Annotated in this window: 105 protein-coding genes (1 of these 105 running past the window's edge); 60 read left to right on the forward strand and 45 right to left on the reverse strand. The window is 69.4% G+C overall.

Annotated features, from left to right (window positions below):
* From LBN7_RS11395 to LBN7_RS11440, 10 genes are all read right to left on the reverse strand, one after another.
* On the reverse strand, positions 1 to 330 hold the beginning of the coding sequence (locus LBN7_RS11395) for an FAD-dependent oxidoreductase (protein WP_407359683.1). It extends 1,110 nt beyond the left edge of the window; 330 of the gene's 1,440 nt are visible here — the first part of the coding sequence; its start codon is at positions 328 to 330; its stop codon lies off the left edge, out of view.
* Positions 331 to 353: 23 nt separating this feature from the next.
* Positions 354 to 1,265 (reverse strand): uroporphyrinogen-III C-methyltransferase, encoded by a 912-nt coding sequence (gene cobA, locus LBN7_RS11400; RefSeq protein ID WP_407359684.1) that lies wholly within the window; start codon positions 1,263 to 1,265, stop codon positions 354 to 356.
* Positions 1,262 to 2,179, reverse strand: a complete 918-nt coding sequence (locus LBN7_RS11405; RefSeq protein WP_407359685.1) for an ABC transporter permease — start codon at positions 2,177 to 2,179, stop codon at positions 1,262 to 1,264. Before LBN7_RS11405 ends, cobA begins: the two co-directional genes overlap by 4 nt.
* Positions 2,169 to 3,059 (reverse strand): ABC transporter ATP-binding protein, encoded by an 891-nt coding sequence (locus LBN7_RS11410; protein WP_116633673.1) that lies wholly within the window; start codon positions 3,057 to 3,059, stop codon positions 2,169 to 2,171. The genes LBN7_RS11405 and LBN7_RS11410 overlap by 11 nt, the downstream gene beginning before the upstream one ends.
* On the reverse strand, positions 3,056 to 4,129 hold the full coding sequence (locus LBN7_RS11415; protein WP_407359686.1) for an ABC transporter substrate-binding protein: 1,074 nt from the start codon (positions 4,127 to 4,129) through the stop codon (positions 3,056 to 3,058). Before LBN7_RS11415 ends, LBN7_RS11410 begins: the two co-directional genes overlap by 4 nt.
* 76 nt (positions 4,130 to 4,205) lie before the next feature.
* Positions 4,206 to 5,579 carry a sulfate adenylyltransferase subunit 1 gene (locus LBN7_RS11420; protein ID WP_407359687.1) on the reverse strand — a complete coding sequence of 458 codons (1,374 nt, stop codon included), beginning with the start codon at positions 5,577 to 5,579 and terminating at the stop codon, positions 4,206 to 4,208.
* The gene (gene cysD / locus LBN7_RS11425; RefSeq protein WP_341947252.1) at positions 5,579 to 6,544 is read right to left on the reverse strand and encodes a sulfate adenylyltransferase subunit CysD; all 966 of its coding nucleotides are present in this window, start codon (positions 6,542 to 6,544) and stop codon (positions 5,579 to 5,581) included. The genes LBN7_RS11420 and cysD overlap by 1 nt, the downstream gene beginning before the upstream one ends.
* Entirely contained in the window at positions 6,541 to 7,317 is a 777-nt protein-coding gene (locus tag LBN7_RS11430; protein ID WP_341947253.1) for a phosphoadenylyl-sulfate reductase, read from the reverse strand. Before LBN7_RS11430 ends, cysD begins: the two co-directional genes overlap by 4 nt.
* Positions 7,314 to 9,032, reverse strand: coding sequence for a nitrite/sulfite reductase (locus LBN7_RS11435; RefSeq protein WP_341947254.1), 1,719 nt, complete (start codon positions 9,030 to 9,032; stop codon positions 7,314 to 7,316). Before LBN7_RS11435 ends, LBN7_RS11430 begins: the two co-directional genes overlap by 4 nt.
* Positions 9,033 to 9,171: 139 nt before the next feature.
* On the reverse strand, positions 9,172 to 9,846 hold the full coding sequence (locus LBN7_RS11440; protein WP_407359688.1) for a sirohydrochlorin chelatase: 675 nt from the start codon (positions 9,844 to 9,846) through the stop codon (positions 9,172 to 9,174).
* Between the two features lie 100 nt (positions 9,847 to 9,946).
* Between LBN7_RS11440 and LBN7_RS11445 the strand changes: the two genes are divergently transcribed.
* From LBN7_RS11445 to LBN7_RS11465, 5 genes are all read left to right on the forward strand, one after another.
* Positions 9,947 to 10,840, forward strand: a complete 894-nt coding sequence (locus tag LBN7_RS11445; protein ID WP_341947256.1) for a heparin lyase I family protein — start codon at positions 9,947 to 9,949, stop codon at positions 10,838 to 10,840.
* 75 nt (positions 10,841 to 10,915) lie between these two features.
* A complete protein-coding gene (locus LBN7_RS11450) occupies positions 10,916 to 12,283 on the forward strand; it encodes an NtaA/DmoA family FMN-dependent monooxygenase (RefSeq protein WP_116633680.1) in 1,368 nt (455 codons plus the stop codon).
* 9 nt (positions 12,284 to 12,292) lie between these two features.
* Positions 12,293 to 12,706: a hypothetical protein gene (locus LBN7_RS11455; protein WP_116633681.1), complete on the forward strand. Its 414-nt coding sequence runs from the start codon at positions 12,293 to 12,295 to the stop codon at positions 12,704 to 12,706.
* A 9-nt stretch (positions 12,707 to 12,715) separates the two neighbouring features.
* Positions 12,716 to 13,465: a phosphotransferase gene (locus tag LBN7_RS11460; protein ID WP_407359689.1), complete on the forward strand. Its 750-nt coding sequence runs from the start codon at positions 12,716 to 12,718 to the stop codon at positions 13,463 to 13,465.
* 133 nt (positions 13,466 to 13,598) lie between these two features.
* On the forward strand, positions 13,599 to 14,927 hold the full coding sequence (locus LBN7_RS11465; protein ID WP_407359690.1) for a DUF222 domain-containing protein: 1,329 nt from the start codon (positions 13,599 to 13,601) through the stop codon (positions 14,925 to 14,927).
* A gap of 14 nt (positions 14,928 to 14,941) precedes the next feature.
* Here the strand turns inward: LBN7_RS11465 and LBN7_RS11470 are convergent, their stop codons facing one another.
* Entirely contained in the window at positions 14,942 to 15,415 is a 474-nt protein-coding gene (locus LBN7_RS11470; RefSeq protein WP_407359691.1) for a hypothetical protein, read from the reverse strand.
* A gap of 385 nt (positions 15,416 to 15,800) precedes the next feature.
* Between LBN7_RS11470 and dnaK the strand changes: the two genes are divergently transcribed.
* The 10 genes from dnaK to LBN7_RS11520 all read left to right on the forward strand — a co-directional run bounded on the left by dnaK (position 15,801) and on the right by LBN7_RS11520 (position 25,411).
* Positions 15,801 to 17,663, forward strand: a complete 1,863-nt coding sequence (gene dnaK / locus LBN7_RS11475) for a molecular chaperone DnaK (RefSeq protein WP_116633685.1) — start codon at positions 15,801 to 15,803, stop codon at positions 17,661 to 17,663.
* Positions 17,664 to 17,665: 2 nt separating this feature from the next.
* The gene (locus tag LBN7_RS11480) at positions 17,666 to 18,283 is read left to right on the forward strand and encodes a nucleotide exchange factor GrpE (RefSeq protein ID WP_116633686.1); all 618 of its coding nucleotides are present in this window, start codon (positions 17,666 to 17,668) and stop codon (positions 18,281 to 18,283) included.
* 7 nt (positions 18,284 to 18,290) lie between these two features.
* Positions 18,291 to 19,274: a DnaJ C-terminal domain-containing protein gene (locus LBN7_RS11485; RefSeq protein ID WP_116633687.1), complete on the forward strand. Its 984-nt coding sequence runs from the start codon at positions 18,291 to 18,293 to the stop codon at positions 19,272 to 19,274.
* Positions 19,275 to 19,304: 30 nt separating this feature from the next.
* Entirely contained in the window at positions 19,305 to 19,730 is a 426-nt protein-coding gene (locus LBN7_RS11490) for a heat shock protein transcriptional repressor HspR (protein ID WP_116633688.1), read from the forward strand.
* Positions 19,709 to 20,485, forward strand: a complete 777-nt coding sequence (locus tag LBN7_RS11495) for a helix-turn-helix domain-containing protein (protein ID WP_407359692.1) — start codon at positions 19,709 to 19,711, stop codon at positions 20,483 to 20,485. Before LBN7_RS11490 ends, LBN7_RS11495 begins: the two co-directional genes overlap by 22 nt.
* A 113-nt stretch (positions 20,486 to 20,598) precedes the next feature.
* Entirely contained in the window at positions 20,599 to 21,564 is a 966-nt protein-coding gene (locus LBN7_RS11500; protein WP_407359693.1) for an ABC transporter substrate-binding protein, read from the forward strand.
* Complete coding sequence (locus LBN7_RS11505; RefSeq protein WP_407359694.1) at positions 21,561 to 22,460, forward strand: siderophore-interacting protein; 900 nt, start codon at positions 21,561 to 21,563, stop codon at positions 22,458 to 22,460. The genes LBN7_RS11500 and LBN7_RS11505 overlap by 4 nt, the downstream gene beginning before the upstream one ends.
* On the forward strand, positions 22,441 to 23,535 hold the full coding sequence (locus LBN7_RS11510; protein ID WP_407359695.1) for a FecCD family ABC transporter permease: 1,095 nt from the start codon (positions 22,441 to 22,443) through the stop codon (positions 23,533 to 23,535). Before LBN7_RS11505 ends, LBN7_RS11510 begins: the two co-directional genes overlap by 20 nt.
* Complete coding sequence (locus LBN7_RS11515; RefSeq protein WP_341947269.1) at positions 23,532 to 24,587, forward strand: iron chelate uptake ABC transporter family permease subunit; 1,056 nt, start codon at positions 23,532 to 23,534, stop codon at positions 24,585 to 24,587. The genes LBN7_RS11510 and LBN7_RS11515 overlap by 4 nt, the downstream gene beginning before the upstream one ends.
* Positions 24,584 to 25,411, forward strand: a complete 828-nt coding sequence (locus LBN7_RS11520; protein ID WP_341947270.1) for an ABC transporter ATP-binding protein — start codon at positions 24,584 to 24,586, stop codon at positions 25,409 to 25,411. Before LBN7_RS11515 ends, LBN7_RS11520 begins: the two co-directional genes overlap by 4 nt.
* Positions 25,412 to 25,443: 32 nt before the next feature.
* Here LBN7_RS11520 and LBN7_RS11525 read toward each other — a convergent pair whose 3' ends face one another.
* The 5 genes from LBN7_RS11525 to LBN7_RS11545 are packed head-to-tail and all read right to left on the reverse strand — an operon-like array spanning position 25,444 to position 30,268.
* Positions 25,444 to 25,866: an ATP-binding protein gene (locus tag LBN7_RS11525; protein WP_407359696.1), complete on the reverse strand. Its 423-nt coding sequence runs from the start codon at positions 25,864 to 25,866 to the stop codon at positions 25,444 to 25,446.
* The gene (locus tag LBN7_RS11530) at positions 25,856 to 26,188 is read right to left on the reverse strand and encodes an STAS domain-containing protein (protein ID WP_116633694.1); all 333 of its coding nucleotides are present in this window, start codon (positions 26,186 to 26,188) and stop codon (positions 25,856 to 25,858) included. Before LBN7_RS11530 ends, LBN7_RS11525 begins: the two co-directional genes overlap by 11 nt.
* Positions 26,172 to 28,136, reverse strand: coding sequence for a glycosyltransferase family 2 protein (locus LBN7_RS11535; protein ID WP_116633695.1), 1,965 nt, complete (start codon positions 28,134 to 28,136; stop codon positions 26,172 to 26,174). The genes LBN7_RS11530 and LBN7_RS11535 overlap by 17 nt, the downstream gene beginning before the upstream one ends.
* Positions 28,133 to 29,293: a PP2C family protein-serine/threonine phosphatase gene (locus tag LBN7_RS11540; RefSeq protein WP_116633696.1), complete on the reverse strand. Its 1,161-nt coding sequence runs from the start codon at positions 29,291 to 29,293 to the stop codon at positions 28,133 to 28,135. The genes LBN7_RS11535 and LBN7_RS11540 overlap by 4 nt, the downstream gene beginning before the upstream one ends.
* 42 nt (positions 29,294 to 29,335) lie before the next feature.
* Entirely contained in the window at positions 29,336 to 30,268 is a 933-nt protein-coding gene (locus LBN7_RS11545; RefSeq protein ID WP_407359697.1) for a hypothetical protein, read from the reverse strand.
* Between the two features lie 46 nt (positions 30,269 to 30,314).
* On the opposite strand from LBN7_RS11545, the gene LBN7_RS11550 reads away from it, so the two are divergent.
* The 4 genes from LBN7_RS11550 to LBN7_RS11565 all read left to right on the forward strand — a co-directional run bounded on the left by LBN7_RS11550 (position 30,315) and on the right by LBN7_RS11565 (position 34,873).
* Entirely contained in the window at positions 30,315 to 31,475 is a 1,161-nt protein-coding gene (locus LBN7_RS11550; RefSeq protein ID WP_407359698.1) for a DUF4185 domain-containing protein, read from the forward strand.
* A 131-nt stretch (positions 31,476 to 31,606) separates the two neighbouring features.
* Positions 31,607 to 32,974 carry an extracellular solute-binding protein gene (locus tag LBN7_RS11555; protein ID WP_116633698.1) on the forward strand — a complete coding sequence of 456 codons (1,368 nt, stop codon included), beginning with the start codon at positions 31,607 to 31,609 and terminating at the stop codon, positions 32,972 to 32,974.
* Between the two features lie 74 nt (positions 32,975 to 33,048).
* Positions 33,049 to 33,975, forward strand: a complete 927-nt coding sequence (locus tag LBN7_RS11560; RefSeq protein ID WP_116633699.1) for a carbohydrate ABC transporter permease — start codon at positions 33,049 to 33,051, stop codon at positions 33,973 to 33,975.
* A gap of 10 nt (positions 33,976 to 33,985) precedes the next feature.
* Positions 33,986 to 34,873, forward strand: a complete 888-nt coding sequence (locus tag LBN7_RS11565; RefSeq protein ID WP_407359699.1) for a carbohydrate ABC transporter permease — start codon at positions 33,986 to 33,988, stop codon at positions 34,871 to 34,873.
* A 15-nt stretch (positions 34,874 to 34,888) separates the two neighbouring features.
* Here LBN7_RS11565 and LBN7_RS11570 read toward each other — a convergent pair whose 3' ends face one another.
* The gene (locus LBN7_RS11570) at positions 34,889 to 35,731 is read right to left on the reverse strand and encodes a PhzF family phenazine biosynthesis protein (protein WP_407359700.1); all 843 of its coding nucleotides are present in this window, start codon (positions 35,729 to 35,731) and stop codon (positions 34,889 to 34,891) included.
* Between the two features lie 140 nt (positions 35,732 to 35,871).
* On the opposite strand from LBN7_RS11570, the gene LBN7_RS11575 reads away from it, so the two are divergent.
* A complete protein-coding gene (locus tag LBN7_RS11575; protein WP_407359701.1) occupies positions 35,872 to 36,312 on the forward strand; it encodes a DoxX family protein in 441 nt (146 codons plus the stop codon).
* 28 nt (positions 36,313 to 36,340) lie between these two features.
* On the opposite strand, the gene LBN7_RS11580 is transcribed toward LBN7_RS11575, so the two are convergent.
* On the reverse strand, positions 36,341 to 37,474 hold the full coding sequence (locus LBN7_RS11580; RefSeq protein ID WP_407359702.1) for a glycoside hydrolase family 172 protein: 1,134 nt from the start codon (positions 37,472 to 37,474) through the stop codon (positions 36,341 to 36,343).
* A gap of 102 nt (positions 37,475 to 37,576) precedes the next feature.
* On the opposite strand from LBN7_RS11580, the gene LBN7_RS11585 reads away from it, so the two are divergent.
* Positions 37,577 to 38,560, forward strand: a complete 984-nt coding sequence (locus LBN7_RS11585; protein WP_116633705.1) for a LacI family DNA-binding transcriptional regulator — start codon at positions 37,577 to 37,579, stop codon at positions 38,558 to 38,560.
* Between the two features lie 11 nt (positions 38,561 to 38,571).
* Here LBN7_RS11585 and LBN7_RS11590 read toward each other — a convergent pair whose 3' ends face one another.
* Entirely contained in the window at positions 38,572 to 39,036 is a 465-nt protein-coding gene (locus tag LBN7_RS11590; protein ID WP_407359703.1) for a hypothetical protein, read from the reverse strand.
* A 199-nt stretch (positions 39,037 to 39,235) separates the two neighbouring features.
* On the opposite strand from LBN7_RS11590, the gene LBN7_RS11595 reads away from it, so the two are divergent.
* Genes LBN7_RS11595 through LBN7_RS11610 form a run of 4 tightly spaced genes read left to right on the forward strand, consistent with a single transcriptional unit; the run spans position 39,236 to position 45,365 of the window.
* Entirely contained in the window at positions 39,236 to 40,729 is a 1,494-nt protein-coding gene (locus tag LBN7_RS11595; protein ID WP_407359704.1) for an FGGY-family carbohydrate kinase, read from the forward strand.
* A complete protein-coding gene (locus LBN7_RS11600; RefSeq protein ID WP_407359705.1) occupies positions 40,726 to 43,311 on the forward strand; it encodes a GH116 family glycosyl-hydrolase in 2,586 nt (861 codons plus the stop codon). Before LBN7_RS11595 ends, LBN7_RS11600 begins: the two co-directional genes overlap by 4 nt.
* Positions 43,308 to 44,942, forward strand: a complete 1,635-nt coding sequence (locus tag LBN7_RS11605; protein ID WP_407359706.1) for a fucose isomerase — start codon at positions 43,308 to 43,310, stop codon at positions 44,940 to 44,942. The genes LBN7_RS11600 and LBN7_RS11605 overlap by 4 nt, the downstream gene beginning before the upstream one ends.
* 12 nt (positions 44,943 to 44,954) lie before the next feature.
* Positions 44,955 to 45,365 carry an MmcQ/YjbR family DNA-binding protein gene (locus LBN7_RS11610; RefSeq protein WP_116633710.1) on the forward strand — a complete coding sequence of 137 codons (411 nt, stop codon included), beginning with the start codon at positions 44,955 to 44,957 and terminating at the stop codon, positions 45,363 to 45,365.
* Positions 45,366 to 45,372: 7 nt separating this feature from the next.
* Here LBN7_RS11610 and LBN7_RS11615 read toward each other — a convergent pair whose 3' ends face one another.
* On the reverse strand, positions 45,373 to 45,822 hold the full coding sequence (locus LBN7_RS11615; protein WP_116633711.1) for a MarR family winged helix-turn-helix transcriptional regulator: 450 nt from the start codon (positions 45,820 to 45,822) through the stop codon (positions 45,373 to 45,375).
* Between the two features lie 95 nt (positions 45,823 to 45,917).
* On the opposite strand from LBN7_RS11615, the gene LBN7_RS11620 reads away from it, so the two are divergent.
* The 3 genes from LBN7_RS11620 to LBN7_RS11630 are packed head-to-tail and all read left to right on the forward strand — an operon-like array spanning position 45,918 to position 48,723.
* A complete protein-coding gene (locus LBN7_RS11620; protein ID WP_407359707.1) occupies positions 45,918 to 46,964 on the forward strand; it encodes an LLM class flavin-dependent oxidoreductase in 1,047 nt (348 codons plus the stop codon).
* A gap of 29 nt (positions 46,965 to 46,993) precedes the next feature.
* Complete coding sequence (locus tag LBN7_RS11625) at positions 46,994 to 48,049, forward strand: LLM class flavin-dependent oxidoreductase (protein WP_407359708.1); 1,056 nt, start codon at positions 46,994 to 46,996, stop codon at positions 48,047 to 48,049.
* The gene (locus LBN7_RS11630) at positions 48,046 to 48,723 is read left to right on the forward strand and encodes an NADPH-dependent F420 reductase (RefSeq protein WP_407359709.1); all 678 of its coding nucleotides are present in this window, start codon (positions 48,046 to 48,048) and stop codon (positions 48,721 to 48,723) included. The genes LBN7_RS11625 and LBN7_RS11630 overlap by 4 nt, the downstream gene beginning before the upstream one ends.
* 11 nt (positions 48,724 to 48,734) lie before the next feature.
* Here the strand turns inward: LBN7_RS11630 and LBN7_RS11635 are convergent, their stop codons facing one another.
* From LBN7_RS11635 to LBN7_RS11645, 3 genes are all read right to left on the reverse strand, one after another.
* A complete protein-coding gene (locus tag LBN7_RS11635; protein ID WP_407359710.1) occupies positions 48,735 to 49,409 on the reverse strand; it encodes a hypothetical protein in 675 nt (224 codons plus the stop codon).
* Entirely contained in the window at positions 49,406 to 49,867 is a 462-nt protein-coding gene (locus LBN7_RS11640; RefSeq protein WP_407359711.1) for a MarR family winged helix-turn-helix transcriptional regulator, read from the reverse strand. Before LBN7_RS11640 ends, LBN7_RS11635 begins: the two co-directional genes overlap by 4 nt.
* Before the next feature lie 115 nt (positions 49,868 to 49,982).
* Positions 49,983 to 50,378, reverse strand: a complete 396-nt coding sequence (locus LBN7_RS11645; RefSeq protein WP_341947811.1) for a RidA family protein — start codon at positions 50,376 to 50,378, stop codon at positions 49,983 to 49,985.
* A gap of 111 nt (positions 50,379 to 50,489) precedes the next feature.
* On the opposite strand from LBN7_RS11645, the gene LBN7_RS11650 reads away from it, so the two are divergent.
* Positions 50,490 to 51,464: a helix-turn-helix transcriptional regulator gene (locus tag LBN7_RS11650; RefSeq protein WP_407359712.1), complete on the forward strand. Its 975-nt coding sequence runs from the start codon at positions 50,490 to 50,492 to the stop codon at positions 51,462 to 51,464.
* Between the two features lie 95 nt (positions 51,465 to 51,559).
* On the opposite strand, the gene LBN7_RS11655 is transcribed toward LBN7_RS11650, so the two are convergent.
* A complete protein-coding gene (locus LBN7_RS11655) occupies positions 51,560 to 52,147 on the reverse strand; it encodes a hypothetical protein (RefSeq protein WP_116633719.1) in 588 nt (195 codons plus the stop codon).
* Positions 52,148 to 52,268: 121 nt separating this feature from the next.
* Here LBN7_RS11655 and LBN7_RS11660 point away from each other — a divergent pair, with 121 nt between their 5' ends.
* Both LBN7_RS11660 and LBN7_RS11665 read left to right on the forward strand, forming a co-directional pair.
* A complete protein-coding gene (locus LBN7_RS11660) occupies positions 52,269 to 53,483 on the forward strand; it encodes a glycosyltransferase (protein WP_407359713.1) in 1,215 nt (404 codons plus the stop codon).
* A gap of 12 nt (positions 53,484 to 53,495) precedes the next feature.
* Positions 53,496 to 54,776, forward strand: a complete 1,281-nt coding sequence (locus tag LBN7_RS11665; RefSeq protein ID WP_407359714.1) for a glycosyltransferase — start codon at positions 53,496 to 53,498, stop codon at positions 54,774 to 54,776.
* Positions 54,777 to 54,792: 16 nt separating this feature from the next.
* On the opposite strand, the gene LBN7_RS11670 is transcribed toward LBN7_RS11665, so the two are convergent.
* From LBN7_RS11670 to LBN7_RS11680, 3 genes are read right to left on the reverse strand one after another with little or no spacing between them, the layout of a single operon-like run.
* Entirely contained in the window at positions 54,793 to 55,323 is a 531-nt protein-coding gene (locus LBN7_RS11670; protein WP_407359715.1) for a hypothetical protein, read from the reverse strand.
* Between the two features lie 60 nt (positions 55,324 to 55,383).
* Positions 55,384 to 56,016, reverse strand: coding sequence for a LysE family translocator (locus LBN7_RS11675; protein ID WP_407359716.1), 633 nt, complete (start codon positions 56,014 to 56,016; stop codon positions 55,384 to 55,386).
* 33 nt (positions 56,017 to 56,049) lie between these two features.
* Entirely contained in the window at positions 56,050 to 56,211 is a 162-nt protein-coding gene (locus LBN7_RS11680; protein ID WP_341947299.1) for a hypothetical protein, read from the reverse strand.
* Between the two features lie 86 nt (positions 56,212 to 56,297).
* On the opposite strand from LBN7_RS11680, the gene LBN7_RS11685 reads away from it, so the two are divergent.
* From LBN7_RS11685 to LBN7_RS11715, 7 genes are all read left to right on the forward strand, one after another.
* Positions 56,298 to 57,272 carry a GlxA family transcriptional regulator gene (locus tag LBN7_RS11685; protein WP_407359717.1) on the forward strand — a complete coding sequence of 325 codons (975 nt, stop codon included), beginning with the start codon at positions 56,298 to 56,300 and terminating at the stop codon, positions 57,270 to 57,272.
* 220 nt (positions 57,273 to 57,492) lie between these two features.
* Entirely contained in the window at positions 57,493 to 58,005 is a 513-nt protein-coding gene (locus LBN7_RS11690) for a nucleoside deaminase (RefSeq protein WP_243408775.1), read from the forward strand.
* A 24-nt stretch (positions 58,006 to 58,029) separates the two neighbouring features.
* Positions 58,030 to 59,544: an NCS2 family permease gene (locus tag LBN7_RS11695; protein WP_116633726.1), complete on the forward strand. Its 1,515-nt coding sequence runs from the start codon at positions 58,030 to 58,032 to the stop codon at positions 59,542 to 59,544.
* Positions 59,545 to 59,579: 35 nt separating this feature from the next.
* The gene (locus tag LBN7_RS11700; protein WP_407359718.1) at positions 59,580 to 61,097 is read left to right on the forward strand and encodes a xanthine dehydrogenase small subunit; all 1,518 of its coding nucleotides are present in this window, start codon (positions 59,580 to 59,582) and stop codon (positions 61,095 to 61,097) included.
* Positions 61,094 to 63,466, forward strand: a complete 2,373-nt coding sequence (gene xdhB, locus LBN7_RS11705) for a xanthine dehydrogenase molybdopterin binding subunit (protein WP_407359719.1) — start codon at positions 61,094 to 61,096, stop codon at positions 63,464 to 63,466. The genes LBN7_RS11700 and xdhB overlap by 4 nt, the downstream gene beginning before the upstream one ends.
* Positions 63,467 to 63,478: 12 nt before the next feature.
* Positions 63,479 to 64,318 carry a xanthine dehydrogenase accessory protein XdhC gene (xdhC, locus tag LBN7_RS11710; protein ID WP_407359720.1) on the forward strand — a complete coding sequence of 280 codons (840 nt, stop codon included), beginning with the start codon at positions 63,479 to 63,481 and terminating at the stop codon, positions 64,316 to 64,318.
* Between the two features lie 68 nt (positions 64,319 to 64,386).
* Positions 64,387 to 64,821, forward strand: coding sequence for a protein-tyrosine phosphatase family protein (locus tag LBN7_RS11715; protein WP_407359721.1), 435 nt, complete (start codon positions 64,387 to 64,389; stop codon positions 64,819 to 64,821).
* A gap of 7 nt (positions 64,822 to 64,828) precedes the next feature.
* Here the strand turns inward: LBN7_RS11715 and LBN7_RS11720 are convergent, their stop codons facing one another.
* Both LBN7_RS11720 and LBN7_RS11725 read right to left on the reverse strand, forming a co-directional pair.
* Complete coding sequence (locus tag LBN7_RS11720) at positions 64,829 to 64,990, reverse strand: hypothetical protein (protein WP_341947305.1); 162 nt, start codon at positions 64,988 to 64,990, stop codon at positions 64,829 to 64,831.
* Positions 64,991 to 65,107: 117 nt separating this feature from the next.
* A complete protein-coding gene (locus tag LBN7_RS11725) occupies positions 65,108 to 65,806 on the reverse strand; it encodes an NRDE family protein (protein ID WP_407359722.1) in 699 nt (232 codons plus the stop codon).
* 56 nt (positions 65,807 to 65,862) lie between these two features.
* On the opposite strand from LBN7_RS11725, the gene coaBC reads away from it, so the two are divergent.
* From coaBC to LBN7_RS11755, 6 genes are all read left to right on the forward strand, one after another.
* Positions 65,863 to 67,077 (forward strand): bifunctional phosphopantothenoylcysteine decarboxylase/phosphopantothenate--cysteine ligase CoaBC, encoded by a 1,215-nt coding sequence (gene coaBC, locus LBN7_RS11730; protein WP_407359723.1) that lies wholly within the window; start codon positions 65,863 to 65,865, stop codon positions 67,075 to 67,077.
* Between the two features lie 47 nt (positions 67,078 to 67,124).
* Positions 67,125 to 67,592, forward strand: a complete 468-nt coding sequence (gene bcp / locus LBN7_RS11735) for a thioredoxin-dependent thiol peroxidase (protein WP_407359724.1) — start codon at positions 67,125 to 67,127, stop codon at positions 67,590 to 67,592.
* A 148-nt stretch (positions 67,593 to 67,740) separates the two neighbouring features.
* Positions 67,741 to 68,244 (forward strand): 2-oxo-4-hydroxy-4-carboxy-5-ureidoimidazoline decarboxylase, encoded by a 504-nt coding sequence (uraD, locus tag LBN7_RS11740; protein ID WP_407359725.1) that lies wholly within the window; start codon positions 67,741 to 67,743, stop codon positions 68,242 to 68,244.
* Positions 68,241 to 68,582 carry a hydroxyisourate hydrolase gene (uraH, locus tag LBN7_RS11745; protein ID WP_407359726.1) on the forward strand — a complete coding sequence of 114 codons (342 nt, stop codon included), beginning with the start codon at positions 68,241 to 68,243 and terminating at the stop codon, positions 68,580 to 68,582. Before uraD ends, uraH begins: the two co-directional genes overlap by 4 nt.
* A 7-nt stretch (positions 68,583 to 68,589) precedes the next feature.
* Positions 68,590 to 69,483, forward strand: a complete 894-nt coding sequence (gene pucL / locus LBN7_RS11750) for a factor-independent urate hydroxylase (RefSeq protein WP_116633740.1) — start codon at positions 68,590 to 68,592, stop codon at positions 69,481 to 69,483.
* A gap of 128 nt (positions 69,484 to 69,611) precedes the next feature.
* Entirely contained in the window at positions 69,612 to 71,039 is a 1,428-nt protein-coding gene (locus LBN7_RS11755; protein WP_116633741.1) for a nucleobase:cation symporter-2 family protein, read from the forward strand.
* Positions 71,040 to 71,047: 8 nt separating this feature from the next.
* On the opposite strand, the gene LBN7_RS11760 is transcribed toward LBN7_RS11755, so the two are convergent.
* A complete protein-coding gene (locus LBN7_RS11760; RefSeq protein ID WP_407359727.1) occupies positions 71,048 to 71,794 on the reverse strand; it encodes an SDR family oxidoreductase in 747 nt (248 codons plus the stop codon).
* Positions 71,795 to 71,877: 83 nt separating this feature from the next.
* Between LBN7_RS11760 and aceE the strand changes: the two genes are divergently transcribed.
* Positions 71,878 to 74,610 (forward strand): pyruvate dehydrogenase (acetyl-transferring), homodimeric type, encoded by a 2,733-nt coding sequence (gene aceE, locus LBN7_RS11765; protein ID WP_407359728.1) that lies wholly within the window; start codon positions 71,878 to 71,880, stop codon positions 74,608 to 74,610.
* Positions 74,611 to 74,616: 6 nt separating this feature from the next.
* On the opposite strand, the gene LBN7_RS11770 is transcribed toward aceE, so the two are convergent.
* Positions 74,617 to 75,384, reverse strand: coding sequence for an IclR family transcriptional regulator (locus LBN7_RS11770; RefSeq protein ID WP_116634014.1), 768 nt, complete (start codon positions 75,382 to 75,384; stop codon positions 74,617 to 74,619).
* 144 nt (positions 75,385 to 75,528) lie between these two features.
* Here LBN7_RS11770 and LBN7_RS11775 point away from each other — a divergent pair, with 144 nt between their 5' ends.
* The 11 genes from LBN7_RS11775 to LBN7_RS11825 all read left to right on the forward strand — a co-directional run bounded on the left by LBN7_RS11775 (position 75,529) and on the right by LBN7_RS11825 (position 90,581).
* Entirely contained in the window at positions 75,529 to 76,926 is a 1,398-nt protein-coding gene (locus LBN7_RS11775) for an NAD-dependent malic enzyme (RefSeq protein WP_407359729.1), read from the forward strand.
* 5 nt (positions 76,927 to 76,931) lie between these two features.
* On the forward strand, positions 76,932 to 78,227 hold the full coding sequence (locus tag LBN7_RS11780) for a DUF6986 family protein (protein WP_407359730.1): 1,296 nt from the start codon (positions 76,932 to 76,934) through the stop codon (positions 78,225 to 78,227).
* Entirely contained in the window at positions 78,224 to 79,051 is an 828-nt protein-coding gene (locus tag LBN7_RS11785) for a bifunctional allantoicase/(S)-ureidoglycine aminohydrolase (protein ID WP_407359731.1), read from the forward strand. Before LBN7_RS11780 ends, LBN7_RS11785 begins: the two co-directional genes overlap by 4 nt.
* Before the next feature lie 106 nt (positions 79,052 to 79,157).
* Positions 79,158 to 79,958 carry a hydroxypyruvate isomerase family protein gene (locus LBN7_RS11790; RefSeq protein WP_407359732.1) on the forward strand — a complete coding sequence of 267 codons (801 nt, stop codon included), beginning with the start codon at positions 79,158 to 79,160 and terminating at the stop codon, positions 79,956 to 79,958.
* Complete coding sequence (locus tag LBN7_RS11795; protein WP_407359733.1) at positions 79,955 to 80,833, forward strand: 2-hydroxy-3-oxopropionate reductase; 879 nt, start codon at positions 79,955 to 79,957, stop codon at positions 80,831 to 80,833. The genes LBN7_RS11790 and LBN7_RS11795 overlap by 4 nt, the downstream gene beginning before the upstream one ends.
* Positions 80,834 to 80,883: 50 nt before the next feature.
* Entirely contained in the window at positions 80,884 to 82,671 is a 1,788-nt protein-coding gene (gene gcl / locus LBN7_RS11800) for a glyoxylate carboligase (RefSeq protein ID WP_407359734.1), read from the forward strand.
* 8 nt (positions 82,672 to 82,679) lie between these two features.
* Entirely contained in the window at positions 82,680 to 83,831 is a 1,152-nt protein-coding gene (locus tag LBN7_RS11805) for a glycerate kinase (RefSeq protein ID WP_407359735.1), read from the forward strand.
* A gap of 47 nt (positions 83,832 to 83,878) precedes the next feature.
* Entirely contained in the window at positions 83,879 to 85,270 is a 1,392-nt protein-coding gene (gene allB / locus LBN7_RS11810; protein ID WP_407359736.1) for an allantoinase AllB, read from the forward strand.
* Positions 85,271 to 85,333: 63 nt separating this feature from the next.
* Positions 85,334 to 87,517: an ATP-dependent Clp protease ATP-binding subunit gene (locus LBN7_RS11815; RefSeq protein WP_407359737.1), complete on the forward strand. Its 2,184-nt coding sequence runs from the start codon at positions 85,334 to 85,336 to the stop codon at positions 87,515 to 87,517.
* A 180-nt stretch (positions 87,518 to 87,697) separates the two neighbouring features.
* A complete protein-coding gene (locus tag LBN7_RS11820; protein WP_407359738.1) occupies positions 87,698 to 89,065 on the forward strand; it encodes an 8-oxoguanine deaminase in 1,368 nt (455 codons plus the stop codon).
* Positions 89,066 to 89,117: 52 nt separating this feature from the next.
* Entirely contained in the window at positions 89,118 to 90,581 is a 1,464-nt protein-coding gene (locus LBN7_RS11825; RefSeq protein WP_116633753.1) for a nucleobase:cation symporter-2 family protein, read from the forward strand.
* A 5-nt stretch (positions 90,582 to 90,586) separates the two neighbouring features.
* Here the strand turns inward: LBN7_RS11825 and LBN7_RS11830 are convergent, their stop codons facing one another.
* Genes LBN7_RS11830 through LBN7_RS11845 form a run of 4 tightly spaced genes read right to left on the reverse strand, consistent with a single transcriptional unit; the run spans position 90,587 to position 95,377 of the window.
* Positions 90,587 to 92,098, reverse strand: a complete 1,512-nt coding sequence (locus LBN7_RS11830) for an APC family permease (RefSeq protein WP_407359739.1) — start codon at positions 92,096 to 92,098, stop codon at positions 90,587 to 90,589.
* Between the two features lie 30 nt (positions 92,099 to 92,128).
* A complete protein-coding gene (locus LBN7_RS11835) occupies positions 92,129 to 93,058 on the reverse strand; it encodes an acetamidase/formamidase family protein (protein ID WP_407359740.1) in 930 nt (309 codons plus the stop codon).
* Positions 93,055 to 94,464, reverse strand: a complete 1,410-nt coding sequence (locus LBN7_RS11840; protein ID WP_116633756.1) for an APC family permease — start codon at positions 94,462 to 94,464, stop codon at positions 93,055 to 93,057. Before LBN7_RS11840 ends, LBN7_RS11835 begins: the two co-directional genes overlap by 4 nt.
* 19 nt (positions 94,465 to 94,483) lie before the next feature.
* The gene (locus LBN7_RS11845; protein ID WP_407359741.1) at positions 94,484 to 95,377 is read right to left on the reverse strand and encodes a proline iminopeptidase-family hydrolase; all 894 of its coding nucleotides are present in this window, start codon (positions 95,375 to 95,377) and stop codon (positions 94,484 to 94,486) included.
* A gap of 78 nt (positions 95,378 to 95,455) precedes the next feature.
* Between LBN7_RS11845 and LBN7_RS11850 the strand changes: the two genes are divergently transcribed.
* On the forward strand, positions 95,456 to 96,175 hold the full coding sequence (locus LBN7_RS11850; RefSeq protein ID WP_116633757.1) for a FadR/GntR family transcriptional regulator: 720 nt from the start codon (positions 95,456 to 95,458) through the stop codon (positions 96,173 to 96,175).
* Here LBN7_RS11850 and LBN7_RS11855 read toward each other — a convergent pair.
* From LBN7_RS11855 to LBN7_RS11870, 4 genes are all read right to left on the reverse strand, one after another.
* Complete coding sequence (locus LBN7_RS11855) at positions 96,165 to 98,462, reverse strand: ATP-binding cassette domain-containing protein (RefSeq protein ID WP_407359742.1); 2,298 nt, start codon at positions 98,460 to 98,462, stop codon at positions 96,165 to 96,167. The two genes, LBN7_RS11850 and LBN7_RS11855, sit on opposite strands and share 11 nt — an antisense overlap.
* A gap of 57 nt (positions 98,463 to 98,519) precedes the next feature.
* The gene (locus LBN7_RS11860; RefSeq protein ID WP_341947328.1) at positions 98,520 to 99,107 is read right to left on the reverse strand and encodes a nitroreductase family protein; all 588 of its coding nucleotides are present in this window, start codon (positions 99,105 to 99,107) and stop codon (positions 98,520 to 98,522) included.
* An 84-nt stretch (positions 99,108 to 99,191) separates the two neighbouring features.
* Entirely contained in the window at positions 99,192 to 100,682 is a 1,491-nt protein-coding gene (locus LBN7_RS11865) for a glycosyltransferase (RefSeq protein WP_407359743.1), read from the reverse strand.
* An 82-nt stretch (positions 100,683 to 100,764) separates the two neighbouring features.
* Positions 100,765 to 101,673 (reverse strand): LysR family transcriptional regulator, encoded by a 909-nt coding sequence (locus LBN7_RS11870; protein WP_116633760.1) that lies wholly within the window; start codon positions 101,671 to 101,673, stop codon positions 100,765 to 100,767.
* 133 nt (positions 101,674 to 101,806) lie between these two features.
* Between LBN7_RS11870 and LBN7_RS11875 the strand changes: the two genes are divergently transcribed.
* Positions 101,807 to 105,274, forward strand: a complete 3,468-nt coding sequence (locus LBN7_RS11875; protein WP_407359744.1) for a proline dehydrogenase family protein — start codon at positions 101,807 to 101,809, stop codon at positions 105,272 to 105,274.
* Between the two features lie 65 nt (positions 105,275 to 105,339).
* On the opposite strand, the gene LBN7_RS11880 is transcribed toward LBN7_RS11875, so the two are convergent.
* The 6 genes from LBN7_RS11880 to LBN7_RS11905 form a co-directional block, all read right to left on the reverse strand.
* Positions 105,340 to 106,431, reverse strand: coding sequence for an ABC transporter permease (locus tag LBN7_RS11880; protein ID WP_407359745.1), 1,092 nt, complete (start codon positions 106,429 to 106,431; stop codon positions 105,340 to 105,342).
* Positions 106,428 to 107,324: an ABC transporter ATP-binding protein gene (locus LBN7_RS11885; RefSeq protein ID WP_116633763.1), complete on the reverse strand. Its 897-nt coding sequence runs from the start codon at positions 107,322 to 107,324 to the stop codon at positions 106,428 to 106,430. Before LBN7_RS11885 ends, LBN7_RS11880 begins: the two co-directional genes overlap by 4 nt.
* A 114-nt stretch (positions 107,325 to 107,438) precedes the next feature.
* Positions 107,439 to 108,632, reverse strand: coding sequence for a benzoate/H(+) symporter BenE family transporter (locus LBN7_RS11890; protein WP_407359746.1), 1,194 nt, complete (start codon positions 108,630 to 108,632; stop codon positions 107,439 to 107,441).
* Positions 108,633 to 108,642: 10 nt separating this feature from the next.
* Complete coding sequence (locus LBN7_RS11895) at positions 108,643 to 109,278, reverse strand: class I SAM-dependent methyltransferase (protein WP_407359747.1); 636 nt, start codon at positions 109,276 to 109,278, stop codon at positions 108,643 to 108,645.
* 7 nt (positions 109,279 to 109,285) lie between these two features.
* On the reverse strand, positions 109,286 to 109,963 hold the full coding sequence (locus LBN7_RS11900) for a response regulator (protein ID WP_407359748.1): 678 nt from the start codon (positions 109,961 to 109,963) through the stop codon (positions 109,286 to 109,288).
* A complete protein-coding gene (locus tag LBN7_RS11905; protein ID WP_116633767.1) occupies positions 109,960 to 111,225 on the reverse strand; it encodes a sensor histidine kinase in 1,266 nt (421 codons plus the stop codon). Before LBN7_RS11905 ends, LBN7_RS11900 begins: the two co-directional genes overlap by 4 nt.
* A gap of 138 nt (positions 111,226 to 111,363) precedes the next feature.
* Here LBN7_RS11905 and LBN7_RS11910 point away from each other — a divergent pair, with 138 nt between their 5' ends.
* The gene (locus LBN7_RS11910) at positions 111,364 to 112,014 is read left to right on the forward strand and encodes a dihydrofolate reductase family protein (RefSeq protein ID WP_407359749.1); all 651 of its coding nucleotides are present in this window, start codon (positions 111,364 to 111,366) and stop codon (positions 112,012 to 112,014) included.
* 89 nt (positions 112,015 to 112,103) lie between these two features.
* Positions 112,104 to 112,523 carry a hypothetical protein gene (locus LBN7_RS11915; RefSeq protein WP_407359750.1) on the forward strand — a complete coding sequence of 140 codons (420 nt, stop codon included), beginning with the start codon at positions 112,104 to 112,106 and terminating at the stop codon, positions 112,521 to 112,523.
* The last annotated feature ends 1,124 nt before the right edge of the window (positions 112,524 to 113,647 follow it).

The following is a 113,647-nucleotide window of genomic DNA, read 5'->3' on the forward strand; positions in this document are numbered from 1 at the left end:
CAGCTCGTCGAGGGCGATGTCGCGACCGACCTCGACGTTGCCGATGAAGCGGATCGTGCGGCGGGACGACGAGGTCGACGCGTCGAGCATCTCGTGCAGCGAGTTCACGATCCCCTTGATGCGGGGGTGATCGGGGGCGACGCCGTACCGGATCAGCCCGTAGGGGGCGGGGAGCGACTCGAACAGGTCGATCTCGACATCGGCGTCCGGCAGCCCGCCCGGTTCCTGAGCCCGTCGAAGGACGGCGGTGGCGAGGAGGTTGCCGGCGTAGATCCCGGCGGGACCGGCGCCGACGATCGCGACGCGCAGGGCAGGGGGGAAGGAGGTCATGACAGAGCCTTTCGGGGGCGCGTTCAGCGCGAGCGAGAGAACAGGGAGGCGAGGGGAGAGCGACGAGCGGATGCCGGATCCAGGGCGTCGACCGCCTGGATGAGACCGGTGTCGACCGCGAGGCCGGCGTCGAGGGCATCCGCCCAGTGCGGCTTGGGTCGAGGTGCGCGCGGCTCGGAGACGGACGAGGTGACGATCAGAGCCGCGTGCGGGCTCAGAGCCACCACGTCGCCGACCACGACGACGGCAGGCGACCGCACCTGACGGCTCGCGGCGAGCTGCGCGATCGTGCCGAGCGTGCCCACGGTGACGCGCTCGCGCTCGCCGTAACCGTCCTCGATGATCGCGACCGGGCAGTCGACCCCGCGAGGGCCGGAGCTGAGCACGTGCGCGGAATGTCCGAGGGTGTTCACACCCATCAGCAGCACGACCGTGTGATCGCCCTTCGACAGGCTCAGGGGCCCGCCCGGCTCGATCTGGTCGTGGCCGCTCAGCACGGTGAAGGATGCCGCCACCCCGCGGTGGGTCAGCGGGATGCCCGCGACGGCGGGGACGGACACGGCGCTCGTGACACCGGGGACGACGTCGACGGGGATGCCGGCGGCTTCGCAGTGCTGCTGTTCCTCGCGCCCGCGGCCGAACACGAACGGGTCGCCGCCCTTCAGCCGCACGACGCGGCGCCCCTCCGAGGCGAGCCGCACGAGCAGGTCGTTGATGCCGTCCTGCGGCACCGGATGGCGTCCGGGGAGCTTGCCGACGTCGATGACCTCAGCGGTGATCTCCACTCCTTCGGCGGCCAGCTGCTCGAGGACCGCGCGGGCGCCGAGGCGGTCGGCGACGATCACGTCGGCCTCCTGCAGCGCACGGAGGCCGCGGACGGTGAGCAGGCCGGCGTCGCCGGGCCCTGCCCCCACGAGGGTGACGATCCCGGTCATCGGTCGCCTCCCAGCGCGAGGCCGCGGCTCTGCAGCATCCGTCGCTCCAGCGGTCCGAAGATCGCGAGCTCGATGAGGATGCCGATCGCGAGGATCAGCAGGATCGTGCCGAGCACGCCGGCGAGATCGGCGAGTTCGCGCGACTGCTGCAGCATCGAGCCGAGCCCGAAGCCGATCGAGCCGCCCACGGCGATGATCTCCGCGGCCATGAGCGAACGCCACGAGAACGCCCAGCCCTGCTTGAGCCCGGCGACGTACCCGGGGAGCGCGGCCGGAAGGATCACCGCGGTGGCGAGCTGCCAGCGGCTCGCTCCGAGCACCGTCCCGACCCGGCGCAGCTGCGGCGGCACCTGGTCGATGCCGGAGAGCAGGCCGTTCACGATCGAGGGGATAGCGCCCATCAGGATCACGAAGTACACCGTCGCGTCGGAGAGGCCGAACCAGATGATGGCGGCCGGCACCCAGGCGACGGAGGGCAGCACGGTGAGGCCGGAGATCAGGGGGCCGGCGGCGCGGCGCAGCGGCTTCCATTCGGCCAGGAGCAGACCGAGCGGGGTGCCGACGGCGATCGCGATGAGGAAGCCGACGACCCCGCGCTCGAGGCTGGTGAGCACGGCCTCCTGCAGGCGTCCCGTCTGCCAGGCCTCGCCGAGCGCACCCGCCACCTGGAGCGGACCGGGGGCGATGTCGGGGCGCGGGTCGGCGATGACGACGTACAGCTGCCAGGCGGCGAGGAGCGCGAGCAGCAGGACGATGGGCGGCAGCACCTTCGACAGTGCCGTGCGCCATCGGGGGCGGAGGTCTCCCTGCGCGCTCTGCAGGCGGTCGAGGCCCGCGGAGAGCGTGCGCAGCTCGTCGTCCTTCGTCTCGCTGCGGTCGCTCGAAAGCCGAGGGGATGCGGTGTCAAGCGGCATTGCGGCGGATCTCCTTCCGCAGCTCGGCGGTGATCTCGGTGGCGAGGGCGGCGACCTCCGGCGACTCGATGCGCCGGCCGGTGGTCGTGGCGACCTTCCACTCCCCGGCGACCCGACCCGGGCGGCTGGAGAGCAGGATCACGCGCTGTCCGAGCCGCGCCGCCTCGCGCACGTTGTGCGTGACGAAGACGATCGTGCGGCCGGTGGCGCGCCACACCCGCTCGAGCTCCTCGTGCAGCAGGTCGCGGGTGATGGCATCGAGCGCGGCGAACGGCTCGTCCATCAGCAGGACGGGGCGGTCCTGGGCGAGCGCGCGGGCGAGCGCGACGCGCTGCCGCATGCCGCCGGACAGCTCATGGGGCCGCTTGTCACCTGCCTCGGCGAGATTCACGGTCGCCAGCAGCCGCTGCGCCTCCGCGCGGCGCTCGCCGCGGGGGACGCCGCGCAGCCGGAGCGCGAGCTCGACGTTCTTGCGCGCTGTCAGCCACGGCATCAGCGCCGATTCCTGGAACATCACCGCCGCGCCGCCCCTCGACGGGCTCAGCGACCCCGTGGTGGTCAGGATCTCACCCGACGTGAGCGGCTCCAGCCCGGCGATGAGGTTGAGCAGGGTGGACTTGCCGCATCCGGAGGCGCCCAGCAGGCACACGAACTCACCGGGCGCGATGTCGAGCGTCACGTCGTCGAGCACGAGCGGTCCCGCACCGAAGCGCTTCGTGACGTGGGAGAGGCGCACCGCGGGGTCGACCGGCGCGGCCGGCGCCGCGGGCGGCGTGACACCGTCGAAGCTCGGCGTCAGCGCGGCCACGGACACAGCCGGGGTGCCCTCAGACAGGCTCAGGGCCCCGGCTCCTGACGACCCCGCGGGCGCACTCATCATTCCTCCCCGAGGCCGGCGGCGGAGACGGGCTCCTCGCCGTCCTTCTTCAGCAGCGCGTTCAGCGCGCGCAGGTCGAACAGCCCGTCGATCGAGCCCTTCTTCTGCGTGCCGGCGGCCAGTCCGTTCTCGACCAGCGTCTCGAAGGTCTCCGCGTGCGGATCGACCGTGAACGTGACGTTCTCGAGGGCGCGCGCGAGCACGTCGTCCGAGAGACGCTTGCCGGTGGCCTCCTCCAGGGCGTCGTTGATGACGCCGGGAGCCTCGTCGGCGTGCTCGTCGAGCCAGGCGACCGAGGCCACGTGCCCTTCGAGCAGGTCCTCGACGACGTCGGGGTGCTCCTCCGCGAACTCCGCGCGCACCAGCAGCACGGTGGTCGGGAACGCCCCGTCCTTCCAGAGGTCGGCCTCGTCGACGAGCACGTGCGCACCTGCCTCGACCACGAGCCGCGACACCCACGGCTCCGGCAGCCAGGCTCCGTCGAGCTCGCCCTGCTGGAACAGCGTGAGGGTCTGCGCGTTCTCGGTCGGGGTGATCGTGACGTCGCCGCCTCCGGCGGTCGAGGTCTCGAACCCCTCCTCGGCCAGCCAGCTGCGCAGCGCCACATCCTGCGTGTTGCCGAGCTGCGGGGTCGCGATGTTCGCACCGGCGAGATCGTCGGGGCTGTCGATCCCCTCGCGCACCACGAGGGCGGCGCCACCCGAGGTCGCGCCGGCGATGATGTGCGCGGACTCGCCTCCGGACTGGATGAAGGTGTTGATCGAGGGGTTCGGTCCGATGTACGTGGCGTCGATGGCGCCGGCGGACAGCGCCTCGATCGCTGCGGGGCCGGCGTTGAAGACCTCTGTCTTCAGATCGATGTCGCCGAGCGCGTCCTCGAACAGTCCCTCGGAGAGCCCCACGAGCGCCGGGGCGTGCGTCACGTTGGCGAAGTACCCGAGGCGGACCTCGTCGGGTGCCTTCGTCTCGCCCTTCGCGGCGTCGTCGGTCGCGGATGCGGAGGCGCAGCCGGCGAGCATCATCGCAGCGAGTCCCAGGGCAGTGAGTGTCGTGGTGGTGCGGGTGATCTTCACGGTTTCGCCTCCTCAGCGGTCGGTGGTGCAGGTGGGGTGGTGCAGGTTCGGTGGTGCAGGTTCGGTGGTGCAGGTCTCAGGGTTCGTCGATCACGGTCGCGGCGGCGAGCGTCGCGCCGTCGGCGGGGTGGATCAGCAGGAGCGAGCCGCCGGAGCGATCCCGCGCATATGGCTCGATCGGCAGGTCGGCGGCGAAGCGCAGCCGCACCCGGCCGATCTCGTTCGCGGCGAGCGACGGCGCGTCCTCGTGCGCGAGCGTCTCGAGGTCACGGCGCGACAGCACCTCGGCGACGAGCGCCTGCACCGTGGCGGTACCGTGCTTGACGAGCACCTTCGCGCCCGCGACGACCGGGCGCGCGTCCAGCTGGAAGAGCTCGACCACGGCCTCGCGGCTTCCCGTCGGAGCGGTGCCGGCGGCGGCGATCAGCGCGCCGCGGGCGGCGTCGATCTCGTCGGCGAGGGTCAGCGTCACGGACTGGGGCGCGGTGGCGGCATCCGCCGGCTCCCCGGCCACGTGGATGCCGGTGACGGTCGTCTCGTGCCCGCCGGGGAAGACGTCGACGCGGTCCCCCACCTGCACGACGCCCGAGGCGATGCGCCCGGCGAAGCCGCGGAAGTCGCGGTACTGCTCGGGATCGTCGATGTCGGGGGAGAGCCCGCCCTGCGGGCGCAGCACGAGCTGCACCGAAAGCCGGAAGGAGGATGCCGCGGCGTCCTCCTCGTCCTGACGGGGCAGCTCCTCGAGCAGCTCGATCAGCGTCGGGCCGGAGTACCACGGGGTGCGCGCGGACCGGTCGACGATGTTGTCGCCCTCCAGGGCCGAGACCGGCAGGACATGGATGCCGTGCAGGCCCAGCTGCTCCGCGACGCGCGCCGCCTCGAGCTCGATCTCGACGAAGACGTTCTCGTCGAAGCCGGTCAGGTCGATCTTGTTCACCGCGATGATCACGTGCGCGACGCGCAGCAGCGACACGACGGCGAGGTGACGGCGCGTCTGCTCGACGATCCCCTTGCGGGCGTCGACCAGCACGATCACCGCATCGGCCGTGGCCGAGCCGGTGACCATGTTGCGCGTGTACTGCACGTGCCCGGGGCAGTCGGCGAGGATGAAGCTCCGCCGAGCGGTGGCGAAGTACCGGTAGGCGACGTCGATCGTGATGCCCTGCTCGCGTTCGGCGCGCAGGCCGTCGGTGAGCAGCGCGAAGTCGAAGTCGCCGTGCGCGAAGCCGCGCTGCCGGGAGGTCGTCGCGACCTGCTCGAGCTGGTCGGCGAGGATCGCCTTCGCGTCGTGCAGCAGGCGCCCGACGAGCGTGGACTTGCCGTCGTCGACGGACCCCGCCGTGGCGAAGCGGAACAGCGTGGCGTCCGGTGCTTGGGTCGCTGAGCTTGTCGAAGCGTCGCTCCGGGGGCCCTTCGACAGGCTCAGGGACCCAGCTTCAATCGCGCTCATCAGAAGTACCCGTCCTTCTTGCGGTCTTCCATGGCCGCCTCGCTGATGCGGTCGTCGGCCCGGGTGGCGCCGCGCTCGGTGAGCGTCGAGCGGCCGACTTCGGCGACGACGGATGCCGTGTCCGCGGCATCCGATTCCACCGCTCCCGTGCAGCTCATGTCGCCCACCGTGCGGTAGCGGACCACGCGGCGCTCGGTCTCCTCGCCGGTGCGTGGCTGCGAGAACTCGCCGATCGCCCACCACATGCCGTCGCGGCGGAACACCTCGCGCTCGTGCGCGTAGTACAGCGGAGGCAGGGCGATGCCCTCGCGCTCGATGTAGCGCCACACGTCGAGCTCGGTCCAGTTCGAGATCGGGAACGCACGCACATGCTGGCCGGGCAGGTGGCGGCCGTTGTAGAGGCTCCAGAGCTCGGGCCGCTGGTTGCGCGGGTCCCACTGGCCGAACTCGTCGCGCAGCGAGATGATGCGCTCCTTGGCGCGCGCCTTGTCCTCGTCGCGGCGGGCACCGCCGAACACGGCATCGTGCTTCCCCGCGGCGATGGCGTCGAGCAGCGGCTGCGTCTGCAGCGGGTTGCGCGTGCCATCGGGGCGCTCGGCGAGGCGGCCGTCGTCGATGTACGACTGCACGCTCGCGACCTCGAGACGGATGCCGAGCCGCGCCACGGTCTCGTCGCGGAAGGCGATCACCTCGGGGAAGTTGTGGCCGGTGTCGACATGCAGCACGGGGAAGGGCACGCGTCCGGGGGCGAAGGCCTTGGCCGCGAGGTGCAGCACCACCACCGAGTCCTTGCCGCCGGAGAACAGCAGCACGGGGCGCTCGAACTCGGCGACGACCTCGCGGATGATGTGGATGCCCTCCGCCTCGAGCAGGTCGAGCGCGGAGAGCCGACCCTTCGACGAGCTCAGGGGCCCATGGTGCTGGGTCGCTGAGCCTGTCGAAGCGTCCTGCGTATCGAGAGTCATAGGTGCAGCCCGCATTCGGTCTTGGACAGGCCGGCCCAGCGGCCGGATCGAGGGTCTTCGCCGGCGGCGACGGGCTTCGTGCACGGTGCGCAGCCGATCGAGGGGTAGCCGTTCGCGATCAGCGGGTTCACCGGCACCTCGTTGACGGTCGCGTAGTCGATGAGGTCGTCGAAGCTCCAGGCGGCGACCGGGTTCACCTTGACCAGTCCGTTGCGCTCGTCCCACACGATCAGCGGAGTCTCGGCGCGGGTGGGCGCCTCCTCACGACGCACGCCGGTGAACCACAGCTCGTAGTCGCCGAGCGCGCGCTGCAGCGGCTCGACCTTGCGCAGCGCGCAGCACAGGCCCGGGTCGCGGGCGAAGAGGTCCTCGCCGTGGGCGGCATCCTGCTCGCGCACCGACTGCACGGGCTTGACGTCGACGATGCGCACGTCGAGCTCTCGCTCGACCTCGTTGCGCGTGACGGTCGTCTCGGCGAAGTGGTAGCCGGTGTCGAGGAACAGCACGTCGACGCCGGGGAGGCTCTGCGCGACCAGGTGCGGCAGCGCGGCATCCGCCATCGAGCAGGCGACGGTGGCCTGGCTGACGGCGAAGTTCTCGGCGACCCAGGCGACGACCTCGGCGGGGCTCGCCTCATCGGCCTGACGGCTGCGAAGCTCGACCGCGCCGCGCTCGGCGAGGGCGCGCAGCTCGTCCGCCGAGCGGCGGGCCGGACGTATGACGACCTGCTGGCCCTTCGACCGGCTCAGGGACCCAGCCTCGATAGGGCTCATTGCAGCGCCTCCTCGTCGGCGCGGTGCGCCCAGACGGCGAAGGTCTCGTCGACCTCCCGGTCGGCGAGGTAGCGGCGGATCACCCGCTCGGCGTAGTCGGCGATGCCGTCGGCGGCCACCTTCAGGCCGCGGACGGTGCGGCCGAGGCCGGCCTCCTCGCGGTCGACGTTCGCGAGGCCGCCGCCGAGGTGCACCTGATAGCCGGGCACCTGCTCGCCGTCGATCGACACGAGCTGGCCCTTCAGCCCGATGTCCGCGATCTGGATGCGGGCGCACGAGTTCGGGCATCCGTTCACGTGGAGGGTGATCGGGCGGCCGATCTCGGGCTCGAGCTCGCCGAGACGCCGCTCGAGCTGCGTGATCGCCTCGGCGGCGTTGGCCTTCGTCTCGACGATCGCGAGCTTGCAGTACTCGATGCCCGTGCAGGCGATCGTGCCGCGCCGGAACAGGCTGGGACGGGCGGACAGGCCGATCGCATCGAGGCCGGCGATGAGGCTCTCGACCTCGGGCTCCGGCACGTCGAGCACGATGAGCTTCTGGTGCGGGGTGGTGCGGACGCGCTGCGACCCGTGCACCTCCACGAGATCGGCGAGAGCCGTGAGCGTCGAGCCGGACACGCGTCCGACGAGAGGGGCAGCGCCGACGAAGAATCTGCCGTCCTTCTGCGCGTGCACACCGACATGGTCGCCGAGGCTCGTGGGCTTGGGGGCTGCGGGGCCGTCGGGGAGAGGCGTGTCGAGATACTCGGTCTCGAGCACCTCGCGGAAGCGCTCCACGCCCCAGTCGGCGAGGAGGAACTTCAGGCGGGCCTTGTTGCGGAGACGGCGATAGCCGTAGTCGCGGAAGATCTGCGTGACCCCGTGCCACACGTCGGCGACCCGGTCGGGCGCCACGAAGACGCCGAGGCGCTCGCCGAGACGCGGAACCACCGAGAGCGCGCCGCCGACCCACAGGTCGTATCCGATCCCGAGCTCGGGATGCTCGACGGCGACGAAGGCGCAGTCGTTGATCTCGTGGACGACATCCTGGCTGGGGTGACCGGTGATGGCCGTCTTGAACTTGCGCGGGAGATTCGCGAGCGTCGCGTCGCCGATGAAGCGCTCCGCGATCTCCTGGATCTGCGGAGTCGGGTCGATGATCTCGTCGGCGGCGATTCCGGCCACGGGCGACCCGAGGATGACCCGCGGCACATCGCCGCAGGCCTCCGTGGTGCTGAGTCCGACCTCTTCCAGGCGCCGCCAGATCTCCGGGACGTCTTCGACCTGCACCCAGTGCAGCTGCACGTTCTGGCGATCGGTGAGGTCGGCGGAGTCGCGGGCGAACTCGGTCGAGATCTCGCCGATCACCCGGAGCTGCTGCGTGGTCAGCTGACCGCCGTCGATGCGCACGCGCAGCATGAAGTACTCGTCCTCGAGCTCGTGCGGCTCGAGCTGGGCGGTGCGGCCGCCGTCGATGCCCGGCTTGCGCTGGGTGTACAGCCCCCACCAGCGGAAGCGTCCGTGCAGGTCGGTCGGATCGATCGATGCGAATCCGCCCTTCGCGTAGATCGTCTCGATGCGCTCCCGAACGTTGAGCCCGTCGTCCGCGAGCTTGAACTCCTCGTTCGCGTTCAGGGGTTCGCGGCCGTCGACCGCCCACTGTCCGTGCGGCTTGGTCGGCGTCCGCGTGGTGCGCGTGCGGGCACCACGGATCGGCGTCGGCTGCTCGATGGTCATGACCTGCTCCCTGGGATGGCTTCGCATCAAGGTAGGAGCTTGGACTCGGTGCAAGAACCTCGATGACACGGGGCGTCAGGGGGCGTCACAGAGAGACACACGGCGGCCGGAGTATTGACAGAGGGCCTGTCGGTCCGGATCAGCCGATCTGCGGGACGGTCTCCTCGTATCGCGAGATCACGATGTCGATCAGCGGCTCGGGCACCGCGCCGCCGTCGAGCAGCGGCAGCGTGAGCACGCGTCCGGCCGCCTGCCGCTCCGCGAGGTCGAAGAAGTAACCGCGAGCCAGGAGGTAGGTCGAGACGACGGCGTCCGGATGCGCCGCGAGTGCCGTCGGCAGATCGGGCTCGCGCGCGGCGAGGTACGTGAGCTCCACGCGGCGGCCGAGATGCTCGCGCAGGACGGCGGCCATGCCCTCGGCATCCGTCAGCGACCGCGGATCACGCGACCCCGCGACCGCGAGGATCACCGGGAGAGCGGATGCCGCCGGCATCCGCTCCGCGAGCACGGCGGCGAGCCGGGCGTCGGGGCCCAGAGGCGCCGCCACCACGGCATCCGCCCGGTCGGCGACCATCCCGTGCAGGTCGTGATGCACGTGGAATCCGCTCGACAGCAGCAGGGGGACGACCACGACGGGGCCGTCGATCGCCGCGAGGGCGTCGACGGCGTCGGGCTCCTGCACGTCGACGAAGGCGGCACGCACCTCGACGTCGGGGAGCCGGGCGGCGACCGCCTCGACGAGGTCGGCGATCGCGCGCGCCCCGGCGGCGTCGGACGTGCCGTGCGAGACGGCGAGCAGGGTGGGTCGAGCCATGCGGTCAGCCTAGGAGGTGCGTATGACGGAGATGTGTCGCGATTGTTAGCTTCTGTTGTATCGCTTGGCCGCCCCGCTCCGCGCCCCTACCGTGTCGGGGATGACGAACGACGATGTTTCTCAGACCCACCGGACCGCCCTCGGACGCCTCCTGCTCGATCGGCGCACGCTGCTCCGCGCCTCCGGCGCCGCGGCACTGGCCACGACCTTCGCGGTCGCCGGACGCCCGGCATCCGCCAGCGCCGCCTGCGAGGCGCTCGTCCATCAGGACGGATTCGCCACTCCCTCCGCCGGCAACTGGACCGCGCGCATCTTCGACGGCGCCAGCAGTCCGGTCGGCGCCGGTGACGTCTGGGGCGACCAGACGCTCTTCCCGCCCGCGCGCTACGCGATCGTGCCCGATCCGGCAGGCTCAGGGCAGCCGGTGATGCGCTTCACGGTGCCGGCCGACCAGGTCTCGTATCGGGCCGAGATCGCGCGCCGCCAGTTCACCCTCGGCCGGTACCGCTACGGAGTCTCGCACTACATCCCGACCGACTACGTGCCCTTCCGGTACGGCACGATCCTCGCGCAGTGGCACGGCTACACGCTGCCCGACGGCCGGGCGACGAACCCGCCGCTCGCGCTCCTGCTCAACGGCACCCCGACGCCCGTGTGGGAGCTGCACGTCTACCGGCTCCAGCCCGACCTCACGACGCAGCTGACCAGGCATACGCTCCCGGTACCGGTGCAGTACGGCCGCTGGAACGACTGGACCGTGGACATCACCTGGTCGACGCCCTCCACTCCCGGCCGCGTGATCGTCACCCACGGCGGAACGACGGTGCTCGACATCTCCGGCGACAACAACTACCACCAGCAGTGGCCGCCGTACTTCCAGACCGGCATCTACCGGTCCTCGTGGCGCACCGGAGGGTATCCGGCGCAGCCCGACCTGCAGATCTACCACCGGGGCATCACCGTGCACGACCTCACGGGGTGCGCCGCCGGGTGACGTTCCGCGTCCCCCGTCTCGCCGCGAGGATGCCGACTTCACTAGGGTTCTGCGAGGGCCGAGGAAGGAGGCGCGATGACCAAGCAGCTCATCGTCAACCTGTTCGAGATGGCGACGCCGGGGCACATCACCCATGGGCTGTGGCGTCAGCCGGACAACCAGCGCGAGCGCTACGCCGACATCTCCTACTGGACCGAGCTGGCGCAGGTCGCCGAGGCGGCCGGTTTCGACGCGATCTTCCTGGCCGACGTCGTGGGTGCGTACGACGTCTACGACGACAGCTTCGAGCCCGCGCTCGAGCGCGGGCTGCAGATCCCCAACATCGATCCGCTGCTGCTCGTCGCCGCGATGGCGGCCGTCACCGAGCACATCGGCTTCGGCGTGACCTTCTCGACGACCTACGAGCCGCCGTTCGCCTTCGCGCGGCGCATGGCGACGCTCGATCACCTGACCCGCGGACGGGTGGGATGGAACATCGTCACCTCGTACCTGCCGAACGCGGCGCGCAACTTCGGTCTCGACGATCAGATCCCGCACGACACCCGATACGAGATCGCGGCGGAGTACATCGACGTCCTCTACAAGCTGTGGGAGGGCTCGTGGGACGACGACGCGGTCGTCGCCGACAAGGACGGCGGAACGTACAGCCGCGCCGGCGCCGTGCGCGCGATCGATCATGTCGGCACGCACTTCCGCGTCGCCGGGCCTCACCTGTCCGAGCCGTCGCGGCAGCGCGTGCCGTTGCTGTTCCAGGCGTCGGCGTCCAAGGCCGGCATCGCGTTCGCCGCGCAGCACGCAGAGGTGCTGTTCACGGCCGACCGTCCGCCCGGAGCGCTCGAGCGCAACATCGCCGCGATCCGCGACGAGAGCGTGCGCCACGGTCGGCGGCCGGAGGACACGCGGTACGTCGTGATGGCCACCGTCATCGTCGCGCCCACCGAGGAGGAGGCGCGGGCGAAGTACGAGGAGTACCGGTCGTTCCGCGACCCCGAGGGAGCGTTCATCCACATGAGCGTGCCGTTCCATCCCCTGCAGCATCCGGCCGACATCACGGTGCGTGAGGCGCTGGAGCGCGAGGGACGGCAGGACGTGGTCGACGCGGGCGCGCTCCCGCTGCATCTGACCGTCGGCCAGTTCGCGGGAGCGGTCGACGAGGCGTGGGATTCGCGCTTCCTCGCGGTCGGCAGTCCTGAGCAGGTGGCCGACACGATCGAGCGGTGGCTCGACGCCGACGGCATCGACGGGATCAACCTGCGCCAGTACCACTCGTTCGACACGGCCAGGGACTTCGGTGAGCTCGTGGTTCCGGAGCTGCGTCGGCGGGGACGGATGCGCGAGGCGTACGTGCCGGGGGAGACACTGCGCGAGCGGATCTTCGGCGAGGGGCCGCGCCTCCCGGAACGGCATCCCGCTGCGCGGTATCGCGGGGGTGCGAACCTCTAGACTCGGGCCATGCGGCTCCGTGCCATCGATCTGGTCGACGTCCTCGTGTATCTGGTCGTCCTCGGCACCTTCACTCAACTGTTCCCGGCGGTGATCTCCGAGAGCTTCCTGCTGTCGCTGCTGACGGCGGTCCTGCTGAAGGTCGTGCTCGAGGCCGTCGTGTGGGTGAAGACGAAGGCGCTCGCGCGCATCCGCTCCGAGGGCAGCGGCGCGAGACGGGCGGTCGGCGTGGTCGTGCTGCTGCTCGTGATGCCGGGCAGCAAATTCCTCGTGCTGGAGCTGGTCGACCTGGTGTTCGGCGACGCCGTGTATCTCGGCGGGTTCTTCCTTGTCACGCTGCTCATCGTCGTGCTCATGCTGGCGCGCGGGGGTGTGCGGCGGCTGCTGGTGCGGCCGGCGTCTGCGGAGGCTTCTTCGGAGTAGCGTCGTCGGATGGACGAGGAGCCGCTGGCAGGCGGGAACGCGAGCGGTGCTGTCGTGCGTGTCGGGGGCACGGTGCGCAAGCCCTGGACGGATGCGACGGAGAGCATCGCGGACTTCGTGACGTTCCTGCGGGGGAAGGGGGTGGATGTCCCCGAACCCCTGGGCCGGGACGGGCAGGGGCGGCAGATCATCGAGTTCGTGCCGGGAGATCTGGCGATCGACGGTGGTCGGCTGGCGGCGGACGATCTGCGTCGGGTCGGATCGATGATCCGCGACATCCACGACGCGAGCGAGGTCTACGTGCCTCCGTCGGATGCGGCGTGGCGCACCGCGATCCCCGCACCGGCGGCAGGACTCGTGTGTCACAACGACCTGGCTCCGTGGAATCTCGTCATCGGAGAGCGATGGGTGTTCATCGATTGGGATGCCGCCGCGCCGAGCACTCGCCTCTGGGATCTGGCGTATGCCGCGCAGGCGTTCACTCTCTCCGACAGCGGACGGGAACCCGCGCTTGCGGCCGGCGATCTGGCAGCACTGGTCGACGGCTACGGAGCGGACGAGCGGATGCGAGGCGAGTTGCCCGGCGCGATGGCGGAGCGGACGGCGGCGATGCTGGCCCTACTGGAGGGTGCGGCGGCGACGGCGGAGGAACCATGGGCGTCGATGCACGAGGACGGCCACGGTGCGCACTGGGCGAGGGCTGTCGACTACGTGCGGGAACATCAGGGCGTGTGGGCGAGGGCGCTTTCCGGGCGCTGAGCCTGGCGGATTCGGTGGTCGGGCGCCGTGCATTTCGGCGGTGTTCCGTTGTCTGGGGACAGGATGCTGGTGTATCGGTTTGTGGGCGTGATCTGGGGGTTTCAATGTCGGTGGCCCCTGTTTCACTAGGGGTATGACAGCAGTGGCGGACGCGACGATCGAGCAGGTGAACGCGCTGGGTGCGGTCACCGAGATGCTCGTCGAGGTCGAGCGCACGATCAGCAGCATGCAGGCCGTCCGGGACGGGTTTCTTGCGGTCGGGTCCCGGTTGGCGGTCGACATCGCCCAGCAGGCCGCGTCACGGGACGAGGCGGAGCTGGCGTTGCGGACGGTCGCGGCGGAGTTCGCGGCCGCGCTGCGGGTGTCGGACCGGACGGTGCAGCGGCGGATGACGGACGCGTCGTTCCTGGTGGAGCGGTTCCCGTCGGTGTGGCGGGCACTGGGGTCGGGGCGGATCAGTGCCGCGCATGCGCGGGTGATCTGCGACGCCGGCGAGCACCTGGACGATCCCGCGGACCGGGAGGCGTATTCGGCGGAGATGATCGGGTTCGCGGAGACGGAGTCCGCGAACCGGGTCGCGCGGCGGGCGCGGCGGGTCGCGGAACGGTACCAGTCCCGCCCGATCAGTGACCGGCACAAGGATGCGCGGAAGAAGCGGGCTGTGTGGGTGAGAGACCTCCCCGACGGGATGGCAGAGCTCGGCATGCTCGGGCCGGCCGCGCTGGTGCATGGCGCGTTCGACCGGATCACCGCCATGGGAAAGACCGTGCACGAGCAGACCGCTGCCACCGACGCGCGAGAGAGTGCGTTCGGTCCGGCCGCCAACAAGAAGCCCGGTGACACGGTCGCCAAAGACCCGCGCACTCTCGGACAGATCCGCGCCGACATCGCCCTCGACCTCCTCCTCACCGGTGCCCCGGCAGGGCACGACACCCCCGCCGGGCTCCTCGGAGCGATCACGGCAAGCGTGTCGGTCACGGTCCCGGTCACGACCCTCATGGGGCACGGCACGACCCCCGCGGAACTGAACGGTTGCACCCCGATCGATCCCGATACGGCGAGACGCCTCGCGGGGGCGGCATCCGGGTGGGATCGCATCCTCACCGACCCCATCACCGGGGCGCTCCTCACTGTCGACCGCTACCGACCCAGTGCGGAGCTGAAACGACACCTCCGGGCCCGGGACCAGCGTTGCCGATTCCCCACCTGCGGGTACCCACCATCGGACTGCGACATCGACCACCACCACGACGCCGCCCACGGCGGTGCGACCACGGTGGAGAACCTCGGCCACCTCTGCCGACGACACCACGTCCTCAAGCACCACTCGCCATGGCACGTCGAACCCCTCGGCGACGGCACCTACGCCTGGACCAGCCCCACCGGCCGCACCTACATCGACAAGCCGCCGCCCCCGCACACGATCACCTTCACCGACGACGATTCGAGCCCGCCGTTCTGATTCGACGGCTCACGCTACTCGTCGACCGCGATGAAGTTCTTCGACAGCACCTCCTGCACGACGGGGCTGACAGGCTCTCCCTCGCACGTGACGGTGACCCACACCGAGTAGTCGGCTTCCACGAAGGCTCGCGCGGCCATGAAGTATCCGACCTCGTTGAACGTGTAGCTGAACTGGCGGTGCTCCACGCCGGAGCCCTCGCCTCCGTAGCGCAGGAACTCTCCGTCGGTGAGCCAGTCCTGCCCGAGGAAATCGCCACCGGACTGATGCTCGATCAGGGCGTCGGTGGCCTCCCTGTCGTCCATGCCGCCCGCGTCACCGAGCACGCCGCCCCGGAACGCGGCCGTGCAGGAGCCGCTGGCGTTCCGGTACGACCATCGTCCCGGCTGATCGGACGGCAGCGCCGCCCACCCCTCGTCCTCGATCAGCCCGTCGCCCCACCGGATGTCCGAATCCGCCGTCAGGGCCGCCCCTGCGGCGAAGGTCACATCCTCCGAAACCGACCCGATCCCCGCATCGGATGTCGGGCTCGTGCCGGATGCCCGGCTCGGGTCCGTACTCCTCGCCTCGCGCGAGATCGGGGGTGCGGCGCACCCGCTCGCGACGGCCAAGAAGGCAGCCACGGCGATGGCGGCAGGGATGCGGAGGGTGGTGCGATGAATTCGTCGAGTCATGCTGCGGGAGCCTAGGCAGTCGCCGCATCCGCCGATCCACGCCTGTGGATAACTGCCGACACCCAAACTTGAGCCTTCTCGTATCAACTTTGTTTGACACCATCGGCACCTCGGAGTACAGTTGAGTCATCGCGACTCAGGTTTCCCTGATCGCCGCAGATTTCCGAACCACAAGAACTTCCAACAAAGGAGAAAACACATGGCACGTGCTGTCGGTATCGACCTCGGAACCACCAACTCCGTCGTCAGCGTCCTCGAGGGCGGCGAGCCCAAGGTCATCGCCAACGCCGAGGGCTTCCGCACCACCCCCTCGGTGGTCGCCTTCACCAAAGACGGAGAGGTGCTGGTCGGCGAGACCGCCAAGCGCCAGGCCGTCACCAACGTCGACCGCACGATCTCGTCGGTCAAGCGCCACATGGGCACCGACTGGAGCTTCGACGTCGACGGCAAGAAGTGGACGCCGCAGGAGATCTCCGCGCGCATCCTCATGAAGCTCAAGCGCGACGCCGAGTCGTACCTGGGCGACACGGTGACGGATGCCGTCATCACGGTCCCCGCGTACTTCAACGACGCCGAGCGCCAGGCCACGAAGGAGGCCGGTGAGATCGCGGGCCTCAACGTCCTGCGCATCATCAACGAGCCGACCGCCGCCGCCCTCGCGTACGGTCTCGACCGCGGCAAGGAAGACGAGCTCATCCTCGTCTTCGACCTCGGTGGCGGAACGTTCGACGTCTCCCTCCTCGAGGTGGGCAAGGACGACGACTTCTCGACCATCCAGGTGCGCTCGACCGCCGGTGACAACCGCCTCGGTGGAGACGACTGGGACCAGCGTCTCGTCGACTTCCTCATCAAGCAGTTCAAGGAGACCACGGGCGTCGACGTCTCGGGTGACAAGATCGCCCTCCAGCGCCTCAAGGAGGCTGCCGAGCAGGCGAAGAAGGAGCTCTCCTCCTCGACCTCGACCAGCATCAACCTCCCGTACCTGTCGCTGACGGAGTCCGGCCCGGTGTCGCTGAGCGAGACCATCACCCGCGCGAAGTTCGAGGACCTCACCAAGGATCTGCTCGACCGCACCAAGAAGCCGTTCGAGGACGTCATCCGCGAGGCCGGCATCAAGGTCGCCGACATCGCTCACGTCGTGCTCGTCGGTGGATCGACGCGTATGCCCGCCGTCGCCGAGCTCGTCAAGCGCGAGGCCGGCAAGGAAGCGAACAAGGGCGTCAACCCGGACGAGGTCGTCGCCGTCGGCGCCGCCCTGCAGGCCGGAGTCCTCAAGGGTGAGCGCAAGGACGTGCTGCTCATCGACGTCACCCCCCTGAGCCTCGGAATCGAGACCAAGGGCGGCATGATGACCAAGCTCATCGAGCGCAACACGGCCATCCCGACCAAGCGCAGCGAGACCTTCACCACGGCAGACGACAACCAGCCGTCCGTCGCGATCCAGGTCTTCCAGGGCGAGCGTGACTTCACGCGCGACAACAAGCCGCTCGGCACGTTCGAGCTGACCGGCATCGCCCCGGCTCCCCGCGGCATCCCGCAGATCGAGGTCACCTTCGACATCGACGCCAACGGCATCGTGCACGTGTCCGCCAAGGACAAGGGCACCGGCAAGGAGCAGTCGATGACGATCACGGGCGGCTCGTCGCTGTCCAAGGAAGACATCGACCGCATGGTGCGCGAGGCCGAGGAGAACGCGGCCGAAGACAAGAAGCGCCGCGAGGCCGCCGAGGTCCGCAACCAGGCCGAGACCCTCGCCTACTCGATCGACAAGCTGATCAAGGACAACGAGGACAAGCTCCCCGCCGACGTCAAGGAGTCGGTCCAGGCCGACGTCGACGCCCTCAAGACCGCACTCGCGGGCGAGGACGACGACGCCGTGAAGACCGCATTCGACAAGCTGAACGAGTCGCAGGGCAAGCTCGGCGAAGCGATCTACGCCACGTCCCAGGCGGATGCCGCGGCCGGCGCCGCCCCTGAGGGCGACGCTCCCGCCGATGACAGCTCCTCCGACGAGGACGTCATCGACGCCGAGGTCGTCGACGACGAGGAAGACAAGAAGTAATCATGACGGACAAGAACTTCGACGACAACGCCGGGGTTCCGGAAGAGGGGTCGGACGCGAACGCGTCCGGCCCCCAGCCGCAGAACCCCGACTCCACCGAGGCCGCAGCGGCCGAGGGCTCCGACGACGACCTCACGGTCGACGACATCCTCGGCGCGACGCAGACCGGTGAGGCCGCGGCGGAGGACGCCGTCCTCGCCGACCTCGAGTCCACCCTGCTGAACGACCTCAAGCGTCTGCAGGCCGAGTACGCCAACTACCGCCGCCGCACCGAGGAGCAGCGTCAGATCGAGAGCGAGCGAGCGAAGGGCGAGGCCGCCAAGGGCCTCATCCCGGTGCTCGACGATCTCGACCGCGCGGCCCAGCACGGCGACCTCGTCGAGGGCACGCCCTTCGCCGTGATCGCCGACAAGGTGCGCGTGGTGGTCGAGCGCCTCGGTGTCGTCTCCTACGGCGAGAAGGGCGAGGAATTCGACCCGCAGCGCCACGAGGCGATCTTCCAGCAGCCCACTCCGGGCGCCACCAAGACCACGGTGCTCGAAGTCGTCGAGGTGGGATACCGCCTCGGTGACATCGAGCTGCGTCCCGCGAAGGTCGTCGTCGCTGTCCCTGCCGAGTAGGTGATCGATGGCTAGCCAGGATTGGTTCGACAAGGACTTCTACAAGACCCTCGGGGTCTCGAAGGACGTCAGCGACGCCGATCTCAAGAAGACGTACCGCAAGCTGGCGCGCAAGTATCACCCCGATTCCAATCAGGGTGATGCGGCGGCAGAGGCGAAGTTCAAAGAGATCAGCGAGGCGTACTCGGTGCTCTCCGACGCCGATCAGCGCAAGGAGTACGACGAGATCCGTGCCATGGGATCGGGCGCGCGCTTCACGGCGGGCGGCGCGGGCGCGGGCGGCTTCGAAGACGTGTTCAGCCGCTTCGGCCAGCAGGGGCGCGGCCAGTCCGCCGACTTCGAGGACATCTTCGCGATGTTCAACCAGGGGCAGGGCGGTTCGTTCGGCAACGGCCGCTTCGGGCAGACGAGCGGCGGGTATCGCGGCTTCGGCGGGCCGCAGCGGGGTGCCGACGTCACGGCGCGGACGACGATCGACTTCATCACGGCCGTGCAGGGCGAGACCATCTCCCTGCAGGGAGAAGACGGCAAGCCGTTCAAGGTGAAGATCCCCGCCGGCGTGGCCGACGGGCAGAAGATCCGACTGCGGGGTCGCGGTCGCCCCTCGCCCGATGGCGGGGAGCGCGGCGACATCGTGGTGCAGATCACGGTGCGCCCGCATCCGGTGTTCACGCGTGACGGACTGAACCTGCGCGTCATCGTGCCGGTGACGTTCACCGAGGCGACCCTCGGCGCGACCATCGAGGTGCCGACGCTCGGCGGCGACGTGGTCAAGCTCCGCGTCGCACCGGGCACCCCCTCCGGTCGGGTGCTGCGCGTCAAGGGCCGCGGCGTCACGACGTCGAAGGGCAGCGGCGACCTGCTCGCCGAACTCCAGGTCGCGGTGCCGACGCACCTCGACGAAGCCGCTCGTGCGGCGCTGGAGAAGTTCCAGGAGCTCGAGCCGACGGAGAATCCGCGCGCCGAGCTGATGGCGAAGGCGAAGCGATGACGTCCGCGAGCACCGGGGAGGTGAGCATCCATGGCTGAACGTGGCATGGACGCCGACACCCCGGTGTTCGCGATCGCCGTCGCCGCCGAGCTCGCGGGCATGCACCCGCAGACGCTGCGGCAGTACGACCGCATCGGCCTCGTGGTGCCCGGCCGCACCTCCGGCGGTTCACGCCGGTACTCGACCCGCAACATCGAGCAGCTCCGCGAAGTGGCCGAGCTCTCCTCCCAGGGTGTCAGCCTCCCCGCGATCGCGCGCCTCCTCGACCTCGAGGATGAGAATCGGATGCTGCGCGCCCGAGTCGCCCAGCTCGACGCGGCGCTGCGCGCCGAGCGCGAGAGCCGTCCCGGCGTGCGCGTGTTCGCCGCGGGCTCCACCGGCGTGGTGCCGATGCCCTCCGGCCGCCGCATCCGCCGTTCCACAGAGGTCATGCTGTGGAACCCGCGCGGGAACTGAGCGACGCGCTCGACGTCCCGGTCGGCGTGACCGGGATCAGCACGAGCCCCTTCGCGATCACTGCGGCCGAGGAATGGGACTGGCACCGGCACGACGCCGATGAGCTGCTGTGGTCGGCACGCGGGTCTCTCGTCGTCGAGACAGCCGTCGGCTTCCACGCCGTCCCGTGGACCGTCGGCCTCTGGATCCCGGCAGGCGAACCGCATCGTGTGACTGCGTCGAAGGGCACGGAGTTCTCGTGCACGTTCCTCGCACCGGGCATCGGCTCCCCGCCGCGAGAGGGGGTCGGCGGCGTCGGCATCCCGATGGCCGCCCGTGCGCTCCTCGATGAGCTCGCGACACAGGACATGGCCGACGAGACGCGTCGGCTTGCGGAGCAGCTCGTGCCCCGCCTGCTCCATCGCGCGGAGCTGCTTCATCTCACCCTGACCCTGCCCGACGACGATCGGGCGAGGCGGATCGCGGAGGCGGTGCAGCAGGATCCGGCCGATGCGCGCACGCTGCAGGAATGGGGCGCCGTCGTCGGCGCAAGCGAGCGGCATCTCGCACGCTTGTTCCGCCGCGATTCCGGCCTCTCCTTCGCCGAGTGGCGCACCCGGGCGCGGATGCTCGCGGCGATCGTGATGCTGGCCGAGGGGCTTCCGGTCGCCATGGTCGGGAGACGTGTCGGGTACGCGCGGTCGAGCGCCTTCGTGCAGGCGTTCCGTCGGGAATTGGGGACGACGCCGGGAGCATTCGCGGTGTCCGCGCTCTGATTCGTCTCTCTCGCGACATTCCCTGACAGTTTCGCGACATGGACAAGAGGGATGATCGATGAGGCACTTAGGTAAGCCTCAGCTAATCCCCTCCCCGAATCGAAAGTCCGTTCATGACGCCCTCCCGCACCCGTCGTCTCCGCGCCGTCGCTCTCGCGACCGGTGCCGTGTTCCTGCTCACCTCGTGCGCGTCCGCACAGGCCGGTGAAGCGGGCGGCGAGACCCTCACCATCGACACCGAGTTCGGAGAGGTCACCGTGCCGACCGAACCCCAGGCGGCGCTCGGCTTCTACACGACCGACGTCGACATCCTGATCACCCTCGGATACCCGCTGGCCGCCGAGCAGCCGATCCGCGACGACTGGGACGCGTTCCCGAGCTACTTCCCGCAGGAGGAGCTCGAGGGCATCAAGGGGTTCCACAACTACCCGGAGTTCAACCTCGAGCACATCCTCGAGGTCGGTCCGGACTTCATCCTCAACGGCATCGGCTACGAGACCGATCTGCACGACAAGCTCACGCCGATCGCCCCCACCTACACGTACAACGCCTTCGACGGCGGCGACTGGCGCGACAAGTTCGAGGCTCTGGCCGCGGACCTCGGCCGCGAGAAGCAGGCCCAGGCCTGGCTCGACGACTACGCGGCGCGCGTCGCCGAGGTCAAGGAGCAGCTCGACGCCGCGGGCGTCGCCCCGGTCGTCGCCGACATCTCGTTCTGGGAAGGTCAGATCAACGTCGGCTGCTACAGCATCTCCTGCCTGGTCTTCGCCGATCTCGGCCTCGAGATCAGCCCGCTCGCCGACGGCGACGGCGACGGAAAGCCCGACAGCGACGGCACGTCCCTCAGCATGGAGCAGGTGGGACAGCTCGCCGACATCGATGTCATCTTCACCGGGGTGAGTGAAGACGGCTCCGGTCTGATCACCGACGAGGAGGCCCTGCAGGCGAACCCGCTCTGGACCGCGCTCCCCGCGATCGTGAACGGCGAGGTCCACGCCTACAACTACGAGATGAGCTACGGCTCGCCGAGCGGCCAGGACGGTCTGCTCGAGGTCGTGCGCAAGGCGCTGCTCCCGTGAGCCGCCCCGAGGTGAACCGCGTCCATCGCGTCGAAGTCGTCGAGGTCGAGCGTCTGACGCCAGGGATGGTCCGCATCGTCTTCGCCGGCGACGGGCTCGAGGGCTTCCTCTCCTCGGGTGTCGGCGACGAGTATCTGCGGCTGTTCCTGCCGAAGACCGGCCACGAGGAGCCCGTGCTCCCCTCGCCGACCGAGGACGGCTACTGGGAGTTCCCCGACGGCGTCGACTCCACCGAGGTGCGCACCTACACGGTGAGGTCGTGGGATGCCGTGTTCGGTCGTCTCGTGATCGACTTCGTCGTGCACGAGGGTGGGATCGCCGCGACCTGGGCACTGGGTGCCCGGCCGGGCCACATCGTCGGAGTGAACACCCCGCGCGGTCTGTACGACCCGCCCGAGGGCATCCGCTGGCAGCTGCTCGTCGCCGACGCGACGGGGCTCCCCGCCGCACTGCGCCTGGCCGAGCAGGCGCCGGCGGGCGTGCGCACGCGAGTGGTGCTGGAGGTCGGCGAGCCGGCCGACGAGCAGCACGTCGATCTGCCCGCCGACGTCGAGCTCACCTGGGTGCACGGCGGCAACGGCCATGGTCCGAGCCGCGTCGAGGACATCGTGCGCGCGAGCGAATTCCCGCGCGAGCCGGGCTACGTCTGGGTCGCGGGAGAGACGCGTGTGACCCGCGGGGTGCGCAAGCACCTGCGGCACGAGCTGAGGCTGCCGTCGACGGCGTACAAGGTCGTCGGGTACTGGACCGCGAACTCGGAGCAGTGGAGCGAGCGCTTCGAGGCGCTCCCCGACACGGTCCGGAAGCAGCTCAGCGCGATGTGGGACGACGAGACGCGCGATGTCGAAGAGGTCGAAGACGAGTACGAGGCCACTCTTGAGGCTCACGGCCTCTGAGCTCGCGCCGGCGGCGGCGGTCGCCGCGCCCGCTGTGCTGACGAGCGAGGCCGTCGACAGTGCGCGGGCCGCGATCTCGGTCTCGCGCCGGCGGCGGATGCTGGGCTTCGCGCTCGCGGTCGGCGCGCTCGCCGTCTGCATCCTGCTGAGCTTCACGATCGGCTCCCAGCGGCTCTCGATCGAGCAGATCGTCGCTGCTCTCCAGGGCACCGACACCGAGGCGTGGACGATCATCCGTGACCTTCGCGGACCACGGACAGCGCTCGGCATCCTCGTCGGTGCCGCGCTCGGCATCGCCGGCGCCCTGATGCAGGCATTCACGCGGAACCCGCTGGCCGACCCCGGCATCCTCGGGGTGAACGCGGGCGCGGCGTTCGCCGTGGCCGCGGGTGCGGCGGCCTTCGGCATCACCACCCTGTCGGGCACGATCTGGTTCGCGCTCCTCGGTGCGGTCGCCACGACGTTCGCGGTGTGGGCGATCGGCGCCTCCGGCCGTCGCGGCGTCGACCCGCTGCGGATCACCCTCGCCGGCGTCGCGATCGGGGCGTTCCTCAGCGGCATCACCTCGGGCATCACGCTCCTGCTCCCGGAGGTCTTCGACCGCATGCGCGGCTGGAACGCCGGGAGCATCGCCAGCGTGCCGTCCGAGCAGATCGGATGGGTGCTGCCGTTCCTGCTCGTCGGGTTCGTGCTCGCCTTCGCGGTGGCGCGGCCGTTGAACGCGGTCGCGCTGGGCGACGACCTCGCCGTGTCGCTGGGGTCGCGGATCGTGCGCACCCGCGTGCTCGCGATCATCGCGGCGACGCTGCTGTGCGCCGCCGCGACCGCTGTCGCCGGGCCGATCGGCTTCGTCGGTCTCATGGTGCCGCACGCCGTGCGCTGGTTCACCGGGCCGGACCAGCGCTGGATCTTCGCCGGGAGCCTGATCGCCGCACCCGTGCTCGTGCTCGCGAGCGACATCGTCGGCCGCGTCGTGCTGCGCAGCGGCGAACTGCCTGTCGGCATCGTCACCGCCTTCGTCGGGGCGCCGGTGCTGATCATGCTCGTCCGCCGCCGAGGGGCGAGCGCCCTGTGAGCGTGCACGTCGAGCGCGGGTACCGCACCTGGCTGCTCCGATCGAGGAACGGCGGCGTCAGCATCCTCGTCCGACGTCGCCCCGTGGTGGTCGTGACAGCACTGGTCCTCGCTGCGGCGGCGGTCGCCGTCGTGAGCCTCGGCGTCGGCGACTACGTCGTGCCGATCCCCGACGTCGTCGCCACCGTCTTCGGCTTCGGCGACTCCCGCTCGCAGCTGGTGGTCTGGGGATGGCGGATGCCGCGCGTGCTGCTCGCCCTCGCGCTGGGCGCCGCACTCGGCACCGCCGGAGCGATCTTCCAGTCGCTGACCCGCAATCCGCTCGGCAGCCCCGACATCATCGGCTTCGATTCGGGTGCGTACGTCGGCGCCCTGCTGATCATCACGACCGTCGGCACCGGATACCTCGCTGTCGCGGGCGGGGCGCTCGCCGGCGGACTCGTCACCGCGCTGCTCGTGTACGTGCTGGCCTACCGACGCGGGTTCCAGGGATTCCGGTTGATCATCGTGGGCATCGCCGTCTCCGCGATGCTCGCCTCCGTCAGCACCTGGGTCATCCTCGACACCGACCTGAACATCGCTCTCGCCGCATCGGCGTGGGGGAGCGGATCGCTCAACGTGGTCGGGTGGCCGCAGGCGGCACCCGCCGTCGCAGTCCTCGTCGTGCTGTGGATCGTCGCCGCCATGCTGTCGCGCGGCATGCATGCGCTCGAGGTCGGGGATGACGCGGCGGTCGCGTTCGGCGTGCGCACCGGGCGCGTGCGGCTCCGGCTGGTGGTGCTGGGCGTCGCCTTCACGGCGACGGCCACCGCGGCAGCCGGACCGATCGCCTTCGTGTCGCTCGCCGCCCCGCAGCTGGCGCGGCGGCTGACCCGCTCCGCCGGCGTCACGCTGTCGGCCTCGGCGGCGATGGGAGCGCTGCTGCTCGTCGTGAGCGATCTGATCGCCCAGCGGATCTTCGCGCCGTCGCAGCTCCCGGTCGGCGTGATCACCGTCGCCCTCGGCGGCGCGTACCTCATCTGGCTGCTGATCTCGGAGGCGAGAAGACGATGACCGACACCGCTGTGCCCCTGGTGGGCGTGGAGCGCGGGTCCGACCCGCGACTGTCCGCGAAGGACGTCACTCTCGGCTACGACCGACGTGTGATCGCCGACGGACTGACGGTCGACATCCCGACCGGATCGTTCACTGTGGTCATCGGGCCGAATGCGTGCGGCAAGTCGACCCTCCTGCGCGCGCTCGCCCGGGTGATGAAGCCGTCTGCGGGCTCCATCCTGCTCGACGGCCGGGAGATAGCCGAGTTGCCGGCGAAGGAGGTCGCCCGTCGACTGGGGCTGCTGCCCCAGAGCTCGATCGCCCCCGAGGGCATCACGGTCGCCGATCTCGTGGCGCGAGGGCGGCATCCGCATCAGGGAGTGTTCCGGCAGTGGACGACGAGCGACGAGAACGCCGTTGCCCAGGCTCTGGCTGCGACCAACACCGCCGACCTCGCCGCACGGCAGGTCGAGGAGCTCTCCGGGGGACAGCGCCAGAGGGTGTGGGTGGCCATGGTGCTCGCGCAGGAGACGCCGCTGCTGCTGCTCGACGAGCCGACCACGTTCCTCGACATCGCGCATCAGTACGAGCTGCTCGAGCTGCTGCGACGTCTGCACGACGAGGGCGATCGCACCCTCGTGGCCGTGCTGCACGACCTGAATCAGGCGGCGCGCTACGCCGACCATCTGATCGTGATGCGCGAGGGGCGCGTGATCGCCGCGGGAGCCCCGGATGAGGTGATGACCGAGCAGCTGATCGAGGAGGTCTTCGGGCTGCCGTGCACCATCATCCCCGACCCGCACACGGGCTCTCCGCTGGTGGTCCCGCGGCCCTCGCGATGAGCTCCGACCGGGCCGGGTGACGGCGAGCCGATTCAGTCCGGGGTGCCGAGCAGACGCCGGAGGACCCAGGTGTTGCCGCCGTCATCGTAGGTGTGCACGAACTCGTCGAGCACGGTCTGCGCGAGCGCGAGCCCGCGCCCGCTCTCGCTCTCCGCGTCGGGCATGGCGACGTCGTGCCAGTCGATCGATGCCGGAGGGGCCGTGTCGACCAGGGTCGCGGTGAGATCGTCTGCGGCGATGCGGATGTCGACGCGCAGCTGCACGTCGGTCGGCCCGTCGCTGTGCTGCACCATGTTCGTGGCCACCTCGCTCACGGCCAGCGTGAACAGGGTGCGGTCCAGGTCCGGGACATGCGATGCCGCCGCCCACGCGGCGTCGAGCGCATCGAGCACGCCATCGACGAGGGCGAGCCGCGCCGGCCCGTCGAGTCGGATGACGTGGGCGTCAGCGTCCATCGAACGCCGATTCCGGCGTGGGGTAGTCGCGCAGGACACGGTCGAGGTTCGTCAGGCGCAGCACCGTGCGCACGGCATCCGGAACCGCGGCGATCCGCAGATCGCCTCCGGCGACGCGCGCGCTCTTGAGCCCGCCGACGAGGGCTCCGAGGCCCGAAGAGTCGACGAACTGCAGGTCGACCATGTCGATGACGATCCGCGATTCACCGGCGGTGATCAGATCGCCGACCGCGTTGCGGAGCAGGGGAGCTCCGGTCGCCGTGAGTCGACCGCCGAGTGCGATGACGGCGTATCCGTCGCGGGCTTCACTGTTGAGATCCATGGGACTCCTTCTCGAGGATCAGAGCGGCGGGGCCGCGGTACCGTGCGGCCTGGATGATGACGCTGAGGACGACGAGGTCGTAGAGGACCCAGGCGGTGTTGACGAGAGTGCCGGTCCCGTCGGCGGTGCCGATGAACACCCGGACGATGCCGATCACGAGTGCGATGCTGAGGACGACGATCGCGGTGAGCTGCGGCCAGATCTCGCCCCAGGGCACGCCGCGAGGATCGCGGCCGTCCTTGCGCGTCACGGCGAACGACAGCGGTCGGCCCAGCACCACGTTGGCGAAGGCGGTCGTGCACGCGCGGATCCACACCGGGAACAGCGCGAGCGAGTACTGCTGCCCGCGCCAGGTCTTGACGCCTCTCGCGACGAACAGGAACAGCAGCTGGTTCACGAGGAAGTAGGGCAGGAAGCGGGCGAAGAAGTCGACCGACCAGGCGGTCACGGGCAGCACGCCGAAGACGAGGTACACGACGGGCGCGGTGAGGTACACGATCGCCGCGAAGCCGGACAGGTAGCTCCACATCGTCGCGAAGTACATGAGACGCTGGCCGACCGACAGTCCGCGCTTGGCGAGCGGGTTGTCCCTCAGCATCACCTGGAGCGTCCCCTGCGCCCAGCGCAGTCGCTGGGTCAGCATGGTGCGCAGGTCTTCCGGGGCGAGACCCTTGGCGAGGATCTCGTGGTGGTAGACGCTGCGCCAGCCGATCGCATGCAGCTGCATGGCCGTCGCCATGTCCTCGGTCACCGAGATCGTGGCGAGCGGGAGGATCGGCTGCGCCTCGTCGCCGCGATCGAGTCGCAGAGCGTCGAGCAGCGCCCGCACGGTGTCGAGCGCCGTGATCGGGGACAGATCGGATGCCGCCAGTGCAGCGAGCCCTGCCTCGTCGACGATCACGGCGTCGAGCTGCGCATCATGGGCGATCGGCAGCGCGCCGAGTTCCTCGAGGTCGGCGCGGATGCCGGCGAGGTCGTCGGCGATGAGGATCCGCGAGGCGTTGTCGACGGCCTCCCTGACGCCGTCCGCGACCTCGGAGACGGGGGCGCCGTCGGCCAGGTTGCGGCTTCCCCGGCGGATCGCGATCTGCAGGGCGGAGAGCTCCCGACGGAGTCGCGGGTCGGATGCCGACCGCATCTCCTTCTCGATCATCTGCTCCGAGGTGCGGAGCGCTCTCGCCGCGGAGTCGGTCACCTCGCGCACGTAGCCGATGATGCCGAGCTGCATGAGCGCCTCCCGGCGCAGCACGGCATTCGACCCGCAGAAGAAGGCGGCGTTCCAGCCGTCCTTGCCCTGCTGGATCGGCCCGTAGAACAGCGGTGCCTGGCTGCCGAGCGGATCGGCCTCGTCCACGTTCATGAACCACTGCGGCGTCTGCACGAGCGCGACCTCGGGGTCGTCGGCGAAGTAGCCCAGGGTGCGGTGCAGGATCAGCGGGTCGGGGATCTGATCGGCATCCAGGATGAGCAGGAACTCCCCATCGGTCTGGAACAGGGCGCTGTTGAGGTTCCCGGCCTTGGCGTGGCGGGGTTTGCCGGTCCAGTCGTCCGAGCGCGTGAGGTAGCCCAGGCCCGCCTCGCGCGCAGCCGCCTCGAGCTCGGGGCGGGACCCGTCGTCGAGCACCCAGGTGGTGTGCGGGTAGGCGATCCGCTTCGCGGCGCGGGCGGTGGTCATGACGAGCTCGATGGGCTCGTCATACGTCGTGATGAACACGTCGACCGTCCCCTGCGGAGGCGAGACGGGCGCGGGGCGCTCTCGGGCCCTCCACATCGTCAGGCAGAACAGGAACGTGTCGATCAGACTGTAGGTCTCGGCGATCACGAGCGGCACGGCGATCCACCACGCCGACCAGTTCACCGACTCGAGCCAGCGCCAGGCGACGTAGTTCACCCCGAGCAGGACCGACAGCAGGGCGAGGATGCGGATCGTCGCGAAGCGCGCGGTCACGGCTCGCGCCTCACGACCACCACGGTGATGTCATCCGTGGCCCGTTCGTCGGAGGACAGCCGGAGCGCCTCCCGGATCGCGCCGTCCGGCCCGAGCGTCGTCAGCACGCGGTACACGTGCGCGTACGGGTCGTCGGGGTCGAGCACGTCGAGCAGGCCGTCGCTGCAGCAGACGAACGAGTCGCCCTTGTCGAGGCGCGTCGTGCGCGGCTCCCTCTCCTCGGGCGGCTGGAGGCCCATGCCCATGCCGAGAGGCAGGCTGGTCGATCGCAGGTGCTCCCACGAGCCGTCGGCGCGCAGGATGAAGGCGAGGCTGTGTCCGGCATCGATCACCTGCAGCTCTCCCGTCTCCGGCTGCAGCTCGGCGTGCACCGCGGTGACGAACATCGACGTGTCTGCGAGGTCCTCCTCCAGCAGCCGGTCGGCGTCGGCGATCGCCTCGGCGATGCTGCGGTCGGGAGCCGTGCGCAGCGACGCGCGCACGCTGGCCGCCACGAGTGCCGGGCCGGTGCCCTTGCCCATGGCATCCGCCAGCGTGATGCGCAGTGATCCGCGGTGCATGCGGAGGTCGTAGAAGTCGCCCGCGATGCGACCGCGCGAGACCGCACCGCCCGCGATCGTGTAGCCGGGGACATCGGGGTGCTCCTGCGGACGGAGCGCGCGCTGGATGACCGCCGCATGGTCGAGCTCGGCGTCGTTCGCGAGTTCCGACTGCACCCAGAAGGCGAGGTCGCGGAGCAGGCCCTGTTGCGCCTCGCTCAGGGTGTGCGGAACGGTGTCGAGCACGCACAGGGTGCCGATCGGTTCGCCGCCGGGGGCGTGCAGCGGGTGACCGGCGTAGAAGCGCAGATGCGGGTCGCCGACGACGAACGGGTTGTCGGCGAAGAGGTCGGTGGCGCTGGCATCCTCGACGATGACGGTGCGGTCCTGGCTGACCGTGTAGTCGCAGAACGAGTCCTGGCGTGGGGCCTCGGAACCGCCGAGCCCGATCTCGGACTTCCGCCACTGCCGGTCGCGGTCCAGCAGCGAGACGCTGACCATGGGCACGCCGAACATCTCCTTGGCCAATCGTGCCACTCGATCAACGCGCTCATCGCGCGGTGTGTCGAGGATCCCCAGTTCCTCGAGCGCTTCCTGTCTTCTTCGCTCGTCGAACATCTGCCGCCCTCCACGGTCACCTTCATCCTAGGAGGGAACGGGTCAGATCTCGTCGACCGAGAACCGGAACGCCGCGCCCTGGCGGAACGGCTCGATGATCTCGAAGTTCTCGTAGGCCGGACCGCCGGGGATCGGCGACGCGCTCGCCCAGTACGACCAGCGGGCGTTCACGACGGCCTCGAGCTCGGGGTGCGGGTCATCGACCCGCCAGCTCTGCACGGCGCGGCGGCCGAGGAAGCGCCAGTGCTCGGCGGTGTCGGCGGAGTACTCGACCGACCACGGGTCCTCCTCGTCACCGGTTGCGCTCACGACCGCCGCTTCTCCGTCGCGGGCGAGCGCGGACAACGGGAACCGCGCATGCTCGGCGAAGGCCGTGCCGGAGAAATCCGGCCACAGCTCGGCCGCGGTCACGATGCGATCGGCGAGGTGCAGCCGTCGCAGTCGCGCCCAGTTGCCCATCGTCGCCGTGAGGATCAGGTGGGACAGCGGGACGGATGCCGCGTTCGCGTAGCCTGCGACCTCGACCTCGTGCGGACGGTCGGCGAAGAACCGCACGCGCACGCGGACGTCCGCCCCGTTGTCGAAGCGCTCGACGCCGATCCAGACCGTCAGGGTCTCGATGCCATCGGCGGTCTCGACGACGCCGCGTGCGGGAGGATCCCCGGCGGCCTGCTCGACGGCATCCGCTTCCTCGGCCGACCAGAGACGCTTGCCGCGTTCGCCGGGGTCGAGGGCGCTGGGTTCGAGCTCGGAGAACCCGCGGTGGGTCTCGCCTGCGGGGATCGGCTCGACAGCGATGAAGTTGACGAGCCGCTCGGGCGGATGGTCGAGGTGAGGGGCGAAGACACGGAGCAGGCCTCGGGGGCCGGGGATCGGCGGGATGCCGATCTGGATGCCGTCCGGGTGGCCCCAGCGGGGCTCGGCATCGGGTGCGCCGGACGGCCGGAGCCACCCGTGTTCGGGGGAGAGGGGCATGTCGAAGACCCTAGTGATCTGAAATCGATTTCGCTAGATTCGTGGCATGCATCGTCGCAGAAGACCCCTTCGAGTCGTCGTCCGTCGAACCGTCGTCGCGGCATCCGTCGTTCTCGCCGTCGGGTTGGCCGGCTGCGCCGGCGGACGCGCCCCGAGCGTGGATCCGGACCCGGACAAGCCCTTCGTCCTGGAGGGGATCTCGGGGCTCACCGAGATCGCGCAGCTCACCGGTCCGGATGCCATGAACGACACGGCATCCGTCTCGGTCGCCGGCACGGATCTCGGCTCCATGGTGAACGTCGGGGACAAGACCTTCTTCCTCTTCGGCGACACGTTCGGCGAGCGTGATCCGGAGTCCATCGGCGGCCAGGGCGGCTTCTGGAGATCGAACGTCGCCGCCTGGACCACCGACGACGATCCCACGGACGGCATCGACTTCGAGGGGTGGGTGGAAGACGACATCGGGCTCGCCGGGCCGCTCATCGAAGGCGATCACGATGCCAACGGGGCCGGCGGCGAGGTGACGAAGATCCCCACCTACGGCTTCGCGATCGGCGACACGATCTACGTCTCGTACATGTCCGTGAAGTTCTGGGGCGAGCCGGGCGCCTGGGATGCGAACCGCTCCGCGCTCATCGTCTCGCGGGATGACGGCACAACCTGGTCGCCGGTCGACGGCGTCGAGTGGCCTGGCGACTCGAACTTCATCCAGTTCGCGACCGCGCAGGTCACGGAGGGCGGTGAGGACTGGATCTACTTCTGGTCCATCCCCTCCGGCCGGTTCGGCGGCGTCCAGTTGATGCGCGTGCGCGCCACGGAGGCCGCGGTCGAGGACCAGTCGTCGTACTCGTACTTCGCCGGGCTCGACGGCGAAGCGCCGCAGTGGAGCGACGAGATGACGGATGCCGAGACGATCGTCGAGGGCACGATCGGCGAGCTGTCGGTGATGTGGTCGACCTACCTGGAGCGGTGGATCATGACGTATTCGGATGCCGGCAGCGCCTACATCCGTGAGGGGATCACGCCCTGGGGGCCGTGGGGCGAGGCGATCGAGCTCGTGCCCGGATCCGAGTATCCGGGGCTGTATTCCCCGTACCTGAATCCCCGCTACGTCACGGAGGACGGCCGCCGCATCCACTTCACGCTCTCGCTCTGGGACCCGTACAACGTGTTCTGGTTCTCGGCCGACCTCGACCGCGCCGACTGAAATATCGCAAGGTTGATCTCCCTTGCGCATGAAATCGATTTCGCCTACTCTGGCGCTACCCGGTCACTGAGGATCGATCGGCCTGCACAGCAGCGACTCGATGAGGAGTCCGTTCCCTGAGGAGGAACAAGATGAGAATCACCACCCGCACCCGACGCACAGCGATCGCCGCTCTCGGCGCGCTGACGGTCGGCTCCCTGCTCGCCGCCTGCGGCGCGGGCACCCCCGGTGGAACGGCGGGAGGCGACGGCGGCGAAGACGGCGTCACCACGGTCCAGTTCTGGCACCGGAGCTTCACGCCGGTCGAGAACGAGTGGTACGCCGACATCGTCAAGCAGTTCAACAAGTCGCAGAGCGACATCAAGGTCGTCGACACCGAGGTCCCCGCCGATGCCTGGGATCAGAAGATGAAGGCCGCGCAGGCCGCGGGCAAGGCGCCCGACGTCTACACGAGCTCGGCCAACCTGCTCGACCTCGTCAACGCCGGCTCGGTGCACGAGCTCGACTCGATCGTCTCCGAAGACGCGCTCGGCGAGATCATGGACACCGCCACCTCGATCTCCGAGGTCGAGGGCACCCACTACGCCTACCCGCTGCTGCTCGAACCGCAGACCGTGCTCTTCTGGAACACCGACATGCTCGACGCCGCCGGCGTCGACTCCTCCGCGGCCCCCGAGACCTGGGATGACCTGCTCGCGGCCTGCGCGAAGATCCAGCCGACGCTCACGGACGGCCAGTACTGCATCTCGCCCGCGCAGGACGCGGTGACCATGGCCTGGTCCACCGTCGGACAGCAGTACAACTTCGCCGGGCACCTCGCGCTCACCGACGACTGGGCCGCGCCCGACATCGACAACGACGGCTATCGCGGGCTCATGGCGCAGTACAAGGAGCTGTGGGACAAGGGATACATGCCCAAGCAGCCGCTCGCCGCGTACGTCGGCGGTGAGGACTTCGGTCAGCAGAAGGTGGCCTTCAAGGTCTCCGGTTCGTGGATGATGTCGGAGATCGGCTCGGACTACGCCGACCTGCTCGCCAAGACGGGAGTCGGCGCGTTCCCGAGCGCGCCGGGTGCCGACGGCCGCACCGCCACCACCATGGGCAACTTCACCTGGGTGGTCGATGCCAAGAGCAAGAACGCCGAGGCCGCCGGGAAGTTCCTCGAGTGGGCCATCGCCGGAGACCCGGAGAACCTCGTGCCGTTCTTCGTCGACACCCAGTTCACCAAGGTTCCCGTCCGTCAGTCGGTGCAGGATGCCGTCGCCGCGAGCCAGGAGGCCGCGGACGCCCCGTGGTCGAGCATCATCGTCGACGAGATCGCACCCGATGCGATCGCCGGCGCGACCTACCCGTGGGACGTGAACCTCGCCGTGGGCACCGCCATGGAATCCGTGATGAAGGGCTCCGCCTCGGCGGACGACGCGATCAACACGGCCAACGCCGCGATCCAGACGGTCATCGACCGTGACGGGCTGCCCGACAAGGCGCCCAAGAACTGACATCGCCCGCTGTTCGGGGGCCGGCGGTCCCGGTCCCCGGACAGCGTCGGCCCTGAGATCGCGACGAGGTGGATATGGCCAGTCAGGCTGTGCAGGAACGCCGGGAGATCCGGCAGAGACAGAACCGGTACAAGTACCGCGACAACCGGACCGCCTACTGGTTCCTGGTGCCGCTGGTGGTGCTGCTCGGGATCTTCGTGATCTGGCCCGCCATCTACGCCGGATACCTGTCCTTCCAGGACTGGAGCTTCTACAAGGACCCCGAGTTCGTCGGCATCCGCAACTACGCGAACGTCCTGAAGGACCCGCTGTTCATCGCCACGATCGGGCGCGGCTTCCTCTTCGTGCTGATGACCGTGCCCGCGATGCTGATCCTGGCGTTCCTGTTCGCGAGCCTCGTCGTGGCGGTGTCACGACGGGCGGCGAGCGTCCTCAAGGTCAGCATCTACATCCCGACCATCATCTCCGCCGTGATCACGTCGATCATCTTCGTGCTGATCTACAACTACTCGGGCGGTCTGCTGAACGCGTTCCTGGGGATCTTCGGTGTCGACCCGATCGCGTGGATCGGCGACCCGAAGTGGGCGCTGCTCGCGGTCGCCGTCCCCGCCATCTGGCTCGGCATGGGGCTCACCTCGCTGATCATGGTCGCAGCGATGGTCGACATCCCCACCGAGTACTACGAGGCCGCCGCGATGGAGGGCGCGAACTGGGGGCAGAAGACCGCGTACATCACGATCCCGCAGATGAAGAACGTGGTGCTCTATCTGCTCATCACCGGCTTCGTCGCGGCGATCCAGCAGTTCGAGCTTCCTCTCGTCATGACGCAGGGCGGTCCGCTCGACTCGACGACCCTGCCGAACCTCTTCATCTTCAACCACTTCCGCAACGACGTGAACGTCGGCTATTCGATCGCGGCTGCGCTGCTGCTGTTCGTGGTGCTGGGAACCATCTCGGCTCTCGTGTTCAAGTTCGTCAACTCCGAGAGGCTGGTGGACTGAGATGGCCGTCATGCAGGAGACCACCCGCATCGTCCTCGCAGGCAAGGAGCCGCGCGCACAGCGCAGAGCGCCGCGCACGGCCGGCGGCTGGCTGATCGTCCTCGGCAAGGTGATCCTCGGCGCGCTCTTCGTCGTCGCCTCGCTGTTCCCGCTCGCCTGGATGGTGATCGCGGGATTCAAGTCGAAGACCGAGGTCGTCGAGACCCCGTTCCAGTTCTTCCCCGAGGTGTGGCTGTGGCAGAACTACGCGCAGATCCTCGCTGACCCGACGTTCCTGCGCACACTGCTGTGGACGTTCTTCGGAGCCGTGCTCTTCACGGTCGGCAGCCTGGCGGTCAACTCCCTCGCCGCCTACGCCTTCGCGCGCCTCGACTTCCGGTTCAAGGGGACGATCTGGGCGATCGTCATCACGACGATGTTCATCCCGGGCATGACCATCCTGCTCACGAGCTTCATCGTCGTGACGCGCCTGTCCATGCTCGACACCCTCGGCGTGCTGGTGATCCCCGGGCTCGCCAGCGCCGGGATGGTGTTCTTCATCCGGCAGTTCTACCTGAACATCCCGAAGAGCCTCGAAGAGGCGGCGATGCTCGACGGCTGCGGCCGGTTCGGCATCTTCGTGCGCATCTTCCTGCCGCTGTCGAAGCCCCCGTTCGTGGTCATGGGCATCACGGCGTTCCTCGCGTACTGGAACTCCTATGTCTGGCCGATCCTGACCATCACCTCGCCCGAGCGGTTCGTCCTGCAGCAGTACCTGGCGACCTTCCGCTCGGAGCGCAGCACCGAGCTGGGGCTGCTCATGGCGGGGTCCGTGCTGGCGGCGGCACCGGTGATCATCCTGTTCCTGATCTTCCAGCGCCAGATCATCGGCAACATCAAGATGGCAGGTCTCAAGTAGAGGAGAGGGCAGCGCTCAGAGCTCCACGAGCCCCGAGACGACCACGTCGGCACGTCCGCCGACCCAGAGCTGATCGGCCTCCCGGCTGATCCGGATCCGTCCGCGGCGTCCGATGGCCGTGCCCTGTGCGGCGAGGTAGGGGGCGTGGGCGCGCCCTGTCGCGAGCAGCCACTCGGCCGCCCCGGCGTTCAGGCTGCCCGTCACCGGGTCTTCCCGCAGCGGCCCGTCGCCGTCGGTGAAGAACGCCCGCAGCTCGAACGCGGTGTCGGCGCCATCCGCGTGCGGGCCGATCACGCCGATGTCCCAGCGCCCGGGATGGCCTGAAGCGTCCGGACGGATGCCGAGGACGGTCTCGGCGCTGTCGAGCAGCAGGCCCACCCACCCCGGGCCGTTGTCGAGCCACTCGGCATCCGCCACCTGATCGCGGCGGATCCCGAGGATCTCGACCAGCTCCGCGACGAGCTCCGGCTCGACGGGGCCGGACCGGGTCCGGGGCGGCGCGGCGAAGGCGAGCGTCTCCCCGTCGACCCGCACCGGGATCAAGCCCGCGGCGCACTGCTGGATCACCGTGCCGGGGGTCGACGGCGCGCCGCCGGCATCCAGCCACGCCCTCGCCGTTCCGAGCGTCGGATGCCCCGCGAAGGGGAGTTCGGTGCTCAGGCTGAAGATGCGCACGCGGTAATCCGCGCCGGTATCGGTCGGCGGCAGCACGAAGGTGCACTCGGAGAGGTTCGTCCACACCGAGAACCGTCGCAGATCATCGTCGTCGAGGCCGTCGGCATCGAGCACGACGGCGACGGGGTTGCCCGTGCCGGGGGTGTCGCCGAACACGTCGACCTGTCGGAATCCACGCTGCATGTCTGGAGGATAGCGGGCTGACGGGCGCGCCCGCACTCGCACTCAGCAGACGGAAAGCTCGTCTTCATACCGTCGAGGGAGGGAATGCCCCTGCTCCGCGCCTGGCGCGCGCGTGTCCTGCCACGAAGGAAGAACTCCTCATGACGAACACCACCCGCCCCTCTGCCTCCGCCTCGCTGGGACTCCTCGTCCTCCGCGTCGTCGTCGGATCCGTCTTCGCCGCCCACGGTGCGCAGAAGATCTTCGAGTACACCCTGCCCGGCACCATCGGCAGCTTCGCGGGCATGGGGATCCCCCTGCCCGAGATCGCGGCACCGGTCGTCGCCTTCATCGAGCTCGTCGGCGGCCTCCTGTTGATCGCCGGGTTCTTCACCCGCCCGGTCGGCATCCTCCTCGCGATCGACATGGCCGTCGCCCTCGTCGCGGTGCACCTTCCGGCCGGACTCTGGGTCGGCGAGGGCGGCTACGAGTTCGTGGCCGTGCTCGGCGTCGCCGCGCTCGCGCTCGCCTTCACGGGCGCCGGGCGGTTCTCGCTCGACGCAGCTCTCCTGCGCGGACGCGTCCCGGCCTGGATCGCCTGAGGATCGATCGCGAGCATCCCGGACGCCGTCAGTCCTGCGGCGCCCGCGGCGGGGTCGCGCCGATGTCGGGAACCGGAGCGCTCCCTAGGTGGACCTCCAGGTCGTCGGCCGTCGGCGTCTTCGGACGCCGCGCGGTCGGTCGGTCGAGGTAGAACACGGCGGTCGAGGCGATGTCGTCGCGCAAGGGGAGGTAGCGCCAGCCGCTCCGCCAGCCGAGGGCCTGGATGTCGACCTTCGGGATGCCGGTCGCGAAGTGGATCGGATCGAGCAGGTGCCAGCGGTACATGCCGAAGCGCTGCTGGCTCACATAGAGGCCGTCCGGTCTGATCACCTGCGGCATCCCGAGATACGGGGTGGAGAACTCGGTGTAGCCACTGCCGGGGATGTCGAAGTTCCAGGCGCCGCCGAAGTAGTCCTCGGTGCCGGTGCCGCAGATCGTCGGATACTCGGTGTCGTCGTCGAGGTAGAACTTGATCTCGCCCTCGCCCCACCAGCCGTTGGAGTTCACTCCCCAGGCGATGTACGTGCCGACGTACTGGCCCTGGCCCTCGATCCCCTCGAGGATGACGTGCGGCGTGAGGTCCTCGAGGGGGTTCGACCGACGCCACTGGGCATGGAAGTACGCGTCGTTCGAGTGGTCGCCGCCGATCTCGTACGTCACCTGGTAGTACACGCGCACGTCGACGACCGAGGTGTTCTCGACCGTCAGGCGCGCGCCGTCCTTGAACGGCATCGGCCAGTACGAGTTGAAGCCGCCGTGCGGGTTCGCGGCGATCGTCTGCGAGTTCACCTGGGCGAACATGCCCCAGCCGTTGCAGAAGAAGTCGCCGTACGGCACCTCGACCGCCGGCTCCTCGGATCCGTCCCAGTAGGCACGCAGCAGCAGTGTGCGCCAGTTGTCGGTGTGCGTCGTGATCCAGATGTGCGTGATCTTCCCGGCACCCTCGATGTTCGCGAGCTCGAATGTCTCGCCGGCCTTGATGTCGATGCTCGGGGAGATCTTCCAGCCGGGGCCGAGGTCACGCGCGTTCCCCGCGCCCGTGCCCTCGGTCGCCCGGCCTCCGCCCCCAGCGGAACCGTCGAAGTTCTCCGGCGAGATCGAACGCGTCTGCACGGATCGCAGCGCTGCGAGGGATGCCAGGTCAGAGGAAGCAGAAGTCATGGGCGCCAATGTAATCGATTTCAGCGCAGAACTCCAGAGATCGCCTGCGCGCGCGATACTGTTGCTTCACGTCCGGCTCGACCGGGCAGGCAGTGAGGGTGCATGGCCACGATCTACGACGTCGCAGAACTCGCGGGAGTCTCTCCCGCGACGGTCTCGCGCGTCTTCAACGGCACGAGCGTGTCGGAGGAGAAGGTCGCCGCGGTCCGGGATGCCGCCGAGAAGCTGAGCTTCACACCGAATCGCACGGCACGCACCCTGCGCCGCCAGAGCTCCGAGGTGATCGCTCTGGTGATCCCCGACATCGAGAACCCCTACTTCACCGAGATGGCCCGCGGCGTCGAGGACGTGGCATCCGAAGCCGGCTATTCGGTCGTGCTCTGCAACTCCGATGCCCAGATGGAGAAGGAGGCCACGTACCTCCGGATCGCGATCGCCGAGCACATGTCCGGCGTGATCATCGCGACGGCGGACGAGGGCACCAAGCTCGACACGATCCTGGCGACCGGGCGACCCGTCGTCGCCGTCGACCGCAGCACGACCTACGACATCGACGGGGTCGTCATGGCGAACCGCGCCGCCGGGACGTCGGCGACCAAGGATCTGATCGACGCGGGGTATCGGCGCATCGCCTACATCGGCGGCCCCGAGCACATCGACACGGCGGCCGAGCGCGCCGCGGGGTGGCGTACGGCGCTCGGTGCCGCGTATCCGGACCTCGACCTCGACGCGCTACAGCGGTTCGAGACGTTCCGCGTCGACGGCGGCCGTGCCGCCATGGAGGATCTCCTCTCGCTGCCGGAACCGCCGGATGCCGTCGTCGCCGGGAACAACCTCATCGGCGTCGGCGCGATCCAGGTGCTCACCGAGCACGGGCTCACGCCGCCCCACGTGGGGGTCGCCGTCATCGGCTCGCTGCCGTTCACGACGCTGTCGCCCAGTGCCGTGACCGTCGTGCGACTGCCCGCCCGCCACATGGGCGTGACCGCGGCGCGGATGCTGCTCGAGCGCATCAAGGGCGACAAGCAGCCGGCGCGCACGGTCGTGCTGCGCAACGAGGTGCAGCCCGCGAACCCTCGGTCCTGAGCGGCCTTCGCTCAGGAGGAGCCCCAGAAGCGGGTCGCCAGATTCGCGACCTCTTTGTCGAGCTCTTCGAGTCGCCGGTCGATCGACCCGAGGCGGGTGTCGACCTTGTCCTCGAGGGTGTCGAACTTGTTCTCGAGCAGATCGAACCTGGCATCGAACTGCATCTGGAAGCCGTCGAAGCGCGCGATCATCTCGTTGCGGAGCCCGGCTACCGCGTTCTCGTTCTGTCGGGAGAGCGAGGCGAGCGTGTTCTCGTTCTGGCGGGAGAGCGAGGCGAGCGTGTTCTCGTTCTGTCGGGAGAGCGAGGCGAGCGTGTTCTCGTTCTGCCCGGTCAGGACCGCGAGCGTGTTCTGGCTCTGGCCGGTGAGTGCCGTCAGCGTCCGGTCGTTCTGCCGCAGCAGCAGGGAGACCGCGCCGATCATCACGGCGGCGAACACGCCGATCAGTGTCCACACCTGCGGCTCGGTCATCTCCATGGCTCCATTCTGCGAACGAAACACCAGATTGTCACGGTATTCCGGATGCCGACCGCCCATATCCCACGCGCTGTGGACAAGCCGAATCGTGCAGGTTCGGTGCAGCAAGAGTCGCCGCCGCCTTGCGACTTGAAATCGATTTCGCGTACAGTGACGAACAGGTTTCAGATTCTGCCGCTCAGGTTTCAAGGAGGACGCCATGCGCTGCACCCTCGGGGTGGACATCGGCACATCCAGCAGCAAAGGCGTGCTGGTCGATGGCGACGGCAGGATCCTCGCGACCGCGACGCGGTCTCACGACGTCAGCCGTCCGCGCACCGGCTGGGTGGAGATGGACGGGCGCGTGTGGTGGGACGAGTTCGTCGCGATCGCGCGCGAGATGCTCGCCGCTGCGCCGGATGCCGAGATCGCGGGTGTCGGCGTGAGCGGCATGGGGCCCTGCATCCTGCTCACGGACGACGGGGATGAGCCCGTGCGCCCCGCGATCCTGTACGGCGTCGACACCCGCTCCGGCGCACAGATCGAGCGGATGACGGCGGAGCTGGGCGTCGACGAGATCACCCGGATCGGGGGCTCGACGCTCACCTCGCAGGCCGGTGGACCGAAGCTGGTCTGGGTCGCGGATGAGGAGCCCGACGCGTGGGCGCGCGCTCGCCGACTCTTCATGCCGGCATCCTGGCTCGTGCGCAAGCTCACCGGTGCCTACGTGCTCGACCACCAGTCGGCGAGTCAGGTCTCGCCGCTCTACGACATCGAGAACGAGCGCTGGCATGACCCGTCGTGGGAGCGGTACGCCGACGGCATCGCGCAGCCCGCGCTCGCCTGGGCGGGCGACATCGCCGGCGAGGTGACCGCGGAAGCGGCATCCGCCACCGGCATCCCCGCGAGGACCCCCGTCATCACCGGCACGATCGACGCCTGGACCGAGGCGGTGAGCGTCGGCGCGCACGAGGTCGGCGACCTGATGCTCATGTACGGCACGACGATGTTCCTCGTGGCGACCGGCGAGGAGACGCTGCGCACGCCCTCGATGTGGACGACGGCCGGCGCGTTCGCGGGCACCCGCAATCTCGCCGGAGGGCTCTCCACGTCGGGCGCGCTCACCGCGTGGCTGAAGGACCTCACCGGCGCCGACTATCCGGAACTGCTGGCGGATGCCGAGAGGTCGGGGCCCGGCGCCCGCGGCCTGCTCGTGCTGCCCTATTTCGCAGGCGAGCGCACGCCGATCCAGGATCCGGATGCCCGCGGCGTGATCGCCGGCCTCACGCTCGAGCACGAACGCGGCGACCTCTACCGCGCCGCCCTCGAGGCGACGGCGCTCGGCGTACGGCACAACGTCGAGACCATGCGCGCGGCGGGAGCCGACATCCGGCGGATCGTCGCCGTCGGCGGCGGCACGCAGGGGCGCCTCTGGCTGCAGGTGATCTCCGATGTCACCGGACTCGACCAGGAGGTGCCGGAGACGACCATCGGCGCGAGCTACGGCGCGGCCTTCCTGGCCGCGACGGCGACCGCCGGCACCGGCGCAGCCCCGCTCATCGCCGACTGGAATCCGGTCGCCGAGACCGTCCACCCGGATGCGGCGGTCCGCGCCTTCTACGACTCGCTGTTCGACCGCTACACGCGGCTGTACGAGGGCTCGAAGGGCGTCGTGCACGAGCTCGCCGCCGCGCAGCGCGGAGCATCCGCATGACCCGGCGTGCCCGGGGCATCCCGCACACCTCCGAGGCGACGGCGTTCCCCCTCGGCGGCATCGGCACCGGCAACGTCTCGATCGGCGCCCGCGGCGAGCTGCGCGACTGGGAGTTCGAGAACCTGCCGGACAAGGGGCGGCGCAACCCGCACTCGTTCTTCGCGATCCACGCGCGGCCCGAGGGCGGCGTTCCCGTGACCCGGGTGCTCGAGGCGAAGATCACCGGGCGGCACGACGCCGACGCCGGGTACGCCTTCGACCAGCTCGCCGGTCTCCCGCGCCTCGACGGCGCGACCCTGCACGGCGAATACCCCGTGGTCGATGTCGACTTCACCGACGCGGTCGTTCCGGTCGAAGTCTCCCTCCACGCGTTCACCCCACTGATCCCGCTCGATGCCGATGCCTCGGGGATCCCGGCCGCGGTGCTGCGCTACCGCGTGAGCAACCCCGGCCAGGTGCCCGTCGACGTCACGGTCGTCGGCAGCGTCTCGCACACGGCCGGCCGCGGTACGCCGGGACCCGACGCCCCGTGGGGAATGCGCGCGATGCAGAGCGTGCGGTGGCGCGAGGAGGGCGACGTCCGCGGGATCGACTTCGGCATCGATCTCCCCGAGGACGACCCGGGCTACGGCACGCTGAGCCTGACGACGACGGATGCCGCCACCACGGCGAAACCGCAGTGGGTCACGAGCTACTGGCCGGACGGGGCGCGCCTGTTCTGGAACGACCTGACGGACGACGGGCTCCTCGCGCCCGAGCCGCGGCTCACGCTCGAGGACCGCCCGCGTGGGCTGTTCGCCGAGCTCGACGTCGACCCGGATGCTGCTCCGCTCACCGAGGAGCAGATGCTCGCGAAGCTCCCTCGGCTGCGCACCGGATCGCTCGGCATCGTGCACGCGCTCGCCCCGGGAGAGAGCCGCGACTTCGAGTTCGTGCTCTCCTGGAGCTTCCCGAACCGGCGTCGCGGCTGGCACGGGCACATCGTCTTGGACGACCCACCGGGAGACAGCCCGCTGTCGCCCACGGTCCGCAACCACTACGCGACCCTCTGGCCCGACGCCTGGGCCGCTGCAGAGCATCTGCACCGCGAGCTGCCGGCTCTGGAAGGGGCGACGGATGCCTTCGTCGAGGCCCTGTACGGCAGCACCCTCGACCCCGTGCTCGTCGACGCGATCGGTGCGAACATCGCCGCCGCGCGGTCGACGACCGGTTTCGTGCTCGAGTCCCCGAACCCCGAGCTGGGGGAGGGGCCGGTGTTCGCGGCCTGGGAGGGATCCTTCGATCACGGCGGGTCGTGCGAGGGCACCTGCACGCACGTCTGGTCCTACGCGCAGACCCTCGCCTGGTTGTTCCCCTCGCTCGAGCGCAGCGCCCGGCGCGTCGAGTACCTGCTGGAGTCCGACGACGAGGGCGCGCAGAAGTTCCGCGGCAACCGCATCTTCGGCGGGCCGTCGTGGTTCATGGCCCCCGCCGTCGACGGGCAGCTCGGCACCCTGCTGCGTCTGCACCGCGAGTGGCGCTTCAGCGGCGACGACGCGTTCCTGCGGGAACTGTGGCCTGCGGCATCCCGCACTCTCGACTACGCGATCCGCGAGTGGGATCGCGACGGTGACGGCCTGCTCGACGGCGAGATGCACAACACCTACGACATCGAGTTCCATGGTGCCGAGCCGCTCGCGAACGGCGTGTACCTGGCGGCGCTCCGTGCGGGAGCCCGTATGGCCGAACACCTCGGCGAAGCCGAGCGGGCGCGTGCGTGGACGGCTCGCGCCGACCACGTCGCCGCGGCGATGGACGAGACGCTCTGGAACGGCGAGTACTACCGGCAGGTGATCGACGATGCCGACGCGCACCGCTACCAGTACGGCGAGGGCGTGCTCTCGGATCAGCTGCTCGGCCAGTTCCACGCCTCCGTGAACGGGCTCGGGCACATCCTGCCGCCTGAGCGCGTGGAGTCCGCGCTCGCCGCGATCGTCGCCCACAACCACCGCACCGACCTGTCTGCGCACGAGAGCACGCAACGCGTCTATGCCCTGAACGACGAGGGCGGACTGCTGCTCGCCTCGTGGCCGCGCGGCGGACGACCCGCGATCCCGTTCGTGTACTCGGACGAGGTGTGGACGGGGATCGAGCACCAGGTCGCGGCCTCCCTGCTGTTCGCCGGTCGCTACGACGACGCGCTGCTGATCGAGCGGACGTTGCGCGCGCGCTACGACGGCGGCCACCGCAGTCCGTGGAACGAGATCGAGTGCGGCAACCATTACGCGCGCTCGCTGGCGTCCTGGGCTCTGCTGCTCGGTGCCACGGGTGCGCAGTGGGATGCGCCGAACGGGACGCTGTCGTTCGCGCCCGTCGGAGCGGGCGGCTCGTTCCTCTTCACCACGGGCACGGGGTGGGGGCGCGTCGAGATCGACGATGACGCCCTGACCCTGCACCTCGACGGCGGCGCGCTCGACGTCGCCGATCTGCAGCTGCACGGCCGGAGCGTCGGCCGCGGCATCCGACTCCGAGCGGGCACTTCGCCGGCCTCAGCCACCCAGAGGTTCCCGCTCACCACGACCCCAACACCGGAGGCATCATGACCACCTACACCCTGCCGACGCCGGCCTCCCGCCCGGCATCCGCTCCCAAGACCGCATACCTGATCGCCTCCGGCGACCTGCGCGAATCCGCCAACACGGGCGGCTGGCCCGTGCAGGTCGAGCTGGAGGCCGGCGTCACCGGGGTCTTCGAGGATCTCGGCTGGACGGTCATCCGCGCGAACGAGGTCGATCCCGCGACCGGGCACGGCTTCATCTCCAGCCAGCGCATGGGGCTCGAGGTGTTCAAGAACATCCCGACGGATGCTCCGCTCATCGTCGCCGAGGCCGTGTGGCAGTACTCGCACCACGTGCTCGCCGGTCTGCGGTCGCACGAGGGGCCGATCCTCACGGTCGCGAACTTCGCCGGCGACTGGCCGGGACTCGTCGGCCTGCTCGGCCTGAACGCCGGCCTCACCAAGATGGACAAGCCCTACGCCTCGATCTGGTCGGTCGACTTCAGCGACGACTGGTTCAAGGCCGGCATCAAGGAGTGGACCGAGACGGGCTCCATCACTCACGACGCCTCGCACGTGCGCGCCCTGCCCGAGCTGCCGGACAGCCCGGAGAAGCAACTGGGCGAGGCGCTCGCCGCCCAGCTGCTCGCCGAGAAGGCCATCATCGGCGTCTTCGACGAGGGCTGCATGGGCATGTACAACGCGATCTTCGACGACGAGCTGCTCAACAGGACGGGCATCTACAAGGAGCGCCTGTCGCAGTCGGCCCTGTACGCCGAGATGCTCAAGGTCTCGGAGGACGAGGCGAACGCTGCCTACGACTGGCTGATCGATGCCGGCATGACCTTCCAGTACGGCGAGGATGCCGCCACCGAGCTCACCCGTGAGCAGGTGCAGTGGCAGCTGAAGATGTACATCGCCGCCCTGCGCATCGCCGATGACTTCGGCCTCGATGCGGTCGGCATCCAGTACCAGCAGGGACTCAAGGACCTGGTGCCGGCATCCGACCTGGCCGAGGGCATCCTGAACTCCACCGAGCGTCCGCCCGTGACCTCTCGCGACGGCTCGCGCGTGCTGCACGAGGGTCGCGCGTTCCCGCACTTCAACGAGGCCGACGAGGGCGTCGCGGTCGACGCGCTCGTGACCGACCGGGTGTGGCGTGCGATGGGCCTCGTTCCCGACAACACGCTGCACGACGTGCGCTGGGGCGAGGACTTCGACGACCAGTTCGTCTGGGTCTACGAGATCTCGGGCTCGGTCCCGGCCTCGCACCTCGGTGGATGGCAGAACGCGGAGGGCTGGCGTCAGGGGCATGTGTTCTTCCCGGCGGGAGGCGCCACGATCAACGGCGTCTCGAAGCCGGGGGAGATCGTGCTCTCGCGCGTCTTCATCGCCGAGGGCATCCTGCAGGCCGACATCTTCCGGGCCTCCGTCGTCGAACTGCCCGCCGAGGAGACGCAGCGCCGCAAGGACGCCACGAACCCGGAGTGGCCCATCGCGCACGTCGTGCTGCACGGCATCTCGCGTGACCAGTTCATGGCCCGCCACAAGGCCAACCACGCACAGCTCGTCTACGCGCCCGACGCCGAGACCGCCGACAAGGCGCTGATCGCGAAGGCCGCGATGTTCGCGGGCATGGGCATCAAGGTCAACCTGGTGGGAGACGTGAACGTCTGAGATCCTGACGGCATGGCCACCGTCGACGACGTCCGTGAGATCGCGCTCGCTCTTCCGGGTGTGGAGGAGACGACGGGCGGACACACCGGAGAGGCGGCCTGGCGGCTGAAGAGCGGCCAGGTCGCCTGGCTCCGCGGCCCGAGCGGCACGGACCTGCGGCAGCTCGCCGATCTCGGGCGCGAGTGGCCCGACGGGCCGGTGCTCGGCGTGCGGGTCGGCAGCCTCGAGGAGAAGGACGCTCTGCTCGCGGCCGAGCCCGAGGCGCTCTTCACGATCCCCCATTTCGACGGGTACCCCGGGCTGCTCGTGCGCCTCGACGTGATCGACCGCGATCGGCTGGCGGAGATCATCGACGATGCCTGGCTCGTGCGCGCGCCGGCTCGCGTCGCGAAGCAGTGGCTGGCGGATCGCGGACTGGAGTGACCTCGCCCTAGGCGCTCGTCCTCAGCGCCTTCGTGATTCCGTCGACCATCTGCAGCTGCTCGTCGTCGAGGCGATCGATGAAGAGCTCGCGGATCGCACGCAGATGCGGGACGTTGGCTCGGCGGAAGGCGCCGGAACCCTCTTCGGTGAGCACCACCACCGCGCCGCGGTTGTCGGTCGCGCAGTCGTCGCGCCGGATCAGCCCGCGACGCTCCATGCGCCCGAGGTGGTGGGAGAGGCGGCTGCGCTCCCAGCCGATCGTGCGGGCGAGTTCGCTCGATCGCAGCTCGTGGTCGCCCTGGTCGCTGAGTGCGAGGAGGACGGAGTAGTCCGCTGCGGAGAGGTCGGAATCGTCCTGAAGTCGTCGACCCAGCTCGCCCTGCAGCGTGGCGACGGTCTCGATGAAGTCCCGCCAGACGCGCAGCTGCGGCGCGGTGGGCGTGCTCCGTGCAGCCATGATCGCCTCCTTTTAGTTGACATGTCCATCATATCGGAGTACAACGGAATCACAAGTGGTTGACGTATCAACAAAAGAGAGAGCAGGACAGAGTCGTGAACCCGCAGGGATTCGAGATCGGCCTCAACTCGTTCGGCGACACCGCGTCGTCGGGCGGGCGAGACCTGAGCGGCGCAGAGACTCTGCGCCTGCTGGTGGACGAGGCGCGTCGCGCCGAGGATGCCGGGATCGACGTGTTCAGCGTCGGCGAGCACTATCGACCGGGGCACAACGACTCGGCGACCCCCGTGCTGCTCGCCGCCATGGCCACGGCCACGGAGCGGATCGCGCTCGGAACCAGCGTCACCGTGCTCAGCACCAACGATCCGGTGCGGCTGTATCACGAGTTCTCGACGCTCGACGCGGTCTCGAACGGTCGCGCGCAGCTCGTCCTCGGGCGTGCGTCGGCCACGGAGTCGTTCCCGCTGTTCGGCTACGACCTCGCCGACTACGAGGACCTGTTCGAGGAGAAGCTCGACCTCTTCCTGCGCCTGCAGCGGGAGGAGGCGGTCACCTGGTCGGGCACCACTCGGGCCCCGCTGCGCGAGCACGTCGCGCAGCCGCGGATGCGGCCGGGCGGCATCCCGACCTGGATCGGCGTCGGCGGCAGCCCGAACTCGGTGATCCGGGCCGCGCACCACGGCCTGCCGCTCATGCTCGCCATCATCGGCGGCAACCCGCAGCGCTTCGCCGGTCACGTCGATCTCTACCATCGAGCGCTCGCCCAGGCGGGGAATCCGCCCCAGCCGGTCGGGATGCACTCGCTCGGACTCGTGGCCGACACCGACGAAGAGGCGAGGGAGACATGGTGGCGGTACTGGGAGCCGGTCGTCACCGACCTCGCGAAAGAGCGCGGCTTCTACGCGCCGACCCGCGCCCGCTACGAGCACGAGATCTCCGAGGGCGCCCTGTTCGTCGGCTCGCCCGAGACGGTCGCGCAGAAGATCGTCCGCTCGGCCCGTGACCTGCAGCTCGACCGTTTCGACCTCAAGTACGACATCATGCATCTCCCCGCCGAGGCGCGGGCCCGCACCATCGAGCTGCTCGGCCGCGAGGTCGCCCCGCGCGTGCGCGATCTCCTCTCCCTCGAACGCGCCGCGTGAACACCTCCACCCCAGGGAAGAAAGCAGTCATGAACGACATCGAATTCGGCCTCGACACCTTCGGCGACCTCACCGAAGACGAGAACGGCGTGCTCTCCAGCCATGCGGCGGCCATCCGTCAGACCGTCGACGAGGCGGTGCTCGCCGATCAGCTCGGCGTCGACGTGTTCCTCGTGGGCGAGCACCACCGGCCGGAGTATGCGATCTCGAGTCCCGAGACCGTGCTGGCGGGCATCGCGCCCCGCACCTCTCGCATCCGCCTCGGATCCGGGGTCACCGTGCTCAGCTCGGACGATCCCGTGCGCGTGTTCCAGCGCTTCGCCACCGTCGACGCCCTGTCGAACGGCCGTGCCGAGGTCATCCTCGGACGCGGATCGTTCACGGAGTCCTTTCCCCTGTTCGGGCACGACCTCGCCGACTACGAGGTGCTCTTCGACGAGAAGATCGACCTGTTCGCCGAGCTCCTGAAGGAGGAGCCGGTGACGTGGTCGGGCACCCAGCGCCCCGCGCTCGTCGACGCGGACGTCTTCCCCAAGACCGAGAGCGGGCTCAGCACCTGGGTCGGGGTCGGCGGTTCGCCGCAGTCGGTGATCCGCACCGCCCACTACGGCTTCCCGCTCATGCTCGCAATCATCGGCGGGGCGCCGGAACGGTTCGCGGGTTACATCGATCTCTACCGACGCGCGGCCGCGCAGTTCGGCACCACCGCGTATCCGGTCGGCATGCACTCGCCCGGCTTCATCGCCGACACCGACGAAGAGGCCCGCGAGCTGCTCTGGCCGCGATACAAGGTGATCCGCGACCGGATCGGCGCGCTCCGCGGCTGGCCGCCGATCCGCAGGGAGGAGTTCGACCAGGAGATCGAGCACGGCTCCATGTACGTCGGCTCGCCCGAGACCGTGGCGCAGAAGATCGCCCGCACTCTCGGCGCGCTCGACGTCGGCCGCTTCGACCTCATCTACACGATGGGGTTCCTGCCGGCCGCGGCGCGGATGCGCGCGGTCGAGCTGTACGGGTCGGTCGTCATCCCGCGCGTGCGCGAGCTGCTCGCCGCGCAGCGCGCCGAGAACGAGGTCGCGGCGTGAGCGGGGCGACGGATGGGGCCACGCTCGGCATCCTCGGTGCCGGCAAGGTCGGCACCGTCCTCGCCCGACTGGCTGTGGCAGCGGGGTATCGGGTGCTCATCGCCGGCTCCGGCGATCCGGGGAGGATCGCCCTGACCGTCGAGGTGCTGGCTCCCGGCGCCGAGGTGGCGACGGCGGCAGTCGCGGCCGAGCAGGCAGACATCGTGATCCTCGCGCTGCCGCTCGGCAAGCACCGGTCGCTCCCGGTGGCGGCGCTGCGTGGAAAAGTGGTGGTCGACGCCATGAACTACTGGTGGGAGACCGACGGCATCCGCGAGGAGTTCACGGGGTCGACGAGCGAGATCGTGCAGGATTTCCTGCCCGACTCCCTCGTGGTGAAGGCCTTCAATCACATGGGGTATCACGACATGGAGGCGGACTCCCGGCCCTCCGGTGCTGCCGACCGCAAGGCGATCGCGCTCGCCGGGGATCATGAGGATGCTCTCGCCCGGGTCGCGCGGCTGATCGACGATCTGGGGTTCGACCCGCTTCCTGCCGGAGCGCTGGCCGACGGCATCCGCCTGCAGCCGGGCGCGGGGGCCTTCGGGGCGAACGTCTCGCGCGGTGAGCTCCTCGAACTCGTCGAGGTGTTCGATCCGGAGCGGGACCGGTTGACGCTCCCTGCGTTCGGGTGACGCCGCGGCGATCAGTCCGTCGCGGTCAGGAACGGGCGGGCGGCGGCGAGGAACGCGCGCGGGTCATCGGCCCAGAGGCGGATGCGGGTGATCTCGTGCCTTCCGCCCTTGGGCAGGAGGCCGGGGAGGCGGATGCCGACGGGCCGCTCCAGCTCGATCTCGATGTTGGTCTCGTCCTGCATCCGCTCGGCGTACTCGGCACCCTGTTCGGTCGGGGTGATCCGTGGCAGCTTCGGCTCATCGACGCGCTTCGAGATGGCGATGGAGGCGATGTCGTCCCAGGCGATCGGGATGTCGATCTCGAGTCCGCTGCGGACGCGGATGCCGTCGGGCGCGACCGCGTGCGGCCGCATGAGCATCGCGCAGAGGAGCCCGATCATCCACGTCAGACCCCAGATGCCGAGGATGAGGATGGGGATCCGCACGGCGGGCCAGGGGTGCACGATCAGGTCGAGGATCGGGATCTCGACCGCCGAGAGCACGATGAAGATGATGAGGATCGTCAGCACCGGCTGGTGATACGCGACGCCGGTGCCGCCCGGTGGGACGGCGGGACGGCGGGCGATGGCTCGGCCGATGCTCGCGTAGACGCGCAGCTCGGCGGTCCACGCGCGGTGGAGGAAGTTCAGCGCGCGGGCGACTCGCGATGGTGCGTCTGACGGGGACGTCCTCGTGCCCGTGGTCATGATGCAGCCCGTTCGGCGTCGGCGCTCGCCGCCTCTGTCACGAGGGTCTCGAGGTGGGATGCGATCGCGGCGATGCCGCGTTCGAGTGCCGCACGGTCCGACGGAGCGACCGCGGCGAGGAGCATGTCGTTGAGCTCGGTGTGCTCCTGCTGCATCCGCGTCATGGTCTCGGTCGCCGAGGCGGTCAGTTCGACGAGGACGGCGCGCCGGTCGGTCGGATGCGGCGTCCGGCGGACGTGGCCCGACTCCTCGAGGCCGTCGACAAGGCCGGTGATGTTGCGCGGCGTGACGTCGCAGAGTCGGGCGAGGTCGCGCTGGGTCGACGGGCCGGCATGCTGCAGCACCCAGAGCAGGTGCACGCGGGCGGTCGTGAGTCCTGTGCCGTCGAAGGCGCGTGCCATGTCTCTCTGGAAGAGCTCGCCGATCAGCAGCAACCGGTCGAGCAGCAGGATGTCCATATCCGTGAGCCTACTACATAGTTACCTCACTTCACGATTTGGATGTCGCTCCCGTGGCAGTTGTGGCGAGTGGAACGGCAGAACACCCGCCACAACTGCCACGGGAGTGGCTCGATCAGGCGACGGCCGTGGCTTCGAGCTCGACAAGCTGGCCGGGGATGGCCAGTCGCGTGACCTGGAGCATCGTCGTCGTGGGGGCGACGCCGGCGGCACCCAGGCGCCCGGCGAGCACGCCGTAGTGCGGGAAGAGCGCGTCGACATCGGTCGTGTAGACGTTCAGGCGCACGAGGTCGGCCAGCGACATGCCGGCCGCAGCGAGCACCGCCTCGAGGTTGTCCGCACTCAGCGCGAGCTGCGCCGCGATATCCCCGTCATGCTCGGGCCGACCCTCCGCGCTCATCGCGGTCTGGCCCGAGATGTACAGCGTGCGGGTCTCGCCGGAGACGACCTCGCCCTGGTGGAAACCCAGCTCCTGCGACCACGTCACCGGGTTCACCGCTGTGCGTTCGATTGTCATTTCCTGGTCCTTTCGTCGTGCGATTCCGCCTCGGGACGAAGCGATGGATCCAGCCTTCCAACGAATCCCGACACCTTCTGTCATGTATTCCTGAGACAATCTCCCATGCGCGCAGATCGGCTGGTCTCCCTCGTGCTGCTGCTCCGGCAACGCGGCCGCCTGTCCGCGACGGCGCTCGCCGAAGAGCTCGAGGTCTCGACGCGCACGGTGCTGCGCGACATCGAGGCGCTCTCGACGGCGGGCGTCCCCGTCTACGCCGATCGCGGCCGTCACGGCGGCTTCACGCTCCTGCCCGGGTTCCGCACCGAGCTCACCGGTCTCAATCACGACGAGGCGCTCGCGCTGCTCACCGCCGGCGGCGCCGGGGCGAAAGAGGTGTTCGGGCTCAGCGCCGCGCTGTCATCCGCGATGCGGAAGATCGTCGATGCGCTGCCCGAGGGTCACCAGATCACGGCGGCGGATGCTGCCCGTCGCATCCTCGTCGACCCCGAAGCCGACCTCCTCTCGCGGCGTCGGATCGCCGAGATCATCCCGGAGCCGATCATGAGCGAGGTGCGCCGCGCCGTGCTCGTCGGCCATCGGCTGCGCATCCGCTACGCGGCCGAGGCCCGTGAGCCGGTCTGGCGCACGCTCGATCCGATCGGCCTCGTCACGGTGCGCGACAAGGGCTACCTCCTTGCGACCGTCGACGGCGGCGATCGCACCTACCGCCTCTCGCGCATCCTCGCCGCCGAGGCGCTCCACGAACCCGCGCAGCGCGACGGCGCGGTCGACCTGGCCGAGCTGTGGCAGCAGCGCAGCGCGCGGTTCCGGGAGGGGGAGGATCCGCTGGAGGTCGTCTTGCGCCTGGCCCCTTCGCGTCGAGAAGAGGTCGCATCCACGGCCGTCACGGTTCTCGAGGAGACGATCGATACGGACGGCGAGCTGCGGATGACCGTGTCCTTCCAAGACCTCCGGCACGCGGTGTGGGCGCTCTGGCAGCTCGACACCGGCGCTGAGGCGCTCGAACCCGTCGAGCTCCGCGAGGCGCTGCGCGCTCGCGCGATAGCGGTCGCCGCCCGCTACGCCGGACCGGTGTGAGTCGAGTCGTGATGGATCAGGAATGCCGTTCCCGCCCCGCCGCCGGCAGCATTATCGATCCAGCATCGGCCAGGGTCAGGCAGGGTCAGGCCGGGTCAGGCCGGATCGAGCCGGAGCACCTCGGGCGACTCCCCGCCCTCGAGATCGTCGGCGATGCGGATGCTGCGCGCCAGGTCGTCGAGCGCCGCGGTCAGGGTGCCGAAGCGCTCGCGGTCGCTGCACACCGCGGTCAGAGTGACCAGGTGGGTTCCGGTGTCCCACGTGTAGGTGGCGAACGGGGGCGTGGCCTCGGACGACGGCAGGGGTACGAGCAGCTTCTCTCCCACGCCGAGGCGCGTCGGGAACGACTGTGTGTCGTCGTACTCCATCGGCATCGATGCCCGCGCGATGCGCACGTCCGGCGTGAGCTGCTGCGCCGTGGCCATCGCCACGATCAGCTCGGGCTCGGCCTTCCAAGTCCACACCAGCACCCGGCCGTCGGCGCGCTTCATGAGCATCGGCGCGGCCTGGCTCATGGCCCAGGCGCCGAAGCGGGATCCCGGGCGCTCGGTCGCCCCGACCGCCGCGTTGACCTGCCCCAGCAGCATCCGGATCGCCGCCTTGCGGTGGCGCCGACCGCGCCAGCCGAGCGAGTCCGTCACGGGGATCCACAGCCGGGGATCGGCGTCGGCAGTCAGTCGCATGGCCCCACGCTAACGGGTGACCCTGGGGGATGCCGGTACGCCTCGGCGGCGCGGTCAGGGCCCTCAGGTAGAGTGGCCAGCGCCCGATCGGGCTCCCTTGGCCGCCGTACCGTAAGGCAGAATGTCTTCCTCTCCCTCCGATCCGACGAACGCTGCGGGGACCCCGCCCCGTCCGCTGAAGATCCTGATCGGGTGCGACACGTTCGCCCCCGACATCAACGGCGCCGCCCGCTTCGCCGAGCGTCTCGCCGCGGGGCTGGTCCAGCGCGGGCATGACGTGCACGTCTCCGCCCCCAATCAGGCGTACCGTCGCGCGGAGCCCCGCACCGAGGTGATCGAGGGCGAGCCGATGACGCTGCACCGCCTTCCCTCCGTGCGGTGGGCGCCGCACGACTGGCTGCGCTTCGTCTGGCCGTGGCGCTCGAAGCACTACGCGCGCACCGTGCTCGATCGCGTCCAGCCCGACGTCGTCCACATCCAGTCGCACATCGTGATCGGTCGCGGGCTGGCCCACGTCGCGCACGAGCGCGGCATCCCGGTCATCGCGACCAACCACGTCATGGCCGAGAACATCCTCGATCACACGACGATGCCGAAGTTCATCGACGATCTGGTGCTGAAGTTCGCCTGGGCCGACGCCAAGCGCACCTTCGACCTGACCCGCGCGATCACCACTCCGACCCGCCGCGCCGCCGACTTCCTCGAGAAGACCGTCGCCGTGCAGGGCGTCATCCCGGTCAGCTGCGGCATCGACCGCACCCAGTACACGCCGGTGATCGCGCCGCGCGAAAAGAACCGCATCGTCTTCGTCGGCCGCCTCACCGCCGAGAAGCAGGTCGAGGTCATCCTGCAGGCGATGACCAAGCTCGATCCCGCGCTCGAGACCACGTTCGACATCGTCGGCGGCGGCGACCAGCGCAAGCAGCTGGAGAGCCTCACCGCACAGCTCGGGCTCTCCGACCGCGTCACCTTCCACGGCCGTACGACGGATGAAGACCTGCGTGCGCTGCTGTCACGGGCCAGCCTCTTCGTGATCGCCTCGATCGCCGAGCTGCAGTCCATCGCGACCATGGAGGCGATGGCCTCGGCGCTGCCGATCGTCGCTGCGGATGCCGTCGCGCTCCCGCATCTCGTGCACGACGGAGAGAACGGCCATCTGTTCGAGCCGGGCAACGTCGAAGAGCTCGCCGCGCGCCTGACCGACGTGCTCACCGCGTCGCCGGCGGAGTACGAGCGGATGCAGCGCGCATCGCTCGACGGCGTCGCGATCCACGACATCAACCGCACCCTCGACACCTTCGAAGCGCTGTACCGCGACGAGCCGCTGCCCGAATAGGCGGGCCTCGACATGCACATCGTCTTCTTCGGCGATCAGCACCTCGACTCCCTCGGCGGAGCGCAGGTCTCGATGCGGCTGCAGCGCGAGTTCCTCGAACGCGCCGGGCACACGGTGACCGTCGTCGCGCCGCGGATGCACGCTTCGACAGGCTCAGCGACCCAAGGGCGGACAGGCTCAGCGACCCAAGGGCGGACAGGCTCAGCGACCCAAGCTCCGAACCCGGCCTACGTCGACCTGCCGTCTGTGCCGATCACGCTCGACCGCGAGTACTCCATGAGCTGGCCGGGACGCGGAACCGACCGCTTCCTCGATCGCGCGATGACCCGCCGTCCTGCGGTCGACCTGGTGCACGTGCAGGCCGACTTCTGGGGCGCCTTCATCGGCCACCGCTACGCCGCGCGTCACGGCATCCCGGTCGTCCACACGATGCACAACCGCGTCGATGTCGGACTCGCCGCGGTCACGCCGCTGCACCGTCCCGTGCTCCGGATCCTCAACGCCTGGCGGCGCGGCGCGCTGCGCGGCGTGGGCGATGCGGTCGCGGGCAGCGATGGGTGGGCCTTCCTCCGCGGGCTCGCCGCCGGCGCCTCGGCCGTGACGGCACCGTCGACCCACTTCGCCCGCCGCCTCGAGCAGCACGGCGTGTTCGACACGGTCGACGTCGTCTGGAACGGCATCGACGACGACCTGCGCGACGCCACGGTCGCCGCAGCGCCGGAGCACCGCGCGCCCGGCAAGCCGCGCTTCGTCTGGCTGGGGCGGATGAGCCCGGAGAAGCGCCTGCTGCCCTTCCTCGAGGCGTTCGTGGCCTCCGGAGTGGATGCCGAGCTCGAGATCATCGGCGGCGGCGCGCAGCGTGCAGCCGCGGAGAAGATCGTCGAGGGCCGCGCGGGTGTGCGCTTCGCGGGGCGGCTCACCTACGCGCAGACGCTCGCGCACATCGCCGCGGCGGACGCGCTCGTGCAGACGTCGATCGGCTTCGAGACGCAGGGCATGACGCCGTTCGAGGCGGCGACCCTCGGCACGCCGTCGGTCATCTGCGACCCCGACATCGCCGCGGAGCTCGGCGGCGGGCTGTGGGCGGTGCCGGATGCCGATGCCCCGGCGACCGGTCGTGAGCGAGAGGCGCAGCGCGCGGAAGCACTCGCCGAGACGCTGCGGCGCGCGGCATCCGACATCGTCGCCGGCACCGCACCGACCCCTGTCCCGGAGGTCGCGGAAGCGTTTCGGCAGTCCTCGCGGACCGCGGCGATGATCCGCGTCTACGAGCGCGTGCTCGCCGGCCGCTGAGGCCGACCCCCTCCGCTCAGAAGAAGCGGTAGAAGGTCGACGACGCGAAGCTGATCACGAGACCGAGCAGCCCCACCCCGGCGATCCCGATCGCGATGCCGACGAGCAGCTGCGAGCCCGGACGCTTCGCGGCGATGAGCGCGAGCACCAGTGCCGCGGCGTAGCCGAGGAGACTGATGACGCCGAGGATGCCGGAGATGACGGTCGTGGTCTCGAAACCACCGGTCGACATGTAGAGGAACGGCGTGAACAGCGTCACGAGCAGGCTGAGACCGGCGGTGACGACGGCGATCACGAAGGCGATCCGGCCGAGCGGGTTGCCCGGCCCCGTCGGCTTCGGAGCCGTGGGGTAGGCGGGATAACCGGGCTGCGCGCCTGCGTTCTGCGGAGTCGGCGGGTACTGCGGACCGGCCGGGTACTGCACTGCCGCGGGCGCCTGCGGGGCCGCCGGGTACTGCGGTGCGGCGGGAAGATGCGGCGGCGCCGGCGGAAAGGCGGGGTTCGGCTGTGCGGACGGCGGAACAGGAGGCTGCTGCGGCTCGCTCATGGTTCGAGCGTAGTCGCGGGCGCGCGTTCGCGTCAGGATCGCTTTCGCGGCCGCCGACGGTCAGCTCTTGGCGCCGGTCAGCGCGAGTGTGCCGCCGAGGCCGATCATCATGACTCCGCCGGTGCCGGAGAGGGTCGACATGCGGCGCGGGGAGCGGGCGAACCAGGTGCGCGCCGTTCCCGCTGCCAGAACCCAGACGCTGTCGCACATGAGCGCGAGCGTCTGGAAGGTGAGCCCGAGGATCAGCAGCTGCGCCCACACCGGACCCCCCGACGGAGCCACGAACTGGGGCAGCACCGCGACGAAGAAGGCGATGGTCTTGGGATTGGTCGCTCCCACGATGAAGCCCTGGCGCAGCGGCTTCCCCGCAGACGCCGGGGTGCGTCCCGCGTCAGCGACGTGATCGTGGCGGTGGCGGATGGCCTGGATGCCGAGCCACACGAGGTACGCGGCGCCGATGATCTTGATGACGGTGAAGGCGACGACCGACGACGCGACGATGGCGCCGACGCCGAATGCGACGGCCAGGACCGCGGGCACGGTGCCGAGGGCGTTGCCGACGACGCTGAGCGCTCCTGCGCGACGGCCCAGCGAAAGCGACCGGCCGATCACGAAGAGCACGCTCGGGCCGGGGATGACGATGATCACGACAGACGCGATGGTGAAGGCGAGCAGGCTGTCGAACGGGATCATGAGCCGACGATACCGTGGCGCGCTACTTCCGGCTCAACGGTAGGTGTGTCCGGTCTCGGCGTGCTGTGCGACGTCGCGACCGGCGACGCGACTCCAGTCCGTGGGGGTCTGGCGGTAACCGTCGCGGCGCAGTTCGACGACGGAGGCGACGGCGGCCCAGAGGGCGAGGGCGAGAACTGCGATGAGGAGTACCATGGCAGAAACGCTACGCTCGGCGGTAAACCGCCACGAGTGGCAGAATAGACTAAGAACGTTCGAAAACTGCCAAACAAGGAGAGTCGATGAAGACGGTCGCCTGCGTCATCCAGGACGGGTTCGCGCCCTTCGAGTTCGGTGTCGCCTGCGAGGCCTTCGGCCTCGACCGCTCCGACGACGGTGTGCCGAACTTCGATTTCCGCATCGTCGCGCCGCGGGCCGGTGTCGTCCAGTCGAAGATCGGGTTCTCCGTCAACGTCGAGAACGACCTCTCCTTCGCCTACGAGGCCGACCTCGTCGTGTTCTGCCCGCTTCCCCGCACGCATTGGTCTGCCATCGATCCGCTGCTCCTCGACCTCGCGCGCCACGCGGTCGACCGCGGCGCGTGGGTGATGAGCGTGTGCAGCGGGTCGTTCATCCTGGCCGCCGCCGGTGTCCTCGACGGGCGACGCGCGACCACGCACTGGATGTACTCGCACGTGATGGCCGAGATGTATCCGCAGATCGACATCGACCCCGACGTGCTGTTCGTCCAGGACGGCAAGATCATCACCAGTGCCGGCACCGCCGCCGGCATCGACGCGTGCCTGCACCTGCTGCGTCAGGAGCTGGGCGCCGATCTCACCAACCGCATCGCCCGACGCATGGTCGTGCCGCCGCAGCGCGACGGCGGTCAGGCCCAGTTCATCGACCGTCCGATCCCCGTCGTCGCCAGCGACTCGCTGGCCGCTGTCGCCGACTGGGCCGTCGAGCATCTGCGCGACGAGCTCGGCGTCGATCAGCTCGCAGCCAAGGCGCTGATGTCGCCGCGCACGTTCGCCCGGCGGTTCAAGGCCGAGTACGGTGCGACGCCTGCGGCCTGGCTCGCGCGCCAGCGCATCATCCACGCGCAGCGGATGCTGGAGCGCACCGATCTGCCTCTCGAGCAGATCGCCGAGGAGTGCGGATTCGGCTCGGCGGCCGTGCTGCGGCAGAACTTCGCTCGGGTGCTCGGCCTGACCCCGACGGCTTACCGGGCGCGCTTCTCCTGCGCGGACGACGAGGAGGCTCCGGCGGCCTGAACCGCTGCTCCATCATTTCGCATGGTGGAAGAGAGATTCCGAAAGGCTGGACGCGCAGCGAATCCGGTGTTACAGTCGTTCCCAGCCCGCACCTCAACAGAGGCCTGTGGACAGGAAGCAGCACAACCTAGCGGTTCGACGTATATCTCGCGGAACGGCCTGATCAAGGCCCGACCAGATAAGCCGTATCACTGCGACGACAGCAAGGAAGCTCTCCGTCATGACCAGCACCGCTATGCCCGAAACCGGCCTGCGATCGACTCCGGCCGAGTATCTCGCCCGCGCCGTCGCCATCGCGACCGACAACGTCCGCAACCAGGGCGGCCCGTTCGGCGCCATCGTCGTCACGGCCGATGGCCGCGTCTTCGAAGGCGTGAACCGCGTCACCGCGAACCTCGACCCCTCGGCGCACGCCGAGGTCACCGCGATCCGCGCCGCCTGCCAGGGTCTCGGCACCTTCGACCTCACCGGCGCCGTGCTCTACAGCAGCTGCGAGCCGTGCCCGATGTGCCTCGCCACCTCGCTGTGGGCACGCGTCGACCGCGTCTACTTCGCCGCCGATCGGAACGACGCGGCCGACGCCGGATTCGACGACGCCGTGTTCTACCGCTACTTCGAAGGCGGTGAGGAGGACAGAGCGATCATGCCGGTCGCGCAGGAGCCTCTGCCGCCCACCGCGCGCATCGCTCCGTTCACGGAGTGGAGCACCACGTCCACCCGAGTCGACTACTGACCCGAACGACGATTGGAGCCGAAGATGTCTTCATCCGTTTTCCTGCCGGACGAGCCCGAGACCGGGGCCACTCCCGCGGCGGTGCACCCGCCGCTGCCCACCGGGGCAACCACGACCGTCGACGCCGAACCCCGTAACGGGCTCGACCGCTTCTTCGAGATCACCCAGCGCGGGTCGACCTTCGGGCGCGAGATCCGCGGCGGTATCGTCACGTTCGTGACGATGGCGTACATCGTCATCCTCAACCCCCTCATCCTCGGCGGCGTCGACGACGTCACCGGTAACGCCCTGCAGGCCGCGCAGATCGGCGCAGCCACCGGCCTGACCGCCGGCGTCATGACGATCCTGTTCGGTCTGATCGCTCGGCTGCCCTTCGCCCTCGCCGCAGGCCTCGGCATCAACTCGTTCCTCGCCGTCTCGGTCGTCGGCCAGGTGACCTGGCCGGAGGCCATGGGGCTGGTCGTGATCAACGGCGTGCTCATCGTGCTCTTCGGGGCCACCGGCATCCGCACGGCGATCTTCAACGCAGTGCCCGCTCCGCTCAAGGCGGCGATCACCGTCGGCATCGGCCTGTTCATCGCCTTCATCGGCTTCGTCGACTCCGGATTCGTCAACCGCACCCCGGGCGGTCCGCCCGTGCAGCTGGGTGACGGCGGATCGATCACCTCGGTCCCGACGCTCATCTTCCTGCTCGGCCTGCTCATCATCGGCGTGCTCGTGGCGCGCAAGGTGCCGGGCGGCATCCTGATCGGCATCGTCGCGGCGACGGTGATCGCGATCATCGCGCAGGCGTTCCTCAAGCTCGGCCCGAGCTTCGAGGAGCCGGGCGGCTGGCACATGACCATCCCCGAGATCCCGGCCTCGTTCGTGACGATCCCCGACTTCGGGCTCATCGGCCAGTTCGACCTGTTCGGCTCGTTCAGCCGCATCGGCGCCCTGGCGGCCACGATGCTGGTGTTCACCCTGGTGTTCTCGAACTTCTTCGACGCGATGGGCACGATGACCGGTCTCGCGAAGAACGCCGGGCTCGCCTACAAGGACGGCACGTTCCCGCGTCTGCGCTCCGCGTTCGTCGTCGAGGGCCTGGGCGCCGTCGCCGGCGGCGCCACCTCGACCTCGTCCAACACCGTGTTCGTGGACAGCGCCTCCGGCATCGGCGAGGGGGCCCGCACGGGACTCGCCTCGGTCGTGGTCGGCGTGCTCTTCCTGCTCTCGATGTTCTTCACGCCGCTCACGCTGGTGGTTCCGATCGAGGTGGGATCCGCCGCGCTGGTCGTCGTCGGCGCGATGATGATGGCGCAGATCAAGGAGATCAAGTTCACGAACTTCGCCGTGGCGCTCCCCGCGTTCCTCACCATCGTCACGATGCCCCTGACGTACTCGATCGCCAACGGCATCGGCGTCGGCTTCATCGCCTGGACCCTGGTGAACACGCTCTCCGGCCGTGCGCGCAAGGTGCACTGGCTGATGTGGGTCGTGGCCGTCGGCTTCGCGCTGTACTTCGTGCGGGGCCCGATCGAGGTGCTGCTCGCCGGCTGAGCGGCAGCACCACAGCTGTACTGAGGAGATCGACCATGAACGACATCGCCGTCACAGAGACCGCTGTCACAGGAACCGCCGTCAACGTCAACGGGCGGGTCCGCTCGCTCGACGGCGTCGCCGCCCACACGACCGCACTCGACTGGCTGCGCGACACCGGATTGTCGGGCAGCAAGGAAGGCTGCGCGGAGGGGGAGTGCGGAGCGTGCGCGATGCTGCTCGCGACCCCGACGCCCGAGGGCGGTACCGCCTGGACGCCGGTCAACGCCTGCCTGGTTCCCGTGTACGCGCTGAACGGTCAGGAGATCGTGACCGCCGAGGGTCTCGGCTCCCCGGATGCCCTGCACCCGGTGCAGGAGAAGCTGGCCGAGGCGGGGGGATCGCAGTGCGGCTACTGCACCCCCGGCTTCGCCTGCAGCATGGCGGGGGAGTACTACCGGTCCGAGCGCACTCCCGCCGAGACCACGCCGGCCGAAGGGGGCACCGGTCACGACGACGGCATCCCCTCGCACGACGCGGAGCACGGCCCGAACGGATTCGATCTGCACGCGCTCAGCGGCAACCTCTGCCGCTGCACCGGGTATCGGCCGATCCGCGACGCCGCCTACACGCTGGGTGACCCCGAGGCGGACGATCCCCTGCAGCAGCGGCTCGCGGCTCCCGCTCCCGCGGCAGTCCCCACGGTCGCCGAGGTCGACGGGTCGCGGTTCATCCGTCCGGCCTCCCTCGCCGAAGCCCTGCGTCTGCTCCGCGAGGAGCCGGAGGCGCTGCTCGTGGCGGGCTCCACCGACTGGGGTGTCGAGGTGAACATCCGCGGTCGTCGCGCGCCGCTCGTCATCGCGATCGAGCAGCTCGACGAGCTGCGGACCCTCCATCACGACGATGACGTGCTCGAGATCGGTGCGGCGCTCCCGCTCTCCGAGGTCGAGAAGCGTCTCGGCGGCGCGGTGCCGCTGCTCGCGAAGCTCTTCCCGCAGTTCGCCTCCCGCCTGATCCGCAACCGCGCCACGTTCGGCGGCAATCTGGGCACCGGCTCCCCGATCGGCGACACTCCGCCCGCGCTCCTCGCGCTCGGCGCCCGCCTCGTCCTGGCATCGGTCGACGGAGAGCGCGAGGTCGAGCTCGCGGAGTACTTCACCGGCTACCGGCAGACGATCCGTCGTCCTGACGAGCTCATCCGCGCGGTGCGCATCCCGCTCCCGCTCGCGTCGGTGACCGCGTTCCACAAGATCGCGAAGCGACGCTTCGATGACATCTCCAGCGTCGCGATCGCCTTCGCGCTCGACATCGAGGACGGGATCGTCACGGCAGCGCGGATCGGTCTCGGCGGTGTCGCGGCCACGCCCCTTCGCGCCTACGCCGCGGAAGAGGCTCTGATCGGCCGGCCGTGGAACATCGCCACGGTGCGGGCGGCATCCGAGATCCTCGGAGCCGAGGGCACGCCGATGTCGGACCACCGCGCGAGCGCGGACTACCGCTCGCTCATGCTCAACACCGCGCTGCTCAAGCTGTACAGCGCGACGGTCATCAGCTCGAAGGAGGTGTCGGCATGAGTGCTCTCGCCGACCGACCGGCCAACCCCGTCGTGGGGCATCGGGCCGTGCACGAGAGTGCGGCTCTCCACGTCACCGGCGCCGCCATGTACACCGACGACCTCGCCGCCCACACCGCAGGCGTCCTGACGGCGTGGCCCGTGCAGTCCACGAACGCGCACGCGAAGGTCACCGTCGACGTCTCCGGTGCCTACGAGGTGCCCGGCGTCGTGCGCGTGCTCACCGCCGAGGATGTTCCCGGCATCAACGACGCGGGCATCAAGCACGACGAGCCGCTGTTCCCCAGCGAGGCGATGTTCTACGGGCACGCCCTCGTGTGGGTGCTCGGCGAGACGCAGGAGGCCGCGCGCCTCGGCGCCGAGCGCGTCACTGTCGAGTACGAGCCGCTGCCGTCGCTCATCACCGTGCAGGACGCGATCGACGCGGAGTCGTACCAGGGCATCGCCCGCACCGTGCAGCGGGGCGACGCGGCATCCGCTCTCGCATCCGCGGCTCACGTGTTCGAAGGCGTCACCGAGTTCGGCGGCCAGGAGCACTTCTACCTCGAGACCCACGCGTCGCTCGCGATCCGGGACTCCGAGGGTCAGTACTTCGTGCAGTGCTCGACCCAGCATCCGTCCGAGACGCAGGAGATCATCGCGCATGTGCTCGGGATCACGTCCAGCGAGGTGACCGTGCAGTCGCTGCGGATGGGTGGGGCGTTCGGCGGCAAGGAGATGCAGCCGCACGGCCTCGCCGCGATCGCTGCTCTCGGCGCGAAGCTCACGGGTCGTCCGGTGCGCCTGCGCCTGAACCGCACCCAGGACATCACGATGACCGGCAAGCGGCATCCGTTCCACATCTCGTGGAAGGTCGGCTTCGACGCCGACGGGATGCTGCAGGGGCTGGATGCCACTCTCACCTGCGACGGCGGATGGAGTCTCGACCTGTCCGAGCCGGTGCTCGGCCGCGCTCTCTGTCACCTGGACAACGCCTACTGGATCCCCAACGTGCACGCCTACGGCCGCATCGCGAAGACGAACAAGGCCTCGAACACGGCCTTCCGCGGATTCGGCGGGCCGCAGGGTGTCTTCCTGATCGAGGACATCCTCGGTCGCGTCGCCCCGGCGCTCGGCATCGACCCTCTCGAGCTCCGCGAGAAGAACTTCTACCAGCCGGGCCAGAGCACCCCCTACGGCCAGCTCGTGAAGGACGCGCCGCGCATGGGCGCGATCTGGAGCGAGCTCCGCGGCGAGGCCGAGGTCGACGAGCGTCGAGCGGAGATCGCCGCGTTCAACGCCCGCAGCCCGCACATCAAGCGCGCCCTGGCGCTCACGCCCATCAAGTTCGGCATCTCGTTCAACTTCGCGGCCTTCAACCAGGCCGGTGCGCTCGTGCACGTCTACAAGGACGGGTCCGTCCTGATCAACCACGGCGGCACCGAGATGGGGCAGGGCCTGCACACCAAGATGATGCAGGTGGCCGCCACGGCGCTCGGGCTCGAGCTGCATCAGGTGCGCCTGGCGCCGACCCGCACCGACAAGGTGCCGAACACGTCGGCCACGGCGGCGTCGTCGGGCACCGACCTCAACGGCGGTGCGGTCAAGAACGCGTGCGAGCAGATCCGCGGGCGGATGGCGGCTGTCGCCGGTCGCCTGCTGAACGCCGACGAGCGCGATGTGCTGTTCGAGGGAGGGTACGTCACCGCCCTCGGCAACCTGTCGCAGCGGCTCACCTTCGCCGAGGTGGCGAACGCCGCGTACCTCCAGCGCGTGCAGCTGTTCGCCGCGGGGTACTACCGCACCGAGGGCCTGCACTGGAACCCGGAGATCATGCAGGGCTCGCCCTTCAAGTACTTCTCCTACGGCGCGGCCGCGACCGAGGTCGAGGTCGACGAGTTCACGGGGCTCTACAGCGTGCGCCGGGTCGACATCATCCATGACGTCGGCGACTCGCTCTCTCCCATGCTCGACATCGGGCAGATCGAGGGCGCCTATGTGCAGGGCGTCGGCTGGCTGACGCTGGAGGAGCTGCGCTGGGATGAGAGCGACGGGCCGAACCGCGGCCGGCTGCAGACCCAGTCGGCATCCACGTACAAGCTGCCGAGCTTCTCGGAGATGCCGGAGCAGTTCCATGTGCGCCTGTTCGAGAACGCCCGCGAGGACGGGGCCGTGTACGGCTCGAAGGCCGTCGGCGAGCCCCCGTTCATGCTGGCGTTCAGCGCGCGGGAGGCCATCCGTCAGGCCGTCGGCGAATTCGGGCCGGAGGGCCACATGGTCGAGCTGGGTTCTCCCGCGACGCCGGAGGCGGTCTTCTGGGCCGTGCGCCGCGCGCAGCAGGCGGCGGGAGCCGTAGAGGCCCCCGAGCCGGAACTCGTCGCCTCGATCTGACCCGGACACGACATGGACTGGGTCGATGCGCTGCAGGCATTGCGCTCCACGCGCACGCCCGCGGTGATCGTGACGCTCGCGCTGGTGCGCGGGCACGCGCCTCGCAACGGCGGGGCGAAGATGGTCGTGTCGCCCGACGCCGTGTTCGGAACGGTCGGGGGTGGCAACCTCGAGGCCACGGCGATCGAGCGCGCCAGAGGGATGCTCCGCGCGGGCGCGGCGGAGCCCGAGCTGCTGGTGCTCACGCTGAGCGACAAGGCCGTCACCGAGTACGGCGTGCAGTGCTGCGGAGGAGAGGTCACGATCATGCTCGAACCGGTGCGCGTCACGCCCAGCATCGCGATCTTCGGGATGGGGCACGTGGGACTCGAGCTCGCGCGCATCCTCGCCCGGCACGAGGTCGAGCTGCACCTGGTCGACTCGCGGCCGGAGATGCTCGCCGTGGAGCGGGTCGGGGTGCCCGGTGAGTCGGGGGTCTTTGCCGACAGCGTCGCGCGGGTTCATGCGACGCTTGCCCCCGTGCCCGAAGCCGTGCTGGCCGGCCTTCCGGCCGGTTCCCACGTCTTGGTGATGACGCATGACCATGTCGAGGACCTCGCGGTCGTCGACATGTCTCTACGCACTCCCGATCTCGCCCCGATCGGCCTGATCGGCTCGGCGTCGAAGTGGGCGCGGTTCCGCAAGAAGCTCACCGAGCTCGGCCAGACCGAGAGCGACCTGGCGCGGGTCGTGACGCCGATCGGCATCCCCGAGGTGGCGGGCAAGCAGCCCGCCGTGATCGCCGTCAGCGTCGCCGCGCGGCTGCTGCAGCTGATCGAGGAGGCCGCGCCGGAAGAGGGTGCGGGGAGCTGAAGTTTCTCTCGCCGCCACTGGAGCGCACCGAGCGAGACGAAACCGATGGTCGGTGCGACGATATTCGTATGGAACCGTGGGCTGCTGAGCTCGCCGGCGTCGTGAGACTGCCGAGCGGGCGGCTCGTGCGGGGTCGGGGGCTCAGGAGCGGCTCCGTCGACGACGATGATGTACCGGACTTCGGGCTCTACCTCACCTCGCGACCGCACCAGGAGAGCTGGCAGTCGCAGTGGGTGGCGTGGCCGGACTTCGGTCTGCCCAGAGTGCCATCGAGCGCACTATCCGTCCTGCGCCAGGTGCACCAGCGGTCCTCGATCGAAAGAGTGGAGATCGCCTGCGGGGGAGGCGCCGGGCGAACGGGAACCGCACTCGCCATCCTCGCTCGATACGACGGCGTGCCGGCCGATGAGGCCGTGACGTGGGTGCGTGCGGCTTACCGACGTCACGCGGTCGAGACTCCGTGGCAGCGCAAGTTCGTGCGTGAGGCGCAGCTATCGCTCTGACTCAGAGTCAGGTCGCCTTCGGGAAGAGGATGCGGAACGCGCGGACGTAGCTGTTCCCCCGGTCGCCGTGGGAGGGGACGTAGAAGTCGGGATCGATGTGGACGATCGACCGCTCGTCGGTCGCGTCGTCCGCTGCGGGTGCGATCTCGGGAGTCAGCATGGTGGTCACCTCGGTCCTTCTCGAGCGGGCTCTCGCATTTCATAATACGGAAACAAAGTTCTACTTTATGAAAAGAATAGGACGAGCGTCACATCGCGTCAAGAGGTGCGGTGGTGCGGCTTCGCCTCAGGACCAGTGACCCGGGCGGGGGAGGGTGCGGTCGTGCACCTCGACGCCGGCCGGTGTGACGGATGCCGTGCAGTACAGCAGCGACTGCGTCGGGTAGCCGTGCGGCCGGTTGTCGCGGATGATCGCGCGGTCATCTTCCGGGGAAAGACGAGCGGATGCGGCGAGCAGTCCGACCCAGGTGTCGACCCAGTCGGCGTCGGCCGCCGCCGGGCCGAGCGCACGGAACTCCGGCAGCCAGGTCGAGATGCGAGGGGTGGACGGGTCGTCGAGATCGTCGTGCGCGATCATGTGGGTTCCCGGCTCGATGGGGGTCGTGCGCAGGGCGGCCCCGTCCCAGCTGAGCACGCGCGCCCCCTCCGGTGCTACCTCGAGCAGGTTGAACCCGTGCATCAGGAGCGGGGCTGACGGCGACCGCCCGGCGACGGACTCGAGGGCGAGCGTGCCGCGCGAGACCGCGCGATCCAGCGGTAGGCCGCCCACGTCCTCGCGGTTCAGCAGCACGGCGAGTCGACGCCGTTCCGGATCGACCGCCAGCCAGGCGCCGCCGGCTCGACGATCGCGGATGCCGATCACGCCGGGATACCGTTCGGGCCACCACGGACCCAGCGCATCCCAGTCCCGCTCCGGGTCTTCGTCGCGCACCGCGAGCAGTCGCGCGCTTCCGGCCTCCGCCACATCGATCACGACCGTGCACACGCACGTCAGTCTAGGTCGTGCCCCTGGGGCGCGGATGCTGGGGCAGAATCAGACGTGTGAACATCGTCGTATCGGTAACGGGCGGCATCGCCGCGTACAAGACGGTGCACCTGGTGCGCCTGCTCACGAAGGCCGGTCACGATGTGACGGTGGTCCCGACGGAAGACGCGCTGCGCTTCGTCGGCACTCCCACCTGGGAGGCGATCAGTCGGCACCCGGTCACCACGAGCGTGCACGACGACGTCGCCAGGGTGCGCCACGTCGCTCTCGGCCAGGCGGCCGATCTCGTGATCGTCGCGCCGGCGACCGCGAACTCGATCGCGAAGATGACGGCCGGCCTGGCGGACGACCTGTTCGGCACGACACTGCTCGCGACCGAGGCCCCGGTGCTGATCGCGCCCGCGATGCACGCCGAGATGTGGCGCCACCCCGCGACGAGGGCGAACATCGAGACCCTCCGCGGTCGCGGCGTGCACATCGTCGGTCCGGCGGACGGCGAGCTCGCCGGCGGAGACAGCGGACCCGGGCGGATGTCGGAGCCGGAGGAGATCTTCGCCGCGGCCCAGGCACTGCTCGCCCCGCGGGACCTGGAGGGTCTGCGGGTGGTCGTGTCGGCCGGCGGCACGAGGGAGCCGATCGATCCGGTCCGCTACCTCGGAAACCGATCGAGCGGCCGGCAGGGAGTGGCGCTCGCCGCGGAGGCAGCGGCGCGCGGAGCCTCGGTGCTCCTCGTCGCGGTCAACATCGCCGGTGACGTGCTCGCCGACGCCCGGCATCCGTCGGTCCGGATCGTGACGGCGGGTTCCGCCGCCGAGCTCGCTGACGCCATGGCGGATGCCGCGGCGGACGCTGACGTGTTGATCATGGCGGCGGCTGTCGCCGATTTCCGTCCCGTCGCGGTGTCGGACCGCAAGCTCACCAAGGAGGGCGGCGGCATCCCGTCCATCGAGCTCGTCGAGAACCCCGACATCGTCGCGTCGCTGGTCGCGGGCCGTCGCCCGGGCCAGCTCGTCGTCGGGTTCGCCGCGGAGACGCCGGAGGACCAGGACGAGCTCATCGCCCGCGCGCGGCGCAAGCAGCAGCGCAAGGGAGTCGATCTGCTGGTCGTGAACGAGGTGGGCTGGGAGCGCGGCTTCGAGAGTGCCGACAATGCCGTGCACATCCTCGGGGCGGCCGGCGTGATCGCCGGGGAGGCTTCAGGGACGAAGCGGGCCGTCGCTGCGGCCGTCTGGGATGCCGTGCGCGGTACACTTTCGTCAGATAGAAACTGATTTCCGCAATACGAAATTGACGATGCGGGATCCTGAATGGAGAGATCATGACCGAACGACTCGTCCCCGGTGACGCCGCACCCGCCTTCACTCTTTCCGACGCCGACGGCCTCCCGACGTCGCTCGCCGATCACCGCGGCCGGAACGTGGTCGTCTACTTCTACCCGAAGGCCGCGACGCCGGGCTGCACGACCGAGGCCTGCGACTTCCGTGACAGCCTCTCCTCGCTGGCCGCCGCCGGCTACACGGTGCTCGGGATCTCGCCCGACGAGGTCGCGGACATCCGCGCCTTCGCCGACGCCGAAGCACTGACCTTCCCCCTCCTGGCCGACACGGACGCCGCCACGGCCCGCGCCTGGGGTGCATGGGGCGAGAAGACGGTGGGGGATCGGACGTTCGAGGGCGTCATCCGCTCGACCTTCGTGCTGGATGCCGACGGCATCGTGCAGCGCGCCGAGTACGGTGTCGACCCGACGGGGCACGTCGCTCGCCTTCGCGCCGAACTCGGTGTATGAAGAGGGTTGACAAGCGCGCGACGAGTACGCAGACTTGTTACACATGCTGAAATAACAGTTCCGGCATACGGAAAGTAGTGCTTCTCCTGGAGAAGAGTCGTCCGTATAGTCCTACGCGCCGGATGCCAGCATGTGCTGAGGATCAAAGATGTTGCTCACGGAGTTCAACTCCTGCACGCACGACGTCGCCGTCCGTGTCGTGAAGCCCGCCTTGGACATTCCCCGCTGGTATGACGCGCTCATCGCCGGTCGGCCGTACGCGTCGGTCGCGGAGCTGACGGAAGCCGCCGCACAGGTCGCGGCACCGCTCACCACCGCCGAGATCGACGGGGCGCTCGCACACCATCCGCGCATCGGCGAACGCGCCCAGGGCGAGAGCGCCGAGGCGGCCCTCGCCCGCAAGGAGCAGTCCGGCGTCGACGCCGCGGCCGCCGCGGCGCTGGCCGACGGCAACCGCGCCTACGAGGAGACGTTCGATCGCGTCTTCCTGGTGCGGGCAGCCGGCCGGTCGGCCGACGACATCCTCGCCCTGCTGCAACAGCGGCTCGGCAACACCGCCGAACAGGAGCTGGCGGTCATCGACCAGCAGCTGCGCGAGATCGCGGCCCTGCGCCTGGCCGGGGCCATCGAGACAGAAGGAGCACGCGCATGAGCGTCTCTCACGTGACCACCCACATCCTGGACACATCGATCGGGCGCCCCGCGCCCGGCGTCGCCGTCGTACTCGAGGCCCGAGAAGGCGACGGATGGGTCGGGATCGGTACGGGCCTCACCGATGCCGACGGACGGGTGAAAGACCTGGGCCCCGAGCGGCTGGAGAGCGGTGCCTACCGCCTCCGGTTCGACACGGGGACCTACTTCGCCGGCATCGAAACGGACACCTTCTTCCCGGAGGTGGTGCTGACCTTCCTGGTCGACACTGCGCAGGCGCACTACCACGTGCCGCTGCTGCTCAGCCCGTTCGCCTATTCCACTTACCGAGGAAGCTGAGAAGAACATGACGACCATCACCCTGGGCAAGAACCAGTACGGCAAGGCCGAGGTCCGCGTCGTGCGGGTCACGCGCGACACCGCCCGCCACGAGATCGAGGACCTCAACGTCACCTCGCAGCTGCGCGGCGACTTCGCCGACGCCCACTTCACCGGCGACAACACGAACGTCGTCGCGACGGACACGCAGAAGAACACGGTCTACGCCTTCGCCAAGGACGGCATCGGCAGCCCCGAGGAGTACCTGCTGCGTCTCGGCCGTCACTTCACCGGCGAGTTCGACTGGGTGACCGGCGGTCGCTGGGAGGCGGAGCAGTACACGTGGGAGCGCATCCCCGTCGACGGTCAGGGCCACGACCACTCGTTCGTGCGCGGCGGCACGGAGACCAGGACCGCCCTCGTCGAGATCGACGGAGAGCAGACCACGGTCATCGCCGGCCTGACGGACCTCAAGGTCCTCAAGTCCACCGAGAGCGGCTTCGTCGGCTACCCGAAGGACCGGTACACGACGCTGAAGGAGACGACCGACCGCATCCTCGCGACCTCGGTCACCGCCAAGTGGCGGTACAACCGCGCCGACATCGACTACAACGAGGTCTTCGCCGACGTCCGCCGCCTGCTGCTCGAGGGCTTCTCGGCCAACTACTCGTACGCGCTGCAGAACACGCTGCACGACATGGCCGAAGCTGTTCTCGAAGCGCACCCCGAGATCGACGAGATCCGCTTCTCCACGCCGAACAGCCACCACTTCGTCGTGGACCTGTCGCCCTTCGGTCTGGAGAACCCGAACGAGGTGTTCTACGCCGCCGACCGCCCGTACGGCCTGATCGAGGCGTCGTTCCTCCGCGAAGGAGCGGATGCCGACCACCGCGTGTGGGACGGCGTCGCCGGCTTCTGCTGAGCCGAACCCCGAGAGATCCCGAACAGGGGTGAGCCCGTTCCCGACGCACCGGGCTCACCCCGACGTTCGTCATGCCCATCAACCGCACGCCCACCCCGAAGAGCGGGTCCCGGACAAGGAGGTCCCCGATGTCTGAAGTACGCAGCTCCAAGAAGAAGAGGAACACGAACGAGACGAACCGACCGGAGGACGAGCGCCTCGGCGCCGGCACCGCCTTCACCTTCGGGCTCCAGCACGTGCTGACGATGTACGGCGGCATCATCGCGCCGCCGCTCATCATCGGTGCCGCAGCCGGGCTCACACCCGCAGAGGTCGGAGTGCTCGTCGCCGCCTGCCTCTTCATGGGCGGGCTCGCGACGCTGCTGCAGACCCTCGGCATCCCGTTCTTCGGTTCGCAGCTGCCGCTCGTGCAGGGCGTCTCGTTCGCCGGTGTCGCGACCATGCTCGCGATCGTCAATCAGGGCAGCGGCCTGCCCGCCGTGTTCGGCGCGGTGATCGTCGCGTCCCTGATCGGACTGGTCATCGCGCCGTTCTTCGCGCAGATCGTGCGGTTCTTCCCGCCGGTCGTGACGGGCACCGTCATCACCATGATCGGGCTGTCGCTCGTGCCGGTCGCGGCCCGCTGGATCACCGGTGCGAACCCCGATGCGCCGACCTACGCCGATCCGGTGTTCGTCGGCATCGCCGGGTTCACGCTGTTCGTGATCATGCTGCTGAGCAAGCTCGGCAATGCCACCATCTCGCGCCTGTCGATCCTGATCGCGATGGTCGTCGGCACGATCTTCGCTGCCCTCATCGGCAGGGCCGACTTCTCGAAGGTGCTCGAGGGACCGGTCTTCGCCTTCCCGACGCCGTTCGCCTTCGGCGTGCCGACGTTCGACCTCGCCGCGATCGTGTCGATGACGATCGTCGTGCTGGTGATCCTCACCGAGACCACGGCCGACATCATCGCCGTCGCCGAGATCACGGGATCGAAGGTCGACCGCAAGCGCATCGCCGCGGGCCTGCGCGCCGACATGGTGTCGAGCGCGATCTCCCCGATCTTCAACTCCTTCACGCAGAGCGCCTTCGCGCAGAACGTCGGCCTGGTCGCCGTGACGAAGATCAAGAGCCGCTACGCCGTGGCCGCGGGCGGCGTGATCCTCATCATCCTCGGGTTGACCCCGATCCTCGGCCGGGTGGTCGCGGCCGTGCCCACCGCCGTGCTCGGCGGCGCCGGTCTCGTGCTGTTCGGGACCGTCACCGCCAGCGGCATCCGCACTCTCTCCAAGGTGAAGTACGACGGCAACATGAACCTCATCATCGTCGCCGCGTCACTGTCGTTCGGCGTGCTGCCCGAGGTGAACCACGACATCTACTCGAACTTCCCGACGTGGTTCCAGGTCATCTTCGGCTCGGGCATCAGCTCGGCCGCGATCATGGCGATCGTGCTGAACCTCGTGTTCAACCACTTCAGCAAAGGCACCCCTGAGGACCCGTCGGTGTTCGCGGCGAGTCCCGTGCGGGCGGTGAAGACCGACGTCATCCGCGTGCTCCGCGACGGGCGACGGCGCTGAACAGGATGTCAGCCGCGCCCGCCGAAGGGCATGCCGGCCGCCGCGACGGTGAGGGTCGAGATGTTCGACTCGGCCGGCAGCTGCGCCATGAACAGCACGGCGCGCGCGGCATCCGCCACATCGAACGTCGGCTCCACGCGTCGCGACCCGTCGGGCTGGAGTGCGCCGGAACCGACGCCGAGATCGCTCATGATCGACGTGCGGGCGTTGCCGATGTCGATCTGTCCGCACGAGATGCCGTGAGCCCGGCCGTCGAGATCGATCGACTTCGTCAGACCGTTGATCGCATGCTTGCTCACCGTGTACGCGACAGACAGCGGCCGCGGCACGTGCGCCGAGATCGATCCGTTGTTGATGATGCGGCCGCCGGAGGGCTGCTGCGCGATCATCGCGCGCATCGCGGCCCGCGCGCAGAGCAGCGACCCCGTGAGGTTCACGTCGAGGGTGCGCTGCCAGTCGTCGAGCGAGATCTCCGCGGCGGATGCCGTCGGCCCGAAGGCTCCGGCGTTGTTGAACAGCACGTCCACCCGCCCCCACTCCGCCACGGTACGGGCGAAGAGGGTCTCGACCTCGGCCTCGACGGTGACGTCGGTGGGCACGACGAGCGCGCCGGGGTGGCCGTCGGCCGTCTCGTGCAGGGCGTCCTCGCGACGTCCTGCGAGCGCCACCCGGAAGCCTGCCTCGAGCAGGGCGCGGGAGACCGCGCGGCCGATACCCGAACCCGCACCTGTCACGACGGCGATGCGTCCGCTCATGCCGACACCTCCAGAATCTGATCCGCTGCCCACTCCGCTTGCCGGTGTGGCAGACCCCTCCATCTAACAAGAAGGGCCGTACCGTGACTGACAATCGCGCCTCCGCCGTCACATCCGCCGACCTCGACGCTGCCGACCTCGATCCCGAGGAGACCGCGGAGTGGCTCGAATCCCTCGATGCGCTCATCAGCGAACGCGGCGCCGAGCGCGGCGACCACATCGTGCGCACCCTCGTCGATCGCGCCGGCCTCCGCTCCCAGCCGACCGTGGCGAGCGAGCCGACCGTGACGACCGACTACGTGAACACGATCGCCGCCGCCGATGAGCCCGAGTACCCCGGTGACGAGGAGCTGGAGCGGCGCTACCGCGCCTGGATGCGCTGGAACGCCGCGGTCATGGTGCATCGCGCGCAGCGTCCGGGCATCGGGGTCGGCGGGCACATCTCCACCTATGCCGGGGCGGCGACCCTGTACGAGGTGGGCTTCAACCACTTCTTCCGCGGCAAGGACCACCCGGGCGGCGGCGATCAGATCTACTTCCAGGGTCACGCCTCGCCCGGCATGTACGCCCGCGCCTTCCTCGAGGGGCGCCTCGGCGAGGAGGACCTCGACGGCTTCCGCCAGGAGAAGTCGCGCGAGGGGCACGCACTGTCGTCGTACCCGCACCCGCGCCTGATGCCGGAGTTCTGGGAGTTCCCGACCGTGTCGATGGGCATCGGCCCGATGAACGCGATCTACCAGGCGCAGTCGAACAGGTACCTGCAGGGCCGCGGGCTCACGGACACATCCGACCAGCACGTCTGGGCGTTCCTCGGCGACGGCGAGATGGACGAGCCGGAATCCCGCGGGCTCCTGCAGCTCGCCGCGAACGAAGGCCTCGACAACCTCACGTTCGTCGTGAACTGCAATCTGCAGCGGCTGGACGGCCCAGTCCGCGGCAACGGCAAGATCATCCAGGAGCTGGAGGGGTCCTTCCGCGGCGCCGGGTGGAACGTCATCAAGGTCATCTGGGGGCGGGAGTGGGACGACCTGCTCGCGCGCGACGAGGACGGCGCCCTGGTCGACATCATGAACAGCACCCTCGACGGGGACTACCAGACCTACAAGGCGGAGTCGGGGGCGTTCATCCGGGAGAACTTCTTCGGTCGCGACCCTCGGGCGCGTGCCCTGGTCGACGGCCTCGCCGACGACGAAATCTGGCGCCTCCGGCGGGGCGGCCACGACTACCGCAAGGTGTACGCGGCGTACCAGCAGGCGCTCGCGCACAACGGCCGTCCCACGGTCATCCTGGTGAAGACGGTCAAGGGGTACGGCCTCGGCCCGCGCTTCGAGGCGCGCAACGCGACGCACCAGATGAAGAAACTGACGCTGCAGGATCTCAAGGACTTCCGCGATCATCTCCGCGTTCCGATCACCGACGCGCAACTCGAGGCCGACCCGTACCTGCCGCCGTACTTCCACCCGGGAGCGGATGCTCCGGAGATCGCGTACCTGCGCGAACGCCGTCGCGCACTCGGCGGCTTCCTGCCGGAGCGCCGCTCGGCGCACGAGCCGATCGCACTGCCCGACCCGAAGGCGTACGAGGTCGCGGCTCGCGGCTCGGGCACGCAGCAGGCGGCGACGACCATGGCCTTCGTCCGGGTGCTGAAGGACCTGATGCGCGACCCCGGGTTCGGTCAGCGGATCGTGCCGATCATCCCCGATGAGGCCCGGACCTTCGGCATGGACGCGTTCTTCCCGACCGCGAAGATCTACAACCCGAAGGGTCAGAACTACCTGGCGGTCGATCGTGACATCGTGCTGTCCTACAAGGAGTCGACGTCGGGGCAGATCCTTCACGTCGGCATCAACGAGGCGGGATCCATCGCCGCGTTCACGGCGGCGGGAACGGCCTATGCGACCCACGGCGTGCCGCTGATCCCGGTGTACGTGTTCTACTCGATGTTCGGCTTCCAGCGCACCGGTGACTCGATCTGGGCCGCGGCCGACCAGATGACCCGCGGCTTCCTGATCTCCGCCACGGCGGGACGCACGACGCTGACCGGGGAGGGGCTGCAGCACGCCGACGGCCACTCGCCGCTGCTCGCCGCGACGAACCCGGCGGTCGTCACGTACGACCCGGCATTCGGGTACGAGATCGGCCACATCATGCGCGCCGGCATCGAGCGGATGTACGGACCGGACTCGACCGACCGCAACCGCATCTACAACCTCATGGTCTACAACGAGCCGATCGTGCAGCCCGCCGAGCCCGAAGGCGTCGATGTCGCCGGCATCCTCGGCGGCATCCATCGCATCTCACCGGTGGAGTCGCCGCGCACCCATCTGCTGGCGTCGGGTATCGGCGTGACATGGGCGCTGGAGGCGCAGCGGCTGCTGCGTGACGACTGGGGTGTCGCGGCCGACGTGTGGTCGGTGACCTCCTGGACGGAGTTGCGCCGCGACGCCGTCGCGGCAGAGGAGGAGGCGTTCCTGCACCCGGAGCGCGACACCCGCACCCCGTTCCTGCAGACGCAGCTCGCCGGCGCCGAGGGGCCGATCGTCGCCGTCAGCGACTACGCGAAGGACCTGCCCGATCAGGTGCGCCCGTTCGTGAAGAACGACTGGGCGACGCTCGGCGCCGACGGCTTCGGGTTCTCGGACACGCGAGCCGCGGCGCGGCGGTTCTTCAAGATCGACAGCGCGTCGATCGTCGTTCGCACCCTGCAGCTGCTCGCCGCACGCGCAGAGGTGGATGCCTCAGCGCCCGCGCAGGCCGCCGAGCGCTATCGCCTGCACGACGTGAACGCCGGCACGAGCGGTTCGGATGCCGAGTAGCCGGTGTCAGGCGGTCAGCTCGGCGCTGATCTCCTCCGCCGCCCGGCGCAGCAGGGGGACAGCCCGGCCGCCGAACGCCTCGTCGACGCGGGAGATCGGACCCGAGACGGACACGGCGGTCGGGGTGGGGGCGTCGGGGACGGCCATCGAGAAGCAGCGGACGCCGATCTCCTGCTCCTGGTCGTCGATCGCGTAGCCGCGTTCGCGGATGCGATCGAGCTCGGCGAGCAGGTCGTCGATCGTGCCGAGGCTGAACTCGGTGGGCGTCGGCATCCCGGCGCGCCCCACGATGCCCCGCACGGTCTCGTCGGGGAGCTGGGCGAGGATCGCCTTGCCGACGCCGGTGTCGTGCAGGTTCGCCCGGCGGCCGACCTCGGTGAACATGCGCATCGAGTGCAGCGACGGCACCTGGGCGACATAGACGACCATGTCGCCGTCGAGCACCGCCATGTTGGCGCTCTCGCCGAGCTCGTCGACGAGGCGCTTGAGCTGCGGGCGCGCGAGGGCGCCGAACTGCCGGGAGGCTCCCTCGCCGATGCGGATGAGCTTGGGGCCGAGCGCGTAGCGGCGGTTCGGCAGCTGCCGTGCGTAGCCGAGCGAGACGAGCGTGCGCAGCAGGCGGTGGATCGTCGGGAGCGGGAGGTCGGTGGATGCCGCGAGCTCGCTCAGCGTGACGTCACCTCCGGCATCGGTCACCAGCTCGATGAGCTCGAAGACGCGCTCGACCGACTGCACGCCGGATCCGGCGCTCTTCGCGGGCTTGATATCGGTCATCGGATCCTCCGTCGGGGTCTGGATCATTCCATCATGCGAGAGAGGCATGTCGAAACAGACGCGCACAAAGATTACCGTGCTTGCTTCAAAGTTCCATAGAGTAGACGATAGAATCCACGATACGAAAACTTAGACGGAGGAAACATGGCGAATCCGGGACCCGGGAACTCCATCACACTGCGGATCGACGCTCCCTCGAACTTCAGCGTCACCAGCGAGCTCGCCGTGGCGGCGGCCGATGCCGGGGCAGCGGTGACCGCGCTCGACGTCGTCGAGTCGCATCCCGCGACGATCGTCGTCGATCTGACCTGCAACACCGCGGGAGAGGAGCACGCCGACCGCGTGCGCGCCGCGATCGACGCGCTCGAGGGCGTCACGGTCCGACTCGTCAGCGACCGCACCTTCCTGATGCACCTCGGCGGAAAGCTCGAGGTCGTGCCGCGCGTGCCGCTGCGCAACCGCGACGACCTGTCCCGCGCGTACACGCCGGGAGTCGCCCGCGTCTGCCTGGCGATCGCCGAGGACAAGAGCAAGGCGCGACAGCTCACCGTCAAGCGCAACACGATCGCTGTCGTCACCGACGGCACCGCCGTGCTCGGCCTCGGAGACATCGGCCCCGAAGCCGCCCTCCCGGTCATGGAGGGCAAGGCCGCGCTGTTCAAGCAGTTCGCGAACGTCGACGCGTGGCCGGTCTGCCTCGACACCAAGGACACCGAGGAGATCATCTCGATCGTCAAGGCGATCGCCCCCGTCTACGGCGGCGTGAACCTCGAGGACATCGCGGCGCCGCGCTGTTTCGAGATCGAGGCGCGCCTGCGCGAAGAGCTCGACATCCCGGTCTTCCACGACGACCAGCACGGCACCGCCATCGTGACGCTCGCCGCGCTCGGCAATGCGCTCAAGGTGGTCGCCAAGAAGATCGAAGACGTCCGCATCGTCGTGTCCGGGGTCGGCGCCGCCGGCAACGCGATCATCCAGCTGCTGCTCGCCGAGGGCGCCCGCGACATCGTGGCCTGCGGCCGGGACGGCGCGATCCACCCGGACGTCGAGTACACCGACGCGCACCGCACCGAGATCGCGTCGACCACCAACCCGCGCGGCTTCCAGGGCACGCTGAAGGAGGCCATGGTCGATGCCGACGTCTTCATCGGCGTGAGCGCTCCGAACATCCTCGGCGAGGAGGACATCGCGGCCATGGCGGACGACGCGATCGTGTTCGCGATGGCCAATCCCACGCCCGAAGTCGACCCGATCGTCGCGTCGAAGCACGCCGCCGTCGTGGCGACCGGTCGCAGCGACTTCCCGAACCAGATCAACAACGTGCTGGCGTTCCCCGGTGTCTTCCGCGGCCTGCTCGACGCGGGCGTGTCCGACATCACCGCGCCTATGCTGGTCGCAGCCGCCGAGGCGATCGCCTCGCGCGTGGGAGACGACGAGCTCAATGCGAGCTTCATCATCCCCAGCGTGTTCGATCCCCTGGTGGCCGGCGCCGTGGCCGAGGCCATCGTCCGCGTCGCCTCCACCGTCTCGAGCAAGGAGTGAGCACCGTGCCCGTCAGCGTCGATCCCCGCAGCACCACCCTGGGCGAGGACGACTTCGCCGACATCGACGCCCGGCTCGCCGACACCGACGCGCTGCTCGCGACCTCGTATCCCGGGGACGACGGCAGCCGCCAGCCGGTGCACACGCTCTATGTGCCCGCCGACCGCTTCGACCCCGAGCTGCCCGCGCGCTTCGGTGCGGAGGCCGCCGCGGCCGTCGTCGCGTTCGGCGGCACGGCGGCGCTCGCCGATGCCGTCGGGCTCGGGCACCTCGCCGAGGAGCTCGCGCCGCTCGTCGACGCCAAGCTGCGCAGCGAGCCGATCGAGGACCTCCGCCTGGACTTCGAGGACGGCTACGGCGCACGGCCGGATGCGGAAGAGGATGCGGATGCCGTGCTCGCGGCCGAGCGCGTGGCCGCGGCCGTCGCTGCGGGAACCGCGCCGCCCTTCATCGGCATCCGCTTCAAGTGCTTCGAGGCGCCGACCCGGCGCCGCGGCATCCGCACCCTCGATCGATTCCTGACCACCCTCGCCGCCGCCGGCCCGCTGCCGGACGGGCTCGTCCTGACCCTGCCCAAGGTGACCACGGTGGCGCAGGTCGAGGCGATGGTCGTGCTCTGCGAGCGCTTCGAGGACCGGCTGGGTCTGGCTCCCGGACGTCTGCGCTTCGAGGTGCAGATGGAGACGCCGCAGCTGATCGTCGCCGCCGACGGATCGGTGCCGGTCGCGACCCTGCTGCACCGCGCGAAGGGCCGCGTCACGGCGCTGCACTACGGGACCTACGACTACAGCGCCTCGCTGCAGATCGCCGCCGCGCACCAGTCGATGGAGCATCCGGCCGCCGACTACGCGAAGCAGGTCATGCAGGTCGCCGTCGCCGAGACCGGCGTGCGGCTTTCCGACGGCTCGACCAACGTCATCCCCGTCGGCGACGCCGACCACGTGCGCGCAGCGTGGCAGCTGCACGCCCGCCTGGTGCGGCGCTCACTCGAGCGCGGCTACTACCAGGGCTGGGATCTGCACGCCGCCCAGCTGCCGACCCGCTACCTCGCGACCTACGCGTTCTACCGCGAGGGCTTCGCCGCCGCCGCGCGCCGCCTCGACAACTACCTGCACGGCAGCGACGCGACCATCATGGACGAGCCGGCCACCGCCCGGGCTCTCGCGCGCTTCGTCGTGCGCGGCCTGGAGTGCGGTGCTGTCACCGAGGCGGAGGTGCGGGATGCCGCGGCCGCCACTCCTGCGGAGCTGACCAAGCTCGCGCATCCGAAGCTCGCCGTATCCGAGGAGGAGACCTCATGAGCGCTCACGAACGCACCTACTACACGCCCGCCGGCGGTCTTCCCGGCCAGTCCGCCCTGCTGACCGACCGGGCCGTGGTGAAGCTCGCGTACACCGTCATCCCGAAGGGCGTGCTGCGCGACATCGTCACCAGCAGCCTCCCCGGCTTCACGAACACCCGCGCGTGGATCATCGCCCGACCGACGCCGAGCTCGGCGACGACGTTCTCGCAGCTGATCGTCGAGATCGGCCCCGGCGGTGGGGCGGCCAAGCCCGAGGTCGAATCCGGAGTGGAGGGCGTGGTGTTCGTCACGACCGGGTCCCTGACGCTGACGCTCGACGGTGAGCGGCACGTGCTCGAAGAGGGCGGGTACGCCTTCCTCGCTCCTGGCGCCACCTGGTCGCTCGCCAACGAGGGCGACCAGCTCACGAGCTTCCACTGGATCCGCAAGGCCTACGAGTGGCTCGACGGCGTCGACGCACCGGCATCCTTCGTCACCAGCGACAAGGACATCGAGCCGACGTCCATGCCCGACACCGACGACGTGTGGGCGACCACCCGCTTCTCGGACGCGAGCGACCTGGCGCATGACATGCAGGTGAACATCGTGACCTTCAAGCCGGGCGGCACGATCCCGTTCGCCGAGACGCACGTCATGGAGCACGGTCTGTTCGTGCTGCAGGGCAAGGCCGTCTACCGCCTCAACGACGACTGGGTCGAGGTCGAGGCGGGCGACTACATGCTGCTGCGCGCCTTCTGCCCGCAGGCCTGCTACGCCGGGGGCCCCGAGGACTTCCGCTACCTGCTGTACAAGGACATGAACCGCCAGATCCGGCTGACCTGACGCGGGTGCGCCCCGCGGGGATGCCGTTGACATCGCCGCGGGGTTCAGCGTACTCTTTTCACTAACAGGAATTTAACTTCCACATTACGAAATCAAGGATGATCCCATGAGCTACACCGTGAACGCCTCGATCCTGCTGACCGAGCTGCCGATCCTGGAGCGCCCGGCGGCGGCCGAGGCTGCGGGCTTCGACGCCGTGGAGTTCTGGTGGCCGTTCACCTCCGCCGTTCCCGCGCAGGAGGAGGTCGACGCGTTCGTCGCCGCGATCCAGGATGCGGGCGTGCAGCTCACCGGCCTCAACTTCTTCGCCGGCGACATGCCCGCGGGCGACCGGGGCATCGTCTCCTGGATCGGTCGCGAAGACGAGTTCCGCGCCAACGTCGACGTCGTCGTCGGGATCGGCGAGCGTCTCGGCACGAAGGCCTTCAACGCCCTCTACGGCAACCGCATCGAGGGCGCCGACGCGCAGGCGCAGGACGACCTGGCGGTGCAGAACCTCGCGATCGCTGGCGCAGCGGTCGCGAAGATCGGCGGCATCGTGCTGCTCGAGCCGGTGTCCGGAATGGACGCGTACCCGCTGAAGACCGCGGCCGACGCCCTGGCCATCATCGGCCGGGTCCGTGACGAGCACGGCGTCGACAACATCCGCCTGCTCGCCGACTTCTACCACCTGGCCGTGAACGGCGACGACGTCGCCGCGGTCATCGCCGACCACGCCGGAGAGTTCGGTCACATCCAGATCGCCGATGCCCCCGGGCGCGGCGAGCCCGGCACCGGCGACCTGCCGCTGACCGACTGGATCGACGCCGCCCGCGCCGGCGGATACACCGGGGTCATCGGCCTCGAGTACAAAGCCACCCAGGCGGATGCCTTCGCCTGGCTCAACCGCGAAGGAGCGAACTCATGACCAGCATCGCCATCGTCGGCCTCGGCATCATGGGCCTCCCCATGGCCAAGAACCTCGTCAAGGCCGGCTACGAGGTGACCGGATTCAACCGCAGCCAGGAGCCGATCGATGCGCTCGTCGAGGCCGGAGGCACGGGAGCGACCAGCATCGCGGATGCCGTGAAGAATGCCGACGTCATCCTCACCATGGTCCCCGACTCTCCGGACGTCGAGGGGGTCGTGCGCGGCGAGGACGGCGTCTTCGCCCACGCCAAGCCGGGCGCACTGTGGATCGACAACTCCTCGATCCGCCCCGACGTCGCCAAGGCCCTCGCCGAGGAGGCGATCGCCGCCGGCTTCGGTGCGGTCGACGCCCCCGTCTCCGGCGGAGAGCAGGGTGCGATCGACGGAGTGCTGTCGATCATGGTCGGCGGAGCCCCTGAGCACTTCGCGGCCGCGGAGCCCGTCCTCAACGCGATCGGCAAGACCATCGTGCACGTGGGTCCCGCCGGTGCCGGCCAGACCGTCAAGGCGGCCAACCAGCTGATCGTCGCCGTGAACATCCAGGCGCTCAGCGAGGCCGTGGTCTTCCTCGAGGCGTTCGGTGTCGACACCGACGCGGCGCTCAAGGTTCTCGGCGGCGGACTCGCCGGCTCCAAGGTCCTCGACCAGAAGGGGCAGAAGATGCTCGACCGCGACTTCACCCCCGGCTTCCGTCTCGCCCTCCACAACAAGGATCTGGGCATCGTCACCGCAGCGGCACGCTCGGCGGGGGTCACCGTCCCCCTCGGCGCCGCTGTCGCACAGCTCGTGAACGCCCTCGTCGCCCGTGGCGACGGCGGCCTCGACCACTCCGGTCTCTTCACACTCACCAACGAACTCTCCGGCCGCGGCTGACGTTTCGTCTCGCTTCGCTCGCTCAACGACCGAAAGAACAAGGACTTCTCATGACTCGAATGCGTGCAGTCGACGCGATCTGCCAGATCCTGGTGAAGGAGGGCGCCACCGAGGCGTTCGGCCTGCCGGGAGCGGCGATCAACCCCTTCTACGCCGCGATGCGTGCCAACGGCGGCATCCGGCACACCCTCGCCCGTCACGTCGAGGGCGCCTCGCATATGGCCGACGGCTACAGCCGCACCGGCGACGGGCGCATCGGCATCTGCGTCGGCACCTCCGGCCCCGCCGGCACCGACATGATCACGGGGCTCTACGCCGCGATCGCCGACTCCATCCCGATGCTGTGCATCACCGGGCAGGCGCCGGTGGCCAAGCTCGACAAGGAGGACTTCCAGGCCGTCGACATCGCGTCGATCGCGAAGCCGGTCACGAAGTTCGCCAAGACCGTGCTCGAGGCGGCCCAGGTTCCGGGCGCCTTCCAGACGGCGTTCCAGATCATGCGCTCGGGCCGTCCGGGCCCGGTGCTCATCGACCTGCCGTTCGACGTGCAGATGGGCGAGATCGAGTTCGACATCGACACCTACGAGCCTCTGCCGGTGGCGAAGCCGGTCGCCACCCGCGCGCAGGCCGAGAAGGTGCTCGACATGCTGACGGCATCCGCTCACCCGCTGATCGTCGCCGGCGGCGGCATTGTGAACTCCGGCGCCTCCGCCAAGCTCGTCGAGCTGGCCGAGACCCTGGGCGTGCCCGTCGTCCCGACGCTGATGGGCTGGGGCGCGATCGCCGACGACCACCCGCTGGCGGCGGGCCTGGTCGGCATCCAGACCTCGCAGCGCTACGGCAACGCGAGCTTCCTCGAGTCCGACTTCGTGCTCGGCATCGGCAACCGCTGGGCGAACCGCCACACCGGCGGTCTCGACACCTACCGCAAGGGGCGCACCTTCGTGCACGTCGACATCGAGCCGACGCAGATCGGCCGCGTGTTCGCGCCCGACTACGGCGTGGTCTCCGACGCCGGCGCCTTCATCGACGCGCTGCTCGAAGCGGCCCGCGACCGCGTCGAGGCGCTGCCCGACTACCTCGGCTGGGCCGAGGACTGCCGCAGCCGCAAGGCGAAGCTGCAGCGCAAGACGAACTTCGACAACGTGCCGATGAAGCCGCACCGCGTGTACCAGGAGATGCTGTCGGCCTTCGGCCACGACACCACCTACGTCACCACGATCGGCCTGTCGCAGATCGCCGGCGCGCAGCTGCTGCACGTGTACGGTCCGCGTCAGTGGATCAACGCCGGCCAGGCCGGGCCTCTCGGCTGGACGCTGCCCGCCGCACTCGGCGTCGTGCGCGGAAAGCCGGGCCACCCGGTGGTCGCACTCAGCGGCGACTACGACTTCCAGTTCATGATCGAGGAGCTCGCCGTCGGCGCGCAGCACAAGCTGCCGTACATCCACGTCGTGGTCAACAACAGCTACCTCGGCCTGATCCGTCAGTCGCAGCGTCCGTTCGAGATGGACTACGAGGTCTCGCTCGCCTTCGACAACATCAACACCCCGCAGGACTCGTCCAGCGTCGCGGTGGGCTACGGCGTCGACCACGTCAAGGTGGCCGAGGGCCTGGGCTGCAAGGCGATCCGCGTCGAGCGTCCGGAAGACCTCGCGGCCGGCTTCGCGGAGGCTGCGCGTCTGAAGGACGAGTTCCAGGTGCCGGTGGTCGTCGAGGTCATCCTCGAGCGCGTCACCAACATCGCGATGGGCGCCGACCTCGACACGATGAACGAGTTCGAAGACCTCGCGACGTCGCCCGCCGACGCTCCCGAGGCCGTCTACGCCCTGCTCGACTGACCCACCGTATGCGCATCCTCATCGCCTCGGACAAGTTCAAGGGCTCCGCCACCGGGGCCGAGGTCGCGGAGGCGCTCGCCCTCGGCATCCGGGAGATCATCCCGGATGCCGAGGTCGACGCGGTGCCCGTCGCCGACGGCGGCGAGGGCACGGTCGAGGCCGCTCTCGCGAGCGGGTTCGAGGCGGTCACGGCGCAGGTGACCGGGCCGACCGGGCAGCCGGTGCCGGCCCGGTTCGCGATGCGCGGAACGCAGGCGATCATCGAGATGGCCGCGGCGAGCGGTCTCGACGTGCTGCCGGGCGGCGCGAAGGCCCCGCTCACGGCGACGAGCCGGGGGACCGGTGACCTCATCCGGGCGGCGCTGGATCGCGGATGCACGACGATCGTGCTCGGTGTGGGCGGAAGCGCCAACACCGACGGCGGTGCGGGGATGCTGCAGGCGCTGGGCGTCTCGCTCCGCACAGCGGAGGGCGATGCTCCTTCCGGCGGTGCGGCGCTCGCCGGCCTGACCGCCGTCGACGTGACGGGTCTCGACCCGCGCATCGCCGCGGCGACGATCGTGCTCGCCAGCGACGTCGACAATCCTCTCCTGGGAGACCGGGGGGCGTCTGCGGTGTTCGCACCGCAGAAGGGGGCGAGCGCCGACGATGTCGCCGCCCTCGAGACGGGCCTCTCCCGCTTCGCCTCGCTGCTCGAGGCGCAGGCGGGGGTGCGCCCGTCGAAGGATCTTCCCGGTGCGGGAGCCGCCGGGGGAGTGGGCTACGCGGCCCTGGCGGTGCTCGGAGCGAGCCGAGAGCCGGGCGTCGACGTCATCCAGCGTCTGACCGGACTCGGTGAGCGCATCGACGGTGCCGACCTCGTCATCACGGGAGAGGGCAGCCTCGACGACCAGAGCCTCGGCGGCAAGACGCCGCTGGGTGTGGCGGCGGCCGCGCGCGCGGCGGGCGTTCCCGTCGTGGCGGTGTGCGGCCGTTCGACGCTGACTGCGGAGGAAGCCGCCGATGCCGGCTTCGTCGCGGTGCTGCCGCTCAGCGCGCTCGAGCCGGACCCTGCGGCGAGCATGGCGAACGCGACCGCGCTGCTCGCGCAGGTGGGCCGGCGGATCGCCACCGAGATCATCCCGCGATCCCTGGCGGGATCGTGGTCCAGTATGGGCTGAGCAGGTGTCAGCCGGTCGGCGTGCAGCCGGCAGAAGGGAAGGGCGACATGTCGCAGGAGCAGGAAATGGCGGATGCCGGAGCGTCGCTCGACCCGACGGGTGAGCGGTACGACCTCGTGATCCGGGGGCAGCGGGTGCTGACGTCCGCGGGCATCAGCCCGCGGGAGGTCGGGGTGCGCGACGGCAGGATCGTCGCCATGCAGCCGTTGGGCAACAACCTCGACGGCGCGGAGGTCATCGAGCTCGCCGACGACGAGACGCTCATCCCCGGCCTCGTCGACACCCACGTGCACGTGAACGAGCCGGGTCGCACGGAGTGGGAGGGGTTCGCCTCCGCCACCCGGGCCGCCGCGGCCGGTGGTGTGACGACCATCGTCGACATGCCGCTGAACAGCATCCCGGCGACCGTCGACGTCGAGGCGCTGAACATCAAGCGCGACGTCGCGCAGGGCCAGACGCATGTCGACGTGGGCTTCTGGGGCGGGGCGATCCCCGGCAACACCGCGGAGCTGCGCGGTCTGCACGATGCCGGCGTCTTCGGCTTCAAGTGCTTCCTGCTGCACTCCGGCGTTGACGAGTTCCCGCCGCTCGACGCCGACGAGATGGAGAAGGACATGCGCGAGCTCGCGTCGTTCGACTCCGTGATGATCGTGCACGCCGAGGACTCCCGCGCGATCGACCGCGCCCCCTCACCCGAGGGAGACGACTACGGCAAGTTCCTGGCATCGCGTCCCCGTGGTGCCGAGAACCTCGCGATCGCCGAGGTCATCGAGCGGGCGCGCTGGACGGGCGCCCGGGCGCACATCCTGCACCTGTCGTCGTCCGACGCCCTGGCGATGATCCGCAGCGCGAAGCACGACGGCCTCCGGCTCACGGTCGAGACGTGCCCCCACTACCTGACCCTCACCGCGGAGGAGATCCCGCTCGGGGCCACGCAGTTCAAGTGCTGCCCGCCGATCCGAGAGGCCGGCAACCGCGAGCTGCTCTGGGAGGGGCTCGAAGACGGCACGATCGACTTCATCGTCTCGGACCACTCGCCGTCGACGCTCGATCTCAAGGACCTCGACAACGGCGACTTCGCGGTCGCCTGGGGCGGGGTCGCGTCGCTGCAGCTCGGCCTCTCGCTGATCTGGACCGAGGCCCGTCAGCGCGGGCTGACGCTCGAGACCGTGGTGTCGTGGATGAGCGAGCGCCCCGCGCAGTTCGCCGGGCTCACCGGCAAGGGGCGCATCGCGCCGGGCTACGACGCCGACTTCTCGGTGTTCGCCGCCGACGACGCCTATGTCGTCGACGTGAACAAGCTGCACCACAAGAACCCGCTCACGCCCTACCACGGCAAGCCTCTGGCGGGTGTGGTGCGCAAGACGTGGCTGCACGGCGAGGTGATCGACTTCGAGACGCCGCGCGGACGGCTGCTGCGCCGGGGCATGACCGATTGACGCGTGATCTTCGCCCGGAGTAAAGTTGAGTCAGGATAACTCAACTTTACTTCGGAGGGATACGTGTCCAACCCCCAGACCGGCCCGCAGAACCAGGACCAGCAGTCTGCTCTCGAGCAGTTCGGCATCAACCTCACTGACCGCGCCCGCCAGGGCAAGCTCGACCCCGTGATCGGGCGGGACGGTGAGATCCGCCGCGTCAGCCAGGTGCTGACCCGACGCACCAAGAACAACCCGGTGCTGATCGGTGAGCCCGGCGTCGGCAAGACCGCCGTCGTCGAGGGTCTCGCACAGCGGATCGTGGCGGGTGACGTCGCCGAGTCTCTGAAGGACAAGGAGCTGATCACCCTCGACATCGCAGCCCTCGTGGCCGGCGCCATGTACCGCGGCCAGTTCGAGGAGCGACTGAAGCAGGTCCTCAAGGAGATCACCGAGTCCGAGGGCAAGGTCATCACGTTCATCGACGAGCTGCATGTGCTCATGGGTGCCGGTGGCGGCGAGGGGTCGGTCGCGGCATCCAACATGCTCAAGCCCATGCTGGCCCGTGGAGAGCTGCGCCTGATCGGCGCGACGACGCTCAACGAGTACCGCGAGTTCATCGAGAAGGATGCCGCGCTCGAGCGGCGCTTCCAGCAGGTCTATGTGGGCGAGCCCACGGTCGAAGACACCATCGCGATCCTCCGCGGGCTCAAGGGGCGGTACGAGGCGCACCACGGAGTGACCATCGCCGACAGTGCTCTCGTAGCGGCCGCCGCGCTGTCGAACCGCTACCTCCCCTCCCGCCAGCTGCCCGACAAGGCCATCGACCTCATCGACGAGGCCATGTCCCGGCTGAAGATGGAGATCGACTCCTCGCCGGTCGAGATCGACCAGCTGAAGCGCCAGGTCGACCGCATGAAGCTCGAGGAACTCGCGCTCAAGAAGGAGAAGGATGCCGCGTCCAAGGAGCGGCTGGGCACGCTCCGCGAGCAGCTCGCCGGGCTCGAGAAGGAGCTCGCAGCGCTCGAGGAGCGCTGGGCGCGTGAGCGTCAGGGCCTCAACCGCGTCGGCGACCTGAAGAAGCAGCTCGACGACGCCGTCACGCAGCGCGATCTCGCCATGCGCGAGGCCGACTACACGCGCGCTTCCAAGCTCGAGTACGAGACCATCAAGCGCCTGGAGCGCGACATCGCCGAGGCCGAGCAGGCGGAGGCCGCCACGTCGTCCGAGGGCCGCATGGTCAACGAGCAGGTCACCGATGAGGACATCGCCGGCGTGATCGCCGCGTGGACCGGCATCCCGGTCGGAAAGCTCCTGCAGGGCGAGTCCGAGCGGCTGCTGCACCTCGAGAGCGAGCTCGGCAAGCGGCTGATCGGGCAGAAGGAGGCCGTGAAAGCGGTGTCGGATGCCGTGCGCCGCTCGCGCGCGGGCATCAGCGATCCCGGGCGCCCGACCGGCTCGTTCCTGTTCCTCGGCCCCACCGGTGTCGGCAAGACCGAGCTCGCGAAGGCGCTCGCGGAGTTCCTCTTCGACGACGAGCACGCCATGGTGCGCATCGACATGTCGGAGTACGGCGAGAAGCACTCGGTCTCCCGCCTCGTCGGCGCCCCTCCGGGGTACGTCGGCTACGAGCAGGGCGGTCAGCTCACCGAGGCCGTGCGTCGTCGGCCATACAGCGTGATCCTGCTCGACGAGGTCGAGAAGGCGCACCCCGAGGTGTTCGACGTGCTCCTGCAGGTGCTCGACGACGGACGCCTCACCGACGGCCAGGGCCGCACGGTCGACTTCTCGAACGTGATCCTGATCCTCACCTCGAACCTCGGTTCGCCGATCCTCATCGACCCCGTGCTCCCACCCGACGAGAAGCGCGAGCAGGTGATGGCGCTCGTGCGCCAGGCGTTCCGACCCGAGTTCCTGAACCGCCTCGACGACATCGTGATGTTCGCCGCGCTCACCGAAGACGACCTCGCGCAGATCGTCGAGCTCTCCGTCGACCAGCTGCACGACCGGCTCCACGACCGCCGGCTCACGCTCGCCGTCACCCCGGATGCGCGCTCGTGGCTCGCCGAGCGCGGGTACGACCCGATGTTCGGTGCGCGGCCGCTACGCCGCCTCATCCAGTCCGAGGTGCAGAACAAGCTGGCGACCGCCCTGCTGTCCGGCGGGGTGCGCGACGGCGACACCGTCCGAGTCGATGTCGCGGCTGACGGATCGGGACTCGTGCTCACCGCTCAGAGCCCGACGGAAGGCGATCCGCGCACGTCCTAGATTCCACATCTTGGAAGTGTCAATCCGAGATTCGGAAAAATCCTTGACCGCGTTCGCGCGCCCGTGATAGATCTGGAGTGTTCCAAAGTCGGAGCACCTGGATCAGCAGACAGGGAAAAACTGAGCTGACCCCCTGGTGGGGTCAGCCGTTCGACTCCACCCCGATGGACGGAGTCTGCTATGTCACAGCACCCCACGAGCGTGTGGTTGAAGAGCCCGCTCGGCATCTACACCGGAGGCGACGCCGACGCTGCCGGCGGCATCGTCATCGAGGGCTCGCGGGTCCTCGAGGTCGTCCCCGCCGGCGGCGCGCCGTCGGTGCCGGTCGACGAGGTCTTCGATGCCTCGCGGCACGTGATCATCCCCGGCCTCATCAACACGCACCACCACTTCTACCAGACGCTCACCCGCGCCTGGACGCCCGTGGTGAGCGCCGAGCTGTTCCCCTGGCTCAAGGGCCTCTACGGAGTGTGGGCAGGGCTCACGCCCCGCGATCTCGAACTCGCCACGACGGCGGCGCTCGCCGAGCTGCTGCTCTCCGGATGCACCACGGCCGCCGACCACCATTACCTGTTCCCGAACGGGCTCGAGGATGCGATCGACGTGCAGGTCGACGTCGTGAAGAAGCTCGGCATGCGGGCGACCCTGACCCGCGGGTCGATGTCGCTCGGCGAGGAGGACGGCGGCCTGCCTCCGCAGCGGACGGTGCAGGATGCCGACACGATCCTCGCCGACAGCGAACGGCTCATCAGCGCCCACCACGAGCGCGGCGACGGCGCGTTCGTGCAGATCGGACTCGCGCCGTGCTCGCCGTTCTCCGTGACGACCGGCGTGATGCGCGACACCGCCGCCCTCGCCGAACGACTCGACGTGCGGCTGCACACCCACCTCGCCGAGACGCTCGACGAGGAGGACTTCTGCCGCGAGATGTTCGGTCTGCGCACGGTCGACTACCTCGAGAGCGTCGGCTGGCTGTCGGATCGCACCTGGCTCGCACACGGCATCCACTTCGACGATGCCGAGATCGCGCGGCTGGGAGCGGCCGGTACCGCCGTGTCGCACTGCGCGACATCCAACATGCGTCTCGCCTCCGGCATCGCCCGTGCGATCGAGCTCGAGCAGGCCGGCGCGCCGGTGGGCCTCGGCGTCGACGGCTCGGCGTCCAACGACGGCTCGAACATGATCCAGGAGGTGCGGCAGGCGCTGTACCTGCAGCGCCTGCGCTACGGCGCCGCCGCCGTCACACCCGAGCGCGCGCTCGGCTGGGCGACGGCGGGATCGGCGCGGGCCCTCGGACGCTCCGACGTCGGCGTGCTCGCCCCCGGGAAGCAGGCGGACCTCGCGATGTTCACCCTCGACGAGCTGCGGTTCTCCGGAGGCCATGATCCGGTCGCCGCCCTGCTGCTGTGCGGCGCGGATCGAGCCGACCGCGTCATGGTCGGCGGGCGCTGGCGCGTGCTCGACGGTCAGATCGCAGGCCTCGACGTACCCCAGCTCATCGCCCACCACAGCGAGGCGGCCCGCGGCCTCCTCGCCCGACACTCCTGAAACGCAGCCCCCCGATACGACGCACGCCCCGAAAACCGACGAAGAGGTCGACATGAACAAGCAGAAGACGGTCGCACGGCGACCGGAAGACGAGCGGATGCCGCTCGGCAGCACCATCGCCTACGGCATCCAGCACGTGCTCACGATGTACGGCGGCATCATCGCGCCGCCGCTCATCATCGGCTCGATGGCGGGCCTCGACGGCGCCGAGATCGGCGTGCTGATCACGGCGTGCCTCTTCATGGGAGGTCTCGCCACGATCCTCCAGACAGTCGGGATCCCGTTCTTCGGATCGCAGCTGCCCCTCGTGCAGGGCGTCTCCTTCGCCGGTGTCGCGACGATGGGAGCGATCGTGACGAGCGGCGGCGGATTGCCCGCGGTGTTCGGCGCGGTGATCGTCGCCTCGATCATCGGCCTGTTGATCGCCCCCGTGTTCGCCACCATCATCCGGTTCTTCCCACCCGTCGTGACGGGCGTGGTCATCACCACGATCGGGTTGACCCTGCTGCCGGTGGCCGCGGGCTGGGCCATGGGCGGCAACAGCCAGGCCGAGGACTTCGGCGATCCGCAGAACCTGCTGCTCGCGGCGATCACGTTCGTCATCGTGCTGGTGCTCAGCAAGGTGCGGATCGGTGCGATCTCCCGCCTGGCGATCCTGCTCGCCATCGTGCTCGGCACGATCCTCGCGGTCATCCTCGGACGCGTCGACTTCGGCGCCGTCGGGGACGGTCCGATCTTCGCCCTGCCCAGCGTGTTCGGGTTCGGGATGCCCACGTTCGAGATCGCCGGGATCATCTCGATGTTCATCGTGATCCTGGTGACGCTCACCGAGACGACGGCCGACATCCTGGCCGTGGGCGAGATCGTCGGCACCAAGGTCGACTCCAAGCGGATCGCGGCGGGGCTCCGTGCCGACATGCTCTCGAGCGCCGTCTCGCCCGTGTTCGGCTCGTTCACGCAGTCCGCCTTCGCGCAGAACGTCGGCCTCGTCGCGATCACCGGGGTCAAGAGCCGGTTCGTGGTCACCGCGGGCGGCGTCGTGCTCGTCATCCTCGGCCTGCTCCCGGTGCTCGGACGCGTCGTCGCGGCGGTGCCGGCACCCGTGCTCGGCGGCGCGGGGATCGTGCTGTTCGGAAGCGTGGCGGCGAGCGGCATCCGCACGCTCGCGAAGGTCGACTACCGGGGCAACATGAACCTCGTCATCGTGGCCTCCTCGATCGGGATCGGCATGCTGCCGATCGCCGCCCCCACGATCTACGACCAGATGCCCGCGTGGTTCGTCACGATCTTCCACTCCGGAATCAGCTCGGCCGCCGTGGCGGCGATCCTGCTGAACCTGCTGTTCAACCATCTCGGGAAGCCGTCGGGCAAGGATGCGTCCGTGCTCGCCGCCGCTCCCACTCGGAGCATCCCGATCGCCTATCTCGATGCCTTCGAGGACGGGGATTCGATCGTCGACGGCAAGATCGTCGACCGCGACGGCAGAGAGGTCGAGGTCCAGCGCCCCGACCACTGACCCCGCTAGCGCAGCGGACGGGTGCCGCGGCCGGCGATCGCGTCGGCCGCGAGCTCCTGTCCGATGATCGAGTGCCGACGGGAGTAGGCGAAGTAGATCACCAGGCCGAGCGCCAGCCAGACCGCGAAACGCAGCCAGGTCTCCGAGCTCAGGTTCAGCATCAGCCAGAAGCAGGCGATCGCCGAGATCCACGGCAGCCAGGGGGAGAACGGCACGGTGAACGGCCGCTCGAGGTCGGGCCGGCTCTTGCGCAGGATCGGCACCCCGATGCTCACCAGGACGAAGGCCGACAGGGTGCCGATGTTGATCATGTCGCCCAGCACCTGCACGTCGGTGAAGCCGGCGATGATCGCGATCACGACGCCGACGATCACCTGGATGCGCACGGGCGTGCCGCGCTTGGCATCCGTCACGCTCAGGGAACGGGGGAGCAGGCCGTCGCGGCTCATCGCGAAGACGACACGGGCGAGGCCCATGAGCAGCACCATGACGACGGTCGTGAGACCGACGAGGCTGCCGATCGCGATCACCTGCGCGGCCCAGGTCGCGCCGACGAGCTCGAACGCGCTCGCCAGTGAAGGCTCGTCGAGCTTCGCGAGCTCGGTGTACGAGACCATGCCGGTGATCACGATGGCGACCAGCACGTAGAGCACCGTGACGATCACGAGGCCGAGCATGATGCCGCGGGGCACGGTGCGCTTCGGGTCCTTCGTCTCCTCGGCGCTCGTGGCGACCACGTCGAAGCCGATGAAGGCGAAGAAGACCAGCGCGGCGCCGCTGAGGATGCCGAAGACGCCGTACATCGTCGGGTCGGCTCCGGTCATCAGCGAGAACAGCGACTGGGTCCAGGCGCTCTCGGATGCTGCGCCGGCCTCGGCGGGCGGGACGAAGGGCGTGTAGTTGGCGCCGTTGATGAAGAAGAGCCCGACCACGATGACGAAGAGCACGATGGCGACCTTGATCACCGTGAAGACGCTGTTCACCCGGCTCGACAGCCGGGTGCCGAGAGCGAGCAGCGTCGTGAAGATCGCGACGATGACGACGGGACCCCAGTCGAAGGACAGCGGTCCGATCACGATCGTCATCGGGATGTCGAGGTCGAACAGCGAGACCGCGTCGCCGAGGTACACGCCCCAATACTTCGCGATCACGGCCGACGCCATCAGCATCTCGAGGATCAGGTCCCAGCCGATGATCCAGGCGAGGAACTCGCCCAGCGTCGAGTAGGTGAACGTGTAGGCGGAGCCCGCGACAGGGATCGACGAGGCGAACTCGGCGTAGCAGAGGATCGCGAGCGCGCAGACGGTCGCCGCGATGATGAACGAGATGATCACCGCGGGGCCGGCGTGGCGCGCCGAGGCCTCGGCGCCGACCGAGAAGATGCCGGCGCCGACCGCCACGGCGACACCCATCACGGCCAGATCCCACACGCCGAGCGATCGCTTCAGCGACCGCTTCTCGTCGTGGGTCTCGGCCATCGACTGCTCGACGGACTTGATCCTTCGCTGAATCGCCATGCGGACGAGTCTAGAAGGACGTGCTCCCGGCTACAGCACCGACTTCGGGAGCCGGTGCAGAGTCACCGCACCGATCGCGGCGAACGGATGCAGCGGATCGGGGTCGCCCGACCCGGTCGGGCCGCCGAGGGCGGAGTCGACCAGCGCGCTCATCACGGCGAACGCGTCCATCGGGTCCCACCCGTGCCCGGTCACGAGGAAGTCGAACGCGTCCTCGTACCCGCGGGTGATGCTCTCCTGCACCGGGTCGCCGAGTCCGACGAAGACCCAGGCGTCCTCGGTCTCGATGCGGGGTGCGCGCAGCGAGAGGCCCGGCACGAGGTCGATGCTCACGATCGCGACCCCCTCGGCCTCGATCGCGACGAACGAAGACTCGCCCTCGCTCATGATCGCGTGGATGTCGCCGATGGAGAGCAGCGCTCCCTCCACCTCGACCGGCAGGTACACGATCGAGCCCGGTCGTGCCTCGGTGACGTCCATGTTGCCGCCGAGAGCGGTGGTGGGCATGACGGTCGAGTTCACGCCGACAGCCGGGGCGGTGCCGATGCAGCCGATCATGGGTCGCGGCGCGACGACGTGCCTGTCGGTGAGGTGCACGCCCTCTTCGTCGATCGAGATGCGCCTGGACGCGACCGTCTCGCCCATCCGATGGCGCAGGGCGCCGACACCGGGCAGGCTCTGCGACCATCCGCAGTCCTTCAGGCGGATCTCGTGGATCGTCACGGCGAGCGTGTCGCCCGGCCGGGCGCCGTCGATCCAGACCGGACCCGTGACCGGGTTGATCGGTGCCTTGAGGGCGGCGAGGTCGCCGTGGTCGTGGAGCTCGCGGTAGACGGCGTCGTCGGTTTCGAAGCCGATGCGCTCACCCGTGCCGGGCCGGATGCGCAGCACGGGTTCCACGTCGGCCCGGAAGCCGGGACGACCGAGCTCCTTGCCCAGGAAGTGGTCCATGCCGTTCATGCGGACCTCTCCTCGCCGGAAGCGGCATGCTCGGACAGCAGCTCGGGGTTCGCGCCGTTGCGGATGCGGAAGATGACGAACACGATCACCCCGATCACGAGCCAGACAACTCCGCCGATCTTGGCCAGGTCGGAGGCGTTGAAGAGCACGTAGCCGATGATGAGGAATCCGCACAGCGGCACCACGAGGTGCAGCAGCCAGTTCCGCGACCGCTGGCGCACGATGTAGTGCCAGAACACGGCGACGTGCAGCAGGAGGAACCCGAAGAGTGCGCCGAAGTTCACCAGCGACGAGATCAGATCGATCTGCCCGACGAAGAACAGCACGAGCACCGTGCTCAGTGCGCTGACGAACAGGATCGCGTACACCGGGACCTGCCGCGCGTTGATCTTCGAGAAGAACGCCGGGAGGCGCCGGTCACGGCTCATCGAGTAGAGCAGGCGCGAGGTCGCCGCCTGCGCCGCCACCGCGTTCGCGATGCCGACGGCGATGACGTTGACCGCGAGGAACGCCGTGGCCCATCCGCTGCCGGCCGCCTGAGCGACGATCGAGAAGAACGCGTTGTTGACCTCGTCCTCGGGGAAGGAAACGGTGCCGGCGGCGAGTGCGCTCGCGAGCCAGGTCTGCAGGATGAACAGCGTCGCGACGATGAACAGGGCGATGATCATGGCCCGCCCCGCCGGGTTCTTCTTGCCGGTCGTCTCCTCCGAGAGCGTCGAGATCCCGTCGAAGCCGAGGAAGCTCAGCACGGCGATCGAGAGCGCGGATGCGATCAGGGCGGGGTCGACCTTCGCGGGGTCCCAGAGCTGTGCGAGGGAGAAGGAGGATCCCTCGATCGTCTGGCCGGTCAGGGCGGACACGGCGATGACGACGAAGATGACCACGAACACGAGCTCGATGGCGAGGAAGACGCGGTTCGCCACGGTGATCGAACCGATGCCGAGCACGTTGATGATCGTGTTGACCGCCACGCAGAGGATCGCCCACAGCCATTCCGGCGACTCGGGGAAGATCCCCCGCATCGAGGAGGCGGCGAAGACGTAGAGAAGCGTCGGCACGAGCAGGTAGTCCAGGAGGATCGCCCAGCCCGCGAAGAAGCCGGCGACGGGATGCGTGCCGCGGCCGACATAGGAGAAGACGGATCCGGCGAGCGGAAAGGACTTGGCCATCTGCGCGTACCCGAGGGCGGTGAAGATCATCGCGACGAGGCCCACGAGGTAGACGAGCGGGACCATCCCCTTGGACTCGTTGAACACGACGCCGAAGATCGCCCACGGGGCGATCGGCACCATGAAGACCAGGCCGTACACGACGAGGTCGAAGGTCGAGACGGAGCGCTTGAGCTCCTGCTTGTAGCCGAACGATTCCAGCCGAGGCTGGCCGTCGGAGGCGGCGGTGGCGGTCATGATGTCTCCAGGGTGGGTGTCAGGGATGCTGAGCGAGGAAGTCGGCGATCACGTCGAGGAAGATCTGAGGCTGTTCCAGGTGCACGCAGTGGCTCGCGCCGGGGAACACGTGTCCGGTCGCATCGGGGATGCGATCGAGGAACGGCTGCCAGGTCGCGGGCGTCGCCTCGTCGTGCTCGCCGGCGACGACGAGCGTCGGCACCTGCACGAGCGGGAGGCGGTCGATCACGGACCAATCGCGAAGCGTGCCGATCACATGGAACTCGTTGGGCCCGTTCATCGTGTGGTACACGGTCGGGTCGGCGAGCATCTGCTGCTCGCTGTCGACGAAATCCTGCGGCATCGGCGCGACCCGGCAGACGTGCCGCTCGTAGAACAGCTGTGTGGCGGCGACGTAGTCGGGGTGATCCAGCATCCCGGCCGCTTCGTGCTCCGTGAGCGCGTCGCGCGCGGCATCCGGGAGCGCGTCGCGCAGCCGCGCCGCCTCGCTCACCCAGAGCGGCATCGAGGCGGGGGAGTTGCAGATCATCAGCCCGAGCAGGCCGTCGGGCTGCCGAACGGCGATCTCGGCGCCGAGCATGCCGCCCCACGACTGCCCGAGCACGTGATACTCGTCTATGCCGAGATGTGCGCGCAGCGAGTGGAACTCCTCGTCGAAGAAGGCGGGCGTCCACCGCTCGACGGGGGCGTCGGGGTGGTGGGAGCTCCGGCCGCAGCCGATCTGGTCGTAATGGACGACCGTTCGCCCTGTGAGATCGGCGAGGCGGGCGATGTTCTGCACGTAGTCGTGCGCCATGCCCGGGCCGCCGTGGAGCACGAAGACCGGAGCGAGGTCGCGGCTCTCGTCGGGCGTCGTGACGCGGAACCAGGTGAAGCCGTCGCGGAAAGGGACGGAGGACTCGTGAACGTGCATGAACACATGTTGGCGATAAAAGGTCCGCGAGTAAACCATTTGGCGACAAGTTAACGTTGATGAAACACTGGGAGGGCCATGACGGAGACCGATGAGACCCTGATCGATCGCATCACCGACCGGCTGATCACCGCCGTGGCGATCGGCGAATTCCTCCCTGGGGCCCGTTTGCCGGCTGAACGCGATCTCGCTCGCTCGCTCGGTGTCGGGCGCACCACGACACGAGCCGCCTTGGAGCGTCTGGTCGGCAGGGGCATCCTGGAGAAGCAGCGGGGGAGGTCGGGGGGATCATTCGTCAGGGAGGAATGGCCGACCTCCGAGGTCGCCGCCGTCGCCCGATGGTTCGAAGAGCAGTGGCCGCAGCTCGTCGATGCCGCCATCGCCGGGACGCACCTCCACGGTGCGGTCGCTCGCCTCGCGGCGAGCAACCGCACGGACGACGACATCGAGTGCCTCGAGAGCTGCCTCGACGACTTCCGGCAGGCCGAGAGCGGAGCCGCTCGTCAGCACGCCGACAGTCTCCTGCACCTGGCGATCATCGCCGCCGCGCACAACGAGACGCTCTCCGCGATCGTGCTCGACCACGAACGCCGGTTCACGATCATCGCCCCCGCCCACCCGTGGGGCGATTCGGCGAGCCGGCCTGCGATGGAGGAGCGCGCCGGACGTGAGCACGGCGAACTGGTCGCGGCGATCATCGACGGCCGTGTCGATGATGCCGGGCGGATCGCGCAGCGCCACGTCGAGATCGATCTGGAGCTCCTCGACGCCGCCCGTCGTCGCGCGCTCACCCGCTGACGCGGGCTCCCGATCCGTCGCCGGCGGATGCCGCCAGCGCCGCTCCGGTCAGCGAGTCCCCGTCGGCCGCGAGCTCAGCCGGGGTCCCCGCGAACATCAGCCGACCCCCGTCGGACCCTGCACCTGGACCGATGTCGATCACGTGATCGGCGCGTGCGACGACACGCATGTTGTGCTCCACCACGACCAGTGTCGCGCCGTCGTCGAGCAGGTCGTCGAACAGGCGATTGATCGTGTCGACGTCGTTCGGGTGGAGCCCGGAGGTCGGTTCGTCGAGGATGATCCGGTCGGCGGGATCGCGCTGCGGGTCGCTGAGGTGGCGCGCGAGCAGCAGGCGCTGCTTCTCGCCCCCGGAGAGGGTGTCGAGCGAGCGGCCGACCGGGATGTAGCCCAGTCCGGTCCGCTGCACCCAGTCGAGGGCCGCCACGACGTCGGAGTGGTCGGACAGCAGCCCGCTGACCTCGCTCGGAGTCGAGGCGAGGACATCGGCGATCGTCGCACCGCCGACGCGGACCTCGAGCGCCGTGTCGTTGAATCGCAGACCCCCGCACGCTTCGCAGGGCAGCGAGACGTCGTCGAGGAACGCGAGCTCGGTCGTGATGTGCCCGCGTCCGCGGCACGTCGGGCACGCGCCCTTGCCGTTGAAGCTGAACCACGACGGGTCGAGACCCGATGCCGCGGCGAACACCTCCCGCACGGTGTCGGCGATGCGCAGGATGCTCAGCGTGGTCGAGCGGATGCCGCCGCGCAACGGGTCCTGCCCGACGACGGTGAACTCCGGATGCTGCCGCGGAAGCTCCACCGTCGCGAACGAGCTCTTGCCGGAGCCTGCCACACCGGTGATCGCCGTGAGCACCCCCACGGGCACGTCGACGTCGAAACCCTGCAGGTTGTGCGACCGTGCGTCGCGGACGGTGACCTGACCGCGCGGCGCTCGACTCGTCTCTGCTGCGCGCAGCGGCTCTGCGAGCAGTCGTCCGGTCAGGGTGCGGCTCCGACGCAGCGCGTCGGGCGTGCCCTCGAACTGCACCAGGCCGCCTGCGGAGCCGGCGCCGGGACCGAGGTCGACCACGTGGTCCGCGACGGCGATCACCTGCGGATGGTGCTCCACCACGAGGATCGTGTTGCCGGCGTCGCGCAGGCGCTGCAGCAGCGCGACCAGGCGCTGGATGTCAGCGGGGTGCAGCCCGGTGCTGGGCTCGTCGAACACGTAGGTCACATCGGTCAGGGCGCTCCCGAGGTGCCGCACGATCTTGACCCGCTGGGCCTCGCCGCCGGACAGCGTCGACGATTCGCGGTCGAGCGTGAGGTAGCCGAGCCCGACGGAGAGGAGGGCATCGAGGACGTGTCGGATGCCGTCGACCGCCGGGGCGACCCTGGCGTCGGCGAGGTCGTCGAGCAGCACGCGCAGCTCGGCCACCGGCATCCGCATCCAGTCGACGATCGATCGCCCGTCGATGAGGCTCGCCCGCGCGGCGTCGTTCACGCGGGCGCCCTGGCAGTCGGGACAGGCATGGTGGGTCACCAGGCGGTCGAGCTCCTCGCGCACCTGCGCGGACATCTTGGTCGGGCGCTGCTTCAGGAAGACCGCGCGCATGCGGGTGATCACGCCGTCGAACCGTGCGCTCTGCGGGAAGCGCGGGTCGGGGTCGGTCAGCTTGAGCTGATCCGCGTACAGGAAGAGGTCCATCTCCTCGGCGGTGTACTCCTTCAGCGGCTTCTGCCGGTCGAACAGGCCGCAGTAGGCGAAGCGCTTCCAGCGGTAGACGCCGGGCCGGAAGAGGCTGAAGCGCACCGGCCCCTCGTCGATGCTCTTCTCGGTGTCGATGAGCGCGTCGAGGTCGATGTCGTAGACCGTGCCGAGCCCTTCGCAGGTCGGGCACATGCCGGAGGGGTCGTTGAACGAGTAGGAAGGCGAGTACCCGGCCGAGGGCGAGCCGACGCGCGAGAAGACCAGCCGCACCAGGGAGGCGAGGTCGGTCGCGGTCGCGACCGTCGACCGGGCGTTCCCGGTGAACCGTCGCTGGTCGATGAGCACCGTGAAGGTCAGGCCGTCCATCGTCTGCACATCCGGCGCCGGCATCTGCGGCAGCCGGGCGCGGATGAACGTCGAGTACGAGTCGTTAACGAGCCGTTGCGCCTCGGCGGCGATCGTGTCGAGCACGAGCGATGACTTGCCGGATCCGGAGACGCCGGTGAAGACGGTCATCAGCTTCTTCGGGACGTCGAGCGAGACGTCGCGCAGATTGTTGGTCCGCGCTCCGGTGATGCGGAGGAAGGAGTCCATCACCTCACGCTAACGAGGCCCCCGGACATCCGTCCGGGGGCCTCGATGACGGGGCGATCAGGCGCTGAGGACGACCGTCTCGTCGATCGGCCGGCGCACGCGCGGGGCGACCTCGCGCTGCTGCAGGACCTCGGGAAGGCTCTCGACGTCGCCGAACTCGCCGACGGCGAAGACCGTGACGGGGGTGAAACGGGGCTCGAGGTCGGCGAACTCGCGCACGGCCTCGGGGTCGAAGCCGCTCATCTGGTGCACGACGAGTCCGTCGTGGTGGGCCTGCACCGAGAAGTGCGCGACGGCCTGTCCGAGGTCGTACACGGCGTGGGTGATCGGGGTGCCGTCAGCGGCCGCGGTCTCGGCGATGGCCACGACGAGGACGGCCGCGTTGCCGGCCCATGTCTGGTTGAAGCCCATCAGCGCGTTCACGACCTGGGCGTGCAGGGCGGTGCCGCGGCGGGCGACGATGAAGCGCCAGGGCTGGGTGTTGTTCGCGGAGGGGCTCCAGCGGGCGGCCTCGAGGGCGGTGGCGAGCTTGACCTCGTCGATCGCGTTCTGCGCGTCGTAGGCGCGGGGGCTCCAGCGCCCGGCGAGGACGTCGAGGACGGGGTGCTCGGTCGGTGCGGTGCGATCGATGACAGGAGTGCTCACGATGAAGCCTTTCGGAAGGAGTGGATCGGACTCCGTCGTCCGGCTTACAGGGGGTCAGAACGCATGTATGCGCATGTATATTCCTCAGCGCCCGAGCGCCCACAGCACCTTCCGGCGCAGCACGCCGGCACGTCGCCGCAGCCGCACCGCGAGGGGCTGGTCCTTAGCGGCGGCGAGCAGCTTGGCGTCGTACGCGGCACGCAGCTCACGCGACCAGCGTCGCGTCACCGTCGCATCCGAGAACTCGGCCGCCCGTGCGATCGCGCGCCGGCGCATCGCCTCGATCTGCGCCGTCGGGATCGACTGCAGCTCGACGATCCGCCGCGCCATGGCATCGACGTCGCCCTCGGGGATCAGGAAGCCGTCGACGCCGTCGCGGATCATGTCGGCCGGACCGTAGCGGATGTCGTAGGCGATCGGGATGCAGCCGGCGGCCATGCTCTCCACGAGCACGAGGGGGAGGCCCTCCGAGGTGGACGTGAGCAGGCTGAAACTCGCCGTCCGGAACGCCAGGCGTGCGGCCGGATCGTGTCCGCGCAGGCGGATGCGGTCCTCGACGCCGAGACGGCGGATGCGCCGGCGGATCACGGCTTCGCGCGGGCCCTCGCCGAAGATGTCGGCCTCGACCCGCGCACCGGCGGCGCGTGCGGCGGCGATCGCCTCCACGGCGTGGGTGAGGCGCTTCCGGGTGTTCAAGGACGCCACGACGACCCCGTGCCCGGCCTCGCGGGCGATCACGTTCTCCTCCGGCAGGTCCACGCCGTTGGGGATCGTCCAGATCGTCGCCTCGACACCGACGGCGGCGAGGTCCTCGGCGAGATCGGCCTGCTGGCGGGTGGTCAGGACGACGATCGCGTCGAACTCGCCTGCGCGGCGCAGCACGTACTGGCGCGTCGCCCGCAGCTCGCCCGCCCGTCCGCCCTGCCGGTGAGAGGCATGGACGATGTGGACCGTGGTGACGTTGTCCCGGCGGTAGCCGGCGACCGATCGCGCCGCCGTCTTCGAGTCGACCAGGAGGAAGCTCGGCTTGCCCCCGGTCACCCGATCGAACCACCAGCGGTACAGTCCCCAGCTCGTCTTCCACGACCGGATCGGGGTGCCGTCGCCCGCGTAGAGCACGATCTTCCTGTCGGAGTCCGGGCGCTCCGTGGCGAGGAGCGAGCCGTCGCGACGGAACCGGTCCACGGCGAGCAGCCGGCCGTCGGCTCCGCGCCGCACGCGGCTCAGCACCGTGCCGCCGTGCATCGCCACGACGTCGCCGTCCTCGGGCCGCAGTAGCTCCGGCCTCTCGGGCGCGGTTCCGCGCGGGGCGGGCAGCTTCTCCCGCAGCTCATCCCAGAGGTTGCGGATCCGGAGGCCCTCGATCAGCTCTCCCGACGCGTGGAGGCGCGCGGCGTACTCCGAGTAGTCCGGGCGGTCGTCCAGCGTGAGGATGTCGACATCCACCCCGCCGATCAGGCGGAAGGAGCGCGAGCGGCGCAGCATGGCGCTGGTCATCCCGCCGTGCTGGTCGGCGAGTCCCCACGTCAGGGCGAAGTGCCGAGCGGGAGGGAGACGGGGCGAGGAGCGGAACATCTCGAGCAACGATAGGCCTGGTCCTGTGGCGGGGACTGTGCGTCGGCTGTGTCCCTGCCGAGGATCGAGGAGCGCGGCTCGGCTACTCCGGCAGGTTGTGCGACGCCGCATCCGCGAGGGCGCTGCGAACGGCTCGGATCGAGGGCGCCGCCGCCGACACCCGCCGCGCCGAGGAGAAGATCTCGCGCCGCGGATCATCGGGCAGCGGTGTGAGATCGACTGTCGGAGTGTCGCCGGCCCAGACGAGCTCGGGCAGCAGGCCGACCGCGAGGCCGGCGTGGATCAGGCGCACGTGCGCGGTGAGGTCGGCGATCTCGAAGCGCACGTCGGGCTCGAAGCCCGCGGTGCGGCAGAGCTGCTCGGCCCACGCGCGCGATGCCGTTCCCTCGGGTTCGAGCACCCACGGCTCGTCACGGGTGGACCACAGCGCGGCGACGGCATCCGTCTGATCGGCCGTTCCCGGTCTCCGGGCCAGGGCGATCGCGTCGTGAGCCAGCATCACGCGGTCGAGGTCGGCGTGGATCGGGCGCGTGCGCCCGGGGTACTGCTCGGCGAGGATCAGATCGAAGTCACGACTCGAGACCCCGACCAGGCCGGTCTCGGGATCGCACTCGGTCACCTGCACGCGCAGCGCCGGATGCCGGTCCTTGAGCGCCTCGAGGGCGCGGGGCAGCAGCGAGTGCGCGGTGGACTGGAACACGGCGATGTGCACCGTGCCGGTCACCTCGGTGAGCGATTCCGCGACGGCGACCTCGGCATGCTCCAGCTGATCGAGGATGCCGATGGCCTGTGCGACGAGAACATTCCCCTGTGGAGTGAACTGCACGCCGCGACCGACGCGTCGCAGCAGCGGGACGCCGACGTCGCGCTCCAGCGCGCTCAGCTGCTGCGACACCGAGGCCTTGCTGTACGACAGCGCGTCGGCGACGGCGGAGAGCGTGCCGCGGCGGGAGAGCTCCACCAGCATCCGCAGGCGATTGACGTCGAGCACGGCGATCCGTTCGTTCAGTCTGAGTGAACAGAATTCACGCAATTCGGTTGATAGACGGAGCCTACCGACCGGACGGACAATGATCCAGCCGCACACGACCCCGGGTGTGCGATCTCTCCGGAAGGCACCGCCCATGTCTGTCGACGTCGACACCACTCCCCGTACCGATCAGGTCGCCGCCCTCGTGCAGCGCTGGCTCGCCGAGAGCGAGTCGTACCCCGTCGAACCCGCCGCCCAGCGCCTGTCGGAGGTGCTCAAGGACCCGAACGGTCTGGCGTTCACGGTCGGCTTCGTCGACGGGGTGATGCGTCCGGAGGACCTGCGTGTGGCCGGCCGCAAGCTCGCCGAGATCTCGGACATCACCCCGACCCTGCTGCCGGGCTACCTCCGCGCCGCCATCAAGACCGGCGGATTCTGGGCGCCGAAGCTGCCCGGCGTCGTCGTGCCGATCTCGCGCCGGGTGCTGCGGGCGATGGTCGGGCACCTCGTCCTCGACGCGACCCCCTCGAAGCTCGGCCCGGCGATCGCGAAGCTGCGCAAGACCGGCAACCGACTGAACCTCAACCTTCTCGGCGAAGCCGTGCTGGGCGAGCGCGAGGCCGGCCGACGCCTGCAGGGCACCAGCGACTTCCTCGCCCGCGACGACGTCGACTACGTGTCGATCAAGGTCTCGAGCGTCGTCAGCCAGCTGTCGATGTGGTCGTTCGACGAGGCCGTGGCGGATGTCGTCGCCAAGCTCACCCCGCTGTACGAGCTCGCCGCGCGTGCGGAGGCGGCGGGCAAGGCCAAGTTCATCAACCTCGACATGGAGGAGTACCGCGACCTCGACCTGACGATCGCGGCGTTCACGAGCATCCTCGACCAGCCGGGGCTGGAGAACCTCGAGGCCGGGATCGTGCTGCAGGCCTACCTGCCCGACGCGCTCGGCGCGATGCAGCACCTGCAGGAGTGGGCCGCCGCCCGCCGCGCCAAGGGCGGAGCGCCGATCAAGGTGCGCGTCGTGAAGGGCGCCAACCTCGCCATGGAAGAGGTCGACGCCGCGATCCACGGCTGGCCGCTCGCGACCTACGGCACGAAGCAGGACTCCGACACCAACTACAAGCGCGTGCTCGACTGGGCGATGACGCCGGAGCGCCTGGATGCCGTGCGCATCGGCGTCGCGGGACACAACCTCTTCGACATCGCCTACACCTGGCTGCTCGCGCAGGCACGGGGCGTGGCCGGCCCGTCGACAGGCGCAGGGGCCCAGGTGGAGTACGAGATGCTGCTCGGCATGGCGACCGGCCAGGCCGCCGCGGTCCGCAAGGACGTCGGTCAGCTGCTGCTCTACACACCGGTCGTGAACCCGGCCGAGTTCGACGTCGCGATCGCCTACCTGGTGCGCCGACTCGAAGAGAACGCGAGCCCGGAGAACTTCATGTCGGCCGTGTTCGAGCTCGCCTCGAACCCCACGCTCCTGACGCGCGAACGGGAGCGGTTCGAGCGCTCGCTGGCCGGTCTCGAGGCGGACCGCTCGGTTCCGGCATCCCACCGCGTGCAGAACCGGCAGACCGAGGACGCGGCAGCGGCCGGTACCACCGGCTTCGAGAACCAGCCCGACACCGACCCCGCCCTCGCCGCCAACCGCACCTGGGGGCGCGAGATCCTGGGCCGTTCGGTCGGCACGACGCTCGGCACGGACGCGATCGCCGCCGCGCGCATCGAAACGGATGCCGAGCTCGACGCGGTCTTCGCCGCCGCCACCGCCGCCGCCGCGAGCTGGGCGGCCCGGCCCGCCGCCGAGCGGGCGGCCGTGCTGCACCGCGCCGGTGACGAGCTCGCGGCGCGCCGCAGTGAGCTGATCGAGATCATGGCTCATGAGGCCGGCAAGACGATCGCGGAGGCCGACCCGGAGATCAGCGAGGCGATCGACTTCGCGCACTACTACGCCGAGCGAGCGCTCGATCTCGAGGCCGTCTCCGGTGCCGAGTTCGTGCCCTCGAAGGTCACCGTCGTCACCCCGCCGTGGAACTTCCCGGTCGCGATCCCGGCGGGTGGCGTGCTCGCCGGCCTCGCATCCGGCTCCGGCGTCATCATCAAGCCGGCGAAGCTCACCCAGCGCTGCGGCGCCGTCATGGTCGAGGCCCTGTGGGCAGCGGGCGTGCCGCGCGACCTGCTCGCGCTCGTCGACCTCGCCTCGCGCGACCTCGGCACGCGTCTGGTCGCGAGCCCCGCCGTCGACCGGGTGATCCTCACGGGGGCCTACGAGACCGCGCAGTTGTTCCGCTCGTTCCGCTCCGACCTCCCGCTGCTCGCCGAGACCAGCGGCAAGAACGCGATCATCGTCACACCGTCGGCAGACCTCGATCTGGCCGCCGCCGACGTCGCGCGCAGCGCCTTCGGCCACGCGGGCCAGAAGTGCTCCGCGGCGTCCCTCGTCATCCTCGTCGGATCGGTCGCCGAGTCGAAGAGGTTCGAGCGCCAGCTCGTGGATGCCGTGACCTCGATGCGGGTGGGCCTGCCCGATGACCCCGCCACGCAGATGGGCCCGATCATCGAGCCCGCCTCCGGCAAGCTGCTGACAGCGCTCACGAAGCTGGAGAAGGGCGAGCGCTGGCTCGTCGAGCCGCGCAGGCTCGATTCCGAGGGCAAGCAGTGGACCCCGGGTGTGAAGACCGGCGTCGGCGAGGGCTCGTACTTCCACCTCACCGAGTTCTTCGGACCCGTCCTCGGCGTGATGCGCGCGAAGGACCTCGACGAGGCGATCCGTCTCCAGAACGCGGTGGACTACGGTCTCACGGCCGGACTCCACTCGCTCGACTCGCACGAGGTCTCGACCTGGCTCGACCGCGTCGAGGCGGGAAACCTCTACGTCAACCGCGGCATCACCGGCGCGATCGTGCAGCGCCAGCCGTTCGGGGGCTGGAAGCGCTCGGCGGTCGGTGCCGGCGCCAAGGCCGGTGGACCGAACTACCTCTTCGGCCTGGGCGAGTGGGTGCCGGCGGAGCTCCCGGCGGCCGCGGCGGACGCCGCCGTGCTTCCGGCGGTCGACGCCCTCCTCGCGGCCGCCACCCCGGACCTCGACCCGGTCGAGTCCGCCTGGGTGCACCGCGCCGCGGCATCCGACGAGCGGGCCTGGGTCGACGAGTTCGGCGCCGTGTCCGACAGGTCGGGCCTCGGGGTCGAGCGCAATCTCTTCCGGTACCGTCCGGTCGCGGTCGACGTGCGCATCGCGGAGCACGCGCCTCTGGTCGACGGCATCCGCGTGCTCGCCGCAGCGCTCCGCAGCGGAAGCCCGTTCACGGTGTCGGCACCGGCGCTGCCCTCGCGCGTCGAGAAGGCGATGCGTGCGCACGGCGTGACCGTGAAGCACGAGACGGATGCCGCATGGACGAAGCGCTACGCGAAGGCGCAGCGGTCCTGGCAGCGCCTGCGGCTCGTCGGCGGCGATGCATCGGCCCTGTTCGACGCCCTCGGCGGCAGCCCGGATGTCGCCGTCTGGTCGCACGCCGTGACCGGCGCGGGTCGGGTCGAGATCCTGCCGTTCGTCCACGAGCAGGCGGTGTCGATCACGAACCACCGCTTCGGCAACCCGACGACCCTCACCGACGGCGTCATCTGAGAACAGGCCGCGCAACGACGAACCCCCTGCCGCGACGCGCGACAGGGGGTTCGTGGGTTGGGGCGTCAGCCGCGCAGCGCCTCTCCGAGCTTGACGCGGGATCCCATCTTCAGGAGCGAGTTCTCGTAGATCTTCGCGCCCACGACGATCGCGGCCACGCAGCTCGCGAGCAGGATCACCAGGCTCAGCAGCGGCTCCCACCACTGCGCCTCGCCGACGAACAGCCGCATCGGCATCCCGACCGGGGCCGAGAACGGCACATACGACATGATCGTCAGCACGAGCGGGTTGTCGTTGAAGATGATCACCAGAACGTACGGCGCCATCACGAGCATCGTGATCGGGGTCGTCGTCGAGCCGATGTCCTCCTGGCGCGAGACCATCGAAGCCGCCGCCGCGAACAGAGCGGCGAGCAGGATGAACCCGAACAGGAAGAACACCGCGAACCAGATGATCGGCGCGCCGAGCATCGAGAGCACGTCGCGCTGGCCGGTGACGATCAGCCCGATCGTCGCGATCGCAGCGAGAGCGATGATCTGGCCCATCGCGAGGATCGTGTTGCCGACGACCTTGCCCGCCAGCAGCGTGCGCGCCGGGATGGCCGACAGCAGCACCTCGACGACGCGCGTCTGCTTCTCCTCCACGACGCTCTGCGCGATCGTCCCGCCGAAGGTCGCCGCCGCCATCATGAAGACCAGCCCGAAGCCGATCGCGATGAAGTAGCGCAGGATCCAGGTGGTCGTCGCCGGTTCCAGGATCGTGATCTCCGGCGCCTTCGACAGACCGGAGACCAGCGAGCTGGGGGCATCCTTCAGTGCGACGATCGTGAAGTCGGAGGCGCCGGAGCCGGGAAGCACTGCGGCGTCGACCTTCTCGTCGCGGACCAGCTGCTCGGCCTCCGCCTGATCGGAGACCTCGGTGACCGTGACGTTCGGCAGCGCCGAGACGGCGGCGGAGGTCTGGGACGTGACGGCGACGGGCATGGTCTCGGTCGCGGTGTTCTTGCTCGCGAATCCGCCGATGACGATGCCGGCGAGGGCGATCAGCAGCAGGATGCCCGTGGAGATGAGGAAGGCCTTGCTGCGGAGCTTGGAGCCGATCTCGCGCTCCGCGACGAGCCAGATGCCGTTCGCGGTGGTGGGGGTCGAAGCGCTCACTGGATGACCTCCTTGAAGATCTGTGCGAGAGACGGATGCTTGGGGGCGAAGCTCGCGACGTCACCGCGCTCCACGGCGGAGCGCAGCACCCGCTGCGCGGTCTCGGGGCCATCGGCGTCGAAGAGCGCGTAGCCGCCCTCGAAGTCGACGACCGTGACACCCGGTTCGGTGCGCAGCCAGCCGGCGTCGCCGGTGGAGACGAGCTCGTAGCGGTCGCGGGCGTGCTCGGCGCGCAGCCCGTCACGCGAACCGGATGCGCGGACCGTGCCGCCGGCGAGGATCACCAGGTCGTCGCACAGCCGCTCGACCACGTCGAGCTGATGCGAGGAGAAGAGGATCGATGCGCCCTTCGCGGCGCTCGACTGCAGAACGCCGGCGACCACGTCGACCGCGAGAGGGTCGAGCCCGGAGAACGGCTCGTCGAGGATCAGCACTTCGGGGTCGTGCACGAGCGAGGCCGCGATCTGCGCGCGCTGCTGGTTGCCGAGCGAGAGCGACTCGATCGTGTCGTTCAGCCGCTCGCCCAGTCCCAGCTCGGTGAGCAGCTCGGTCGCCCTGCTCGTGGCCTCCGCCTTGCCGAAGCCGTGCAGGCGGGCGAGGTACACGATCTGCTCCCGCACCTTCATCTTCGGGTAGAGCCCGCGCTCCTCCGGCATGTAGCCGAAGCGGCGGCGGTCGGCGGCCGTCAGAGGCGCGCCATCGAGGTCGACGGTGCCGCCGTCGGACGAGAGCAGCCCGAGGACGATCCGCATGGTGGTGGTCTTGCCGGCGCCATTGCCGCCGACGAATCCCGTCAGCCGCCCCGGCGAGACCGTGAAGGACACGTCATCGAGCACCCGCCGCGAGCCGTAGCTCTTGGTGATGCCCGTGAGTTCGAGCCTGCCTGTCGTCATGTCGACTCCTTCGTTCGCTCCGCACATCGCATGCCCTTCACGTTACGGAGAGCCGGGAGCTGCGACATCCCCCGCGCGGCGGACAGGCGAATGTCATCCCGACGGCGGATCGCGTCAGCCCCGCGCTCTGGGGTCCTGAGCCTGTCGAAGGGTCAGGACAGCACGCACCACGAGTCCCGCGACGAGCGCCCAGAACGCCGCGCTGACGCCGAGCACCGAGATGCCGGATGCCGCGACGAGGAAGGTCACGACGGCGGGGATCCGCTCGCCCGGGTCGTCGATGGCCTGGTGCACGGCGGCGCCGAAGGCGGCGAACAGCGCGAGGCCGGCGACGGCGGGGATCACGGCCTCTGGTGCGAGAGTCACGAGCGCGGCGAACGCGGCCGAGCAGGCGCCGAGGACGAGGTACGACCCGCCCGTCGAGACGCCGGCGACCCAGCGGCGCTTCGGGTCGGGGTCGGCATCCGGAGACGCGGCGAGAGCCGCGCTGATGGCGGCGAGGTTGATCGCATGACCGCCCGCGGTGGCGCCGAGCGCGGTGCCGAGTCCGGTCACGAGCATCGCAGGACGCCAGGGCACCTCGTATCCGAAGCTGCGCATGATCGCGATGCCCGGCACGTTCTGCGACGCCATGGTCACGATGAACAGCGGCAGGGCGAGGCCGACGAGCGCGCCGACCGTGAACGTCGGCGTGGTCAGCTCCACGCGCGGGAGCAGGAGAGCCGGATCGAACGCCGTGCCGGTGTGGACGAGCGAGACCGCGACGACGACGGCCGCCGCGACGAAAGCGAGCGGTACGGCCCAGCGCGGCGCGAGGCGCGCGAACACCAGCCACGTGAGCACGACGGGGACCACGCCCCAGGGGTTCGCCACGAGGCCGCTGATCGGCGCCAGGCAGAGCGGGAGGAGGACCCCGGCCAGCATCGCCTGCGCGATCGACGGCGGGATGCGGGCGATCAGCGCGCCCAGCGCCGGCCACAGGGCTGTGAGGAGGATGAGCGCCGCGGTCACGAGGAACGCGCCGACCGCCGCCGGCCAGCCGCCGTCGACCGCACCGGTCGCCGCGAGCAGCGCCGCCCCGGGAGTCGACCACGCGACGGTGATCGGCATCCGGTATCGCCAGGCCAGCACGATGCAGGCGAGCCCCATGGTGAGACTGACCGCGAGCAGTCCGCTGGCCGCCTGGGCCGGCGTCGCGCCGACGGCATCGAGACCCGTGAGCACCACCGCGAAGGAGCTCGTGAAGCCGACCAGCGCGGTGACCACTCCCGCCAGGATCGGGCGGGACAGGGGAGCAGCGCCGGGCATGGGTACGAGGCTATCGCGGAGGGTCGGTGACAGCGCCATCGACGTCGTCGGTCGGCTTCGTCCAGGACAGCAGGTAGCGGTAGTAGAGGCCGCGTCTGAGCCGAGCGCCGGGGAGTTCTTCGTGAGCGATGGCTCGGATCTCTGCCACGTTCTCCGTGGCCTCGGCGGTGGGGACGCCGATGTCGCGCGACTCCCGGTGGAGCATCGATCCGAGCCGCACCCAGGGCAGCGCGATGCCCGAGACGGCCCAGTCCGCGAACGTCCGGTTGGCGGCCAACCCGACGACGAGCAGCTTCCCGCCGGGGCGCAGGAGCGTCTCGGCCTTCGCCAACGACGAACGCGTGTCCATGTGATGGAGTGCGGCGACGAAGGTGATGACGTCGAAGAGGCGGTCGCCCGCGTCGAAGGCCGCGAAGTCCGATGTCGTGACGGATGCGTTCGGCGTGCGGAGCAGACGGGCACCCGCTCGCGCGGCCGCCCCCGGGTCGGGCTCGACGCCCGTCACCGTGGCGCTCAGAGGGGCGAGCCGCTGCAGCAGCAGCCCCTCGCCGCATCCCACATCGAGCACATCGGGAGCACGCATGCCGGACACGATCCCGATGATCCACGGGTGGTAGGCGCTGTTGTGATTCCAGTACTCGACCACGGTCGCCTCAGGCGAGACCCATCCGATGCGCCAGGACCACGGCCTGCACTCGGTCGCGCGCTCCCAGCTTCTGCAGGATGCGCGAGACGTGCGTCTTCACGGTGGCCTCGCCGATGAAGAGCGCGGTCGCGATCTCGGCGTTGCTGCGCGCATCGGCGAGCAGCGTCAGAACCTCGGCCTCGCGGTCGGTGAGCGGCTCGGCCAGAACGGTCGGGTTCGGCGGCGGGACGGCAGCGGGCGCAGGAGCGGATGCTCCGGCGAACCGCGCCAGCACCCGGCGCGTGACCTCGGGCGCCAGCATCCCGTCGCCGGCGGCCAGGGCGCGCACGGCGGCGATCAGGTCTTCGGCGCCGGCGTTCTTGAGCAGGAAGCCACTGGCTCCGACATCCAGCGCCTGATAGAGGTAGTCGTCCTGGTCGAACGTGGTGACGATCGCGATCGCCGCTCCGACGGCGGGATCGGCGACGATCCGTCTGGTCGCCTCGATGCCGTCCATGTCGGGCATCTGCACGTCCATCGTGATGACGTCGGGGAGGAGAGCGGATGCCTGGGCCACAGCCTCGGCTCCCGTCGCCGCTTCGCCGACCACCGTGATGTCGGGCTGGATGTCGAGGATCGTGCGGAATCCCGCGCGCAGCATCGAGTGGTCGTCGACGATGAGGACGCGGATCTGCGGGTCTGTCATCGGGTGCTCCTCGCCTCGGCGGTCACCGGCAGGGGGACGCGGGCGCGCACGCGCAGACCGCCGAGGGGCCGGGGCGTCACCTCGAGGGTGCCGCCGGACGCTGCGGCGCGCTCGCGCATGCCGAGCTGACCGAGGCCCGGTCGCAGCTGGGCGACCGTGCGTCCGGTGTTCACGATCTCGACCTCCACGCCGTCGTCGTCGTAGCGCACGCGCACGTCGGCCGTCGCTCCGACGCCCGCGTGGCGGCGGGCGTTCGTGAGCGACTCCTGCGCGATGCGGTACAGGTTCACGGCGATGAGCGAAGGGACGGCGACGGGCTCCCCGATCACGGCGTAGTCGGTCGGAAGGCCGGCGTCGGTCGAGGCGGCCACGAGCTCGGCTATGTCGTCGAGGGTGAGAGTGGATGCCGGCTCGGCGGTGTCGCCCCCGGGGGTGCGCAGCGTCTCGAGCAGCTGCCGCAGCTCGCTGATGGCGTCGCGCGCCGAGTCCTCGATCCCGGCGAGGATGCGGGTCGACTGCGCCGGATCCTGGTCGATCATGAGCCGGGCGGCTCCCGCCTGCACCCCCATGACCGAGACGTGGTGAGCGACGACGTCATGAAGCTCGCGGGCGATGCGGACCCTGTCGAGCGCGACCGCCTGCGCCGCAGTGACCTCGCGCTCGCGCTCCAGTTCGCTCGTGCGCTGCTCGAGGACCTCGCGTTCCGCGGCCGAGTGCCAGGCGCGCTCGCCGAAGTAGTACGCGCCGCCGAAGTAGAGCGCGTTCAACAGGATCTGGATCATCATGAAGGCGACGTAGGGCGAGAAGGCGCCCGCGACGACCTCGGCCTCATCGGCCTGCGTGATCGCCTCGTAGTACATCGTGATCAGCAGCCAGGCGAACATGCCGACGATGATCGCGATGCGCACGATCATGGCGCGACGGCGGTGGTTCATCCATGCGCCCACCGAGTACAGTCCGATGAACATCGCGATGTTGCCGACGTAGACCTCAGGGATCTTGAGCGTCACGGCGACGAAGTAGGCCGTGGCCGTGACGACGGCGACGATGCCGGGCCATCGGCGGCGGAAGGCCAGCGGCGCGGTGACGACCACGGCGTAGACGACGGCGGTCCACAGGTCGGCCTGCTCGTCGCCGTACATCTGCGCGATCGAGGAGAGCCCGGCGCTCAGGACGGCGCCGACGAACAGCACGGCGGCGAGCAGCAGGTCGCTGCGCTGCTCTCGGGCGGTCGGCGTGCGGGTGAACGGGACGGCGGGCATCCTCCCACCGTATGGGGGAGCGGATGCCAGGGCATCCCCCACGCGGCGGACCCGGTCGCCCCATCGACAGCGCGATCGAGGTTGCGTAGCGTTCATCTCGCAATCCCGATTCGTCGCACCGACAGCAAGGAGCAGGACATGAGCACTCTTGATTCGAGCACGGCGGCATCCGGTCGCATCCTGATCGACCTCTTCATGACCCTCGACGGCGTCGCGCAGGGGCCGGGCGGCACCGACGAGGACACCTCGGGCGGCTTCCGCTTCAGCGGCTGGCAGGCAGGGCACCCCTCGTCGGGTGTCGGACCCGAGGTCGAGAAGGGCATGCAGCAGCTCGATGCCCTGCTGCTCGGCCGTCGCACCTACGACATCTTCGCGGCGTACTGGCCGCACCACACCGAGGGTGAATCCGGCGCGATCGGCACACTCTTCAACAGCGTGCCCAAGTACGTGGCGACGCGGGATGCCGACTTCACGCTCGACTGGGAGGGCAGCACCCGCGTCGGCGACGACCTCGCGGCCGAGATCGCCGCGATGCGCGAGAACCACCGCGAGGTGCATGTCATCGGCAGCGTCGACTTCGTGCACACCCTGCTCGCCGAGGGGCTGTTCGACGAGCTGAACCTCTGGGTGTACCCGATCCTCCTCGGCGCCGGCAAGAAGGTGTTCGACGACGACGCACTGCCCGCCGTCCTGACGCTCCTCGAGCCGGCGAAGACCGACGACGGTGGCGTGACGCTGCTGCGCTACGGGCGGACGGAGAAGGTGCCGGAGGTCGGCACATACGAGTGATGTGCGCCGCCCGGAGGAGGCTACGAACGGTGCGGCTGAAAAGATCGAGCTCGCGGCACGCGATTGCACTTGCGTTCTTGACGAGCGTGGTGCTTGTCCTGACCGGATGCGAGACCTACTACCAGTACGGTCCATATGCGCTCGGAACTGATGGCGAGAACCTCCTGATCGCGGCCTGCGAATCTCGGACGATCACCACGGTTTATGTGGAAGAACGGCCAGACCTTCCCGGCGTCGAAGGGCGCCGGCACGTATGGGAGGCCTCCGGCGACCGCACCATCGCGGCTGGAGAGGTTCTCGTCGTCGGTGGTGAAAATGCCGGTCTGGTCGATGGCGTCAGCCTGCAGCCAACTATCGAGCCGGGCGTGCGGTACTTCTTGGACATGAACGAGGAGAAAGGGCAGGTCACTTCCGCGCTGTTCATGATTCCGGAGGAAGGACTCTCGGCGGGTGAGTGGGTGACGCCGGAGGGAGACGTGTCTTCTCAGCCTTGTCCGAATACGACCTAGTTGTCTCGCGGGTTGTCGCAGGCTGCGGGTTCTTCTGTGGTGGCGGGTGTGCGGACGTACAGTGGTGCGGAGGGTAAGCCGATTGCGGAGAAGTCGGCGAAGACCGGGACCACGGGGACGACGTTGACGTGGTTGTTCTCGAATCTGGAGGGGACGGTGGACGTGCAGACGGTAGCGAATGCGACGGGTGTGACGACCCGGATTCTTCGTGATCCGTATGGTGCGCCGATCGGTGGGTCAAACGGGGTGTGGTCGAGCGGTACCGGGTACATGAATAAGCCGGCGACGGCGTCGACGGGTCTGACGACGGTCGGTGCCCGTACGTATGACCCGGTGTTGGGGAAGTTCCTGTCCGTGGATCCCGTGATCGACACGAACCTCCCTCAACAGAACACCGGGTAGACGTACTCCGGCAACAACCCCACCACCTATATGGACCCGACGGGGCTGAGGTTGGATCCGGGATGCGGCTGGGGAAAGAGCTGCACTAAGAAGCCCGCGTCGCCCCCGCCGCCAAGCTATTGGATAAGCGTGCCGGTGCAGGAGCTGTCGAATGGAACGACCATCAACCAACTGCGCCGGAACCCCGACTACAAACCGCGTCCTGTCACGAGCTCGATCTGGGGCCCCACGACGCTCGAGCTAAACCGTACGTCACTCATAGACCGTGCCATAGCGGGGACCCTGCCGAAATCCACTGCATCGAACAAAAAGCCTTTGCAGCCAGGATGGGGACCGCTCGTCGGGACAGTTCCGAACTACCAATGGCCCCAGCCTGAGTTTGGCGTCGGGGGACAATTATGTTTCGTGCTTTGCGGCGGAATCGAATGGGCTCCGAGTAGCGGGTTTAGTGGGTCTGTGATGCTGGGCCCAAGAGGAGAAGTAAGTTTCAATACGGGGGTTTCGATGCAAGAACCAGCTCCCTTCCATGTCATTGGCGAATGCTCAGCGACGGCCGTCGTCGGGGCGGCGGCTCAGGTGGGTTTGGGTGTTGCTGAGAAGCAAGACTCTCCGGGCGGAATTCGGCTCGCCACAACCTCATCAGGTGGGATCAGATACGGTGGCGGCGGGGATGTTCGGTCGGTGTCAAGTGGAGCTTCTAGATTGGAGGTCGCGATGTCAGC

Origin of the sequence: Microbacterium sp. LBN7 (assembly GCF_045690345.1) — a bacterium.
Classification (GTDB): Bacteria; Actinomycetota; Actinomycetes; order Actinomycetales; family Microbacteriaceae; genus Microbacterium.

Excerpts from the sequence above, each read along its gene's own strand:
- LBN7_RS11910 (WP_407359749.1), top strand. The coding sequence starts at position 111,364 with ATGAGCACTCTTGATTCGAGCACGGCGGCATCCGGTCGCATCCTGATC.
- xdhB (WP_407359719.1), top strand. The coding sequence starts at position 61,094 with ATGAGTGCTCTCGCCGACCGACCGGCCAACCCCGTCGTGGGGCATCGG.
- pucL (WP_116633740.1), top strand. The coding sequence starts at position 68,590 with ATGACGACCATCACCCTGGGCAAGAACCAGTACGGCAAGGCCGAGGTC.
- LBN7_RS11775 (WP_407359729.1), top strand. The coding sequence starts at position 75,529 with ATGGCGAATCCGGGACCCGGGAACTCCATCACACTGCGGATCGACGCT.
- LBN7_RS11700 (WP_407359718.1), top strand. The coding sequence starts at position 59,580 with ATGAACGACATCGCCGTCACAGAGACCGCTGTCACAGGAACCGCCGTC.
- cobA (WP_407359684.1), bottom strand. The coding sequence starts at position 1,265 with ATGACCGGGATCGTCACCCTCGTGGGGGCAGGGCCCGGCGACGCCGGC.
- LBN7_RS11655 (WP_116633719.1), bottom strand. The coding sequence starts at position 52,147 with ATGCGACTGACTGCCGACGCCGATCCCCGGCTGTGGATCCCCGTGACG.
- LBN7_RS11595 (WP_407359704.1), top strand. The coding sequence starts at position 39,236 with ATGCGCTGCACCCTCGGGGTGGACATCGGCACATCCAGCAGCAAAGGC.
- LBN7_RS11465 (WP_407359690.1), top strand. The coding sequence starts at position 13,599 with ATGACAGCAGTGGCGGACGCGACGATCGAGCAGGTGAACGCGCTGGGT.
- LBN7_RS11460 (WP_407359689.1), top strand. The coding sequence starts at position 12,716 with ATGGACGAGGAGCCGCTGGCAGGCGGGAACGCGAGCGGTGCTGTCGTG.
- LBN7_RS11580 (WP_407359702.1), bottom strand. The coding sequence starts at position 37,474 with ATGACTTCTGCTTCCTCTGACCTGGCATCCCTCGCAGCGCTGCGATCC.
- LBN7_RS11885 (WP_116633763.1), bottom strand. The coding sequence starts at position 107,324 with ATGACGACAGGCAGGCTCGAACTCACGGGCATCACCAAGAGCTACGGC.
- LBN7_RS11875 (WP_407359744.1), top strand. The coding sequence starts at position 101,807 with ATGTCTGTCGACGTCGACACCACTCCCCGTACCGATCAGGTCGCCGCC.
- LBN7_RS11560 (WP_116633699.1), top strand. The coding sequence starts at position 33,049 with ATGGCCAGTCAGGCTGTGCAGGAACGCCGGGAGATCCGGCAGAGACAG.
- LBN7_RS11585 (WP_116633705.1), top strand. The coding sequence starts at position 37,577 with ATGGCCACGATCTACGACGTCGCAGAACTCGCGGGAGTCTCTCCCGCG.
- LBN7_RS11525 (WP_407359696.1), bottom strand. The coding sequence starts at position 25,866 with ATGGACGCTGACGCCCACGTCATCCGACTCGACGGGCCGGCGCGGCTC.
- LBN7_RS11490 (WP_116633688.1), top strand. The coding sequence starts at position 19,305 with ATGGCTGAACGTGGCATGGACGCCGACACCCCGGTGTTCGCGATCGCC.
- LBN7_RS11640 (WP_407359711.1), bottom strand. The coding sequence starts at position 49,867 with ATGGACATCCTGCTGCTCGACCGGTTGCTGCTGATCGGCGAGCTCTTC.
- LBN7_RS11420 (WP_407359687.1), bottom strand. The coding sequence starts at position 5,579 with ATGAGCGCGATTGAAGCTGGGTCCCTGAGCCTGTCGAAGGGCCCCCGG.
- LBN7_RS11450 (WP_116633680.1), top strand. The coding sequence starts at position 10,916 with ATGACCAAGCAGCTCATCGTCAACCTGTTCGAGATGGCGACGCCGGGG.
- xdhC (WP_407359720.1), top strand. The coding sequence starts at position 63,479 with ATGGACTGGGTCGATGCGCTGCAGGCATTGCGCTCCACGCGCACGCCC.
- LBN7_RS11675 (WP_407359716.1), bottom strand. The coding sequence starts at position 56,016 with ATGATCCCGTTCGACAGCCTGCTCGCCTTCACCATCGCGTCTGTCGTG.
- LBN7_RS11520 (WP_341947270.1), top strand. The coding sequence starts at position 24,584 with ATGACCGACACCGCTGTGCCCCTGGTGGGCGTGGAGCGCGGGTCCGAC.
- LBN7_RS11845 (WP_407359741.1), bottom strand. The coding sequence starts at position 95,377 with ATGCACGTTCACGAGTCCTCCGTCCCTTTCCGCGACGGCTTCACCTGG.
- LBN7_RS11500 (WP_407359693.1), top strand. The coding sequence starts at position 20,599 with ATGACGCCCTCCCGCACCCGTCGTCTCCGCGCCGTCGCTCTCGCGACC.
- LBN7_RS11610 (WP_116633710.1), top strand. The coding sequence starts at position 44,955 with ATGGCCACCGTCGACGACGTCCGTGAGATCGCGCTCGCTCTTCCGGGT.
- LBN7_RS11855 (WP_407359742.1), bottom strand. The coding sequence starts at position 98,462 with ATGGACTCCTTCCTCCGCATCACCGGAGCGCGGACCAACAATCTGCGC.
- LBN7_RS11635 (WP_407359710.1), bottom strand. The coding sequence starts at position 49,409 with ATGACCACGGGCACGAGGACGTCCCCGTCAGACGCACCATCGCGAGTC.
- LBN7_RS11435 (WP_341947254.1), bottom strand. The coding sequence starts at position 9,032 with ATGACCATCGAGCAGCCGACGCCGATCCGTGGTGCCCGCACGCGCACC.
- LBN7_RS11615 (WP_116633711.1), bottom strand. The coding sequence starts at position 45,822 with ATGGCTGCACGGAGCACGCCCACCGCGCCGCAGCTGCGCGTCTGGCGG.
- LBN7_RS11690 (WP_243408775.1), top strand. The coding sequence starts at position 57,493 with ATGACCAGCACCGCTATGCCCGAAACCGGCCTGCGATCGACTCCGGCC.
- LBN7_RS11555 (WP_116633698.1), top strand. The coding sequence starts at position 31,607 with ATGAGAATCACCACCCGCACCCGACGCACAGCGATCGCCGCTCTCGGC.
- dnaK (WP_116633685.1), top strand. The coding sequence starts at position 15,801 with ATGGCACGTGCTGTCGGTATCGACCTCGGAACCACCAACTCCGTCGTC.
- LBN7_RS11890 (WP_407359746.1), bottom strand. The coding sequence starts at position 108,632 with ATGCCCGGCGCTGCTCCCCTGTCCCGCCCGATCCTGGCGGGAGTGGTC.
- uraD (WP_407359725.1), top strand. The coding sequence starts at position 67,741 with ATGTTGCTCACGGAGTTCAACTCCTGCACGCACGACGTCGCCGTCCGT.
- LBN7_RS11865 (WP_407359743.1), bottom strand. The coding sequence starts at position 100,682 with ATGTTCCGCTCCTCGCCCCGTCTCCCTCCCGCTCGGCACTTCGCCCTG.
- LBN7_RS11670 (WP_407359715.1), bottom strand. The coding sequence starts at position 55,323 with ATGAGCGAGCCGCAGCAGCCTCCTGTTCCGCCGTCCGCACAGCCGAAC.
- LBN7_RS11445 (WP_341947256.1), top strand. The coding sequence starts at position 9,947 with ATGACGAACGACGATGTTTCTCAGACCCACCGGACCGCCCTCGGACGC.
- LBN7_RS11570 (WP_407359700.1), bottom strand. The coding sequence starts at position 35,731 with ATGCAGCGTGGATTCCGACAGGTCGACGTGTTCGGCGACACCCCCGGC.
- bcp (WP_407359724.1), top strand. The coding sequence starts at position 67,125 with ATGACCGAACGACTCGTCCCCGGTGACGCCGCACCCGCCTTCACTCTT.
- LBN7_RS11680 (WP_341947299.1), bottom strand. The coding sequence starts at position 56,211 with ATGGTACTCCTCATCGCAGTTCTCGCCCTCGCCCTCTGGGCCGCCGTC.
- cysD (WP_341947252.1), bottom strand. The coding sequence starts at position 6,544 with ATGACTCTCGATACGCAGGACGCTTCGACAGGCTCAGCGACCCAGCAC.
- LBN7_RS11715 (WP_407359721.1), top strand. The coding sequence starts at position 64,387 with ATGGAACCGTGGGCTGCTGAGCTCGCCGGCGTCGTGAGACTGCCGAGC.
- LBN7_RS11605 (WP_407359706.1), top strand. The coding sequence starts at position 43,308 with ATGACCACCTACACCCTGCCGACGCCGGCCTCCCGCCCGGCATCCGCT.
- LBN7_RS11795 (WP_407359733.1), top strand. The coding sequence starts at position 79,955 with ATGACCAGCATCGCCATCGTCGGCCTCGGCATCATGGGCCTCCCCATG.
- LBN7_RS11830 (WP_407359739.1), bottom strand. The coding sequence starts at position 92,098 with ATGGCGATTCAGCGAAGGATCAAGTCCGTCGAGCAGTCGATGGCCGAG.
- LBN7_RS11405 (WP_407359685.1), bottom strand. The coding sequence starts at position 2,179 with ATGCCGCTTGACACCGCATCCCCTCGGCTTTCGAGCGACCGCAGCGAG.
- LBN7_RS11835 (WP_407359740.1), bottom strand. The coding sequence starts at position 93,058 with ATGAACGGCATGGACCACTTCCTGGGCAAGGAGCTCGGTCGTCCCGGC.
- LBN7_RS11575 (WP_407359701.1), top strand. The coding sequence starts at position 35,872 with ATGACGAACACCACCCGCCCCTCTGCCTCCGCCTCGCTGGGACTCCTC.
- LBN7_RS11665 (WP_407359714.1), top strand. The coding sequence starts at position 53,496 with ATGCACATCGTCTTCTTCGGCGATCAGCACCTCGACTCCCTCGGCGGA.
- uraH (WP_407359726.1), top strand. The coding sequence starts at position 68,241 with ATGAGCGTCTCTCACGTGACCACCCACATCCTGGACACATCGATCGGG.
- LBN7_RS11820 (WP_407359738.1), top strand. The coding sequence starts at position 87,698 with ATGTCACAGCACCCCACGAGCGTGTGGTTGAAGAGCCCGCTCGGCATC.
- LBN7_RS11900 (WP_407359748.1), bottom strand. The coding sequence starts at position 109,963 with ATGACAGACCCGCAGATCCGCGTCCTCATCGTCGACGACCACTCGATG.
- allB (WP_407359736.1), top strand. The coding sequence starts at position 83,879 with ATGTCGCAGGAGCAGGAAATGGCGGATGCCGGAGCGTCGCTCGACCCG.
- LBN7_RS11755 (WP_116633741.1), top strand. The coding sequence starts at position 69,612 with ATGTCTGAAGTACGCAGCTCCAAGAAGAAGAGGAACACGAACGAGACG.
- LBN7_RS11785 (WP_407359731.1), top strand. The coding sequence starts at position 78,224 with ATGAGCGCTCACGAACGCACCTACTACACGCCCGCCGGCGGTCTTCCC.
- LBN7_RS11760 (WP_407359727.1), bottom strand. The coding sequence starts at position 71,794 with ATGAGCGGACGCATCGCCGTCGTGACAGGTGCGGGTTCGGGTATCGGC.
- LBN7_RS11660 (WP_407359713.1), top strand. The coding sequence starts at position 52,269 with ATGTCTTCCTCTCCCTCCGATCCGACGAACGCTGCGGGGACCCCGCCC.
- LBN7_RS11440 (WP_407359688.1), bottom strand. The coding sequence starts at position 9,846 with ATGGCTCGACCCACCCTGCTCGCCGTCTCGCACGGCACGTCCGACGCC.
- LBN7_RS11805 (WP_407359735.1), top strand. The coding sequence starts at position 82,680 with ATGCGCATCCTCATCGCCTCGGACAAGTTCAAGGGCTCCGCCACCGGG.
- LBN7_RS11590 (WP_407359703.1), bottom strand. The coding sequence starts at position 39,036 with ATGGAGATGACCGAGCCGCAGGTGTGGACACTGATCGGCGTGTTCGCC.
- LBN7_RS11545 (WP_407359697.1), bottom strand. The coding sequence starts at position 30,268 with ATGCCCCTCTCCCCCGAACACGGGTGGCTCCGGCCGTCCGGCGCACCC.
- LBN7_RS11455 (WP_116633681.1), top strand. The coding sequence starts at position 12,293 with ATGCGGCTCCGTGCCATCGATCTGGTCGACGTCCTCGTGTATCTGGTC.
- LBN7_RS11430 (WP_341947253.1), bottom strand. The coding sequence starts at position 7,317 with ATGAGCCCTATCGAGGCTGGGTCCCTGAGCCGGTCGAAGGGCCAGCAG.
- LBN7_RS11530 (WP_116633694.1), bottom strand. The coding sequence starts at position 26,188 with ATGGATCTCAACAGTGAAGCCCGCGACGGATACGCCGTCATCGCACTC.
- LBN7_RS11485 (WP_116633687.1), top strand. The coding sequence starts at position 18,291 with ATGGCTAGCCAGGATTGGTTCGACAAGGACTTCTACAAGACCCTCGGG.
- LBN7_RS11790 (WP_407359732.1), top strand. The coding sequence starts at position 79,158 with ATGAGCTACACCGTGAACGCCTCGATCCTGCTGACCGAGCTGCCGATC.
- LBN7_RS11770 (WP_116634014.1), bottom strand. The coding sequence starts at position 75,384 with ATGACCGATATCAAGCCCGCGAAGAGCGCCGGATCCGGCGTGCAGTCG.
- LBN7_RS11695 (WP_116633726.1), top strand. The coding sequence starts at position 58,030 with ATGTCTTCATCCGTTTTCCTGCCGGACGAGCCCGAGACCGGGGCCACT.
- LBN7_RS11550 (WP_407359698.1), top strand. The coding sequence starts at position 30,315 with ATGCATCGTCGCAGAAGACCCCTTCGAGTCGTCGTCCGTCGAACCGTC.
- LBN7_RS11410 (WP_116633673.1), bottom strand. The coding sequence starts at position 3,059 with ATGATGAGTGCGCCCGCGGGGTCGTCAGGAGCCGGGGCCCTGAGCCTG.
- LBN7_RS11850 (WP_116633757.1), top strand. The coding sequence starts at position 95,456 with ATGACGGAGACCGATGAGACCCTGATCGATCGCATCACCGACCGGCTG.
- LBN7_RS11600 (WP_407359705.1), top strand. The coding sequence starts at position 40,726 with ATGACCCGGCGTGCCCGGGGCATCCCGCACACCTCCGAGGCGACGGCG.
- LBN7_RS11840 (WP_116633756.1), bottom strand. The coding sequence starts at position 94,464 with ATGACCGCCACCGCCGCCTCCGACGGCCAGCCTCGGCTGGAATCGTTC.
- LBN7_RS11625 (WP_407359708.1), top strand. The coding sequence starts at position 46,994 with ATGAACGACATCGAATTCGGCCTCGACACCTTCGGCGACCTCACCGAA.
- LBN7_RS11685 (WP_407359717.1), top strand. The coding sequence starts at position 56,298 with ATGAAGACGGTCGCCTGCGTCATCCAGGACGGGTTCGCGCCCTTCGAG.
- LBN7_RS11480 (WP_116633686.1), top strand. The coding sequence starts at position 17,666 with ATGACGGACAAGAACTTCGACGACAACGCCGGGGTTCCGGAAGAGGGG.
- LBN7_RS11905 (WP_116633767.1), bottom strand. The coding sequence starts at position 111,225 with ATGCCCGCCGTCCCGTTCACCCGCACGCCGACCGCCCGAGAGCAGCGC.
- LBN7_RS11825 (WP_116633753.1), top strand. The coding sequence starts at position 89,118 with ATGAACAAGCAGAAGACGGTCGCACGGCGACCGGAAGACGAGCGGATG.
- gcl (WP_407359734.1), top strand. The coding sequence starts at position 80,884 with ATGACTCGAATGCGTGCAGTCGACGCGATCTGCCAGATCCTGGTGAAG.
- LBN7_RS11540 (WP_116633696.1), bottom strand. The coding sequence starts at position 29,293 with ATGTTCGACGAGCGAAGAAGACAGGAAGCGCTCGAGGAACTGGGGATC.
- LBN7_RS11565 (WP_407359699.1), top strand. The coding sequence starts at position 33,986 with ATGCAGGAGACCACCCGCATCGTCCTCGCAGGCAAGGAGCCGCGCGCA.
- LBN7_RS11650 (WP_407359712.1), top strand. The coding sequence starts at position 50,490 with ATGCGCGCAGATCGGCTGGTCTCCCTCGTGCTGCTGCTCCGGCAACGC.